A 112,774-nucleotide genomic window follows, 5' to 3' on the forward strand; every position below is an offset into this window, starting at 1 on the left:
GTGGAGCTGTGGAGCTGTGGGATCTGGCGGCGGTTCGACAGTGTAAACACATAATGCGTCCAACCTACCATTCGCTGTGAGCGATGAGATTGGAAACGGAATGGCCCGTGCCAGCTTTAGCCTAACCTTACGTGGCTTATCTCGTGATGCCACATGGACCGCAGCTCGTTCCATTAGCGCAGTTAACTGCGCTGCGCACGCGCAACAACGGCCGCTCTAAACAAACCTACCCGCATCAGACAACTTGGGTTGCACCAAAGAACACGCAGTCAAAAAAAAGCGTAGTCGTTTGATTAAATTGTATTTTACAAAGATATTGAAGTGGCGGACCGAGGAGGATTCGAACCCCCGACCCCCTGATTCGTAGTCAGGTACTCTATCCAGCTGAGCTATCGGTCCGTTAAGCGCTGACTAGACAATCAATGAATGCGATGCAAGTGCAAAAACACGAAAACATTCACGCCCTAGGCCAGCGCAACATCACCCTTGGGTAAACGTATCTCGAAACAGGTTCCGCTCTCGCTTGAGTGCAGCAACTTAAGCGCACCGCCGTGCCCTTTTATTAACTCCGCCGCAATTGCAAGGCCAAGGCCGGTGCCACCCTTGCGTGCACCGCCCTGAAACGCGGTGAACAGATGTTCGCGCGCTTTTTTGGGCAGACCGGGGCCTGTGTCCTGCACCGAAATCACCCAATGATCGTCAGTGTCGCGCGCCATTACCGAAATTTCGCCCGATTTGCCCGTCGCGATGATCGCCTGTCGTGCGTTGCGGACCAGATTGGAAATCACACGATAAAGCTGCTCGGGATCGGCGCGCACAGACAGGGTGGCCGGCACGTCCTCGGCGAAACTCAGATCATGATCGCCCACAGCAAGCCGCTCTGATGCAATCACATCTACAACGATGCTGCTTAGCACAAATCGCGTCAGACGCGGCGCGGGCTCTTCGGCCTTGCCAAAGGCCAGCGTGGTCTCGCACAGATTTACCGCGCGCGCGATGGAGTTGACCAGCTTGGGCGCCATGCGCTGCACCACGGGATCTTCGCTCATCTCGATGCGGTCCGTGAACAACTGCGCCGAGGTCAGGATATTGCGCAGATCATGGCTCACGCGTGCCACAGCGCCGCCAAGCTGGGCAAGGCGCTCCTTCTGCTTGAGGGCTTGGGTCAGTTCCATCTGCATAGATTGCAGCGCCTCTTCAGCCTCGCGAAGCTCGGTCACGCCTGCGCTCGGCTCGATGATCCTGCGCGCATCCTCCGGTGCAGCAGCGTAGCGCTGCATGTGATCGACGACGCCGCGAATGGGGCGCACCAAGAACACGCGCACCGCTAGAAACAGCAGGCTCGCGGTAAAGATAGAAATCACTGCCGACAGCACCAGAATACGCAGGCCATAATCGAACATCGCCGCGCGCAGCCCTTCCGTAGGCATGGTCACTTCGATAAGCAAGCCCGCCTCGCGCACGGGCGCTCCGATGATGCGGATCACTTCGGGCTCGGGTTCGATCATCCGCGAAACCGCATCGCGGATGAGCACCAGCGCAGACGGATCGCGCAAATCGAACGTGCGATCTATCGGGCGCGGCATGGGCGAAGACAGGACCAGCTGCCGCACCGAATCGCGGCGCAGCACCACGTTGTAAACTTCCGCGTTGCGCAGCAGTTCCTCTTCCAGATCCGCGCCGATCATATCGTCCGCAAGCAAGGCCAGCGAAGCGATCTGCGCACGCTCCAGCCGCGAGAGAAGAAAGTCCTCACGAAACCGCGCGACCGAGGGAAAGAAGATCAGAACTTCCGCCAGCATCACGAAGACGATGGTCAAAATCAAAAACCGCCCCGAAAGCGAATTCAACATGCGCGCCGCCTTTGTCGCAAATCAGGCCCCAGCTTCATCTTGCTTCTAAACTCCCCGCGGAGCGTCCCGCAGTTCCAACACGCGCGCACCCCATCATGGCAACCAACGCTGCACAAGCCGCACCACTTTCTTGACCGTATCATTCTCGAACAGTCTTGGCGTAAAATAGGCTCCCGCCGCACGTTTGTTAACCTCGAAAACCGAAGGATATGGCGCGATCATTGCGGAAATCTGGCTCATCTTCAACTTGTTGACGATGGCCAACGACCACATGCCGATCAACTCGCCCGCTTGCGGCCCTGCGATGGACACACCTACGGGGCGGCCTTTGACGACCATGACTTTGATCAAGCCATAGGCTTTACGCTCTGCAATCAAACGGTCGTTGTGCGCGATATCAAAGCGCACGACTTCAACCCGTTGACCATATTCCTCTTTCGCCTGCGCTTCGCTCAGGCCGACCTGCGCCAGTTCGGGGTCTGTGTAGGTCGCCCAAGGGATATGTTTGGTGCTTTGCTTGGCAGGTAGCCCAAACAGAGCGGAGCGGATGATCACCCCCGCCTGATAACCCGCGACATGGGTGAATTGCAGACCGCCTGCGACATCGCCGATGGCATAGACCCTCTTGTTGCTGGTCTTTAGGCTGCCATTGACCGTAATTCCAGTTGCGTGGGTTTCGATACCTGCGACCTCGAGGTTTAGCTTGTCGATATTGGACTTGCGTCCCACCGCCATCAGAAGATGTGAGCCTTTGAACACGCGCCCGTCCTTGGCATGCACTTCAATCGCCCCTGCGCTGCCTTTGATCTCGCCTGCAAGCGCATCTTCTTCAATCACCAGCCCTTCGGCGCGCAGCCGATCGAGCACGATAGCCGCCATTTCGGGATCGTCCTTGCCAAGCGCCTTCGCGCCCTCGATCACCGTCACTTTGCTGCCCATGCGCAGATGCGCTTGCGCCATTTCCATGCCGATCGGGCCACCCCCGATGATTAGCAGATGCTCGGGCTGCTCGCGCAACTCGAACAGGGTCTCGTTCGTCTCGTAGGGAACGGTATCCAGCCCCGGAATCGGCGGCACGAACGGCGAAGAGCCGGTTGCAACCACGATGCGCCGCGCCTGGATGCGATATTCACCTGCCTCGACCTCGCTCGGCGAAATGAAGCGCCCGAATGCGCGGATCACCCTGACGCCCAGACCCTCGAACCGCTCTTGGCTGTCCACAGGTTCAATCTGCGCGATCACCCCTGCCACATGATCCTTGGCGGCAGCATAATCCACCTTAGGCGTCACATCCGCAACGCCATAAGCGCTTGCATGGGCTTGCCCGTAAGCGGCCTTGCCCGAGGCAATCAACGCCTTGGAGGGCACGCAGCCAAAGTTAAGACAGTCACCGCCCATTTTATGCCCTTCAAGCAACACCACTGAGGCACCCATCTGAACCGCGCCTGCGGCAACCGACAGACCACCCGAGCCTGCGCCGATGACCAGAATATCCGTTTTGATCGTTTCCATGGTTTAGATGTCCTTTTTGCCGGTCACGGCTTTTATAATGATCGGCAATAGCGCCAGTGCGCTCAGCCCGAGGATGGGCAGCAAAACATGCGGCTCGAAGATGATGCCGAGGTTAGGCGTTTCGCCCCGTGCGAAGACCTCTCCCAGACCCGCGCCAACAGAGGTATAGACCAGCGTGCCGGGCATAATGCCGAAGAAGGTTGAAATGACGTAGCGGTGCAGCGGAACTTCAAGAAAGGCGGGTATGAGATTCGCAATAAAGAAAGGCACCGCAGGCACGAGGCGAATGATAAAAAGCATGGACCATTGATTTTCATCGATCCCGTCCTTGATCCTTTTCACCGGACCCTTGCTCTGCTCGAGCTTCGCTCCGAGCTTTTCGCCAAAGCCATAGCGCGCGGCGAGGAAAATCAGTGTCGCGCCCAGCGTCGCGCCCGTGACGTTAAAAACAGTCCCGAAGGCGGTGCCGAACATGAAGCCACCGGTCAGCGTGGCGATCGTCGCGCCCGGCAGGGAAAAGCCGACGATGGCGGTGTAGATCGCCAAAAATCCAATCACCGCAATAAGATAATTACTGTCTCGAAAGGCGACCAAGGCCTCGCGATTATCGCGCAGCGCATCGAAGCTCAGGTAATCCCTGAGCGTGAACGCCCCGATCACCGCGACGATAAGGATCGCGATCATGGGAAGATATCTGGCCGCGCCGGACTTCGTTTCGGGGATTTGTGTCATATTGCTCATCAATCGCTCTCGGGCAAATTTCAAATTGTGTCTGCCTGCAACATGCGGATTAACGCATACCAGCGGTACCCCTATCACGCCCGCTTGATCGCAGGTGACAATTGCCGTGATCAAAGCTGGACATTCGCACCAAACTGAAACATTCCCCCCCCAAGCCTCAGGCTGAATGTTGCAGAAAATTGCACCGCTTTGGTTTGACTTATCCACCACGCCCCTCTATTGGACGGGCTTCAAGATACACTGGGCCACGCGAATCTGCGCTGCGGCCCTGCTTTAAACGGAGACGGAGCGATGAAACGCACCTTTCAACCCTCGAACCGCGTTCGCAAGAACCGCCACGGCTTTCGCGCACGCATGGCCACAAAAGCAGGTCGCAAGATCCTGAACGCGCGCCGCGCAAAAGGTCGTAAAGAGCTGAGCGCGTAAGCGCCGGACTTTTCGGGTTATGACATTGACACCGCCGAAGGCCTCAGATGCGCATCGCGCTGACGGGAACACGCCTTCGGCGGTATCTTTGCGTCCGGACGTTCCCAAAAAACTGAGCGTAATCAAAAAGCGTAGCGACTTCCTGCGCGCCGCGCGCGCGCGCCGTCAGGGCACCGCCTCGATGATGGTGCAAATGCGCGAACGCCGCGACGACGATCCTGCTAAACGCGTTGGGTTCACCTGTTCCAAGAAGGTCGGCAATGCCGTCGCACGCAACCGGGCCAAACGCCGCTTGCGCGAGGCGGCGCGCGCCGTTCTGCCTATGCAGGGCGCTGAGGGCTGCGATTACGTGCTGATCGGGCGCGCCGAAGCGACCGCAAACCGCCCCTTTGATCTGCTTGTGGGTGATCTGCGCTACGCACTTAAAAAACTGCACGGCCCCAAATGAGTTTAGAGCTATGACCCCCCTTGCCCACATCGTTGCACTTCCCGTGCGCGCGTATCGCCTGATCTTCTCGCCTTGGGTCGGAATGAATTGCCGCTATCACCCCACATGCTCCGCATATGCGATGGAAGCGCTGGAAAAACACGGCGCGTTCAAAGGCGCATGGCTTGCTGCGCGCCGCATCGGGCGCTGCCAGCCTTGGGGCGGCTCGGGGATAGACAACGTGCCGGACTAGCGCCGCACCGTTTGATCGAAACTGCCAGACTCCTTGAGGCCACTCGAATGCTTGATGATCACGACGACATTCACCCACTCTTTTCCGGTGCGCCGCGCACGACAGAATTCAAGAAGCTGCGCAAACGCATCGTGCGCGGCGCGCGTGAAGCGATCGAGCAATATGGTATGGTCGAACCAGGCGCGAAGTGGCTGGTGTGCATGTCCGGCGGCAAGGACAGTTACACGATGCTTGCCGTACTGAACGAACTCAAATGGCGCGGCCTCCTGCCTGTGGACTTGCTTGCCTGCAATCTCGATCAAGGCCAGCCTGGGTTTCCTGCGACCGTGTTACCCGAGTTTCTTGAAAAAATGGGCGTACCGCATCGCATTGAGTTTCAGGACACCTATTCCGTTGTCATGGACAAAATTCCTGCGGGGCGCACGTTTTGCGCGCTCTGCTCGCGGCTGCGGCGCGGCAATCTTTACCGCATTGCGCGCGAAGAGGGATGTTCTGCCGTCGTGCTTGGCCATCACCGCGACGATATTCTCGAAACGTTTTTCATGAACCTGTTCCACGGCGGCCGCCTTGCTACGATGCCGCCCAAGCTGGTGAACGAAGAGGGGGATTTGTTCGTGTACCGCCCCCTCGCCCATGTGGCCGAAGTGGATTGCGAAAAATTTGCGAGGGCGATGCAATATCCCATTATTCCTTGCGATCTTTGCGGCTCGCAAGATGGATTGCAGCGCCAGCAGGTCAAACAGATACTCGATGGCTGGGAAGCCAATAGCCCGGGGCGTCGTCAGATCATGTTTCGCGCGCTGATGAACGCGCGCCCGTCGCATCTGCTCGATCCCACCCTCTTTGATTTTGCCGGATTGATGCGCGAAGAAACGCCATTCTCCCCAGAATAATCAGGATTGTTTGCGCTTGCGAAGCAATAGGCTAGTCTGCTGCAAAACAACGCACAAAGCGCGAGAGCAGACATGACATTTACCAGACGAACCTTCGCATTGACGCTCGGCGCGCTCGCCCTTGGCGCATGCAACAGCCGTCCGTCAAGCGCACCGCGTAGCAGCGCAATGCGTGCTAGCAGCGGTCTTGCCCCGGAAATGCGCCCACAGCCAAACGCCGCCTATGACGCTTGGGTCGCCGCTTTCAAAAACCGCGCAGGCGGATACGGTTTGAGCAACGCCACCATTTCCGCAGGATTTCGCGGCGCAGGCTACTTGCCCGGCGTGGTGACGCGCGATCGCAACCAGACCGAATTCAAGCGCAGCTTGGAGGACTATCTCTCGATCGCCGCCTCGGACGAGCGCATCGCAAAGGGGCGCGCTGCCTACGCGCGCCATCGCGGCACGTTGAACGCGCTTGAGGCGAAATACGGTGTCGATGCCACAATTATCTGCGCGATTTGGGGTCTTGAGAGCCAATATGGTGAGCGTATGGGCGACATTCCCATCATTTCCTCCACCTCGACACTGGCCTTTGACGGGCGGCGCGGTGCCTTCTTTGAAAAGCAGCTCGTGGCAGCGCTAAAAATCATCCAGAACGGCGATATCAGCGCGGATCGCATGGTCGGCTCCTGGGCCGGCGCAATGGGGCATACGCAGTTTATTCCGACGTCTTATCAAGGCTTTGCCGTGGATTTCACCGGCGACGGACGGCGTGATATCTGGTCGGATGATCCCAGCGATGCGCTCGCCTCCACGGCCGCCTATCTGCAACGCACCGGTTGGACGCGCGGCGTGCGCTGGGGCAGCGAATCCGCGTCCGGCACGCTACAGCCTCAAGCAGGTGGGCCGAAATTCGCCACCACCAGCAATTTCCGCGCAATCAAACGCTACAATAATTCCGATGCCTATGCGATTGGCGTCGGGCATCTGTCGGACCGCATTGCAGGTGCAGGCCCGCTGCGCGGCAGCTTCCCACCGGACGAGTTTGGCCTGACGAAGAATGACCGCATTGCTTTGCAAGAGCGCCTCACTGCGCGCGGCTTTGATACGGGCGGTGCGGACGGCATTCTTGGCACCAAGAGCCGCGCCGCAATCAGCGGATACCAGCAAAGCAAGGGCCTGCCCGTGACGGGTGAGCCCTCGCAGGAGTTGCTGCGCGCCCTTTAATCTTTGGCGTTGAACACGAACAACTGCTCGCCGCCGATCTTGTAGCTATTGATCAGAGCGGCGGCAGCGCCCGAGGTGAGCCAAGCCTCAAGCGCTTTGGCCGCCTCTGCGTTCACATGCGCGTGCAATTCGGGGTTCACGGGCAGATAGGCGTATTGATTGAACAGCACCGGATCGCCCGAAAAAACCAGCGCCATGCCCCCCTTGTTGCCGAAATTCAGCCAGCTAGCGCGATCGGACATGATGTAAGCGCCAAGCCCCGCCGCTGTATTAAGGCTCGCACCCATGCCCGAGCCGACGGATTTATACCACTCGCCAAAGCTGCCCACATCCAGATCCGCCGCCCTCCAAAGCGAGAGTTCCTTTTTATGCGTGCCGCTGTCATCGCCGCGCGAAACGAACGGCGCACTTGCTGCCGCGATGCGCTGCAAGGCGTCCGCCGCGCTATCCGCATCTGCTGCCGCCGCACCGTCCACTTCGGGGCCGATAAAGACAAAATCATTATACATGATCTCGCGGCGGTGCGTGCCGTAGCCATCGGCGACGAATGCCTCCTCAGCGGCTTTGGAATGCACAAGAATCGCATCCACATCCCCCGCTTGGCCAAGGCGCAAGGCCTGGCCCGTGCCGACGACGAGAAGCTGAACATCCAGCCCGGTCTCGTCCTTGATCGCAGGCAGCAAAACCTCCGACAGGCCAGAGTTGTGAAAGCTGGTGGTCACGGCCATTTTCATGGTTTCGGCCTGCGCCGCTCCGCCAAAAATAAGGGCCAGGATAGCAAATGCACGGATCATTCTACGATATCTCCTCTCAAGAATGCCTGTGCCTGCGCAGTGTTTGGACGCTCAAAGAACGACTCGGCTAACCCTGCGTCATGCACCGCTCCATTCAACAAAAAGATCACGTCACTCGCAAGGCGTTTCGCTTGGCCAAGGTCGTGGGTCGTCATTATCACGCGGGTGCCCTGCGCGTGTGCCTCAAGCAGCAACGTCTCGATCTCACGGGTGGAGCGACCATCCAGATTAGCGCAGGGTTCGTCCAGAAACAGCACTTCGGGGTCGCGGATCAGCGCACGCGCGAGTGCGAGTTTTTGCTTTTCCCCGCCCGACAGGCGCGGCGCAGGACGCTCGAGTGCATCGCCAAGGCTGATGCGCCGCGCCCACGTGGCGACTTTCGCCTCGATCTCGGCCTTGGGACAGCCAAGCAATTGCAGTGGATAGGCCAGATTTGCACGCACGGAGCGGCGCAGCATGATCGGGCTTTGAAACACATAGGCCTGCGCGCGGCGCGCATGCTCGCCCGGCTTGGAGAGCGAGAGGGTGCCGCCCGAGAGTCGCTCGACCCCGTGCAGAACGCGCAGCAATGTAGTCTTTCCCGAACCGTTTGGCCCCAGAACAATCGTAAAATGTAGCTCTTCAAGAGAGATATCTATCGGGCCCAGAATGGCCTTGCCACGGCGGCGCACGACGGCATTTTCGAGCGATAGGGTCAGGCTCACCACGTGCCCTCCCGCTCTGTGCGCGACAGGGCATGAATCATGAAATTAACCGCCAGTGCCAACGCGATGAGCACAAAACCCAGCCCAAGCGCGAGGGCGAAATCGCCCTTTCCCGTTTCTAGTGCAATCGCTGTGGTGAGCACGCGTGTGGCGTGATCAATGTTGCCGCCCACAATCATGATCGCGCCAACTTCGCCAATGGCGCGGCCAAAGCCTGCAAGCGCCGCCGTGAGCAGCGCGCGCCGACCATCCCAGATCAGCGTGACAATACGCTGGCGTCTGGTAGTGTTCAGCGAAATCAGCAAATCATGGTATTCCGACCACAATTCACGCATCGCTTGATGGGTGATCGAGGCGATGAGCGGCGTAATGATGATCACCTGCGCGATGATCATCGCGCTCGGGGTGAACAGCAAACCCATGACTCCGAAAGGGCCAGAACGGCTTAATAACAGATATACAATCAGCCCAACCACGACAGGGGGAAGCCCCATCAAAGCGTTGAGAACCGCTATCGCGGTACGTCGATAGCGAAAGCGGCGGATCGCCAGCCACGCGCCAAAGGGAAGTGCAATGCAGGACGCAATCACCAGCGCACTCAAACTTACGTGAAGCGAGCGCAAAGTGATCTCCACCAGATCGGCGTCAAGCGTGATGATTAACCAGAACGCGGCCTCTAATCCGGCCCAAATCTCGTTCATGGCGCGCCCGCTTTTCTAAAAAGAGAGATGTTCAGTCGATCCGAACGGCAGAGCCGGTGGTGCGATCCTGACTGGAAAAGCCCGCTTGCATCAGGATCATATTCGATCCGATTGCGATCACTGCGATGGCGACAAAGGCGCTTAGCATGACTTTCATTTCAATTTCCTCCTTGCGATGTGGCATCGCGTAAATACTCGATAAGATCGCTGCGATCTTGTTGTTTCACGATCCGCTGCATCGGCATTTTCGACCCCGGAATAAAGTGATCGGGGCCTATGTCGAATAGACCATTTATCGTCGCCTCTGACCAGATGATATCGGAGCCTTTTAGCACATCGGAATAGGAATAATCCGTCACAGTCCCCGCGCGCCGCCCGAAGAGGTCATGCAAGCTCGGCCCCGCCTTGCGCGCGCTGCTCTGCCCTAGCGCATGGCAGATAGAGCATTTGCGTTTGAACTGCCGCTCGCCATTGGGCAGCGTTTTCGGATCTTCGAGAAAACTACGCTTGGCGCCGCCCATCTGCCCATGCGCATCGAGCGTCTCAATGGGCCAAGAATAAAGGATGTCCTCGATCCCGCCGGCGTGGATGTTCTGGCCGTTGCTCGAAAACGCCAGCGCCCAGATTGGGCCACGTTTGGTGGCGCGAAAATCGCGGGTGATTTCAAAGCGGGTGGTGTCGATCACCATGATATAGCCCTCACCGTCCCCGACTGCGAGTTGCTTGGACGCTTTGTCATAGCTCATCGCCAGAATGGGCCGCCGGCCCAGTGTGAAATCGGCAAGAACCTTGCCGCTGTGCGGATCAATGAACCGCGTGCCGCCGTCGATTGCGCCATAAGCAAGCCAGCCATCCGCCTCGTTCAGGACCATTTCGTTGATACCGAACCCGTGCGACGTGAGCTTTTGCACTTCATCGCCTGTCGCCGTGTCCCAGATGCGGATCGTGCCATCGACGGACACCGAATAGAGCCGCGTGCCGTCGGCGCTGAAGGCAATGTCGTTGACCCCTTGGCGATGCCCTTTGAGGAACACAGGTTCGCCAGCGCCAACCGGCCAAAGGCCAATGCGCGCGTCCCAACTGGCTGACGCGATAAGTTGCGCACTGACGTCAATGGCAAGAATTTTCGCGGTGTGATGGCCGATGATCCGACTATTTTCGGGTGCGGATATATCCCAAAGGCGCAGCGCGAAATCATCACCCCCCGACAACACGATATCATCATTCATGAAGCGCACCGTTGTCACCGCTGCTTCATGCCCGTCGAACCAAGTGGGGACCAGCCCGCGCCAGACGCCAACGGCGTTGTCAAAACTGGCGGTAGCGATCTGCCCGCTTGGCGACACGGCGATATCCATGATCGGGCCGCCGTGTCCTTTGAGCGTGTAGAAATCTTGCGCCGCGAGGGGCGGCGCGTAGAGCAGCAGAGCGATCAGCGCCGCCGCCCGCATTCACTCAGCAGGCGTCGCGTCTTTTTGCACGCCGCCTTCTTTTGCTTTCACCTCTTCCACCCAGAGCGAGTGGTGCTCGCGCGCCCATTGCTCTTCGACTTGACCGCTGCCCATGGCGTCATATGCACCCTCCATTCCGACGGAGCCGATGTAGATATGGGCAAAGACGATGGCGATCAGAACGAAGCTGACGATCGCATGCCATGCTTGGGCATATTGCATTTCCTCATGCGGGGCGAGCGTCGTACGCAGCTCGCCGAGGCCAAGGAGTTGCGGCAAGCCCAGCGCGTTCAGCTTCTCGAACGTCACCGCAAACATGGGCAGATCGAAGGGGAACATCAGCGACAGGCCTGACGCAGCGATAGACCCCCCGAGCACGATCACCGACCAGAATATCAATTTTTGCCCCGCGTTGAACTTTTTGGCAGGCGGATGTTTACCCTTGGAGAAAATACCGCCGCCCTGCGCAAGCCATTTCAGATCGCTTTTGTGGGGCAGATTGTGCACGACCCACATCGCGAAAATCATCACCAACGCGATGATAAAGGCCCATGAAACATTGTTGTGCACCCATTTGGAGCCAATCGCGATGGGCGAAAACGCCTCATGACCGAAGAGCGGTATCAGCACTTTTCGCCCGAATAGAACGATCAGGCCGGTGATGCCAAGAATGATGAACGAGCCAGCCAGCAGCCAGTGGCCAAAGCGCTCAAAAGATTTGAAACGCTCGATGGTGCGTCCGGTCTTTTCGCCGTCAATACGAATTTTTCCGCGAATGAAATAGAACAGTGCCAGTAGAACAAGAGTTATGCCAAGCAAGTAAGCACCATAGGTTTTCAGCGGACCGTTGCGAAACTCCAGCCAGCGCATGCCACCGTCCTGAATAAGCACGCCAGCCGCAGGGCCGCCGTATTGCGTGCGTATATCAGCCGAGCCGAACCTTAAGGCGCGCCAGAGTTCGGGGTCAGAGGCCCCACCGCGCGTTCCAAGCTGGCCTACCAGCGCCGCTGCTGCATCCGCGCCCGTGTCACCGCGCCGGAAGCTATCATCAATTTTCTCACCGCGCTGGCGCGCCATGATATCTTCAAGTGTCTGTGCGCCGCCTGTCGCAGAGCGGTCAGGCTGGGCCATTCCTTCGCTTTGTGCAGAGGCGGAGGACAGAAACGTCAGTGTGAGCAATAGAGCGAGAATGGCGCGTAGCATGACGGCTCCTCAAAGGAAAAGAAATGTCGTGAAAGAGGGCGATCCAATGCGGACCGCCCCCTTCCTTTCAAAGCAGAAAGGGTGCTTTAGCCATCCTGACGACCGTAGGCAGAGCCCCAGCCCCAAGCGCCAGAACCGAAGCCACGCGCAACGACGCGCTCACGGTAGATGCCGGATACGACGTCGCCGTCCCCTGCCAAAAGCGCCTTGGTCGCACACATCTCGGCACAGATCGGCAATTTGCCTTCCGCGATCCGATTGCGGCCATATTTGGCGAATTCGGCGGTGGAATGCGTTTCCTCAGGACCACCCGCACAGAAAGTGCATTTGTCCATCTTGCCGCGTGATCCGAAATTGCCCGCTTGCGGGAATTGCGGCGCGCCAAACGGGCACGCGTAGAAGCAATAACCACACCCGATGCAGAGGTCTTTGGAGTGAAGAACCACCCCTTCCTCGTTCTGGTAGAAGCAATCAGTCGGACAGACCGCCATGCACGGCGCATCCGAGCAGTGCATACATGCGACCGAGATCGAACGCTCGCCCGGGGAGCCGTCATTGATGGTGACGACCTTGCGCCGGTTGATGCCCCAAGGGACCTCATGCTCGTTCTTACAAGCGGTTACGCAGGCGTTGCATTCGATGCAGCGTTCAGCGTCTACGAGAAACTTAGCTCGTGCCATGTCTCATTCTCCCTTATGCTGCCCAGATTTTGCAGAGAGTGGCTTTAGTCTCCTGCATCTGGGTCACTGAATCATAGCCATAGGTCTGTGCGGTGTTGGTGGATTCGCCAAGCACGTAAGGATCGGCGCCGTCGGGATATTTGTCCCGCAGGTCCACGCCTTCCATGTGACCACCAAAGTGGAACGGCATGAAGGCAACGCCCTCGCCGACCCGCTGGGTGACCATGGCCATAACTTTGACCTTGCCGCCCTCGGGGCCCTCCACCCAGACTTGCGCCCCGTCACGTACACCAAGGTTATTGGCATCGCGCGTGTTGATCTCGACGAACATGTCCTGCTGCAATTCTGCAAGCCATGGGTTCGAGCGGGTCTCATCGCCGCCGCCCTCATATTCGACCAAACGGCCGGAGGTGAGGATCATTGGGTACTCTTTCGAGAAATCCTGCTTCTGGATCGACGCATAGAGGGTCGGCAAACGATACGAATGGCGGTCCTCATAGGTTGGGTAATCCTCAACAAGATCACGGCGGTTGGTATAGAGCGGCTCACGGTGGACCGGAATCGGATCCGGGAAAGTCCAGACGACCGCGCGTGCCTTGGCGTTCCCGAAGGGTGCCATTTCATGTGCAATCGCGACCCGCTGGATACCGCCCGAAAGATCGGTTTTCCAGTTGGTCTTTGGACCAGCTACAGCGTCGATCGCTGCGCGCTCTTCCGCCGTTAATTCGCCGTCCCAACCAAGGTCCATGAGCATTTGCATCGTGAACTCGGGGTATCCATCCTGGATATCCGAATCCAACGAGGCCACGCCCTCGGCCAGCAGGTTGTCGCCATCGCGCTCCACGCCGAAACGTGCACGGAACGTCAGGCCACCCTCAGAGACACGTTTGGACATGTCATAGAGGTTGGGTGTGCCCGGGTGCTTCATCTCTGGAGTGCCCCAGCACGGCCATGGCATACCGTAGTAATCGCCATCCGCTTCGCCGCCAATGGCTTGCAGCGTTGTTCTATCGAACGTGTGCTGGTTTGCCATGTGCATCTTGATGCGCTCTGGAGATTGGCCCGTGTAGCCGACAGTCCACATGCCGCTGTTGAATTCACGCGTGATGCTTTCAACATTGGGTGTTTCGTCGTCGTCCATTTCGATGTTGCGCAGCAAACGATCCGCAAAGCCGAATTTCTTAGCCAGCTTCGCAATGATCACTTCGTCAGGCTTGCTCTCGAACAGCGGCTCGATCACGCGGTCACGCCACTGGATCGAGCGGTTGGATGCCGTCACAGAGCCGCGCGTCTCGTACTGGGTACAAGCAGGCAACAGGTAAACGCCATCCGTGCGATCATGCAGCACCGCAGAAACCGTGGGGAAGGGATCGACGACGACCAGCATATCGAGCTGCTCCATCGCGGTCTTCATTTCCTTCTGGCGGGTCTGCGAGTTTGGTGCGTGACCCCAAAGTACCATAGCGCGCACCTTGTCGGGGTTATCCATGTTGTCCGGGTCTTCAAGGACGCCGTCGATCCAGCGCGACACCGGAATACCGGTGAGGTTCTGAAGCGATTTTTCCTTGCCGTCCACGCCCGTGGTCTTGGCGAACTGGCCACCAAGCCAATCTGCATCCTCACCCCAGACACGCGCCCAATGCGCCCACGCGCCTTTGGACAAGCCATAATAGCCCGGAAGCGTATGCGAAAGGACACCAAGGTCCGTCGCGCCTTGCACGTTGTCGTGGCCACGGAAGATGTTGGTACCGCCGCCAGATGTGCCCATGTTGCCCAGCGCCAGTTGAAGCACACAATACGCACGCGTATTGTTATTGCCGCTGGTGTGCTGCGTGCCGCCCATGCACCAGATAACTGTGCCGGGACGGTTGTTGGCCAGCGTGCGCGCTACGCGCTTGAGCTGCGAGCCGGGTGCGCCTGTGACGCGCTCGACCTCTTCGGGTGTCCACTTGGCCACTTCGGTCTTGATCTGATCCATGCCCCAAACACGGGTGCGGATGAACTCTTTGTCCTCCCAACCGTTTTCGAAGATGTGCCACAAAATACCCCAGACCAGTGCCACGTCCGTACCGGGGCGGAAGCGCACGAATTCGTCCGCATGGGCCGCAGTGCGCGTGAAGCGCGGATCGCAAACGATCACGGGGGCGTTGTTCTGCTCTTTCGCCTTCAGCAGGTGCAGCAGGGAAACCGGATGCGCCTCGGCGGGGTTGCCGCCGATGATGAAAATGGCTTTGGAGTTGTGGATGTCATTGTAGCTGTTGGTCATGGCACCGTAGCCCCATGTGTTCGCTACGCCCGCAACCGTGGTCGAGTGACAAATCCGTGCCTGATGATCCACATTGTTCGTGCCCCAATAGGCGGCGAACTTGCGGAACAGATAGGCTTGTTCATTGTTGTGCTTGGCAGAGCCGAGCCAGTAGACGGAATCAGGACCGCTTTCTTCGCGGATCTTCATCATGCCGTCGCCGATCTCGTCGATCGCCTGCTCCCAGGAGATGCGCTTCCACTCACCGCCTTCTTTTTTCATCGGGTACTTCAAGCGGCGCTCACCGTGAGCATGCTCGCGTACTGCGGCACCTTTGGCGCAATGCGCACCAAGGTTGAAGGGGCTGTCCCAACCGGGCTCTTGCCCCGTCCAGACGCCGTTCGCCACTTCGGCAATAACCGTGCAGCCGACTGAACAGTGTGTGCAAACGGATTTCACCGTCTCGACAGAGCCGGTCGCTGCGCTTGCCGCATCGGCGCGGGTCACGGAGCCTGCGGTCGCGGAAATGGCGGCAAGGCCACCAATGGCAAGGCCGGAGCCGCGCAGAAACGCACGGCGGTCGACGGATGTTTCCGCCATATCAGACAGGATACCGGTCCGCTGGGGGCGTCGCGCAACCCCGTTGGTCTTTTTCCTAAGCATTTTATTCTCCCTTGCTGCCCCTAAAAGGTGGCTGGGGTTTCGAAAATCCTTTTGCAGTCGGGCGTCACGCAACCAGTCGCATCAGGCATAGAGTCGTGTAAAAGCAGCGCCTAGAAGCGGGTGCTTTCGAGATAGGCGCGGGTGTGCACCGTGTCCTGCATCACTTCAGATGCCAGATCGACGGGCTGTGCTTCTGCCCCCGTCACGCCGCTGGCCAGTGCCACGGCTGCCACTGGCGCGGTGGTTCCGGCCAGTTTCAGAAAATCGCGCCGGCTTGCGCCTTGCTTTTCCTTGGTCATGGGATGTCTCCCTCCCTGTGTTATGGCGGGCATCCCCGCCGGTTAAATGCAGAGCCTGAATTTAGCCTGCGGTCATACGAAATGCTTCGCGTTCGATCTCCATGAACGCACGGCCCACGCTGCCAAGCGAGGCGTAAAGCACTGAATTCTTGGCGCCCTCCAGATCCGTGAAGAAATGGCTCGCCCATGGTGCGATGTGTTTATTGAAGAACACCTTTTGATCATTGAGCGAGGCAGCACTGCCAAAGCGCCCCACGATCATCGAACCCATCATCTCCATCAAGGAGGCGATATTGTCCTCCGGCTCGAACACGTTGGCCGCACGGCTCATTCCCTTGGCGAGCATGTCGGTGCGCAGTGTCGCAAGCGGCTTTTCATTGAGAAAACCGGTTAGATAATAGCTGGCATAGGGCAGCAATTCACCGCGCCCGAGGCCGATGAAAAGCGCGTTGAATTCGCTCTCGACGCCCTTAGGCTTGCTCACACGGGCAACCCGCGCCAAAGCACTGATGGCTTTACCCAGCTCGCTCTCGTCGCCAGAAAGCCCAACGCATTGATCAAGCAAAAGCTGATCTGGTGGCCCCGAAAGCATCAGGCCCAAAAAATTGTAAAGATCAGCCCGCAGGCGATCTTCCGTGGTGGCTTTTATGTCTTGTGCTGCGCTCACGCTCTGTCCTCAACGGTAAATTTCATGCGGCGCGGGGTGAAGGCTGCTTGTGCCAAGTCCTCTTGCGCGTCGTCTTGATCAGGGTCTTCATAATGATAGGTGTCGTTTTCAATGTCGTCGCTGGCCATAAGGACGTCTTCGTCATCGACAGTGTTCTCGTCCAAATCAGGCTCTAACGCCTCGATTTCGACCTCGTCCTCTTCCGCCTGGCGCGCCATTTCTTCGATGTGCTTCAACATGCCCTTGCCCACCTGATAAGCGGTCTGCATGTTTTCGATCACCATCGCGGAGTCGGTGAAATCTTCGCCGTAATCGACCAGCATATCCACATTGGCGAGCACCGGATTGGTGCGCCACAAGGTGCGCAGCGCGCGGCGGCGAATGCGGTCCGGCACGATCTGCTTCATGAAGACCGAAAAATCATCGCCCTTTCCCATTGTGTCGGGATCGGGCAAATCCAGCTCTGCCAAAATCTCTGCGTCGCTCTTTTCTTCCAGCACCGCGTGCTCGGCGGCGAGCGCATCAGCCTCGAGTGCGGCGCTCTCGGCCTGTTGTTCAGCCTCGACCGCAGCTTTGCGGCGGGACCAGAAATTCTGCTCAACGCTCAATGCAAGGCCCCCTTTTTGGAGGCTGGTGCGCGATACACGTCCGAGGTTTGGCGAATGCGCGCATCTCCGATGCCCTCTTCCTTCAAATCGACCCGCGCCTTGTTGCGGCGGCGTTTGACGAAAACTTCATCCTCATGGTGCCGTTCAATAAATTCGCGAATCCAGGCGACCAAACCCTCGGGCATCGGCACCTTTTCCACCAACTCTTCGCCAGTGTCTGCGTAATCCTGCGCCTCATAGGGCGATGCGGTGGCCAGCAGCATATCCAGCGGCGCATCATCTTCGGCTTCGCGCATCACCACATAGATCGACGGCGTGCGCGAGGTGATGCCCTGCAAATACGCTTCCGTATCAGTGCGGAACAATTCCAGCGTCAAAGTGCCTGCGTGATACTCGATCGCGTCGCCGTCGCGGCGCATCTCTTTCCAATGCGCCTCTCCGGCACCGGGCAGGACGGCAACCGCCTTCCAGACATGCGCGGCCCAGCGCGTCACGCCAGGCATGCGGCGCACGACGATACCCAGCGGCATCGAAATGCTCACCTCTGCGGCGGTGCCAATCTGTTTCTCGGAGTCATACATGAGGCGATCAAGATGCACGACGCCCCCCCTTTCGCAAAGCAGTTTTTGCGCCCGAAGCGTTACGAAAATGTGAGCCCCGAAATTGCTGCAGCGCAGCTATCGTGTAACGGAAATCCTGCAGCTGCCCTCGGGCCAATAATTTAAGGGATTTAGGTCAACATCTTCAATTTACTGAATGTATTCAAGGGCCACACCAGCCCCCCTGCGACATTTTAGCATCCTGCGCCCAATCTGCTTTAACTGGTTTACCAAAGGGAAGAATCACGACTAGCCTGCCTGTAACGTACGTGCGCTAAGGTGCCATTTCACGATATCTTTCTGCGACTCCTGAGGGGACAACATGACGAAAACGCTGGTTCTATGCGACTGCCTCGGCAGTCAAAATATTGACGCAGATCGGATCTCCAAGGCCAGCGGGTTGACCTGTTCGCGCGTCTATTCCAGTCTGTGCATGGATCAGCTCGATAGTGCGGCAAAAGAGCTGCAGGGCGGCAATGCGATCATCGCTTGCCAACAAGAACGCCAGCGATTTGAAGAGCTTGCCGAAGAATTAGAGATTGACAGCCCCGGCTTTGTCGACCTGCGTGATCGCGCAGGCTGGGGCGTCGGGGAGGGCGCACCAAAGATGGCCGCGCTCGCCGCAGAGGCGGCGTTGGAACTGCCCATGGGCAAGTCCGTTGACATCACTTCAGAGGGCACTTGTTTGATCCTTGGCGGCGCGGTGGCGCTTCAGGCCGCCAGCGAGCTTTGCGATATTCTAGCGGTCACTGTCCTGCTTGAGAGCGCGGATGACATACCAACGGATCGCCGCTTTGACGTGGTACTCGGGCGCATCAAACATGTCAGCGGCGCGCTGGGTAGTTTCAAGGTAAAGTTCGACGGATTGCAGCAAATCACCCCCGGCGGACGCGGCGCTTTCGGGCTAAGCGATCCATTGAATGGCGCCACCTCCGAGTGCGATATTATACTTGATTTGACAGGCGAAACCGCGCTGGTTCAGGCCCCCGAAAAGCGCGAGGGTTACCTGCGCGCAGATCCCGGCTACGCCGCCGCCGTGGCAGCGGCGACGCTTGAGGCCTCGCAACTGATCGGCACCTTCGAAAAGCCGCTTTATGTGCGTTTGGAAACCAGCCTGTGCGCCCATAGCCGCGCAGAGCAGCCTGCCTGTTCCAACTGCCTCAACGTCTGCCCGACAGGTGCCATCATTTCAGCAGGCGAGCATGTCGCGATCGATCCTATGATCTGCGCAGGCTGCGGCTCTTGTTCTGCTGTATGTCCCTCTGGCGCGATCACCTATGATGCGCCACCTGTAGACACGATCTTTCGCCGCCTCAGCACCTTGGCTGGGACCTATCGCAGCGCAGGGGGCACTGCCCCGCGCCTGCTCGTGCATGACGCCAGCCACGGCAATGAAATGATTTCCCTTGCTGCGCGTTTCTCGCGTGGTTTGCCCGCCGATGTGATCCCGCTCGAAGTCGACGCTATTTCAGGTTTTGGCCATGCGGAAATGCTCGCTGCGCTCGCTTGCGGCTTTGCGCAGGTGGATATCCTGATTTCGCCCAAGGCCGAAGTTGACGTGATCCTACCCCAAGCCGAGCTGGCCCGCGCGGTCGCTGGCGAGACGGCGGTGCAACTGCTTGACCCGAATGACCCCGACATGCTCTGCGATTTGCTGGACGAAGGTGCATCCAATCCGCTGCATGTCGATCCTATCCTGCCGATGGGCAGCCGGCGCCAAGTCGCACGTCTTAGCGCAAAGGCGATCCAGCCGGAGGCGGAGGTCATTACCCTGCCCGCTGGCGCACCCTACGGCGCAATCGTTGTCGATACCGAAGCCTGCACGCTGTGCCTGTCTTGCGTGTCGCTTTGCCCCTCCGGTGCGCTTGGCGATAATGATGACAAACCGCAATTGCGCTTCCAAGAGGATGCCTGCCTGCAATGTGGTCTTTGCAGCAATATCTGCCCCGAGAAAGCGATCACCCTCGCGCCGCAGCTCGATCTCACCGACGCCGCATATACGCAAAAGGTCATGCACGAAGAAGAACCTTTTGCCTGCATCGAATGCGGCACGCTGTTCGGGGTGAAATCCACCGTTGAAAAGATCACCGAAAAACTGGCAGGCAATCATCATATGTTCGCCACCTCGGAAGCGGCTAAAATGATCCAGATGTGCGACAATTGCCGTATTCAGGCGCAGTATCATTCAGAGAATAATCCGTTCCAAGGCAAGGAACGCCCGCGCGTGCGCACCTCGGAGGATTATTTTTCCAAGCGCAAGGATCACTGAATCTGGATTGGCGCGCCAAGGTCCGCCGGCTCGATCGAAGCGACGTAGGCGACGATTGCCTCGACCTCAGCCAGCGTCAGCTCGATCGGCGAAATCGGTGACGGCAGGTTCTCTGCAAAAGGGGCTGTCACATCTTCGATCTGGGTAAAGGCGGCGTGCGGTTTGAGCACGTAGAACGCGGTGAACCGCGCCTCCCAATCGTCAAAGCTGCGCATCAAAGCAAAGGAAGGCGTCGAGCCGATCGCCTTCATCTTGTTCTGCTCGTTCACCACATGGCAGCGCCCGCATTTGCCCAACGACACCTTCTCGCCAAGTACCGTATCGCCGGTGATTTCGAACACGTCCTCCACCGCAGCGACGACAATATCTGTGGAAAACAACTGCGTCCCGCCGGGTTTGAAGCCTTCAATCGTCCCCTTCCCCACATCTGAAAACAACCAGTCCTCAAAGCGCAGTGCAGGAGCAGCATCGCTCCCCTGAAAATGCCATATCTGATCACCTTGCCGAAACGCCGGCCTGCCATCCGCACCAAAAGCCACAGCGCCTGCATCCTCGTTCAAAGTAATCCTGATCCCGGTCTTGAGCGAAAACCGCGGCAGCAAATGTTTGAAAAACCCCGTGTCGACCAACGCCTTAGGCGCGCTCAAATTAAAAGCGTTCTCATTCGCCAGCGCAGGCGTGCAAAAGAGACTCATAGCAAGACAGATTTTTTTCAACATCGCGGCCCCCGCCTGTGCGCATACGGTTGCACATCAGCCTAAGAGCGCTAGGGTCACCACGTCAACATTGCTTATCAAAGGAAGGACCAAGCCCGTGAGCGAAGACTTTAACATGTCCATGCGTAAGTTTCTCAAACAGGTGGGGGTCACATCTCAGCAAGCCATAGAAGAGGCGATGCGCACTGCAGAGGGCACAAGCGGCAAGAGCTTTGAGGCCAAAATGGTTCTGACCATCGACGGGATTGCGCTTGAGCATGTCGTCACCGGCAAGATCGACGGCGCATAAGTGACTATTTCTCGCGAAGAGGTATTGGCCTGCCTGAAAGAGGTCAACGATCCATCCGGCACCGACATGGTCGCAGCGGGCCTTGTGCGCGCGTTGAACGTCGATGACGGGGCCGTGCGATTCGTCATGGAGGTCGCCAGTCCGGAGCCATATTTGCCGGTGAAGGCCGAAGCCGAGGCGAAACTCACCGCCCTCGGCGCGACATCCGTCTCTGTCGTGATGACCGCCCATAGCGAAAAAGCGCCGCCACCCGATCTCAAGCCAAGCCGCTCCGCCCAGCCCAAAGGCCCCGAGAAAATTCCCGGTGTGGACCGCATCATTGCGATTGCGTCCGGCAAAGGCGGCGTCGGTAAATCCACCGTCGCCTCAAATCTCGCCTGCGCGCTGGCAGCCGAAGGTCGCCGCGTCGGCATGCTGGATGCAGATGTCTACGGCCCCTCGCAGCCGCGCATGCTTGGCGTGTCGGGGCGCCCGCAAAGCCCTGATGGCAAACTCATTTTACCGCTGCGCAATTACGGCGTCACCATGATGTCCATCGGCCTTATGACCAACGAAGATCAAGCAGTTGTCTGGCGTGGACCAATGCTTATGGGCGCTTTGCAGCAGATGATGATGCAGGTGCAGTGGGGGGCGCTGGATGTGCTGATCGTCGATCTGCCGCCGGGCACGGGGGACGTGCAAATGACCCTCGCACAAAAGGCCCATGTGGACGGTGCTATCATCGTTTCCACCCCGCAGGACGTCGCCCTTCTGGATGCGCGCAAAGGCATTGATATGTTCAACCAGCTTGGCACGCCCATACTGGGGATGATCGAAAACATGAGCACGCATATTTGCTCGGCTTGTGGTCACGAGGAACATGTCTTCGGTCACGGCGGCGTCGCTCTGGAAGCAGAGAAATTAGGCGTGCCTTTGCTCGCGGAAATCCCGCTGCATCTGGACATTCGCATGGCCGCAGACGGCGGCGCACCCATCGTTGTGTCCAAACCCGAAAGCGCGCAGGCGCAGGCGTTCCGCGCAGTCGCCAAAGCGATGATTGCAGCGGGTCAGGCATGAGCACGCCCAGCTTTCCACCGCTGTTCAATGGCCAGTCTGTCGAGGGGCGCACAGACCCGTTCGACAAGGCCTGCATCGAGGCGATCAAAGGCTGCGATGCGGGGCTGGTTGTCTATAATCTCGGCGCGAACATGCTGCGCGCCGCCATCGTTTTCGCGCCCGATGTAGCGCTGAAAGAGGGCATGGCGATCCTGCCGCTCTGCGGTGTCGGCTTTCAAAACGCCCTTGGCGCGCTGGCCCCTCCTGAGGTCGCGGTGCACCTCGATTGGAACGGCGGCCTGCGCATCAATGGCGCAAGCTGCGGGCGTTTCCGCATTGCCGCCTCCGGCACTGATCCGGAGGTGGAACCGGATTGGCTTGTCGTAGGGCTAGAATTGCCGCTTTGGCCCGAAAGCGATGACACGGGCCTGACACCCGATCAGACCACGCTATATGCGGAGGGCTGCGTCGAAGTGGACGCCGCCGCACTGCTTGAATCATGGGTCAAACACTCGCTGGTCGGGATTAACCGCTGGCTGGACGAGGGCGTCGCGCCTTTGCACAAGGACTGGCGCGGCCTTGCGCATGGCATGGGTGATCCCATTGAAAACGCGGGGCAATCTGGTGTCTTTTTAGGCGTTGACGAAAATTTCGGCATGCTCCTGCGCGACGATGCAGCAAAAACTTGTTTGATCCCCCTCACTTCTGTTCTGGAGACACATTGACATGAAACTCGCCCGCGCCATTCATTTTGACGAAAGCGATATGAACGTCTTTCACGTCCCCGCCCGCACGGGCGAGTGGTGCATTTCCGGGGGGTTTGAATTCTCCGATTGGGGCAGCGGTGATTTGGTCGGCAAGGCGCGTCAGGCATTCAGCAATGGCTGGCTGGGCGTAGAAACCTTTGGCCGCGTCAGTTTCGTCGCCGTCACGCAAGTAGAACCGAACGAGATCGAGGCCCTGACCCTTGCACTCGCCCAGCATTTTGTCGATATCTATGGCGCACCCTCGCTAGAACAGGCCCTGCCCGTCGCTGCTGAGGAATTGCGCCAGATGTCAGACCTTTGCGATGAGCAGGACGCGAACACCGTGCTGGCCGTATCACGCGAATTGACGGATGCAGGCGTGCGCGAGGCCTTTCGCGCAATCGAGGCGCGCGAGGCGAGCCTTGATCAATTTGCTATCCACGGCTCTCTCGATGAAGACGATCATGGGCACGGGCATTCGCACTAAGTTCTAGAGCCTTAACACCCAAACCGCCCCCCAATCACAGGCAGGTTGCTTTCTGCGTCAATGCTTTGCTAAGGCCCCCCAGCCCGTGTTTTACCGCCGTATTGGCCATGAACTTTAGCTTTTCCTAGGTTTCACGCCCGTTAAACCTAAGAACATGCGCGCGATCTACAACCTCCCTGTTTGAAGCCGCGCGCATTTGCGATAGGTAAATCCAATGAGCCAAGACTTCGCCAAATCATTCCCCCTGAAACCAGCCCGTGTCCACGAAGCCAGCGGTCCGGGCAATGCCACGCTCGCCGCTATCTGCGCCGCCGGCGTGCAAGGGCCAGTTCTGTGGATTCGCGACGCATGGAGACCCGAGAGCATTAACCCATTAGGACTTAATGCCTTTTTTGATCCCTCCAGATTACTCGTCGCGCAGGTAAAAGACCAGATCGAGGGCCTTGCCGTTGCCGAAGAGGCCCTGCGCGATAGTGCCGTCCCCTTGGTCATCCAAGAGATCAGCGAACCTCTTAGCCTCATTCAGGGACGGCGCTTGCAACTCTCTGCAAAGGCAGGGAAATCTACCGGCCTGTGTTTGATTTCCGAGGGTATGGGCAGCAACGCCGCCGAATCCCGCTGGCACTGCGCACCACTTTTCGATCCGTTTTCAGAGCCTGCGGACTCGACTCTGCAGCGTTGGGAACTTATTAAGAACAAATCAGGAACATTAAGGTCTTGGCATGTTCGATGGGATACAGCGTCGCGTCGTCTCCATCTGGTTTCCCCGGCTGGCGAGTGATCGCGTTTTACGGATGCGCCCGATAGAGGGGCCATTCGCGTTGACGCACACTTTGGGCAATACCAACCGGATTTATTGCCTGAATAGCGCGGCCGAACACCTTGGCCTGTCGCGCGGCATGCCGTTTTCCGATGCGCGCGCGTTCTGCCCTGATCTGCAAAGCCGCCCTGCCGATCCGCGCGATGATCTGCGCTTTCAACATGCCTTGCGCCGCTGGGCCGTGCGCTATTGTCCTTGGGTCGGGCTTGAGGACGAGGACGGTTTGGTCCTTGATATCACAGGCACAGCCCATCTGTTCGGCGGCGAAGCAGAGCTGCTGATGGATATGCGCCAACGGCTTTCACGTGCAGGCATAGGCGCCCGCATTGGCCTTGGCGATTCTCGCGGCGCGGCATGGGCGTTGGCGCGTCACGGCGAGGGTAGCGCACCAATTGGCGGCGCTCTGGACGCGCTCAAAGGCCTCCCCGTGGCGGCCCTGCGCCTTGAGGAAAAAACAGCCACCGCCCTTGGCCGCCTTGGCCTGCGCAGCATCGGCGATTTGGCAAATGCCGCGCGCGCGCCGCTCACCCGCCGCTTCGGTCCCTCCCTGCTCATGCGCCTCGATCAAGCGCTCGGGTATCAGCCCGAGCAAATCACCCCGCTCAAAGATCCGCCTCATTATGGCGTGCGCATGACCCTGCCCGAGCCTATCGGGATCAGCAGCGATGTCTTGGCGGGCACAGAACGCCTGCTGGTCCAACTTTGCGCTAAACTCAAAGCGCGCGAAACAGGCGCGCGCATTCTCTGCCTCACCCTGCGGCGCGTTGATCAGGACAGCCAACAGGTCGAACTGCGCCTCGCCCGCCCCATGCGCGAGGCTGCACGCATTTTGCCCCTGTTCGAGCGCGGCATAAGCGATGTGGACGCAGGCTACGGCATAGACCAAATGCGCCTTGAAGCCGTGCAGGTCGAACCCATGCCCGTGCAGCAACTCAGCCACGTCTCAACAGGGAGCAAGGACCGTCTCGATGATCTGATCACCCGCATCGGCACGCGCATCGGGCTAGAAAATGTGCAGCGCTTTCTGCCCGCTGACAGCCATATCCCCGAACGTAGTTTCCTCATCGCCCCCGCCGCCTACTCCATGCCAGAACGCTCGTGGGTAAACATACGCCCGCGTCCGCTGCATATCTTTCCACCCAATCCTTTGCTCGGCGCGCCAGAAACCCCGATCCCGCCAAAACACTTCCGTTGGCGGCGCATGTCCTTAGCCACCGCACGCAGCACAGGCCCCGAACGCATCGCGCCAGAATGGTGGCTAGAGGAGGACAGCTGGCGCAGCGGCGTGCGCGATTACTGGGTCATCGAAACACGTCAAGGCCGCCGGCTATGGCTGTTTTATACTCCCCAAAACCCCGGCTGGTTCGTTCAAGGCGAATTCGCATGAGTTACGCCGAACTTTGCACGACCAGCAATTTTACATTCCTGCGCGGTGCCTCCCACCCCGAAGAAATGGTGACGCGTGCCGCAGAGCTGGGTCTGCAAGCGATAGCGATTACCGACCATAATTCCCTCGCTGGCGTGGTGCGCGCCTATGCGGCGCTGAAGGAACTCAAACGCGCGGGTGAAGACACCATACGTATCCGTTCGGAAACGCAACTCGATCATTCGTCACGCCAGGAGATTAGCGACACCAGCACCCTGCAACGTCCGCAAACCCTACATCTGCCAAAACTCATCGTCGGCGCACGCCTTGTGCTGCGCTCGAGCCATGTGGACTGGATCGCCCTACCTAAAGATCGCGCCGCATACAGCCGCCTCACCCGCCTTTTGACCCTCGGGAAACGACGTGCACCAAAAGGGGAATGTCACCTTGATCTGCCTGATCTGCTGGAGGGCTGCACAGGCATTATCCTAATCGCACGACCAAACGGTCCCCTTCGCAAGGCCGCCTCAGACATCCAGCGTATGCAGCGCGCATATCCGAGCCACGTTTTCCTTGGCGCGGCGCCGCGCTATGATGGCTCCGATCAATCCTACCTTGCCGCCTGCGCACGCCTTGCGCTGCGCACATCCGCGCCCATGGTCGCGATTGGTGATCCCCTCATGCACCACGCCGCGCGCCGTCAACTCGCCGATGTTTTGACCTGCATGCGCGAGCACATCACGATTGACCAGATCGGCAAACGCGCGCTGCCCAATGCCGAGCGCCGCCTCAAAGGCCATGCCGATATGGCGCGCGTGTTTCGCGATCATCCTGCTGCGGTGGGGCGCTCCCTTGAAATCGCCGCACGCTGTAGTTTTTGCCTGAGCGAGTTGTCCTATGAATATCCCGATGAGGTCACGAATGGCGAGCAGCCACAGGAGCGTCTGACGCGCCTCGCCTACGAGGGCATGCATCGCCGCTACCCGAACGGGCCCACAGAAAAGGCCAAAGTGCAGGTCAAAAAGGAACTCGCACTGGTCAAATCTCTTGATTTTCCTGCCTATTTCCTCACCGTATACGACATCGTGCAGTTCGCGCGCAGCGAAGGCATCTTGTGCCAAGGGCGCGGCTCAGCGGCCAATTCGATCCTGTGCTATCTGCTTGGCATCACCGATGTCAGCCCCGAAGTCATCACCATGGTAGTTGAGCGTTTCGTCTCCGAACATCGCGCCGAACCGCCCGATATCGACGTGGATTTCGAACACGAACGCCGCGAAGAAGTGATCCAGCATATCTACGCCAAATACGGTCGCCACCGCGCAGGGCTATGCGCCACCGTCACCCATTTCAGAACGCGCGGCGCGATCCGCGAGGTGGGCAAGGTCATGGGCCTCAGCGAGGATGTAACCGCAGGTCTTTCAAGCCAGATTTGGGGGCAATCGGACAAAGGCGCAGACCCTGATCGTGTGCGTGAACTGGGCCTGAATCTAGAGGATCGCCGCCTTGCCCAAACCATTCGCCTGATCGGCGAGATCATCGGTTTCCCCCGCCATCTGTCGCAACATGTGGGCGGTTTTGTCATCACCAAGGGGCGCCTTGACGAGTTATGCCCGATTGAGAACGCAGCGATGGAGGACCGCACCGTCATTGAATGGGACAAGGATGACATCGACACGCTCGGCATCCTGAAGGTAGATATTCTGGGCCTCGGTATGCTCAGCTGCATCCGCAAGAGCTTCGATCTGCTGCAAGAGCACGAACGTCAAAACCTCTCTATCGCCACCGTCCCTCAAGAGGATCCAGAGACCTATGACATGCTCTGCGTCGCCGATGCCATCGGGGTGTTCCAAGTGGAATCGCGCGCGCAAATGAATTTCCTGCCGCGCATGCTCCCGCGTAAATTCTACGATCTGGTAATCGAAGTCGCCATTGTGCGCCCCGGCCCCATACAGGGAGGTATGGTTCACCCTTATATCAACCGCCGCCAAGGTAAGGAGGTGGTGAATTTCCCCTCAGCTGAACTCGAAGAGGTGCTTGGCAAAACCCTCGGTGTGCCCCTCTTCCAGGAACAGGCCATGCAAATTGCAGTCGTCGCGGCTGGGTTCGATCCGTCCGAAGCAGACCAGCTGCGCCGCTCGCTCGCCACTTTCCGGCGCATGGGCACGATCAGCACGTTCAAGGATCGCTTTATCCATGGAATGCTGGAACGTGGCTATGAAGAAGATTTTGCACAGCGCTGTTTTGCGCAGATCGAGGGCTTTGGCGAATACGGCTTTCCCGAAAGTCACGCCGCCGCCTTTGCGATGCTCGTCTACGTCTCAGCGTGGATCAAGAAACACCACCCTGCAATCTTTGCCTGCGCCCTCCTGAACTCGCAGCCTATGGGGTTTTATGCCCCCGCTCAAATCGTGCGCGACGCGCGCGAACATCACATCGAAGTGCGCCCGATCTGCGTGAATGCAAGCGCATGGGACAACACCCTAGAGCGACGCGGCGACGGCACTTTGGCGCTGCGATTGGGGTTCCGCCAAATCAAAGGGATGCGCGAGGAAGACGCAGGCTGGATCGTATCAGCGCGCGGCAATGGCTACCGCGACCCCGAAGCCGTGTGGCTACGCGCAGGCGTTGCGCCCAGCGTCTTGGAACGCCTTGCCGAGGCGGATGCATTTTCCGACATGGGTCACACACGGCGCGATGCGCTTTGGCTGGTGAAAGCGATCCGCGGGCAACAACCTCTGCCGTTGTTCAATGATCCTATTGATGGCGAGAGTATCCGTGAGCCCGACGTGGCCCTGCCCGCAATGCACCTTGGCGAGGAAGTGGTGGAGGATTACGTTTCTATGCGCCTCACTTTGCGCGCGCATCCGATGGAGCTCTTGCGCCCTACAATCCCCAATTTGACACCGCACAGCACCCTCCCCGAAGCCCCCCTAAACCGCATTTCCGTCTGCGGCCTTGTCATCACCCGCCAACGCCCCGGAACGGCCTCAGGCGTTATTTTCCTCACACTGGAGGATGAAACAGGGGTCAGCAACGTGGTGGTCTGGCCCAAACTTTACGAGAAATATCGCCGCGCGGTTATGGGCGGACGGCTCTTGCGCGTCACGGGGTTCTTGCAGCGCGAAGGCATCGTTGTGCATGTGATCGCGCAAGAGGTGGAAGACCTCTCGCACCGCCTGCGCGATCTGGGGCATCCACTGGACGAAGAGGTGGGCATAACGCGGCCAGAAGCGGATGATGCGCCCCGTCCAAGGCGCCAACCAGCGCGCGCCATGCACCCGCGCGATCAGGCCAAGCGCTTGTTCCCGAGCCGCGATTTTCATTAACGCGTGAAGGCAATATCCGACATGGTGATACGCGGATCAGTGCGATCGCTCGCGCGCAAACGCAAACCCTGTCCCCCCACGCGCCACTCAACATTCTGCGCGATATCCACCCCTGTTTCAGGGTGTATCGCAGCAAAAGTAAAGGCAATCACAGCCCCGCGCCGAACCCCTGAAATCCGAACAAAACCAAGCCCGTCGGGATTGAACCAATGCCCCGTGATCTGCTCCGAAGCGGCTTTTCCCTTGATCTCTCCCGCCAGCGCGAGCTTTTGCCCTGCGGCCACACACCGGCCAGAGACAGTTAACACGTTCGATTCATAGGTGTTCTCCATACGGCAGCGCACAGCTTCCTTCGGTCCTTCGGGCGTTTCGCGCGCCCAGCCTGATCCGCTCCATGCGCCCTGCATATCGGCCAAAGGCTCCGCCGCGACCGAGCTGCACAGCCCTGCAAGAACAGCGGATAAAACCCTACGCATCAACGCTCTCCCTTTTGCCCAGAAGCGCAGGTAATAGCAGCAAATCAAACACCAAGGCCGCCCAGAGAGTAACAATCATCATACCCCCGAACAGGCGGATCGGAAAGAAATCACTAAGCATCGTCACGGCAAGGCCAAAACTAAGCAGCACGGTCGTCAGCACCATGACTTGCCCCGCCGAGTGCGCGGCTGACCTCACCGCGCCGCTCGCCGTCTCGCCGTGCCCGCGCGCATGGTAAAAGCGGTTGAGGAAATGCACCGTGTCGTCGATCGCGATGCCAAAGGCGATCGTCAGCGCAAGCACCGCCGTGGGAGAGAGTTGCCCCGCCGCCCAGACATGCAAGGACGCGCCCGTCACCATCAAGGGCAGCACATTGGGCACAAGCAACAACGGGAACAAGCGCAGCGAGCCAAAGGCGAGCGCCACAATCAGGCTAGCGCCAAGCGCGGCCAGAACCAAACTGAAGGAAAGCTGCGAAATCAGGCGCACAGCCTCATGGCGCATCACGCTTGGCAGGCCGAACACGCGCGTTGCGCCGCCCTCGAGCGCCGCGTTTTGCAGCCTGTCGAACAGCTCGAACGCGGCCGCGTCGCGCATAGGTTCGGGCACCGAAATGAAGATGCGATCGACGCTTTGCGAGGGACTCAGCTGCGCGATCAAATTGGCAGGCACAGTGCTCAGGTCAGCCGGCGAGGGGCGCGCCTCATGGCCAAGCCAGCGCGCGATACCAACCTGCGACAGCACCGCCTCTGGCCCTGCGATACGCGTCAATTGAGCGACTAAAACAGCGGTACTTGCCCAATCCTGTTCCACTTCGATGATCATCTGGAAGACGCCGCCAAAATCCTTGGCGATCGCATCGTTCACATGGACCGTCTCGCTGCCTTGGGGCAGGTTTTGATAAAGCGGGAACCATGCTTTCGTCTGTTGATATCCGATGCCAGACAGCAAAAGCAGCGCCAACGCGCCCAAAACCACGCCTCTCGGCCAGCACAGTCCGGTCTCGGCCAAACGCACAGCGAACGCGCTGGCAAACTGCGGCGCGGCGCGCGCAGAAGGGCGGATCACAAGGGCCAAAAGTGCGAAAGCGGTAATCATCACACCAAAGGCCAAAAGCGTGCCAAGCGCGCCCAGAACGGCGAACTCGAAAAGCTGCGCATTGCGCGTAAGCATGATGCAGGCAAAGGCCAGCGAAGTGGTCAAAGCCGTCAGCGCACAGGCCGGTCCGATGCGCATAACCGCCGCACGCGCGCCCTTGCCGCTTGCCTTTAGATGTCCCGCCAGATGCACACCGTCCGCGACGCCGAGGACCAGCAAAAGGATCGGAATCACATTGCTCAAAACATTGATCGGATAGCCAAGCCAAACCGACAAGGCCAATACGCTCGCCGCACCCAAAAGCGCGGGAACAGCCGCCAAGACAACCATTCTCACATCGCGCAACAGCACCAGCGCCGCAAAACACACAAGCAATGCGCCCCATAGGTTCAACGCGATCAAATCGTCCTTGAGGCCCGCGACAATCTCGAGGCTGATCACCTCTTCGCCGGTAAAAACCACCGAGAGGCCTTCGGGAAGCGTTGCAAATTCCGCTTTGATCACAGGCAAGCTATCGGCGATTTCAGCGTGCTCCAGATTAACCCTGATCGCGATCAGGATTGCTGTGCGCTCTTCATTAATAAAAGTGGGCAACCCCGTTCCCAGGTCTCGAAACGCCGCGATATCCGCGCCGTAATTATTCAGGATTTCAGCTGAAAACACGGGCGTGCCCTTCGCTGCATCCGCGCTCGGCGTAAAGCGCAGCGCGAATGGGGATGCCACGGCAATCACCCCGTCCAGAAACTCCAGATCCAGCGTCACATCGCGAAGCCGCGTAAGCTGCGCAGCGCTAAAGGCTTGATCTGCTTTGATATAAGCGAGAACCGTGCTCGTCGGTGGGCTTTGCGCATCGCGATACGCGATCTGCGCTTGCGATACGGGGCTGTCGGTCAGAAAGACGCGGTGGATATCATCATCAAAACGAAGCTGCGGCAGGCTTGCCGCGATCAAAGTGATCAGCGCAAACAAAAGCGCGCTCGCAGTCTTCGGCCAACGGATCGCAGCGAGGCCAAGGCGCTCCGCTCCAAATCCGATACCCAAGGACATGCTTAACCCGTCCGTAACGAGGAGAGTGCCTTTTCCTCAACGCCGATGCGCACGTAAAGCATTGCTGCATTAAGCACAGTGAACACCAGAGCCACCCAAGTCAGGCCGAGCACCATGGGCGCGACGATGATTTCGGCGACCACCAGCATGTAGTTGGGATGTTTGAAATATTTGAACGGCCCAGCGACAACCAAAGGCTCTGGCAGGATGATCACACGCGTGGTCCAGCGAGACCCCAGCGTGCCAAGAATCCAAACGCGAAACACCTGCAAAACGGCGAACAGCGCGAGCCAGCCAAAAGAAACGCTTTGATCATAGCCCAGAAACAACAGGCAAGCGATCCAAAGGCTGTGCATGCCGACCATGACCGGGTAATGTTCCCCGCCAACCTCATAGGCACCTTTCGCCATCAGCGTCGCCGTGTTGCGTTTGGCGATCACCAGCTCGCTGAGGCGTTGAACAATGATAAATCCGAGAAAAAGCAGAGTTGCGGTGTGCATTATGCGGCCTCCACCGTAACGTGAAAAGGAAGATAGGACGCGGTAAAGCCCGGCCCGAGCGCGCAGCTCATCATCTGGCCGGTTTGGCCTGCGTCCAGCACCGCTTTCATGACGAACATCACCGTAGGTGCCGACATATTGCCCGCCGCGCGCAGGGTGTCGCGCTCGGCATCAAGACTGCCTTGGGGCAAGTGCAATGCGCCCTCGATCGCCTCGACAACCTTCGCGCCACCGGGGTGGCACACGTAGCGGTCAATCTGCTCATGGCTGAGTTTGGCACTGTCCAATGCGCCCTGCGTGGCGCCCGCAAATTCGGCCGTCACGAAGGCGGGGATCGAGCGGTCAAAGACGACGCCAAAGCCCGCCTCGTCCACGTCCCAGCCCATAATCGCCAAAGTGTCGGGCCAAATCTTCTGATAGCCTTGGCCAAATTCAACAGTGGCGCGCCCGCTTGGACGCTCGGAGCTCAGACAGGCAGCGGCAGAGCCATCGCCGAACAAGGCTGTCGCAATGATATCCGCCTTTTGCAAACGATCCGCGCGAAACGAGAGCGAACAAGTCTCGATCACGACCAGCAAGACCTTTGCACCAGCTTGTCCACGCGCCAACGTTTGGGCCACAGATAGCCCCGTGACGCCACCCGCGCAGCCCAGCCCGAAAAGCGGTACGCGCATGATGTCGTCGCGAAAACCCATTTCGCCAAAGACCTGCGCTTCCAGCGTCGGCGTAGCGATGCCCGTGGAAGACACGGTGACAACCACATCCACCTCGTCGCTGCGCCAACCTGCATCAAGCAAAGCCGCATTCGCCGCATCAAGGAACATCGCCTTCGCACCCGCCATGAAGGCAACGTTGCGATCGACCCAGCCGTGATCTTGCGAGAACCAGTCTATCGGAACCACCGAATAGCGACGGTCAATACCCGCTGTTGCAAAGCTCTTGGAGAGGCGATCGAACTGCGGATATTTACCGCCAAATATAATCCCCGCACGTTCGCGCACTTCGCTTTGCGTCAGGCAATGGGGCGGCAATGCGGTGGCAAGACCGTGGAGGAAAACAGACATCGCAATTCCTTGTTCACAAGACCCTATGCGTGACGCCGCCAGTCCTATTGGTCAAGGCCTTAGAGCAGTCGCGCCAATTTTGAAAAGTAAATTCGACGCGTGCGGCTACCAGATATCACGATAGAGTCCGACGATTTCTGCGCAACTTGGCACCTTGGGGTTGTGTTGCGGCGAACCCGAGGCAAGTGCCTGCTCCGCCATCAGCGCAAATGTCTCCGCATCAGCGAGATGACCCAGATCACTGGGGCGTGGCACTTTCAGATCTGTATTAAGCGCTTCGAGATGCTCCACCAACATCTCGCAGGCCGACGCATCGCTGTGCTGATCATCCGCCCAGCCCATTACCCGCGCGCAGGTCGCGTAGCGCGCTGGTGCCGAACCAATCGAGAACCGCGTGATCGCCGGCAAAAGCATCGCATTGGACAAACCATGCGCCACGTGGAAATGCGCGCCAATCGGGCGACTCATCCCGTGCACCAAGGCGACAGAGGCATTGGAAAACGCCATGCCCGCTTGCGACGCCGCCAACATCAAGGCGGCGCGCGCTTCACCGTTTTCAGGTTCATGGCAGGCGGCGCGCACATTGCTTGCAATCGCCGGCATCGCAGCAAGCGCAAAGGCATCGGCGTAGGCAAAAGCCTTGCGGCTGACATAGGCTTCGATCGCGTGGGTCAGGCTGTCCACCGCAGTGTCCGCCGTGATGCGCCAAGGCTTCGTCGTGGTAAAGGTCCAGTCGATCAGGGCGGCGGTCGCGACGCAGGCAAGCCCGGACAGGTTGTATTTTTCGGTTCGCTCCGTGTCCGTGATCACGCACCAGCGCGTGAGCTCAGATCCCGTGCCCCCCGTCGTAGGGATCAAAATCACAGGCGGTCCACAATGATCAATCTGGCGCGGCGCTTTGTAATCGCGCACGTGGCCCGGGTTCATGCTCATGAAACTGATCGCCTTGGCCGTATCCATCGGACTGCCGCCGCCAAACCCGATGATGCAATCGAAATTCCCTGCGCGCAGCGCCGCAAGGCCCGCGTCAACGCAAACGTCGGTCGGATCCTCGACCACCTGATCGAACATGCCCCAAGCATTACCGCCTTTTTCCAAAGCATCCGTGACGGTCTGCACATGGCCAAGCGCCACCAAATTTTCATCAGTGACAATAAGGGGCCGCTTCAGGCCCAACTGCTCCAGCACCTCGCCAACCTTGCGCGCAGCGCCCCCGCCAATGTGGATGATGCGGGGTGATTGTACGCGCCCTATCCCGTCCAGTTGCATGGTCTGTCTCCCTTATATGCCAATACGGCATGTTGGACGCGCCGCGATCGTTTTTAAACTAACACAGGATGAAGCAGCCAAAAATGTTTCTTAAACGTTCCAAGCGGCAACTTTGCAAAAACGGCATTGATCCAACGTCAAAACCACCGCGCGCAACCGCTTGCGTTAGCGCTGCGTGAAATGCGCACAAGCCAAGTGCGAATGCGCCCTGACGCGCTGCAAAAACAGGCAATTCACTTGACTGCACAGGTCCACGGAAAACAAGATCAATCATGAGAACATGTAGCAAAGGTGGGCCATCATGAGCACGGCAGAGGATCAGTTTTTCTGGGATGGTTATTTGCACTGGGCGCATATTCTGGACCCTGTTGCTGGCAAAATCGCTGAAACGGCAGCGCACCACAGCACATCCAGCACGCGCCAGCCGCAACGCCCAGTGACCTACGAACAGCTCTTTGTGCGCTTCAAATCCGCGCTCTGCGCGATACAACGCCAAAAGCTGGAAAAGGCACTGGCCGACACACACAAGTTCGAACGCGCAAAAATACTTGAAATTGCAGGCTTGGAGTTTTTGAACGATGTTTCCTCGAACTTAAAATGCGACAATCTGGAATTGCTTATCGGCATTGAAAATGCGCTGGCAAGCGGCGGCTTGATCGAGTGCTTTGTATTTCGCGAAAGGGCCAAAACCTTTGACGAACACCACGCGTTCGATGCGTATTTCGAGATAATCGACTTGGGGCCGCCGACCACCATCGGCATGTCCGAACCCACGCTGAACCCATGCCGCGACGAAGCCAAGGCGCAGGGTTTGTGCATCGGAGCAGTGATCGATAATGATATCGGCTTTCTCAACGATGCCTTCTGTTCAGAGCAACCGAACGGGAACCGGACCACGCGTTTTGAAAGCATTTGGTTGCAAACACATCACGGCCTCCACGCTACCAGCGCACCGACAGAGCCAGTAAATATCGGGTACGAGAGACTCTTGGGACGCATTTTGGACAAAGCCGATATAGACGCGTTGCTTGCCCGCTATCGCAGCAACGAAGCAGAAGCTTACCACCGTCTCAACAGCGCACTGCACCATACGCAGGCGTTTCGCAATGCGCCCTTAAAGGACACCCACGGCACAGCTGTCGCAGCCCTTGCTTATGGCAACGACTTTTTTGCGTCCGATCACACCCGCCTTGAGATACCACTGCTTTGCGTTCAGGTCCCCCCCGAGGCCGCCGCCGATACCTCCGGCACCTACAGCGAAAGCGCCATTGTTCAAGGCGTGCGCTGGCTGTGTTGGAAGGCCCGCCAAATGAGCACGGATGCGACACTGATCATCAACATCAGCTATGGCGTTTTGGCCGGACCCAAAGACGGTAGCAAGTTCATCGCCCAGCAGATCAAGCAAGAAATCGAATGCGCCGAAAAGCTGGGTCTGAGCGTTCATGTGGTCTATGCGCTCGGCAACGGCCTGAACAACAAGCAGATCGCGCAGGTCAGGGTTGAAGCCAACGCCACATGTACCCTGCCCAAATGGATCATTCCGCGCGATCAAAACAGACCCAGCCACATGGAAATTCGCGCGATAGAGCCACGCGAAGCCAAGTCATTGATCCACGTTCCTAAACATCTCGAGTTTACACTAAGCGCGCCCTGCGGTGACAGCCTGAGCTTCGCGCGGCGTTGCGCCGCCGCTCTGGCTCCGCCATTCGACAAGGCCAAAGCAGCCACGCCAGCACGCTTTTATGACGTCGATGATCGCACATTCCACGGCGCGCGGCGCACCAGCACTGGCATGCTACAAATCGCTATCGCACCGACAGCTGCGCCAGCCCACCAGCCCCACGGCGGCATCCTCGCGCAACATGGAGAATGGACGTTGACGGTCAGCAATCCGTCAAATCACCCTGTCGATCTGGTTTTGCAAATTCAACGCGGTGATACCGCCCCCGGGGTCTCAGGCAGTGCGCGCCAGTCACATTTCGAGGGTAGATATCGCACAAATTTCGACGCGGACTACCCCGAGCTCGACGTGATGGAGCCTTTAACCAACACAGGCACGAACAGCGCCTATACGAACGCGGAGCACCCACGCATTCATACGGTCGGGGCCCAGCAGAGGCGCCTTGATACCGCGCAGCCTGCCAATTATTCTGCACGCGGCGCGCCTTGGGCAGCCTTGCAAGCGCCCAGTGACAGCAAAGTCGTAGACAATTTTTTTAGCGCCGGACGCTCCGTCACAGGCACTTACTCTGGCACTCGAACGCGGCTCTCTGGCACAAGCGCTGCTGCCGCACTCAAGAGCCGCGCGTTGGCGCAAGAGCTGCTCGCCTGTTAAGATCTCAAGAGCAGGCTGACCGCTTTTGCACAGCATGCAAAGCCACGATGCGGCCGTGCACCTACTCGAAAGAAGGCGTCGACATTTCCACGCGCGCACGGGCCCAAATCTCTCGCAAGATCGGCGAGCCATGCGCTTGGCCAAGGTTGATCGCGCCATTCACCCGAGCAATTGGACTTTCGGCAGGCGCATGCACTGCAAGCGTGTCGTGACGAAAATCAGCACAAAACAGCGACGGCCGTTCACAATCGCGTTGAAACGACATGCTATAGGCCGCGCTTGTTGCTTTGCCGCTCAGCACGTTGACCAGGTATTCGCCAATCGCAAGGCCCATGCCTGCCCCCACGAAACTATCCGCAGGGAAATGAACCCCCGCAACCGTGCGGTTCTCGGCAATGCGCGCAGCCAGCCGCATCAACAAAAGCTGCTCTTGTGCATGCTGGCCGCTCTCGCAACGGTCCCCGCCACTCCCCCTATCACTCGCATCAAAAGCCTTTAACGCGTTAAATTGGCTTTGCCCGCCGTTGCCCTCGAAACCGGAGTTCTCAACCAAACCGTAAAGCAATGTCGCCACCGCATAAGCCTCTAGTGCATGACCGCTCGGAAAGCCGCCATGAGTTGGAGGTTGAATAACGGGCTGCACGATCGACGACATCTGACAGGGGCGCGCGGCGTTGAAATGTAGCTTCATGGGCATTTCGATGTAGGTCCCAAACCGCAAGACTGCTTCCAGCAGCGCGATCGTCCATGGTGTGCGACTTTCATCCAATCCGACCAATGCTGCAAAGAACGACAGCGTATCGGTTTGCTGCACCAGAATTTCATCGAGCCGTTCGTCGCGCGCAGCGGCTGCGCTTTTTACCCACTTCATCTGGCGTGCAAGGCGGGTGTTCAAGGCACCAACGTCACTCGCGGCACCTGTTGGACTCGGCCTTTGAATCGTGAAAACCGCGTGCTCTGCACTTGCCGCACCAAGAACTACATGCTCGCCTTCATTCAATGTCAAAGGTGCAAACAGGGCATCTATATTGTAATCGACAATATGGTCCTGAAAAAAATCCTCGTAGCGCTCAAAGCCTGCAAGAACGTTGCTTGGTTGCGTGACGCTATGCAAATCGCCACTATGACCGGAGCGCTGATCGGGGCGGCGCTTGCTTGAATCCCACGAATGGGTGATACCCTCAAACGTCGAAATCAAAGTCGAGGCCACCTGCCCGTCCGAGGACACACCAGAAAGGTTCGCCCCGTCGCGTCCATTCCTGCCATTACGTCCATTGCGGCCGTTTCTACCATTGCGACCGTTTCTACCGTTGGCACTACCTAGGCGTCCCATCCCACTCTCCTCTACATATTGGAAAAATGATCCTCTCCGTATATGCTTGCGTCAACAGCGCGATCGAAATTCAGGAACTTTTGACGGTTTTCTAACGGGTTTCGAGGTCGAGCTAATCTTGAACAAGTTCGAATCAGGGCGATTTTTTCGGGGAGCAAGATGTCTGAAATACAGCTTCGCCTATTCGGCGATTTCGCCGTGACCGCCAATGAAGGAGGTACACACACGCCAAACGGGAAAAAGGCGATCGGACTGCTTGCTTTGCTCGCCACCTCCGAGTCCGGGTCACGTAAACGCCGCTGGCTCGAAAATAAACTCTGGAGCGATCGAGGCCCAGATCAAGCACGCGGCAGCCTACGTACGACTTTGGTCGCACTTCGTCGCGCATTAGGCCAGCACGCGCATGTCCTAGGATCAAATCGCTCATCGGTCTGGCTCGATCTTAAAGCAGTCACCACGGATTTGACCCAGCCGCGCCCTAGATATGAATTCCTTGAAGGCCTCGACATCAAAGACCCCGAATTCAACACGTGGCTAGCGCAGCAACGCGCGCGCGCCAATCTCGACGCTGGCAGCGATTCTACACCCCGCGCAGACACGCGCGTGCTCTCAATCCAATGCGGCGATCCTTGGTCTAACACAACCCCAGGCTCGGTCAGCGCACAAGTCGTGAATGATCAAATCGGAAAAATTGTATCCGAGTTCATCGCCTCCTCGCGCTGCACAGTCAAAGACACCAAATCTGACTTGGTCATTCGCACGACAATCGATGAAGCGGCAGGTGGATCAACACTGTTCGTACAGATCATTGACCCGCTGTTGGATGAAATCGTGCATTCCGATCACTGCTTTACCGATGATGTTCGAAATTTTATTCGGGACCCCGAACAATTGGGGCGCTTTTGCTGGAACCTCGCGGATCTGGCGCTCGAAAAAATCCCGCTTCTTGAACGCAATCAATCTGCGCTCGGTGAACGCTCCGCCTTTGCACAGTCCGCGCTGCGCCATGTCCTTTCATTCGAGCCGAACCAAATGCACGAAAGCCTGAGCGTTCTGAGCCAAGCGAGCGAGCGATTGGATGCGGGACTTTATTCCGCACTCAGAGCTTGGGCGTTGACGTCTATGATCATGGAAGGGTTTCACGACGAAAACGCCCAGACCCTCGAAGAAATCAAGATGTTTCTGAAAAAAGCGCAAGAGCTCGCGCCGGGCGAGGGGATGGTCGCGGCCATCTGCGCCAATGTCAAAAGTATCCTGTTCGAAGATTTCAACGAAGCCTCTGCGCTGGCGCGCCGGGCGCTGCGTGAAAACCCCAATAATATTTTTGCGCTGCAAGCCCTGTCAGCAAGCCGCGCAGCGGAAGGGCGCGCGAACCTCGCATATGAACTTTCGCGCCACGCTCAGGCGGTGTCGTCCCTGTCGAAATTCGGCGCGATGTGTAACCTGCATCATGCCTTGCTTTGCATCTCGATGCAGCGCGGTGATGAAGCGATACAAAGCTCGGAAATCGCCATCGACCTCGCGCCGAAATATCGCGCTCCACGCCGGCAAATGCTCGCGCTTTATGCTGCGGGCGGCAAACAAGAGCAAACGCAAACCGCATTGAAGGCCATGCGCAATGTAGAACCCGATTTCAATTTGGATCGCTATCTGTTCGATCGTCGCTACCCGTCCAACACATTGCGTAAGTCTGGTTATCTTGAGAAAGCGATGAAAAGCCTAGTCAGAGATAGCTAACCCTTTAGCCTCAACCCTTTTGGCGCGCCAAGGCCAATGAAGACCAGTCTAGTATTGCCACGTGCAAAATGGCGGAGGCTCAGTCCGCCTCACATTGATCCAACGCCATTCTAAATCGTCCTGTATAACTTGTTTTACAGTGACTTGGGGAGCATCTGTGATTTTAATGTTCGCGACTGTCCGCTTGTGTTCCCATAAAACCATGCTATTTTCGGGGAACGTTTATGGGAACAGCACTTGTGTCGTTCCACTCTTGCAGAGGATCTTCCATTGCCAAAGAAACTTAGCAAAGCCCTAACGCCCCTGCAGGTAAAGAACGCCAAGTCGGGACGTCATGCCGATGGCGACGGCTTACATCTTTTGGTTAAAAAGACTGGTGCACGTTCTTGGGTCTACCGGTTCATGCTGGATGGTAAGTCACGCGATGTCGGTTTGTCACGCTGCCCGGAGGCGATTGAGCTCTTGCAGAAAACAGGGCGGGAGGAGTTGAGCCTTGCACAAGCGCGGGACGTGGCCGCGATCTATCGCATGAAGGTAAAGATCGGAATTGACCCGCTTGCGCAACGACAGGAAGCCGCTGCGGCTGCGGCCGCCGAAAAACAGGCGAAGAAAGCTGCAAGCGTGACGTTCAGAGCCGCTGCCGAATCCTACATTGAGACCAACCAAGACAGTTGGCGGAACAGCAAGCACCGGCAGCAATGGAAAAACACTTTAGAAACCTATGTATACCCAACGATCGGAGATCTGCCGGTTGCAGACATCACGACACCCCATGCGCTTGCTGTTCTTGAGCCAATCTGGAAAGAGAAGCCCGAAACCGCAAGCCGCGTCCGTGGGCGTATTGAAGTGATCCTCGATGCCGCGAAGGTACGAGGCTATAGAGAGGGTGAAAATCCCGCGCGTTGGCGCGGACACCTTGCGCAAATACTTCCGGCGCGCCCTAAGTTATCTAGAGGGCATCACAAAGCCGCTCCATACTCGGCGGTTCAAAGTATTCTGCAAGAGCTGCAGTCGCGCAAGGCTGTAGCCGCGCTTGCTTTGGAGTTTTTAATTCTGACAGCAGCGCGCACAGGTGAAGTCATTGGTGCAACTTGGGCAGAGTTCGATTTGGCAACAGCAGTCTGGACAGTTCCAGCCGACCGGATGAAGGCAGGGCGTGAACACCGCGTGCCGCTGTCAGCCCGAACTTTGGAGATCCTGCAACAGGTAAAGAAGCTCGGCACCGCATCAGTATTTCCTGGATCAAAGGGCGGTCAAATGTCTGGTATGGCTATGGCAATGCTGTTGCGGCGAATGAAGAGCGATGTCACCGTGCACGGGTTCAGATCTAGCTTCCGTGACTGGACAGCGGAGTGCACAGCATATCCGCATGAAGTCTGCGAGATGGCCCTCGCGCACACCGTTGCAAACAAGGTCGAGGCTGCGTACCGGCGCGGTGATCTTTTCGAAAAGCGCCGTCGGTTGATGGAAGACTGGGCGGGGTTCTGCGCGGGCGACAGCTCTACCGCCGCTAACGTGGTACCGATCAGAGTGGGAGAGCAACATGCCTGATATTCCGTTTATTGAAGCGCAGTCACAGCTTGCTGAAGAATGGCAGAAAAAGTTCGATGATGCCCAGACCGACGAAGAACGTGGCCAGTTTCAGCGAGGATTCGTGCTTCAACGGGAGCGTGTACGTGCAGGTGTTACAGTAGCTGGCTCAGAACGCGATGAAGTCGACCGCAAGACACTCGAAAAGCTGAGCAATCCTACGGAACTTGGCCCAGAATTGAGCCTACATGAAGTGATTTTTCGACGTTTAGCATCAGATCCGGCGTCTGCTGTTGTCTATCAAAGAACCGCGGCTGCACAAAGAAGCAAAGCTCAGTCAGTTCGCGCATCAAAAAGCCGACCGAAGCGGAGGGACTGTATCACGGGGATCATCGATGAATTAGTAGCAGAAAATCCAAAAATTGCGGCGAAGCAGGTTGGCAAGCGGTTGATGGATGATTGCGACATTACAATTTTAGAAGGTGAATACCGCCACAATATCGAGGGTTCTACGCTAAAAGAGGAGAACCTTCCAAGTCGGGTTTCGGAAGCAAAAAAGCGACACCTTAAGTCAATTTCGGGCTAACCAGGCTAGCCCGATTATAGTCCTGCAATGAACGACCTCAGTTAACAACAACTGAGGTGAATCATGTCGAACACATACATCCACAAGCTGGCCTATAGCATTAGCGAGGCTTGCGAGGCGTCCAGCTTGGGCAGAACAACCATCTACGCTCTGATAGGCCAAGGCAGGCTACAGGCGGTCCGCGTCGGCGGCCGCACTGTGATTCCTGCAGACAGTCTCACTGCGCTGGTCAAAGGCGACAATGCCGCTCATCAAACTTTTAGCTGAAAAACCGCGCACCCAAAGGCACGCGGGAAGAGCAGTTCACACAATGTTCTTGCAGCATGCAGATCGGGCGTCGCCAAAAAAAGGTAACCGAAATGGCACTAGACTTCGAAAATCACACACAAACCAATTGTTTTTTGAGGCGCATTCTTCCGGACGAAGGCATTCACCAAGCGACCAAAATCAAGAACGGTCGCGCACGCAACCTCCCTTGCGGCAGCCTTGAAAATTTGACCGAGGAGATACTCAAGTGCGACCAGCTTGGCCAGAGCATTTATCACGCTTGTGCTGCGTATGAGAATGACAAGTCGCGCAAGGCCGAAAATACTAAATCGATGAAGGCTCTTTGGCTTGATATCGACTGCGGCGCAGAAAAGGCGAAAACGGGAGCAGGTTATCATACCAAAACGGATGCCGCGCTAGCACTGCGGGCATTTTGCAATGCCGTGGGGCTACCAAAGCCTATGATCGTAGATAGTGGTGGTGGCCTTCACGTTTATTGGCCACTGCAAATCGCGATTGGTGCAAGCCGTTGGAAAGAGTTGGCTGTCAAGCTGAAGCAAGCCATAAAGGCGCGTGGCTTTCTTGCAGACCAATCCAGAACCGCAGATGCAGCAAGTATTCTACGCCCTGTGGGTACGTATAACCGCAAATATGATCCGCCGAGGCGTGTTTCGCTGTTGTGCGATGCAGGTGATCAGAATGTAGATGCGCTTGAAGCTGTCCTGGACAGTTTCCTGAACAAACCCAAACATAAACAACGGTCGCACCAAAGCAGCATAGTCGAAGACACCCCACGGCAGAGGGCGCGCCTAGCCAGTATGCTAGAGTACATTTCGGCGGATTGCGAGTACGAGATTTATCGCAATGTTGTTTGGGCGCTCCTGTCGCTCGGTTGGGGACATGCGCCCGATTTGGCGCAGTCGTGGTGCCTGACTGCACCAGACAGGTTTACCGAGGACAATTTCACCGCAATCGTGAACGGCCACGATCCGAATCGCTCGGCTTCGATCGGAACCCTGATCCGCTTAGCTCGTCAGGGAGGCTGGCATGGCTAAAATTTTACCAATAAGGGCAGCACAAACAGCCCTAAGCAGTTTGCAGCAGGCCTTCTGCCTGATCAAACTAGGGGGAGAAATCTTCGTGCTTGAAACTGCCCAAATTTCACAAAATTCGGGAATCTCAGGCATTTTAGATCTCCAGTTCTACAAATTGGGAGCGGCAAGGCTACTGATGTCCCGGTTCTTGGAAACGCAAACGTTCACGGATAAGCCCTCTGACGTGATCGCTGCCTTCATGGTGAGTCCCAGCACCAGAATTTTCGACAGCCTCGCCTTTAGCCCACTACCAACGCCCCCGACAACGCTGAACATGTGGCAAGGCTGCACGATCACACCTGCTTGCGGCGATTGGTTGATTATCCAGCGCTTTCTACTGGAGGTGATATGCGATGGCGACATGATACTATATCGCTACGTGGTATTGTTCCTTGCTCATATGCTGCAAAAACCAGAGGAGAAACCCGGTGTGATGGTCGTGTTGCTTGGCGGACAAGGCATCGGCAAGGGTGGTTTTTTCAGGTTGTTGTGCGCGATCTGGCAACTAACGACGCTGCTGGTATCCGACATCAACCATGTCCTCGGACAGTTTAACGCTCAGATTGAGCGCTCGTATGTAATCTGCATGGATGAAGCGTTGTTTGGCGGAGACAAGAAATCAACAGATAGACTGAAATCCTTTGTGACTGAACCCACCGTCACAATCGAGCAAAAGTATCAGCCGCGAAGGGACATGGTATCCTACCACAGGCTCTTTGCCGCCAGTAACCACGCCCATTTTGCGCAAGTTGACACTGATGATCGGCGTTTCGTGTTTCTCAAGGTCTCGGGGAGTAAAAAGGGTGATACCGCCTATTGGGACCGGTTTCACAAGGCAGTAGCAGACCCAGCCATTATGGCCGCCATGGCGCACGACCTGAAGAACTATGACATTAGCGAATTCAACCCTCGCATGCGCCCAAAGACAGATGCGCATAGCGACCAGAAGGTTCGTTCACTCAACAGCTTCGACAGATACTGGTATGAAGTCCTGAGTTCGGGCTCCATCGACTCGGGGGATGTGCTGCAAACGCCATTGACATGGGAGGACACGCTTTTCGTCAGTACGCAACGCTTGATGGGTGCGTGGCAGGCTTATGAAAAGCAGGGAGGGAAGCGCTTTTCAGCCCCCCAATCACGAGAAATTCGTATTGCCCTCAAACAACTGTGCCCCTCTGCCCAACCAAGCCGCAAGGTGAATGGCGGTTACCAATTACGTGGATTCATCTTGCCGCCCTTGCCATCAGCAAGAGCCGAATTCGTCAATTTTCTAGGTGGGGAGGTGTCATGGAGCGACTGATGGGGCCTTCCAAACGGTTTGAGCTGGCAAGTTTGCCAGCTCTTGCCACCAGCAATGGCAAGAAAAAATCTCAATTTCTCATATGCTTAAGGCTATCTTGCCACCATTGCCACCACTTTCCAAAAAGTAGGAGAGAGAAGAGGCTAGGGGTAATCACAAGGCTTTTTCAAAAGTGGTGGCAATGGTGGCAAGCCCCCTCCCGCTCATCCACGAAGTGCTGCGCAAACACCTTCTATCACCCTTCACACTCTGAACTGGAGGCTTGAAATGACCAACGACAAACGCGTCGGCGAGATCAAAGCCACCATATATTCTCTTCACCGAATCCACGACGCGCGCGGCAATCGCGGGCCACCGTCCATGAGGTCCTGTGCAACACCACTATACCGACAACACCTCACCAGGAGAAACACCATGTCTACCACGACCATCAGCCACATCTTATCGCCATACAAGTTGACAGAAAGCCTCGCATCTCGCACGCGCCAGTTAAGCTGCCTAGAACTTATCGAGAGCTACTTTGAGCAAGGCATGACGGTGCCTTCAGAGGTCGATTTGGGCGGCTGTATGGGCTATGAATGGCGAGCAAGGATTGCTGAACTTCCAGATGCTCTGATCCACTCCCTGTCTCAGCACATAATCCCGGCACTTAAGGGCTGCCGATTACAGGCTGGCGATGCTGCAAGCTCATATGGCGAGATGCGGCAGTTCGTCGATCGCGCTCAAGGTGTGATTGAATATTGCGAAGGACAAAAGAAGACAATCGTGAAAGCTTTTCGGCAGCGCCCCTCAAAAAAAACCCAAGTCGACGCTTTGGTCAGTGCGCAGTCACTTTTGCGAGACATGGTGATGCTGCTCGAGGATATGCACTGCGTCGCCGTAAAATGTGAGGAGCGCGCCTGTGAGCAAACGCTGCCAACGGTTTAGCTGAAAGTAAACGCCCGTCTTGGATTATTCCCATGCGCGCGCACGAATTTCGACGCGACTGCTCTAATCATGAAGCTATCAGAGGCTGCTGCTACGACAAGCCGTGCGGGTTTACAGTACCATGCTGCGAGTATCGCGTCGAAGAAAGGTATCAAATGGTTCACTTAAACGAAGCACAGACCACCAGTTTTGGCGTCGAAGTTCCGCGCTGTCAGGCAAAGAGCAAGCGCAGTGGTGATCAGTGCCGCAAGCCAGCAGTGCGTGGCAAGAGGGTCTGTAGGACCCACGGAGGCGCGTCGACTGGACCTAAGACATCACAGGGACTGAAGCGCTGTGTCGACGCAAGAACAATCCACGGGCGCGAAACTCGCGCGATGCGTCAAAGGCGCGCAGAAAAACTCAAGGAGCTTCGTGAGATTGAGAGCCTTTTGATCAACGTCGGTCTGATCCTTTAGTCCCGCGCTAGCATGTATAGTTTATTATTGCCTTTCAAAACGCTATATCGAGGTGGTTTCGGCTCGGAGAGCTTTCGTCACTTTTTCTTGACTAAGGTCATCAGCCAGAAGACCTTTGCAAGCGCGATTTTACGGTTCAGGCAGGCTTTGTTTCACAAATCGTGCTCGGAGGATTCACCACATAAATCCAGCGTGATAGCTGGTGACCATGAGCAGCTGGACCCCTACGAATTACAAGACCAAGAACTGGTCACATTATAATCGAGCGCTGAAGCAGCGTGGTTCGCTGTCGATCTGGTTTGACGCGGAGATGGCTTGGGAGGCGAAGCCATCATGCCATCGTGGACGCCAGCAAGCCTATAGCGATGCGGCCATCCAAGCCTGTCTGAACATGAAAGTGCTGTTCGGTTTGCCTTTGAGACAGACGACTGGCTTTGTTGAAAGTCTGCTGGAATTGATGGGGCTTTACTGGTCAGTGCCAGGCTTTAGCACCTTGTGTCGGCGGCAGAAGACGTTGCCGGTCGCCATTCCAACGGGGCTCACTGGAGCCGTTACATCTGCTCATCCCCTCTCGGGCATTGCTGCGCAATACCCTGCCGGGGCAGCAGATAGTACCGGCATTAAAGCTGAGGGCAACGCCCGCAAGCATGGCGATCCTAAACGCCGCCTTTGGCGCAAGATAAACATTGGTATCAATGAGCAAACACTGGAAATACGTGCGGTCGAGGTCACCGGTAGCAGCATTGGCCCCTCTCGGCAGATTGCTTTGCAATCGCCTGCCGGGCAATGGATGCGCTGATGTTGCCTGACCTGCTTAGCCAGATCCCGCCGGATCAAGTAATCGGCTATGTCACGGCGGACGGCGCTTACGATACACGTAAATGCCATGACGCGATTGCAGCGCGGAACGCCAGTGCGATTATCCCACAGCGCAAAAACGCCAAGCTGTGGAAACCTGACTCGCCCAGAGCCAGAGCGCGCAACAAGGTCGTCCGATCCTCAAAGTATCTGGGTCGCGCGTTGTAGCGACAGTTAACTGGATATCACCGTCGAAGCCGCGTTGAGACGAAACCTCTCGGGATCATGTTGCGCATAACCCTGTCGGTCAGTGAATCCATTGTGTGAAATTACTCGGTCAGCGCCTCTCGGCGCGCGACTTCGACCGCCAGGTTGCGGAGATCCAAATCCGTGCCGCGATCCTAAACGGCTTCACAGCTCTTGGCATACCCCGTACCGTTGCCATAGGCTAAGTCCGTCTGGGGAAAGGGGAAGCACGGCCTCAGACCGATTTGTGCAACAAAGCCGTTCAGGCATCCTGTGGTTTCCGGTGTTTTATTCAGAATTGTGGCAAAGGCGCTCTCGATTTAGCATGTAGTCTTGGCGGGCTTTTTGCAACAAAGCCTGTGCGATTGACAATCCGCTTGCGTAAATGTCAGAATTTAATTCTGGCACGCATTGTTAGGTAACAAGCAATCAGTAAATTGAACCTTGGTTGCGTTTTATTTACTAAGTTGATTTTCAAAATTAAGGCGAGGACTTAGTTGACCCATTCTTTACGACATGCTGACGCGACACCATACGCATCCTCATTGATCGAAGGTCTAAGAGATTTTGGGTACAGCCTCGAAACATCGCTTGCAGATATCGTGGACAATTCAATCACTGCTGGTGCCAGAAGGGTTGATATTCTTGCCAACACTACGGGGGAGCATCCTTGGATCGCCGTTGTTGATGACGGCAGCGGCATGTCAGAGCAGGCTCTTGTAGACGCAATGCGGCCTGGGTCTAGAAACCCCAAGGAGGATCGCCTCGCAGACGACTTAGGTCGCTTCGGTCTTGGGTTGAAGAGTGCCAGTTTTGCCCAAGCTCGCAAGCTTTCCGTTTATTCTCGATCCGAGAATGAAGGTATATGTGCTACGTGGGATTTAGATGAGGTCGCGAAATCCAACGCTTGGCAAATTTCGCTTCAGGATGCATTCACACATCCAGCGATTCAGAACATGAACGGGCCGAGCGGTACAGCAGTCATCTGGCGAAAATTGGATCGCCTCGATGGTGGATACCGAAATAGCGCAGCGGATCGTGCACGCACAATCAATGCATCGCTTTCACAAGCGGAACAACATCTACGGCTTGTGTTCCATCGTTTCATGGAAGGTGCCCGTCCAAGACTGAAACTATTCCTGAACGGTCGACTGCTCGCTCCCATAGATCCATTTGCAGAGAGCAATCCAGCTACCCAGTTTGATCAGCCCGACGATTTGCCTCTTTCGAAAGGAATTGTCGGAATCAGGTGCGTCACGCTTCCTCATCATAAAAAAATGTCAAAGGTTGCTTGGGACGAAACTGGAGGGCCTGACGGGCATCTTAAATCGCAGGGACTTTATATTTATCGTGCCGATCGACTAATCATTGCGGGGGGTTGGCTCGGTCTCACGCGCCAAACCGAGCTCACAAAACTCTGCCGTGTCAAAATCGACATTCCGAACTCGATGGATGCAGACTGGAAGATCGATGTAAAAAAAGCGTCAGCGCAGCTTCCGCCGGTCGTAAGGGATCGCTTGCGTAAGGTCGTCGAGCGCTTTGTCGGAACATCCAAGAGAACTTATCGCAAACGCGGGCGGAAGCTAGTCGACGAGCAACGCGATGTTATGTGGGGTCAGATAAAGACGGACGAGAACATCATTTTCCGTCCAAATCTCGAGCACCCTGTGTTCGAGGAGTTCCGAGACCGTCTCAATGATGATCAGCTTGCAAAAGCCTTCAACAACTGCATCGCGTTACTGGGCGCTACCCTTCCTATTGAAACGCTTCATGCAGATCTTCTGGGAACCTCGGAAGCAGTAATTTCAGATCCTGTCGCGCTTGATGCCTTGCGCCAGCAAATCGAGGCTTTGGTCCCTAAGCTTCTTGAACGGAATATACCTGAAGCCAATATTCCTGATGTTTTGCGAAACGACGATTTGATTAAGGCTAACTGGGCCGATGCAGAGCCTATCATTCTAGAATTTCTTGGAGAAAATAAATAATGTCAGATAGTTACGATAAACTGGACGCGACGGTCTCTCAAGCAATTCTAGGGGATGAGAAAAAATCCCCAGATGAACTCCGGGAACTGATCGGGACTCTTAATACCTATGTGACAGGCGGAGCTGTGGACGTCGAAGACCTAGAAAAGCTCGCGCGCAACATCGAGACGCGGTACAGCGTAAGCATGGGAATGGGTGCGATTGTAGACGATGGAAACTTCGAACCGTGGCTCGACACTGCCAAGAGGGAAATCGATCCTTTCTACTGGAAGCGCTATCAAAAATTGTTAGTCAAGAACGGACTACCCCAAGATGTTGTGACCAAGCTTGATTACGTCACCGACCAAATTTTGGGGCGTCTTGGTGACCCAAACAAGAACTCCGAGTGGGACAGGCGGGGAATGGTGGTTGGTCACGTCCAAAGCGGCAAGACCGCAAACTATGCTGGGCTTATCTGCAAAGCTGCAGACGCTGGGTACAGGTTGATCATTGTAATCGCAGGAATTCACAACAACCTCAGAAACCAGACACAAGAACGCATCGACGAAGGATTTATCGGACGTGATACGGGACGTATGGCCACTGGTTCCAACAAAGCAAAAATCATTGGCGTAGGCGAATTCGAGGACGATCGCGTTCCGGTCAGCCTTACAACGGCCTTTGCCGATTTCAATAAATCCACGGCAAACAACAACAAAAGTCAGATCGGCTCATATAATGTTCCCGTCGTTCTGGTGATCAAAAAGAACTACAATACGCTGCGAAACCTGATCGATTGGCTGAAAGAAAACAGTGCAAAAGGGGACGCTGAAATGATTGACCAGCCTATGCTGCTGATCGATGACGAGGCTGATAACGCCTCAATTAACACAAAGTTCGGCAAACAAGCCGTTACAACTATTAATGGTCAGATCCGGGACCTGCTAGGAGCGTTCCATCGTAGTTGCTACATTGGCTATACTGCCACGCCATTTGCCAACATTTTCATCGATCCCGAGCAGGACGACGAAATGCATGGTGAGGATCTTTTCCCCAAGCACTTCATCATCGGCCTGGACGCACCATCAAATTATTTTGGCGGTAAAAAGGTATTTATTGATGGGGTTCCCGATGACGGTGAGCCAGAGTTTCTGCGGTTCGTCGATGACAACGAAGACTGTTTCCCGATGTCGCATAAGAAAGAGCATATTGTAGATGAGCTTCCTCAATCTCTACACGAAGCCCTAGCCGCATTCCTATTGGCGCGTACAATCCGGAATCTGCGTGGACAGTCAGATAAACACGCGTCGATGCTTGTGAATGCTAGCCGCTTTACTGGCGTTCAGGGCTTGCTGAGGAACAGGCTCCATGAGGCGTTACAGAAAATAATCGACTCTCTACGAGTGAACGGCGCACTTGCCAGTGCTGCCCACGAGGACCCTGAAATTTCAAACCTCTATGCTGTTTGGTTAGAAGAGTTTTCGGGCTTAGAATTCACTTGGTCAGAGGTTCAAGCCGCCCTTCTGGATGCGGTGGCTTCAGCAAAGGTTGTTGAAGTCAACAGCAGTGCCAATGGCCTAGACTATACTACAAAGGGTCAAACAATCATTGCCATTGGTGGATACTCCTTATCTCGCGGCCTTACTCTCGAAGGCCTGACGACAACCTGGTTTCTGCGAAATACGGCAATGTACGATACCTTAATGCAGATGGGGCGGTGGTTTGGCTACAGACCAGACTACGAGGATGTATGCCGCATCTGGATGCCGCGCTCAGCCGTCTCCTGGTACTCACATATTGCTAAAGCAACAGACGAGCTTCACCTCGAACTTCGAAACATGGAAAAAGCAAAATTGACACCTGGAGAATTTGGACTGGCAGTCCGGAGCCATCCCTCGGCGCTTCTGGTGACCGCTCGCAACAAAGTGGGATCCGGGAAGAAGACCATTGCCGTCGGTCTGTCTTCACAATTTGTGGAAACCGCCAGACTAGACGTGTCCACCAAAGCGCTGAAGGGCAATAGGATGGCCGCCTCAACGCTTATCCAATCCCTGGGTGCCAATTCTTATAGTGAGAAAGCCGTCCCCGGTGGAACGCTTTTTCGAGATGTTCCGGTAGAAGCAATCGATGCGTTCCTGAGAGCATGGCATAATGCCGAGCAATCGATCACAACACAAATCGAACCTCTGAGAAAATATATTGGAGATCGCAGTACTGATGAACTTAGCCATTGGGATGTTCTTGTGGGGTCGCTTGAGAAATCAGACGACCCAGACGACTCAATCGTGGTGAACGGCCGTACGATCAACCCGATGAGGCGGAAAATCCTTGCCGCTGATCTTCCTAAAGGGTTTTTGTCGATTGGCGGCTCGAAGATGCGCGTATCGTCTCGTGGTGTGGAACGGGTCGGCATCCACGATGACGATGCTCTTGATGTTGAAGCCGACTACCGGAGTATCGAGAAAAAGGCCGAGGGGTCGAAAATTAACTACCCAGGCAAGATCTATCGATCAGTTCGACCTCGGCCGCTGCTCGCGCTTTATCATGTCAAAATCAAGGAGGCCGAAGGCTCAACCGATGCACTGCCAGAAAATTGCCCTGGTGAACCGGTAGTCGCATGGGCAATCAGCTTCCCAAGATCCGCCCGTGCAGACGAGCGGGTCGAGTATATAATCAATTCCCGCAAACAGCTGGAGCTCTTGGGCGAAGAAGACGAGGACGATGATGCCGATGTTGAATAAAACTGATGTATGGGCCGGATTAACGGCAGATCGTGGTCAGCGCGTAGAAGCGGCGAGTAAGTTCAATTTCTTTTGGGCCGTCCTCGAAGACGATTGCCCCGCACTCGTTTTGTTCTTGCCAGCGGGTATCGCCGAAGTCGAAAACCTGCCTAAATTGAAACAGATCGATGTTCGGTTTCGGACTCTAGACAAGCGCGCGTTTGTACTCCGCTTGCTTGATCATGCGCAAAAGGAACCCTTTTTTGCGATGTGCCGAGACATTTTCGAAGCCGCTGAAGTCGCCGAAACAGTTGAGTTGGCGCTCAACAGGGCAATACGCAGAACACGCCGCTGGCACTTCCTTCTTAAGGGAGGGAATACTCTAGGGCTTTCAACTGAAGAACAGCGAGGCCTCGTTGGTGAGTTAACGTTTCTGCGTGAATTGTCTGATGAAATTGGACCTGCAGCCGCAATTGAGGCGTGGAAAGGACCAGAAGGATCGTCGAAGGACTTCGAGTTTCCCCACTGCTGTATCGAGATCAAAGCGCGAAGAGGTGCGGCGAAACCGTTCGTCCGGATATCATCCGAGGATCAACTTTCTGATGTTGAAGGGGGAAGCCTTTTCTTGCGTGTCTACAACGTCGACAGCGCAGTTTTGCCTGATGGCGAGACCCTACATGGCCATGTAGCCCTGACCGCAGATTACTTTGAAGAGAACGATTGGGCGTATGCACAATGGCAAGATATTATTGACGCAACGGGATATGCTCTGGAGGGTGATTATTCAGATCGAAGGTGGATTGTCGGTCTCACTCGAACGTTCGAAGTTGCCGACGGGTTCCCAAGGATAGTCGAGCCGATCCCGGAGGGCGTAGGCAGCCTTACATATGCTATAGCACTCAGCGCATGCGAGCCCTTCCTCACACCGAATGAAATGCCCTTACTAACCGCAAAGAGCACCGTAAATGGATGATCTAGAAGAGTTCCATCAACAGTTCTTGGCTGACGTTCAAGGGGATGCAGACGCTGACGGAATATATGCAGCAGAGGCGTTTTTCGAAAAAATTTGCGGATTGCTATCGGAAGCTGGCGAAATTGATGGAGGCACTCGTGCTTACCATTCCGGCAAGGGTTTTGGGGCCAAAAACAGTCGTACTAGCATTCAGGTCGATGGGTATGGTGGGGATCCTCGCGATACCGGTACGCTGAGTTTGCTGATTTGTGATTTTTCAGTCACCTCCGAAGTTCGCCGAAGAGCGTCATCAGAATTGAAGCCGTTCTTCAATAAACTTGTTGGGTTTCTTCGTGCGAGTCGGGACGCTGACTTTCGAGATGCCCTTGAAGAAACGAGTGATGGCTTCGGACTCGCTGATCTGATCTCGACGACTTGGAAACATATCGAAAAGATAAAGCTCATTCTCGTCACCAACGCCGATAGCCGCGCAAAAGTGGATGCGTTTCCAGCCGGAACTATCGACGAAATTCCGATTACCTACAATGTATGGGATCTCAAGAGAATCCGTAAATTTGAGGAGCAGGGCCAAGCGCGCGAAGACCTTCTGATTGACTTTGAGAAAGAGTTTGGCGGTCCCATTCCGATACTGCGAGCATCAGGCGGGGATGCCGCCTTGGAAAGCTATCTTGCTGTGATCCCAGGCAGCCAACTAGCCGCAATCTACGAAAAATGGGGCTCTCGATTGCTTGAATCGAACGTACGTAGTTTCCTTCAGGCGAGGGGAAACGTTAACAAAGGCATCCGTAAAACGATCACCGAAGAACCACATATGTTCCTTGCATATAATAATGGAATCGCTGCAACTGCTGATGCGTTGGACATCCAGAAGACCCAAGACGGTCTGGCAATGGCTTCAGTCGAAAACTTGCAAATTGTGAATGGTGGCCAGACAACTGCTTCCATTCATGCTGTCCGGAAAACAGCCGCTGATCAATTACCTGAAGTATTTGTTCAAATGAAGCTCAACATTGTTCCTCGAGAGCTATCGGAAGCTATTGTGCCAAAGATCTCAGAGTACGCAAACAGTCAGAACAAAGTGAATGCTGCAGACTTTTTTGCCAATCATCCTTTTCATGTTCGCATGGAGGAGTTTTCACGGAGGCTTTTGGCACCGGCAGGAACACATGGATATCGCGAAACAAAATGGTTCTACGAGCGCGCGCGAGGGCAATATGCTGACGAAAAATCCAAACTCACGGATGCAGGAAAGAAAAAATGGGATGCCGAGTTTCCAAGGGCCCAGTTCTTCACCAAAACGGATCTCGCGAAGTATGAAAATTCCTTTCAATGCAAACCTGAGATTGTTAGCCTCGGAGCCCAAAAAAACTTCGGAAAATTTGCGGAGCAGATTGGTAGCCGCTGGGGCGAAAGTGGGTTTGTCTATGATGAAACCTGGTTTCGCCGCCTTGTTGCAAAAGCCATCATCTTTAGAAAAATCGAAAAGGCTGTTTCAGCAGCAGACTGGTATGAAGGTGGTTATCGCGCCAACATTATCACTTACGGAATCGCAAAACTTGTCCATGATGTGACCGCTCGTGAACGGGTCATCGACTTTGATCGCTTGTGGAAGATGCAGGAATTACCCTCTGATCTCGAAAGGTCATTTTTAGTGGCTTGCGCCGAGGCACAATCAGTAATCCTGTCTCCGCAAGCAGTGCGAAATATTGGTGAATGGGCGAAGAAGCAAGCATGCTGGAAGATCTTATCTGACCGCCAGCTAGAGTATGATGATGATCTAGGTGATTGGCTGGTTTCACAAGAAGAAGCCAATGCGATCAAACGTGAAGATCGTCAGGACCGCGATTTGGACAAAAGCGTCGCTGAGCAATCACGGGTCTTCGAACTTGGTGCAAGTTTTTGGTCGGAGTGCCACACTTGGGGAAGGCAAATGAAGGCTCTATCGCCTCGTGAAGCCGGAGTCCTAGACACTTGTTCGCATATTCCTGGCAAAATCCCGACTGAAAGACAGTGTGAGCTTGCGATGCGAGCCCTAGAAAAGCTTGTCGGTCTCGGTTTTGTGCATGGGGCACTTGAAGGTACCGAACACTAGTTCAAGCGGTTTATTGCGGATCATAAGACTTCAGAAGTGAAATTGCTTGGCGAATTCGAGCGGGTTCAAGGTTTATCGTCTTGAACGATCTAGGCCCGTCACTTGCAGAAAAATGTATGATTTTTGCGAGGATTTCGAACAATGGCAGAGTCTGCACGGCTGCCATTGTTCTTGCGACATCGTCGTTCAGATTGTCAGCGAAAAGCTGTCTCCAAGTTTTTTCGTGGTAGCGCGCGGGGAAAGAGTCCGTACTTTCCAAAATATCTTCTAGACATGACTCCAGTTGCGTTCCTGTCATAGCAAACCAATTTCGGTTACCCCCTCTACCACTGTTGCTGAATGTAAAAACAATTCCTGTCGTGGGCTTTGCAACTAGAATGTTACTGTTATCCTTAAGGAGGTCCTCGATGAAATCACTCATATTTTTGTGCACTTTCCTCGCCGCGGATCGTACTTTCGAAGTCTGATCCGAAGATTGCGTTTTTCAGTTTTATGGCTAGCGCGGGTCTACTCAAAGCTGATCGCCCCTTAGTGGCACATTCCCAAACGGTAACCACACGCCAATCCATGGATTGAAGCTCGCTACTTCTCTTGAGGTCGCGAGTTTGGTTTTTATGGATTTTGTCGTCCCAAAATTCCGTTCTGCTTTTAGGTGGTCGAAACAGTGGGCAGTTGGCGTGCCCGTGCCAAAAACATCCGTTCACAAACACAACGGTTCGGTAGCGAGGCAGGACGATATCCGGGCGACCAGGTAAGTCTTTGCGATGTAACCGGAACCGATAACCCAGCCAGTGTAGCAATTTACGAATCTCGATCTCGGGCCGAGTATTTTTGCTCTTGATACCTGCCATCATTTTGCTGCGCTTAGCAGGGGAGACTATGTCTGCCATAGCCCGCTGTGCTCTGTGGTTTTTACCCCAAGAATTGGCAACATCTGGCGGGCGATAGCATCGATCACTGGAACAGCCACAGAGTTCCCAAATTGTTTGTACGCCTGTGCGGCGCTCACAGAAGAAATGTGGAAGTTCTCTGGAAATCCTTGGATCCGTGCGGCCTCCCTAGGAGTCAGCTTGCGTGGCCGCATATGCCCCGATTGGTTTACCAAGATTTCGCTACCGTCCTTGTAATACCGAGCGCTGATGGTGTTACAATATTCACTTGCCTCATTAAACATGCTGTAGCCAAATCCGTTGCCGTTCGCGAGGTGCCGTTCCTTCCGCCTCTGGTGCCCCGTCCAAAGTTTTTCAGAAATAACATATGGAGCAGTTTGTTCAGGTTCTGTCTGGAGAACTTCACCGAAGGTTCGCCTAGCGTATCCCTCTTCCCGCGCAGCATATATGCGGGCAAACATGTCTTTAACTAAACCTTCTCGATCTGCGCAAGCAACTTTTTTGCGATGAAAGCCAACGATGTAAATACGCTCACGGTTTTGGGGTAAACCAAAGTCCCTCGCCCGGAATACTTCAAAATCAGCATTATAATTCAGCTTGGTCCCTAGCGCTTCACGCGCTTCTTCTGACATGGGCACACCTGCTGGAATATCCGGAGCATTATCTCCATTGAGGATCGCCATGATTGTTTCGAGTGTGCGCCCTTTGTCGTGACCTTTGAGCTGTTTGACGTTCTCCAGTAAAAAAGCTGACGGTTCATTGTGAGCAAGAATGCGCTGAATTTCAAAGAACATCGTTCCGCGTGTATCAAGTAATCCAGCTTTACGGCCCGCTTGGGAAAACGTTTGACAAGGGAAACCTGCTAGCAAGACATCGTGATCGCCTATCTCACTTGCCGAAAAAGCAGTGATGTCACCGTTTTTCCTTGGGAATTCACCGAAATTGCTGGCGTAAGAAATTTGTGCCTGCTTGTCCCATTCAGCGGTGAACACGCACTCACCACCTCGGGCTTGGAATGGCAGCCTCATGCCCCCTATTCCGGCAAAGAGGTCGATAAAGCGAAATTTCGGATCGCTTCCGCTAGGTTCCATTCCGTAAGGAAACCTCAATGGCAGGCCTTGGAATCGCCGCTCATATATCTGAGGGATAGTCGCCGGTTTCTTAAGCCACTTTTGGATGGCGACATCAGGTTGGCCTCTAACTCCTAGAAGAAAAGCTATTTCTGCAACCTCAAGGTTGAGACGCTTCTTGGCTTTTTCGATATCGAACATTAGTCAACTTTCAACAGTTTGAGGGTCTGCAAAACACCGGCTCAACCCTGTCCGCTTGATAACTTAACATTGAGTCCGATCCAAGGTAAGCTTTGGCTTTGGCTTGGCTTTGCTGTTGTCGCCGATGAATCGCCCCGAGTTTGTCGGAGACCATCAACTTAAGTTAAGATGATGGTTATGACAAAAAGCAAAATGGCAAATCGCTACTCACCTGAGGTCCGCGCGCGTGCGGTTAGGATGGCGTTTGAACATCAAGGTTTGTATGAAACGCAGGCGGGCGCGATTGCGGCCATTGCACCCAAGATCGACTGTATTCCCCAGACCTTGAGCGGATGGGTCAAGCAGGCCGAAAAGGACAGCGGCATGCGCGACGGGCTTACATCCGAAGAGCGTGATCGGATCAAGGCGCTTGAACGTGAAAACCGGGAGCTGCGCCAGGCGAATGAGATCCTGCGCAAGGTATCTGTTTATCTTGCGCCCGCTCGCATCGCCGCAAGCGGCGGCTGCCGCGCAGTGGGACGAAACTCGACCGCCCACTGAAGCGATGATCGCCTTCATTGAAGATCAGCGCGCTGTCTACGGCGTCGAGTTGATCTGCAGCGTTCTGCCAATCGCGCCATCGACATACTACCATCAGTTTGCATGCTGCGCTGATCCTTCCAAAGCTTCGGCACGCCATCAGCGGAATACGGAGCTGTGCCCCGAGATCAAACGTGTCTGGGATGAAAATTACCAGGTCTACAGCGTTCTTAAGGCTTGGCATCAGCTGAAGCGGAAGGGCTTTGATCTGGCGCGTTGCACTGTGGAGCGGCTGATTAAACAGATCGGCATCCGTGGGGTTGTGCGCGGCAAGGTAATCAAAACAACCGTCCCTGACACGTCAGCGCCTTGTCCGCGTGACAAGATGAACCGCGTGTTCCGAGCACCACCTCCAGACCTTCTCTGGGTCAGTGATTTTACCTACGTGTCGACATGGCAGGGTTTTATCTAAGTGGCTTTTGTCATCGACACATTCGCTGATCGCATCGTCGGCTGGCGGGTCTCGCGGTCTGCCAAAAAGGACTTTGTTCTCGATGCTTTGGAGCAGGTCCCGCACGATCGACACCTAGTCCAGAAAAACGGACTGGTTCGCCATTCTGACAGTTATATGATGGTCTCCAGTTCTCGGGTGGTTTGACTCAAACACTGATCGACCGTTCGCTGGGTTGGTGCCGCTTGGCTTTCCGGACCGCGGCGGGCAATATTTGTCCATTCGATACATGGGACGTTTGGCTGAGGCTGGCATCGAACCGTCGGTCGGCAATGTCGGTGACTCGTATGGCAACGCCCTCGCCGAGACGATAAACGGTCTTTACAAAACCGAACTGATCCATCGCCAAGGATCGTGGTGCAACATGCAGGATCTGGAAATGACAACCCTCGGCTGGGTCGATTGGTTCAACAACAGTCGACTGCTTTGGCCCATCGGAAACATCCCGCCAGCCGAGGCCGAAGAGAGCTTCTATGCACAGCGCGACGTGCTCGACATGGTCGCATGAAATGAAGCTATAGGTCTCCGATAAAACCGGGGTGATTCATCTGTCAGGACATAAAACCAGTTAAAGCATGGCTATCAAATTGTGCACGCAGATTCGTATTACTGTATGTGAGAATACCTATCGCCAACAAAGGGGGTGCCCCCGTGTGGGGTCGGGATAATTTGCGTTTTTTATAAGGGGTAGGCCTAGGCAAAGCCTGCGCACACTCTATCGGGGGTCCTTTATGGTAACAACACTGGCCGTAATAAAATTATCTAGCAATAACAAGAAACAATGGCGGAGGCTCAGGGATTCGAACCCTGGGAGGACTTTCACCCTCGTCGGTTTTCAAGACCGGTGCATTCGACCACTCTGCCAAGCCTCCGACGCGCACTCTTTACTTGTGCAATCTTGAAGCGGCAAGAGCCGATCGCGTGAAAAAAGACATACAATCCACGACAGCGTGATCGAATTTCCGCTCGGTCGGGCGCGGCGGACTTTTCATGTGCATCAAACATAGCTACATTGATGCGAAGCAGGGTAGCTGGCACAGCATAATTCAGGACCGAAAAATCGGCCAATATGCGGCGGGCTTTGGGGCAAAGGGCACAAAATGTACATCACCAACAAATTCACGCGAACGCGGCGCATCTGGATCGCGGTCGCGCTCACCTCGCTTTTTGTGCTGCCAGCCTGTCAGAACGGACAAGGCCCCGCTTTCTTGCAAGCCAAAGATAACGGCGTCGCAAGCGGCACGCCTGCACAATCGCGCTCTGTCAAACTGGTCGAGCGCGACGTGGAAGCACCCGACGTGTTTCAAATTACCGAAAACGGACTTTGGGACGGGCGTCCCTCCCTTGGCGGTGTCTGGGTTGCGCATCCAAACGTGAAAGATCCCGAACGGGTGATCATTCGCAATGAAAAAAATGGTAAGTTCGTGATCGGCGCATTGTTCCGCCGCGAGCTTGAGAACCCCGGACCGCGTTTGCAGGTCTCCTCTGATGCGGCTGCTACGCTTGGAATGCTTGCGGGGCAACCCGCCAAGCTGAATGTCACGGCACTGCGCCGCGAAGAAGTTGCCGAAAACGGTCCTGCGCCCGATGCTGCGCCGCAAACCAATGCACCCCAAAGCAGCGCACCGGGAACGATCAGTGAAACCGCGCTTGCCCCTGCAGCCACCGGCGTGGCGACGCCTAGCACGCAAGCCGCCTCAGCGCCCAAACCTGCGCCAGAGCCATCCTCCGGCGGGCTGAGCAAACCGTTTATCCAGCTTGGCATTTTCAGTGTCGAGCAGAACGCCAAGAACACTGGAGAAGCGATGCGCGTTGCAGGCATGGTGCCAACGATCAAGAAATCCAGCAGTTCGGGCAAGCCGTTCTGGCGCGTATTGGTCGGCCCTGCGCAAACAAGCGCCGAGCGCACAGCGATTTTGAAAAAGATCAAAGCATCGGGCTTCGCAGATGCTTATGCTGTCAGCAATTAACCAAACTTCGAAAAGGAAGGCCCTAGATATGCGCCACCTGATCTCAACGGGCATCGCGCTTTTGCTCCCTTTGCTCCTCGCCCTGCCCGCCGCCGCGTTCGAAACGCGCGCCACATCCGCGTTCATCATCGATCAAACCACAGGCACCGTGCTACTGGCCAAGAACGCTGACGAGATGCTGCCCCCCGCGTCTATGTCCAAACTGATGACGCTCTATATCGCCTTCGAGGCGGTACGCGACGGGCGTTTGTCGCTTGATGAAAAGCTGCCCGTGTCCGAACATGCGATGTCATATGGCGGCTCGACGATGTTCCTTGATACCACTGATCGCATCACCGTCGAAGATTTGCTGCGCGGTATCATCGTGCTCTCGGGCAACGACGCCTGCGCAGTGATCGCCGAAGCGCTGAGCCCGGATGGCACCGAAGCAGGCTTTGCCCGGTTCATGACCCAGCGCGGGCAGCAAATGGGTATGACCAACTCGACCTTCACCAACGCGAATGGCTGGCCCCAGGCTGGGCACCGCATGTCCATGCGCGATCTGGCCTTGCTCGCCAATCGCCTGATCACCGACTTTCCCGCGTTCTATCCGCTCTTCGCAGAGCGCGAATTCGCCTTTGACGGACGCGCACCCCAAAACACACGCAACCGCAATCCGCTTTTGGCCTTGGGCATTGGCGCGGACGGCCTGAAAACAGGTCACACGCGCGAAGCGGGTTATGGTCTTGTCGGCTCCGCCAAGCAACGCGATCGCCGGATCATTTTCGTCATTTCTGGCCTCGAAACCACACAGGCCCGCGCCGAGGAAGCAGAAGCCATCGTCAACTGGGCCTTTCGTCAGTTCGCGGTAAAGCCCGTCGCCAAGTCAGGCACAGCCGTCGCCAGCGCCGAGGTATGGATGGGCCGCGATCAAAGCGTGCCACTGGTACCGCGCAGCGATGTCTCGATGCTGATGCCAGTCCTCTCGCAAGGTGCCGTCAAGGCCGAAGTCGTTTACAACGGCCCCATCACCGCCCCCATCACCAAGGATCAACAAATCGCCGAATTGGTCATCACCCCCCCCGGCCTGCCTGAAACGCGCATTCCTTTGGTGGCGGGCAATGACGTGCCTGCGGGCGGCTTCATGTCGCGCATCGGCACGGTCGCGCAGCTCTTGATCTCGCAATTGAACGAAGCGCCCTTGGCTCCCGAAGAACAAGGCTCTTGAACGGATGACATCGCCCAAAGGTCGCTTCATCAGCTTTGAGGGCATTGATGGCTCCGGCAAATCCACGCAGGCCAAACGCCTCGCCACCGCGCTGGAGCGCGCGGGCTATGACGTGGTGCTCACACGCGAACCCGGCGGCTCACCCGGCGCAGAAGAAATACGCGCGCTGGTGCTGCAAGGTGATACAGATCGCTGGTCGGCTGAAACGGAAATTCTGCTCTTTACCGCCGCGCGCCGCGATCATATGGAGCGCACGATCCTGCCCGCACTCGCGGCAGGCAAGGTGGTGATCTGTGATCGCTTTGCCGATAGCACGCGCATGTACCAAGGCCTCTCGCGCGGCGATCTGCGCGCGCTGGTGGATCAACTCCACAGCTTGATGATTGGCCGCGAACCTGATCTCACTTTGCTGTTCGACATGGACCCCGATGTCTCGCACTCCCGCGCGGTAGAGCGTGACAGCATTGACAGCCGCTTCGAGAATTTCGGCGCGGGCCTGCAAAAGGCGATGCGCGCAGGGTTTCTTGAATTGGCTGCTGGCGAGCCTCAGCGCTTTCGCATTATCGACGCCGCGCGCGAAATCGACGCCATCGCCGCCGACACATTGAGCGTGCTCAAGGCGCATTTGGCATGAGCGATGCTCTACCAGAACCCGACCGCGTTTTTGGTGCCCCGCATCCGCGCGATACCCCTCGCCTGATCGGGCAGGGCGCGGCTGAGCAGAGTTTTCTGGAGGCGTTCAATACAGGCCGTCTACACCACGGCTGGCTGATGATCGGCCCACGCGGCACGGGCAAGGCCACCCTCGCTTACCGCATCGCACGCTTCCTGCTGAGCCAGCCTTTGCAGAGCGATGGCGGCATGTTTGGTGCGCCGGAAAAGCCAACCAGTCTTGATACGGACCCCAAGCATCCCACTGCGCGCCGTATCTCGGCGCGCGCGGAGCCCTCGCTGTTTGTGCTGCGGCGCGGGGGGGCTGGATCCACCGATAGCGACAGGCAGAAAAACCTTGAGGCGGGCAAATTCGCCGCCGACATTCGCGTGGACGATGTACGCAAACTCAATGATTTCTTTAACTTTTCCTCTGCCGAGGGCGGTCGCCGTGTCGTGATCGTCGATGCGGCGGATGAAATGAACGTGCAGGCTGCCAACGCGCTGCTCAAACGGCTCGAAGAGCCGCCTGAGCGCGCGACGCTCCTGCTGATCAGCCATCAACCCTCGCGCCTTTTGCCCACCATCCGCTCGCGTTGCCGCGAATTGCGCATCTCCCCTTTGAGCGAGGCAGATATGGCCGAAGCGCTGCGCCAAGCGCTGCCAGAGACCGAGCTGAACCAAGCCGCCCTCGCCGCGCTCACTTCCGGCTCCGTTGGCGAGGCAATCCGCATGACCAACCTCTCTGGCCTTGCAATCTACGGCGAACTCGTCGGCCTGCTTGCCAGCCTGCCCCGCATGGACCGCGCGCGCGCACTTCGCCTTGCCGATGCGGCAGCGCAGCGCGGGGCAGAGGACAAGCTCGACATGCTGGTCGATCTCATCGCCCTTGCGCTGGCCCGCCTTGCGCGCGCTGGCACACTTGGCACGACGCCCTATCCTGAGGCTGCACAGGGCGAGGCAGAAATGATCGCGCGCCTCTCGCCAAACCCGCGCCAAGCCCGCCGCTGGGCCGAAGTCGCGCAAGAAGTGGACGCAAAGCTGCGCCATGGCCGCGCTGTGAACCTTGACCCTGCCGCACTCATCCTAGATACCCTGAGACATATTTCGCAGGCGGCGAGCTAAGCCGCGGCAAGGACGCTTTATGACCACACCGCCGCTCATCACCGACAGCCATTGCCACCTGGATTTCCCTGATTTTGAGGGGGAACTGCCAGATATTCTCTTGCGCGCGGCAGAGGCTGGCGTGCACCGCATGGTGACCATCTGCACAAAATTGCGCCTTGAGCCATCTGTGCGCGCACTGGCCGAAGCGAACCCGCAAATCTTTTTTGCTGCTGGCACACATCCGATGAGCGCAGCCAATGAACCGTTGGCAAGTGTCGATGAGCTTGTCGCAATGAGCGCACATCCCAAATTCGTCGGCATCGGAGAGAGCGGTCTTGATTACCACTACACCGCCGAGAGCATGGAGATTCAAAAGCACTCCCTGCTCGTGCACATCGAGGCAGCGCAGCGCACGGGTCTGCCGCTCATCATCCATGCGCGCGCGGCGGATCAGGACATGGCCGATATCCTCAGCGCCGAGCATCACAATGCACCCTATTCCTGCGTGATGCACTGCTATTGCTCCGGGCCGGAACTGGCCAAAACCTGCCTCGACATGGGCTTTTATCTGTCCATGTCCGGCATCGCGACATTTCCCAAATCAAGCGAGGTGCGTGATATTTTTGCGAGTGCACCCGTGACCCAAGTGCTCGTGGAAACTGACAGTCCCTACCTTGCCCCCGTGCCGCGGCGCGGCAAGCGCAACGAACCGGCTTATACCGCATTCACCGCTAAGGTTGGCGCAGAGGTCTACGGCATGGGCATCGCAGAATTCGCCGCGCAGACGGAGCAGAATTTCGAGCGTCTGTTCACCAAAGCCTCCCGCTACAAGGCTGCCGCGTAATGGCACAGCTGCGCTTTACCATCCTTGGCTGCGGCTCCTCTGGCGGGGTGCCGCGCCTTGGCGGGCATTGGGGGGATTGCGATCCAAGCAACCCCAAGAATACACGCCGGCGCTGCTCCATGCTAATCGAGCGGATCGGCGAGGACGGCACAACCCGTGTGCTCATCGACACATCCCCCGATTTACGCAGCCAGCTTTTGGATGCAGGTATCGGCGCACTGGATGCAGTCGCTTATACCCACAGCCACGCCGATCATGTCCATGGCATCGACGATCTGCGCATGGTGGTTTTCAACATGCGCGCGCGCTTGCCGGTCTGGGCGGATGGCGCGACGCAAAACGATCTGCTCTCGCGCTTCGGCTATGCCTTCGTGCAGCCCCATGGTTCGGCCTATCCACCCATATTGGATCTGTTCACGATCGACGGTGATTTCACAATTGATGGCGCAGGCGGCCCTATCACGCTGCGCCCCTTCGAGATCGAGCACGGCAACATAGACGCGCTCGGATTTCGCGTTGGCCCGTTGGCCTATCTACCGGACGTCTCTGAAATGAGCGATGAAGCATGGGCCGCAATAAGCGGCGCCGATTGCTGGGTGCTCGACGCTTTGCGCCGAACGCCGCACCCCAGCCACTCGCATCTTGCAAACTCGCTTGAATGGATCGCTAGGTCTGCCGTGCCGCGAGCGATCCTCACCAATATGCACATTGATCTGGACTACGAAACCGTGCTGAACGAGACCCCCCAACACATTGCCCCCGCTTTTGACGGGATGCAGATCACCTACGAGGTCTAGAGCGCAGTGCAGGCACTGATCGAGGTCATCCTGCCGGTCTTTCTGGTGATCGGACTTGGCTATGCCTTGGTCTGGCGCAAATTTCTGAACGATAGCGCGATCGACGGCATTATGAAATTTGCACAGCAGGTCGCCGTGCCAGCCCTTTTATTCAACGCGCTTGCCCATATTGATCTGAGCACAGGGTTTGACCCCAAGCTGCTTCTAAGCTTTTATGCAGGCGCAGCGACTTGCTTCACTATTGGCTTGCTAGGCGCACGCTATGCCTTCAACCGCTCTTGGGAGGACAGTGTCGCCATCGGCTTTTGCGCGCTCTTCTCCAACTCGGTTTTGCTTGGCCTTGCAATCACCCAGCAAGCCTATGGCACGGGCGACGCGCTGGCAGGAAACTACGCAATCATCGCACTACACTCGCCGTTTTGCTACGGGCTTGGCATTACGGTGATGGAACTTGTGCGTGCGCGCGAGGCGGGGACGCGCATGGCGCGCCTGCCTGCCACCGTCCTGAAGGCGATGTTCAGCAATGTGTTGATTATCGCGATCACACTGGGTTTCTTGCTCAACATTTCCGGCGCAGTGATACCTGCCACCTTCCAAAGCGCGCTGGACATGTTGGTGCGCACCGCCTTGCCAACCGCGCTTTTCGCGCTTGGCGGGGTTCTGTATCGTTATCGCCCCGAAGGGGATTTGCGGGTGATCTTCTTCGTTTGCGCGCTGTCCTTGCTGCTGCATCCCTTGATCACCTTTGCCGCGGCATCATGGAGCGGCGTGCCAGAAGCTGGCATGCGCTCGGCGGTGTTGACTGCAGCTATGGCACCGGGGGTGAACGTCTATATCTTCGCCAGCCTTTATCAACGGGCGCAGCGCGTGGCAGCCTCGGCGGTGTTAATCGCAACGGGGCTGTCCGTGTTTACGGCGTGGTTCTGGTTGTCTGTGTTGCCATAAGGAATGCGCACAAGCGCGCATGCTTTATAAGCATGACCATTAAGGTCATGCAGATTTGCCTCCGGCGGCGATATTTCTAGAAAGAGGAAGCCAGAACCGCTCCCAGTGCCATGGCGACGGCCGCTTGGGTGGGATCGATCACAGGAACACCAAGTGCGTCCTCAAGAGGTTTGCGGTGTTTGGCCATGCCAGCGCAACCAAGGATGAGGCAGTCTGCGCCATCACTGATGAGGTCTTGGCCGACCTCCATAAGGCGTTTGAACGTGTTTGCGCCGCGTGCGGTTTCATCAACGCTCATATTCAGCGCGCGCTCACCTGCAAGGCGTGAAAGCACGCCCATGCGGCGCATGTATTTACGGTGTCGCAGGATGGAAGGTTGGCCGATGGCAATGACCCCGAACATATCGGCGCGGCACATGGCCGTGGTCGTGCCCGCCTCCTGGATGCCAAAGACGGGGACGGGGCTGACAGATTTGGCGGCATCGATACCGGGGTCGGAGTAGCAGGCGATGACGAAGGCATCCGCGTCAGGGCGCGAGTTGATCAGGTCGAGCAGCGGCAAGACAACCGCGTCGCTGTCACGCTGGCTTTCGATCCCGAAAGGGCCGGAAGTGAGCGTCACGCACTCGACATTTGGAAACGGTGCAAGCGCGCCGCGCAGACCTTCGGTGACCGCTTCATTGGAGTTGGGGTTGATCACGATGATGCTCATGGGGCGATATCTGCTCCGAAGTTTTGGGCTGGGTCCAGTTCCGGGGCGAGATAACCCATACGGCCACCCGCATCGAATTTGGCGCGCACCAGGAATTGGCCGTGGCCTGCCCGGGCTAGCAGCGCGCCTTGATCGACAACGCGTTTTCCGCGCGAAAGGACAGTGATGGGGAGACCTTGGACCTCCCAGCCCTCGAAGGGTGAATAGCCCGCGTTGTCGTGTTGGTTGTCCACACAAATCCTGCCCCGTTTGTCAGGATCCCAGATAGCGATATCCGCATCTGCTCCAACGGTCAGCGTGCCTTTTTGCGGCAGCAAGCCATAGAGTCGGGCGGCGTTGGTCGAACTCAGCGCAACGAACTCCGGCAGGGTGATGCGGCCCTTGCCGACCCCTTCGCTAAACAGCATCGGCAGTCGCGCGCCGATGCCGGGCATGCCGTTGGCGATCACGGTGAAGGGCGCACCCTCGCCATGCGCCAGCTTGCCCGTCTCATCCATGCGGTAGGGCGAGTGATCGGAACTGACCACGTCAAACGTGCCGCTCTGGATATGCTGCCAGAGCACGTCCTGCGTGGCGGCATCGCGCAAGGGCGGCGAGCACATGAGCGCCGCGCCCTCCATGCCGGGCTTGTCCATATCATCGCGGGTTAGGAACAGGTATTGCGGGCAGGTTTCACCGTAAATCTTGGCACCTTGCGCACGCGCGCTTTGCACCAAGGCTGCACCCTCGGGCGTGCTGACGTGGACGATCAGGAGTGGCGCATCCACCAGCTTGGCCAGGCAGATCGCGCGGTGGATCGCCTCTTCCTCGGCCAAGGCGGGATGGCTGAGCGCGTGATATTTTGGCGCAGTGAGGCCGCACGCCAAGAGGCGATCGGTCATCCATTTGATCATGCCCGCATTTTCCGCATGTACCATGGTCAAGGCACCATGGGTCTTGGCAACGCTCAAAACATCGAGAAATTGCGCGTCGTTCACCAGCATTTTGTCGTAGGTCATGAACAGTTTGAAACTGGTGATGCCGCGCAGAAAGGCGGCAGGTAGCTCTTCGGCTAAAACCTTTTCGGTCGGGTCGGAAACGATCAAATGATAGGAATAATCCAGCACCGATGCGCCGATCGCGCGGCTGTCGTAAAGGTCGAGTGTTTCGGTGACCCCCATGCCGCGATGTTGCGCCGCAAAGGGGATGATGCAGGAATTTCCGCCAAACGCGGCAGAGATAGAGCCGGAGGTGTAGTCATCCGCCGTCATGCCGCCTGTGGCCGAGTTTTGCGCGATATGGGCATGTGCCTCGATGCCGCCGGGCATCACCAGCTTGCCGCGCGCGTCGATCACATCCTCGCAGTTAAGCCCCTCGCCAAGCGCCGCAATGCGCCCGCCAGAAACACCGATATCTGCCGCGAACATCTCCGACGCAGTGACGCATGTGCCCCCCTTGATAACCGTATCGAACCTCATGCAAGCGCTGCGATTTTTGTTGCCAGACGATCGCTCAAACGGGTCAGTTCAACCTTATCCAGCGCGCTTAATGAAGGCCCCGGCGCACGCACTTTGGGGCTGGAGAGCACGCCGCGGCGATGCAGAATTTCTTTGCGGATCGCAAGCCCAAGGCCAAGTTGCTGTTCATAGCGCACCAACGGCAGATAGGCATCAAAGATATCTTCGGCGCCGTCCACATCGCCCGCAGCATGACGCTCGGTGACCTGCACCATCATCTCGGGATAGGCGAAACCCGTCATCGCGCCGTCCGCGCCGCGCTGCAATTCCAGCGGCAAGAACAAACCTGCGTTGCCCGTCAGGATCGACAGGGCGCCAACGGGAAATTCAGCGCGAATGCGCGACAGTTTGGTCAAGCCCGGCCAGTCCTCATGCTTGAACATGACGATCTGTTCATGGGCGTGAAAAATATCCAGAAGTGTTTCCGTCGAGAAATGCACGCCCAGAGTTTGCGGGAAATCCTGCAAGCAGATCGGCACATCGCCGCCAAGCACTTCGCAGACCTGCGCGAAATAGCCCTTCTGTTTAGCGTCCGTATTCAAACCCGGCATGGGCGCGACCATCACACCCTCAGCGCCTGCCGCCATCACCTCAGTGCTCAGACGTTTCATGTTATCTAGGCCAGGTCCAGAGACGCCAACCACCACAGGAACCCGCCCTGCAACGCGCGTAAGAACATGGCGCGCAAAGTTAAGCTGCTCATCAGAGGTGAGTTTAGGCGCTTCGCCCATTATGCCAAGGATGGTCATCCCTGTCACGCCAGCGTCTAGATAGAAATCAACCATCCGGTCCGTGCTGACGAGATCAAGCGCCCCATCGTCGGTAAAGGGCGTTGCGGCGATCACATAGACGCCATTACTGTTTCTGCTGATCATTGTCCCGCTCCTCTCGACACGCTCGTTTGAATACGATGTGCGAGAGGAGCGCAGAGTGCAAGCGTTTGCACACTAGAAATCGAGCAGAGTCTCCTTGTCCGCATTGTTCTCTTCCGCTTCGGAGAGAGCGATCTTGTACGCTTCCTCGTCAGAGCGCGCTGCGACGTCATCACTGAACAGCGCGGCGATGTCGTCATCATCCGATGTCGTCTCTCCAAGCGGCAGCGTTTCCCCGTTCGTGTCAGGGCCAGACCAAGTGACATCCAGAGATTGCGCACCCTGAGTGTCGAGATATCGCACGTCGACAGTATGCGAGCCTGCGATCAGGAAGATTGAATTGCTTTGCGAAGCGCCTTCGTCCAATGCGTCGGTGCTGACGACAGGAAGGCCCGAAATCGTGACGGACGCCTGATCATCCGAGGACACGCCGATCTCGTAAAGACCTGCGATCTCGATCGCAACTTGCTTGGTGAACTGCACAGCGCCATCAATTGGCCCGCCGTCAAGCAAGGCCTCGCTCTCAGAAGCGAGCGCAATGCCGTCCGTAACCTGCTCGGCATCGGGGGTTGCGGAAAAATCAACGTCCTTGAGCGAAGTTGCGACTGTCGCGAAGGCTTTTGCCGCGAAATCATTCGGCTCTTGCTCCGGCGTCGGCGCGGGCGTTTCTTCCGGCGTTTCCGGTTCTTCCTCGACAACCGGGGGCATTTCTTCCTGCTCTTCTTCGATCACGGGTTCGCCCAGCTCTTCAATCGCGCCCGAGGCCGGAATGGTTCCGCTGAGCGGCACGTAAGCGCCTTGCGTGGATGGTCCCACCCAATCGAGGTTCAAAGATTGCTCGCCCGCCACCTCCAGATACTGCACCTGAATATCATGCGCGCCAGCCTCGAAATCGACCCACACAGACACCATGTCGCCCGGCTCAGTATCGCTGGAGTTCAACATTTCAACACCATCGATCATGATCCGCGCCGCGTCATCCGCAACCAGGAATATCTCATGCGCACCGGCTTCGGTTACATCAAGCACAGTGCTGTACTGCGCTGCGAAATGATCAGCGCCACTTTCCGGCACGAACGATCCCGTCACTTCGAGGTACTGCAAGGAATCAATGGTTCCTGTCGCTGCTGGCTCCGCGTCAAAATCGACTTGATCGAGCGTCGCGACTTGCGTTCCCAGTTCGAAATAGGCCGCAGAAAAACCGACGGCCGCAGGTCCGGTGGGAGCTTCTGGCGTTGGCTCAGGCAGCGGCTCAGGCTCAGGCATTGGCGCGGGTTCTGGTTCCGGCATTGGTTCCGGTTCCTGCTCTGGCAATGGCTCGGGCTCAATTTCGCTCGCTGCGACTTGCAAACTCACACTGCCTTGCACCGTGCCCCCCTCACCGTCGCTTACTGTGTAGCTGAAGCTGTCTGCACCGACATAACCCTCGTCTGGCGTGTAGACCGCTTGACCGTCGATAATTTCCACTGTGCCGAAACTTGCGGCCCCAATAGAGACGAGCGTCAAAGGATCGCCGTCCGCATCGCTATCGTTTGCAAGCAGATCGATCACCACCATCTCGCCCTGCGTCAGCTCGGCAACATCATCGCCAGCCACAGGGTCGGTGTTCACCTCCACGACTACTTCCCCGGCCTCCACGGGCGCGACATCAAGCAATTCACCAATGCGCGTGTTGATCGCATCAAAATTCTCGATCACCAGTGGATGAATCGTATCCGGAACATCGAAATCTGCGGGCACCGCTTCGCCAAAAGTCGCGGGATAGGTGATCATGCTGGCCAGAAAGTAGACCGTTTCCGTGCCGTGCGGCGCACTATCCACATACAGATCATCAAGGCTCAACCCTTGCAACGGCCCGTCCGTAAACAACTCGGCCATAACCGACGCAACGGGGATCAACTGCACATCCGCGCCCGGCACTGCCGCGTTGATACCGTCGGTGAAATCGACGTACCAATCGTGATAGGCGCCTGCATTATATTCGTGGTACTCAGCCAGTTGCCCTTCGGAAACAGGGAAACCGAACATGCTACCCAGATCGGCCCAGCCCTCGTAAATATAGAGCTGTGCATCGGGCTGGTCTTGCAAAGTGTCGCGCACCGTATCGACCGCTGCGTCCAGCGGCGATCGCGTGTCGCCCGGATAAACGTCATCGGGCGCGAGATCTTGGATGAAATTACCAGGCGTGATGATAACACTGTTGAAGGAGACTTCGTCAAACTCGGCGACATCACTGTCCCAGATGCCATCGACGCTTTGGAAGCCCCATTCATTACTGGGCTCTGTGCGATCTGCGTATTGACGCAGGAAGCCAAAGCCGCCGTTCACACCGTAAGTGTTGTCACCCGCCTCGGCAAATTGAGCCACCCAATACGGGACATTGCTTTGGGCAGAGCCGCCCGCGAAATTCACTAGGCTATTGCCATAAATGTACTGATTAATTTCAACAGGCACGCTACATTTCCCCCGAAACAATAAACCTCGACAACGCTTCAAGAGAGAAAGCGGCGTACGAACTCAAAAACTTTGGATAGTATCTGCCGTAAAGCTATCTGCGTTCAAGAGAAACTTACATAAGTGTTCGTTAAATTTAAGCTAATTTTCCAATGGTTATGCGGTTTTTCGCCGATTGCTGCGGCGCAGCACACTATTTGAACACGCAGCAGCGACAATACAGAAAACGGGCTCTTATTGTTTCCGCAAATTCGGAGCCAGAACGATCGACACGCACAATAGAATAAGCGCAACCGCGTAAAATGAAACGGTAAGACCGAACAATTCGGACAATCCACCCATCAGAGGAGGGCCGATAAAGAACCCCATATAGCCGATCACAGAGATTCGCGTGATCACATGGACACGCTCCCGGTCGCTTACCCGCTTACCGACCGCCGAATACGCCATCGGCGCAATCACGGACACACCAAGCCCTAGAACTGCAAATCCGAAATAGGCGGCGTTCAAACTATCCGCGCTGGCAGCAATCGCGATGCCGGTCGCCGCGATCACTGCTGCGATCTGTAGAACCGTAGTTTCACGCACATGGGCCGCGACGAACTGGCCCGACATGCGTCCAATGCCCATCGTCAGCCCCAAAATCGCTGGCCCGAGCGCACCCTGCGCCGCGCTCCCACCAAGTCCGCGCTCCAGATGGATCGCCGACCAGGCTTCTGTTGCTTGCTCGGAAAGGAAGGCGATCAAAATGACCCCCCCACCAAGATAAATCAGCGCAGGACGTGCACTGAGCGTCAAACTGCCCTCGGTCGTCGCAATCTCGGCTGGGCGATGAAACATTGCCGGCAAAAGCATCAATGCAACCACCAGTACCGCTGCGAAAACCACTGCAGGGCCCAATCCCGCCTCGCGAAACGCCCCTGCGCTCAAGGCCGCACCGGCGTAGGCGAAGGAAAACAAAGCATGATTGAGATTCATGAGCGAGCGTTTCACCTCGGCCTCGATGCCGCTGACCCGCGTGTTCATGATCACATCTAGCGATCCCGACCCTGCCGAGGCCAAAAACATCGCAAGTGTGAAAAAAACAGGCCCTGCGGCAAGACCCGGCAGCAAGAAGGCCAGCGCCATGGCAAGCGCGGCACCCTGCATCGCACGCGCGCCCAGCTTTGCATCCACGCGCGGCGCAAGCCACATAGCCGCCACCGCGCCAAAAGCCGCAAAGAACATCGACAGCCCGAAAACGCCATCGCTTGCCCCGATCGCAGCTTTCAAATCAGGCACAAGTCCAGCAAAACTGCCCCAGAACAAGCCAACCGTGATGAAACCCGCTGCAGGTGCGCGCGAAAGGCGGATATCCGAGATGAGACCATGCAAAAAAACCATCACAGCGCTTTGCCTGCGCGCCCCCGTCTTTGCAAGGAAATATAGCCTTTCCCTAAACGCGATTCCCGTCTATACGCGCGGCTTCACGCGAGGTGACAGCCTTGGAGGCACTTCGCTCTTACATTTGGAGAATATAAAATGGCTGGAGAAATTCCTGATTTCCACGCTGAGGTCCGTACGGGGACAGGCAAGGGCGCCGCTCGTCAAGCACGTCGCGCAGGCATGGTGCCTGGTATCGTATTCGGTGGCGACACCGATCCGCTGCCGATCAACGTTCCTTTCAACGTTCTGCTGAAAGCTCTTAAGGCGGGTCGCTTTAAGTCCACATTGCTCAACCTCAAGGTTGAAGGCCATGACGACGTCCGCGTCATCTGCCGCGATGTTCAGCGCCACGTTGTCAAAGACTTGCCCACGCACGTCGATTTCATGCGCCTTCGCCGCACAACGAAGATCAACCTCTTCATTCCGGTCGAGTTCATCAACGAAGATCAAGCGCCTGGTATCAAGCGTGGCGGCGTATTGAACGCTGTACGCCCTGAGGTCGAGCTGATTGTAACCGCAGGTGATATCCCAGAGAAGCTGACTGTCGACATGACAGGTCTGGACGTTGGTGACACCATCAACATCTCCGACATCACGCTTCCTGCGGGCAGCAAAGCGACGATTGACCGTGACTTCGTTGTTGCTAACCTCTCTGCACCCTCCGGCCTCAAGTCTTCGGACAATGAAGGCGGCGACGCAGACGCAGCAGACGTACCAGTGGTTGGCGCGGAAGAGTAATCTCTTCTCCCTATCGCTGATTGAATGGAACGGGGCCTTTCACAGGCCCCGTTTTTTATTGTATGCCCCTCTTCAATCGCGTGCGCGTCCCCGGAGAGTTACACATGCAGATCTTTGTAGGCCTTGGAAATCCGGGCAGTAAATACGCCAAGAACCGTCACAACATCGGCTTTATGGTGCTGGACGAAATCGCCGCCGATCACGGCTTCACACCCTGGAAATCGCAATTTCAGGGGCAGGTGTGTTCGGGCAACCTCGGCTCTGAAAAGGTGCTGCTCTTGAAGCCCTCCACCTTCATGAACCTCTCTGGGCAATCGGTTGGCGAAGCAATGCGCTTTTACAAACTTACCCCCGAAGACGTAACCGTGTTCCATGACGAGCTGGACCTCGCCCCATCTAAAGTGCGCGTCAAAATGAGCGGCGGACATGCGGGCCACAACGGTCTGCGCTCCATCCATCAACATATCGGCGAGCACTATCGCCGCGTGCGCCTCGGCATTGGCCACCCTGGTCACAAGGATCGCGTCGCGGGCTATGTTCTAAGCGATTTCGCCAAGGCGGAGGCAGACTGGCTCGATAATGTCACCCGCGGCTGCGCCGATGGAGCAAAGGAACTGGCCTCTGGTGAAAGTGGCCGCTTCTTGAACGCCGTCTCCTTGCGCACTGCACCAGCGCGTTCGTCTAAATCAGTGAAACACACTGAAACAGCGAGCGCAAAACCCGCGGCAGAGCCTGTCGAGGATACGCGCAGCGCGATGCAGAAATTAGCAGCTCGGTTCCGGGGCTAGCCGCACTAGGACTACACCCGCTTCTTTTGACGTTTTTTCTTCGCCGGTGCCAGCATCGCGTAATCTATGAAAAGTCCAATCTGTGCTAAAAAGAAAACGAACACCACAATAGGCATCGCCAAGGTCTCGAACAGCACCCAGAACGCCTCTGATTGTGTGCGCCAGACCAATTCGTTCGCGCCTGCGGACAGCACAAACAATACAGCCGTGCGTTTCGTGAGGATCATCCAGCCCTCGGGCCTTAAGGGTATCATGCCTTCCATGATGTATTTCAGCCAGGATTGCCCCCGCAGTAGCCCGACCCCCAGGATCAGCGCGAGAAGCAGATAAATCGCGGTCGGTTTCATCTTGAACAGTCTGGGATCGTTCAGCCAAACGCTTGAGACCCCGAACACGATCACCATGACGGCCGCTGCAACCTGAATGCGTGACACCTTGCCTGACCAATACCAAAGCGCACCGATAGCAATAAGAAAGACAGGGATGAACGCCGCGATAACTGCGATAAGACCGCTGTATTCAGTGCCCGCGACAAGAAAGGTTTTGTTCCGGGTGATCAGATAAGCCACGACGAAGGCAATCGTCGGGCCGAACTCCAATGTGGCTTTTACCCAAGAATTTAGTGGCTTGTCTGTCATGGATGAACGCTTTCGAATTCGGATGCTCGCGCTGCAGTTTTAAACAAACGCACTACTTTTCGGAAAATCATGGACCGGGTCCCCTAAACCTTAGAGGCAGCTTTTTGTTTCGCCTCGAATTGCTCCCAAACGTGCATCCGCCCTTTTTGTCGTGCATCAGCCAACCACATTTTCTTACGCGCATCTGGCGTTTCCAGTCCACGATACACGCCGCCTGAATATTTGGGCCAGTCAATCGCGAGTCCGAGCTTGACCATTTCGGCAGAAAGATCGCGACCATCAGCCAAGGTGCACTTTGCAACGGTCCGCCCGTGCACATCTTCTTCGGAAATTTCAGCCTTCACTGTTTCTCCCTTGCAAAGGGACACCAAAGCCCACTTCGCTTTCTGGCCGAAGGGATGATTCATCTCCGGCGCATCTATTCCAAACAACCGAATTTGAGTCTTCTGAATGACAATTGAATCCCCATCAATCACATACGCAGCGCCTTGCAAGACTGATGATTTCGTCGTTGCCCGTGCGGTTTTGGCATCAAATGGTTTGGGTCTGTACCGTCGGTCAGATCGTACAGGCGGCCGATAATTCCCCTGCCGGCTTTGCCCAGAAATCATCCCACGCACCGCCAAAAAACATAAGACTCCTATTATGATAATCCCAATCATGAAATCCATAAATTCAAACCCTTTTCCAGTACCTGCTAACAAAAACTAAACCGCACAAACATTGACATGATTATGAATACACACCTTAGGACCGTCGACAATCAGCGATCCCCCTACTCCCCATTTGCCTCTCACCTCTCCCCGTGCTTTGCTCCCTCTCAAAGGGAGCCACATCCATGCGCCGCATTTTTACTTATCTGACCCGTTTTTTCGGGATCGTCCTGATCCTCGCCATAACCATCGGCATTTGGAAGCGTGAAGAGATAACGCGTCTGCTTGCCGTCAACTCGCTTTTTAGCGAAGAAAAAATCGTCACGAATTTCTCAGGCATGAACGCGGCCTTCCTGTCCGTCGATGTGCCGCGCGGGGATGGGCCTGTGGCGGAACTTCCCGAAGGTACGCAAATAGCCCTGCCCACAGAAGTTAACCAATGGATCAAGGACCGCACCGTCACCGCGCTGGTCGTGCTGAAGGACGGCGCGCTGGTGCACGAGAGCTACCATCAAGGGACCACAGACACCGATTTGCGCATCTCCTGGTCCGTCGCCAAAAGCTATCTGTCGTCCCTTTTGGGCGTACTGCTGGACGAGGGTGCAATCGCCTCGCTCGACGAGCCCGTCACCAAATATGCACCCTCGCTCAAGGGCGGTGCTTATGACGGGGCCAGCATCCGTAATGTGCTCAACATGGCCAGCGGAGTAACGTTTGACGAGGACTACCTCGATCAAAGCAGCGACATCAATAAAATGGGCCGCGTGCTTGCGCTAGGCGGCTCCATGGACGGGTTCGCGGCTGATCTGAAAGAGACGTTCGCCGCGCCCGGCACAGACTGGCAATACGTCTCCATCGACACCCACATCATTTCCATGGTCATCCGCGGCGCAACTGGACGCGAGATTGCACCGCTCCTGTCCGAAAAGATCATTCAGCCCATGGGGCTTGAAGCCAGCCCCTATTATGTCACAGACGGCAACGGCGTCGCATTTGTGCTTGGTGGTCTGAACTTGCGGACGCGCGATTACGCCCGCATGGGGCAGATGTTCCTGCAAAACGGCATGTATAATGGCCGCCAGATCGTACCTGCCGGTTGGGTCGCCGGCTCCACCGTGCCCTCCGCCCCGACCAGTGCGGGCGAATACGGCTACGGTTATCAATGGTGGATGCCCAAGGATGGACGGCCGGGCGAATTCCTCGCGCGCGGGGTGTATGGCCAGTACATTTACATAAACCGACCGCTTGGTGTGGTGATCGCGACCAATGGGGCCGACCGAAAATTTCGCGACGAAGGCGTCGGCGACTATAACATCGAGATATTCCGCACCATAGCGACAGGAATCTAACAAATGATCAAAGACCCCAGCATCAACGTCCTCGGGACCGCGCTTGACCTATGCGGCCTCGATCCACTCACAGGCTATTTTCGCGATGGCTATTGCAACACTTGCGCCTCCGACAGCGGCAGTCACACTGTTGCAGCCCTTCTCACGAAAGAGTTTCTGGCCTTTTCCAAATATGTGGGCAACGATCTGAGCACACCCCGTCCCGAGTTCGGATTTGCTGGATTGAAGGAAGGGGATGCGTGGTGCCTATGCGCCTCGCGGTTCCTGCAAGCGCATGATGATCGCTGCGCGCCGCTGGTCAATTTGGCTGCGACGCATCAACGTGCGCTCGACATTGTTCCCTTGGAGGTTCTGAAGCTCTATGACCACACTGCCCAATCCTGACGCCAGCGCCCTTATGGGGGCGTTGGTGGGCGACGCCGCCGCGCTTGGCCTGCACTGGATCTATGATCCTGCGCGCATCGCAAATGTGGGCGGCGCTGCGCCTGCGTTTACGCCGCTGGACCCTGCCAATTACACCGATGTCATGGCCTTCTTTGCGCACAGCGCGCGCAAGGACGGCGATCTGAGCCAATATGGCGAGACCCTCGCCCTGGCGATGCGATCCGTTCAGGATCGAAAAGCCTTCGACATGCAGGCCTATCAAACCGCCTACGCCGCGCATTTCGGTGCGGGCGGCAGCTATCACGGCTATATCGACCGCCCGACGCGGGGCACACTGGCCAATCTTGCCGCGGAACAAATCGACCCCTCCGGCGTGGACGATGATCAACTCCCCGCGCTTTCCACCCTGCCCGCCATCATCGCGCGCTACCGCAAAGCGCCCGATTTCCACGCGCAGATCGAATGCGCCCTCGCCGTCACCCACGTCAACGCCGCCGCGTACCACTACGCACTGATCTTCGCCGATCTGCTTGCGGATGTCTTGTCCGGCACGGCCTTACCAACAGCGCTAGAAACCGCAGCCAAACGCGAGCCACTTTTGCAGGCGGCGCTCGCGCAAAAAAGTGTAGACAGCACTGCTTACGGCGAAGTGACGGGGCGCGCTTGTCATTTACACCAAGGCCTGCCCCTCGCCTTTCATATCCTCGCCCGCACAGGCAGTTTTAGCCAAGCTATCACCGCCAACATCCAAGCGGGCGGCGACAGTTGCGGACGCGCGATCGCTATTGGCAGCCTCGCGGGCGCGGCTTACGGCGTGCAAAATATTCCGTTGGACTGGATTCTTGCCACCAACGACGCAAAAGATCACTGGAGCCTTGCGCAAAATCTTTCCCACAGTTCTGAATGACTAAACATGACTTTATTTTAAGGAACGAAAACATGTCCAAGATTACGCTTTTTTCCTCCGCCCTGCTTGCCGCCGCTCTGATGGTCGGCGCGCCCCAGACGGGTTTTGCTGCGGGCGAGGACACTCCGCCGAAAACCACCAATACCACGAAGAAATGCAAAGAGGGCAAAGTGTACGACGCCCAGTCCAAGAAATGCCTTGCGGTGGAATCGCATAATTTCAGCGATGATCAACTCTACCTCGCGGCGCGCGAAATGGCCTATGCGGGGCAATATCAAAACGCTTTGCACGTGCTGGATAGCGCGCAAAACCAGAATGATCCCCGCATTCTCAATTATCGTGGTTTCACCAATCGCAAACTGGGCAATCACGCGGTTGCCATGCAGTTCTATGAGGCCGCACTAAGCATCAATCCAGATTACATCCTCGCACGCTCCTACATGGGCCAAGGCCTTCTGGCGCACGGCGACGCAATCGGCGCGCGCGCGCAGCTTGCCGAAATTCGCACTCGCGGCGGTCGCAATACCTGGTCCTATACGGCTCTCGCCCTGGCGCTGCGCGGTGTGCCATCTAACTACTAGGTCAAACTTGCATCGGCGCTGAAGGGCGTCGATCGCTTGATTTAATATTTACGACACCAATATGTCGTTTTCCGTTGATCTCTGGGCATTTGCGCTATCTGTTAGAGACATCCAGCAGGCGTGGACCGCGCGCGCTGTGCAGCCATGCGCCTAACGCGCGGCTGGTTTCGCAATCCTTACCCTAGTCGAGAGCTCCATGATCAATTCAGATATGATCCATCCCGCAGCCAAAACATATGCTGCCGAAGTCACCCAAGGCACCCTGTCGCGCCGTGAATTTCTAACGCGCGCCACCTCCCTCGGGCTAAGCGCCACCGCAGCCTACGGGCTTTTGGGCCTAGCCCAGCCCGTGCGTGCGGCCGCGCATGCCAAAGCAGGCGGAACACTTCGCATTGAATCTTCGGTCGTCGCGCTCAAAGATCCGCGCGCTTTCGATTGGCCGCAGATGTCGAATTACACGCGCGGATATCTGGAATATCTGGTCGAATATCAAACTGACGGCAGCTTCGCGCCCATGCTGCTGGATAGCTGGGAAGTAAACGCAGATGCCACAGAATACCTGTTGCGCGTTCGCCCCGGCGTAAAGTGGAACAACGGTGATGCGTTCACCGCCGCAGACGTGGCCTTCAACATCACTCGCTGGTGCGACAAGGCGGTCGAGGGCAATTCGATGGCCGCTCGCATGAGCTCGCTCATCGATGCAGAAACCGGGAAGGCCCGCGAAGGCGCGATCACGGCAGAAGATGATCTGACCGTGCGCCTGACTCTGGTGCAGCCCGACATCACCCTGATTGCCGGTTTCTCCGATTATCCGGCGGCAATCGTCCATCAGAGCTTCAACGGCGATCCCTTGGACAATCCCATCGGCACAGGCCCCTATATGCCCGGTGAATTCGAGGTGGGCGTGAAGGCGGTTCTGATCAAGAACGAAGGTCACGACTGGTGGGGCGAAGGTGCCTATCTGGACCGCATCGAGTATCTTGATTTCGGCACAGAGCAGGCTGGCATCGTCGCCGCCGTCGATTCCGACGAGGTCGACATGGTCTATGAATCCATCGGTGATTTCATCTTTGTGATGGACGGCATTGGCTGGGCCAAGTCCGAAGCGGTAACGGCTAACACGGTCGTGATCCGCCCGAACCAGACAGCCGAAGTCAACGGCACGGTGCCCTACGCGGATGCACGTGTGCGCCGCGCCCTAGCGATGGCGGTGGACAACAACGTGCTACTGGAGCTGGGCTTTTCAAACAATGGCCGGGTCGCTGAAAACCATCACGTCTCACCGATCCATCCAGAATACGCAGAACTTCCAGCCCCCGTTTTTGACCCCGAAGGTGCTAAGGCACTGATGGAAGAAGCAGGCATGGGCGATTTCGAGCATGAGTTGATTTCCATCGACGACACTTGGCGCAAGAACACATCGGACGCGGCTGCGGCGATGATGCGCGATGCGGGCCTGAACGTGAAACGCACGGTTCTGCCCGGCTCGACGTTCTGGAACGATTGGGCGAAATACCCGCTGTCCACGACCGACTGGGCGCAGCGTCCACTGGGCGTGCAGGTTCTCGCCCTTGCCTATCGCTCTGGCGAGCCTTGGAATGAGAGCGCCTTTGCCAACGCAGAATTCGACGCGCTTCTGAGCGAGGCACTGGCGATTGCCGATGCCAAGCAGCGCAGCGTGGTCATGGCGAAACTGCAAAAGATGATGCAAGACGAAGGTGTGATCATGCAGCCTTACTGGCGCTCGATCTATCGCCATCACCGGGAAAACGTGGTCGGCGCAGAAATGCACCCGACATTCGAAATCCACGTGAGCAAACTGGGTTTCGCAGCCTAGGCAGCGGCTCAAACCACTCTGATCCGCGTTTCTATGCGCGGATCAGAGACCACCTTTTTGAAGTGGGAAGCTAGCGTCCGTCCTGACCACTCATGTCAAAACCAAGGTGGCGCGCGACAGAAAAGATATCCTTGTCGCCGCGTCCGCACATGTTCATCACCAGCAGATGATCGCTTGGCAGATCGCCCGCTATTTTCATCACATGCGCAAGCGCGTGACTTGGCTCTAGCGCAGGAATGATACCCTCCAATGCGCAAGACAACTGGAACGCCTCAAGCGCTTCCTTGTCGGTGATCGACACGTATTTGGCGCGGCCGATGTCATGCAGCCAAGCGTGCTCCGGTCCGATCCCCGGATAATCAAGACCCGCCGAGATAGAATATCCCTCAAGGATTTGACCATCGTCGTCTTGTAGCAAATAGGTGCGGTTGCCGTGCAGCACACCCGGGCGCCCGCCTGTTAGCGAAGCGCAATGCTCCATCTTCATGTTCACGCCTTTGCCGCCTGCTTCGACACCGATGATATTCACCGACTTATCGTCAAGGAACGGAAAGAACAGGCCCATCGCATTGGAACCACCGCCAATGGCCGCGATCAGCGTGTCGGGCAAACGGCCTTCGGCCTCGTGCATTTGCTCGCGTACTTCCTTGCCGATGATCGACTGGAAATCGCGTACCATCGCGGGATAGGGATGCGGGCCTGCGACCGTGCCAATGCAATAGAAGGTGTCACGCACATTGGTGACCCAATCGCGCAGTGCATCGTTCATTGCGTCTTTCAAAGTGCCGCGCCCAGAGGTCACGGGAATCACTTCCGCGCCGAGCAGCTTCATGCGGAACACGTTGGGGGCTTGGCGCTCCACATCATGTGCGCCCATGTAAACGATGCACTTAAGACCAAATTTCGCGCAAACAGTTGCCGTTGCAACGCCGTGCTGGCCAGCGCCAGTTTCAGCGATGATGCGCGTCTTGCCCATGCGGCGCGCTAGAATGATCTGGCCCAGCACGTTGTTGATCTTATGCGCGCCGGTGTGATTGAGCTCGTCGCGCTTCATGTAAATCTTTGCACCGCCAAGGTGCTGCGTCAGGCGCTCCGCATAATAGAGCGGCGAAGGGCGGCCCACGTAATGCGTCCACAGATCGTGCATTTCGGCCCAGAACGTCTCGTCCGTTTTGGCCTTCTCGTACTCTTCCTCAAGCGAGAGGATCAGGGGCATCAAGGTTTCTGAAACGAAACGCCCGCCGAAATCACCAAAACGGCCGTCTTCGTCGGGGCCGTTCATGAAAGAATTGAAAAGATCGTCCGCCATAGCCATGTCTCCCTGCGCTTATCGCTTAGGTAGCGCGCGCGCCCCCCCTCGTAAAGCGCTCTTAGCGCTCTGGCTTTCGCCAAGGTGCCACGCGTTCAAAAAAGGTCCAGATTTCATCACTGGCATAATAGCGATCACCAAACCCAATGGGCCAGTCATGGCCCAATTCCGACAGTTCGACCAATTCGCCAACCAAACTGTCATCTTCATCAAAATAGCGTGTCACATGTCCGTTTGAGTATGAGCGTGATGCTTCGCGGCGAACCGCCCCATTCCAACTCGCCGCGCGTGCCACAACCTCAAACGCGCCGGGAACCTTTTCAAGCGGCACACCCTTGAGCAAGACCACATCGTCATCTCGCCCGTGGATATGCAAGGCAGGTACGCCGTTTTGCGCAGAGCAAGTCAACCAGTCGCTCGCAGTCATCGCACCGGCAACAACAGCGATCGCGGCAAACCTTTCGGGCTCTGCACAGGCGAGGCGATACGCCATACTGCCGCCGTTAGAAAACCCCACCAGGAAAATGCGTGCAGAATCCAGATCGTAAGTGCGCTGCAACTTATGAATCGCAGCCAGTAAAAAACCCAGATCGCTCGTCGCGCCAGCTCCTTCTTCCACATTCCAAGAGCGCTGACCGACGGCATCCTGCAAGGCTTGGGGATAAAGAACAACGGCACCGCGCAAGTCTGCACCGGCATCCAACTGCACAGTTTCGCGAAACAGCATTGCCGTGTCGCCATGGCCATGCAGCGCAACGATCAAAGGTGCGCCAGAAGCGCCCTGCGGCGGCACATTCACAAAGTAACGGTATTTTACGTCCTCAAAGACATATCGCCCGGACACATCCGCCGACCCGATCTGTACGGTACAAAGCAAAATGAACATCGCCGCGAGCGTTCGTGTCAACGCGCGCGCGCCGCTCACTCCTGTGCACCGCGTACGAAGGCATGGATCAACGCTGTATCCTTGACGCCCGGCGCGCTTTCCACACCCGAACTGACATCGACCTGCCGCGCGCCCGTCATGAGCACCGCTCGGGCAACGTTATCGGGGGTCAACCCACCGGCAAGCATCCAAGGCACGCCAAAATCGCGCCCTGCAATCAGACGCCAATCAAAGGCCAGCCCGTTGCCACCCGGCAACTCGGCCCCTTTGGGCGGTTTAGCATCAATCAACAGCTGATCTGCAACAGCCGCGTAGCTCTCAAGCGCAGGCAGATCATCCGCGTCCGCGACGCCCACCGCTTTCATCACAGGCAGACCATAGCGCGCCTTGACCTCGGCCACTCGTGCAGGCGTTTCGCTGCCGTGAAGTTGCAGAATATCCAAAGGCACCGCCGCAGTGATCGCATCCAGCTCTTCATCGCTTGCGTTTACCACCAACGCGACCTTGGCGACGCCCAAAGGCACGTCCAGCGCCAGTTCGCGTGCAGTATCTATGCTGACATTGCGCGGGGATTTGGCGAAAAAGACGAAACCCACATAGCTTGCCCCGCCAGAGGCCGCAGCATGCACATCGGCGGGTGTGCTCAGGCCACAAATCTTCACCGAAATGCCAGTGCGCGGCGCTAACCCGCTACCCGGTGCGATCAAAACAGGCACGCCCGCTTAGCTGGCTTCATCCAGAAGCGCGAGCACGTCGTCTTTGCCCGCGTTCTGCGCGCCCTTCAGGCGCTTGATCTCACGGCGCATGCGATCCATCTCGCGCGCCTGCGCTGCCGCCTCGGCACGTTGCTTGTATTCACGTATCCACTCCCAAAGAAAGCCAATGAGCAGGCCCACGCCTACGCCGCCAAAAATCACAACAAACAAAGGCAGGCTGATCGAGTGGTTCAAACCCAGAAGCGACGCAAGATCGCCCGGCAGCAATTCAAGCGTGACCAACTTGCGATTGGCCAAAGACACGGCAATGAGAACCACCGCGATCGCGGCGAGCAGGGCATACTTGATATAGCGCATTGGTTACTTTCCGTTCAGCCGGTCACGCAGCAGTTTTCCGGTCTTGAAGAAGGGTACATGTTTCTCGTCCACAGGCACGGATTCGCCTGTGCGCGGGTTGCGCCCGATCCGCGCGTCACGCTTTTTGACCGAGAAGGCCCCGAAGCCGCGAAGCTCCACACGATCACCGCGCGACATGGCATCGGTGATTTCCTCGAAAACGGTGTTCACGATACGCTCGACATCGCGTTGATAAAGATGCGGATTTTCATCCGCCAGCTTTTGGATCAGTTCGGATCGGATCATGGCGCAAGGCCCCCCCAGTATTCTTCTTGATATGTGTCGTCGCGTGGCAGCGAGTCCTTGGTTATAGACTATATGGACTTTCCAGCGTGGGAAAAGCCTGAACAGTGCGATTGGGGCAAATCTGTGGATTCTCGCTGGATATTCACCGCTATCACCCCTGCTTTCCTTAGGTTTGAGGTAGTGGCAGAACCACATTCAACCAATTTTCTACACACACCAGCGATTCGCAGCACTTCACCGCGGCTCCTTGCACGCACCAATTTCGGCTTGAAATCAAAGCGCTAACACTTCGCGCGTTTTATCTGTTTTCCAAAAAGTGGTAGGCATCCAGAATGGTCGTGCTCAGTCCCTCGAAGAACCCGTCGGCGGCAACGTCGATCAGTCCCGCTTGAGCGCTCTGCTCTTCTTCCTCGCTGGGCGCGTTCAGCGTCAACAGCGCGCTCGGGAATTTAAGCAATTCTCGATAGCTTGCCCCCTTGCCGTGTTTCAGCACATTGATCGCAAGGTAGTAGCCATGCACGCGATCCGCCAGATCGCCCTGCCCCGCTTCCACAAGCAGCCCCTTCAATTTGCGCGAGAACGGACCGCGTTTGAAATGATGCTGCATGCGTGCCTCAAAGACCGTGAAAATGTCGACCGAAACCGCTTCTAGGCCTTTGATCGCACTTTGCCTGTCTGCGGCAGCGCTCGCGCCTGAAATGCGCGCTTCGAACATTTTCGCTTCCGCCCGCGCCGCGGCGACGAGATCGGGTATGCTGCTCTGGGTCGCGTCCATCGCTCTTTCTCCTTATGGCTTCCCCTCCCTTAAGCTATGCTGACGAGAATGATAGGGGTGGCAGCCATGAAGATGCCCGCCCTTTGTGATTTGCACCGCGACATCGCCGCTACGCCTTGCTCCGACTCCCTGCTTTGCGTGCATATCCACAACGCGTGCGACATGTCAGGCTACATCGACGATCGCGCCGAGGCGGTAAAAGGGGGCTCTGAGCACGCCGAGCGGTATGCGCGTTTGAGTGATCGCTTTTGAGCCATCATCCACTTTCAAACGAAAAAGGCCCCGCAAGATCGCTCTTGCGGGGCCTCTCATGTCTAGAACGTCAGTGCTTAGTCGTCAGACTTAAGCGCTGCACCAAGGATATCACCCAAGGATGCACCGGAGTCGGACGAGCCGTACTGCTGTACTGCTTCTTTCTCTTCTGCAATCTCGCGCGCTTTAACGGAGACGCCAAGACGACGTGTCTTCGCATCGACGTTGGTGATGCGCACATCAACTTTGTCGCCGATCGAGAAACGCTCTGGACGCTGCTCAGCACGGTCACGGGACAGATCGGAGCGGCGGATGAAGCTCTTCATGCCTTCATACTCGACCTCGACGCCGCCCTCTTCGATGGCTGTCACTGTGACAGTCACGATAGAGCCACGCTTTACGCCGCCAACCGCTTCAGCGAACTTATCGCCGCCAAGCGCCTTAACGGAGAGCGAGATACGCTCTTTCTCAACGTCGACTTCAGACACAACCGCCTGAACGATGTCGTTCTTGTGGTAGCTCTGAATGGCTTCTTCGCCGCGCTCGTCCCAAGACAAGTCGGAGAGGTGAACCATGCCATCGATGTCGCCCTCGAGGCCAATGAACAAACCGAATTCGGTGATGTTCTTAACTTCGCCCTCAACCTCAGTGCCCTCTGGGAACTGCTCTGCAAAGACTTCCCATGGGTTGCGCTGTGTCTGCTTGAGACCAAGGGAAACGCGGCGCTTGGCACCATCGATTTCCAGAACCATGACTTCGACTTCCTGAGACGTCGACACGATCTTGCCGGGGTGTACGTTCTTCTTTGTCCAGGACATTTCGGAAACGTGCACGAGACCTTCAACACCTGGCTCCAGCTCAACGAATGCGCCGTAATCAGTGATGTTGGTGACGCGGCCCGTGTGCGTGGACTCGAGTGGGTACTTGCCAGCAACCAGATCCCATGGATCTTCTTGCAACTGCTTCATGCCAAGCGAGATGCGGTGCGTCTCTTTGTTGATCTTGATGACCTGAACCTTGACCGTCTCGCCGATTGTCAAAATCTCGGAGGGGTGGTTCACACGGCGCCATGCCATGTCTGTCACGTGAAGCAGGCCGTCTACGCCGCCAAGATCGACAAATGCGCCGTACTCGGTGATGTTTTTGACAACGCCGTCAACCGCTTGACCTTCTGTAAGGTTGCCGATGACTTCTGCGCGCTGCTCTGCGCGGGACTCTTCAAGGATTGCACGGCGCGACACAACGATGTTGCCACGGCGACGGTCCATTTTAAGAATCTGGAACGGCTGCTTGAGACCCATAAGCGGGCCCGCATCGCGTACAGGGCGCACGTCAACCTGAGAGCCGGGCAAGAACGCAACCGCGCCGCCAAGATCAACAGTAAAGCCGCCTTTAACGCGACCAAAGATTGCGCCTTCAACGCGCTCTTCGTCTGCGTATGCCTTCTCAAGGCGATCCCAGGCTTCCTCACGGCGCGCCATCTCGCGAGAGATAACCGCTTCGCCGCGCGAGTTCTCTGCAGAGCGCAGGAACACTTCAACTTCGTCGCCGACGGCGATTTCAGGAGCTTCACCAGGGTTTGCGAATTCTTTAAGATCAACGCGGCCTTCCATCTTGTAGCCTACGTCGATGATGGCTTGGCCCGCTTCGATTGCGATGACCTTGCCTTTGACAACTGTACCCTCGTCGGGTGTGTCCATCTCGAAGCTTTCGGTTAAGAGTGCTTCAAACTCGTCCATTAGATTTGCCATGTGGCGTTCATTATCCTTTAACGTTGTTTTCTGGCCGCGCGGTTGTCTCCGCCGGTCTTTTACTACGGTTTGGTCGATCTAGTGCAACGCAAGAAAAAGAGGGCTGGAAGCTCCAACCCTACTCATCTCAATATGTATGCGATGTTCGTCACCGTCTCAACGTTCGCGCGTATAGAGGGGAATCGGGTGTGTGGCAAGTGTGATTGGCTTTGACGCACGTGGGCTGCAACAGGGCAATCGCCAGACCGCTGGGCAGGCGATCCAAACTTCGTTCTAAGCGCTTTATGTCAGCCAAATCCTTGCTCGATCAGAACGGGGCGCATCCCTCCACCAAATCGCCAGCCCTGTCGGGCGGTCTGGCGATTGCCCGGCACATGAATGTGCTATTCGGCCAAACAATTAGAACGCTCAATCAGCTTTTTCGAGCTCTTCGGTTGCGGAAGCAAACATCCTTTCTACAACCTTTTCGCTCCATTTTTCGACCGACATTTCCTCACGTTCAGCTTGCTTCATCACCTGAGGAATAAACCTAGTTTTGCCGGACACTTGTTTATCAAGCGATATATCAATCCTACGAGTCATTTGATACCTCCCCCGAGTAGCGTACATCGCGTCGTTGCACGAAGTCACGGTTTAAATCAATATCAAAATAGTGTTTTCGTTTGATCCAAACGAAACCGTCAGATTTTGAGATGATTGCTACATCCACAGGCCCTCCAACAGTCTCCAACCGAGAGTCCATCTTCCGCCGCAAAGACGTCGTTTCAACAAGCGCTTCTGCAACTGCTGCCATTTCTTCTTTGGGAAGAGAGCTTACTACGCGCATCATTGGTTGAACAAAAGCCTCGCGCCGAAAAGCTCCAAATTGCTCCAGAAACTCTTTAGTCATAGCTTCATTAGCCCTAAATTGCCTTGCTTCTTCTACAGTGCGTTCATCCGAGTCTGACACATAATCCTTAACGAGCTCTTTGCTTTTCCGGTCGAGAGTTCCCTTGAGAGTCTGTGCAACAAAATCGATATATTCCGGCAAAAGCCCCTCAATGAATAAGTAGGCAATGTCAGACTGTGCAAAGGGCATTACCACGCCGCCAGCGTCCTCATGATTACTATCTCTAATTCGTACTGTCCAAGCACGTGTACTACCGTCTAAGGTGCCATCCACGCAGATTTCTTGAACAACAGGAAGTAGTTCACTTTCACCGAATCCAGCAAATACGATACCTGTTTCCGAACCAGATGGAATTGATCTTTTCAGAATTTCATAGCAAGCAGAAATCATTGCGGACAAGACTGGCTTAGTAATCAAGATCTCAAGCTTCTCTTCCAAGAATCCTCGTATCTGCTTACTATGTTGCGCGCTGAAATTTTCGCGCGAATAGTCTTCAAAAACAACCGGTGCTTCTGAAACATCCTCAACAATAGAATTCATTTCGGAGATAAATTTCTTTCTTTTTGCTGTTTTACCCGAGATTTTTTCAAGTACTTCAACGCTGTCATCAATGATACTCATCATTATCGAGTAGGTATTTAGGTCGCTCTGAATAGGATGAGGTGTCTTTAAGCCATCTAAGAATTTCAAAAAATGCTTGGAATAATCTGTTAAGTTTTCAAAAGTGCATTGTCCAAGAGATTTTCGATATTGTTTGATTATGACTTCCCACGGCAAACCGCAGTGATTACCATTGCCAAAAACCATAACTCCAACGTCCGCGCATGGCGCTAAATGAAAAAGCTTGTTGCTGTTTTTCCAAACTCGATCGCCGCCAATAGTCAAGGCGCTGTCAGCAGCGAGTGCGATACCAGTTCTATTTACGATAGCAATTTCTGCAGTCACTCGAAATCTCCAGCTTATCGGCACAACTCAAGCGTTAGTATCACTTCGCATCATCCAACTTACAATAGGTCGTTTGGGCATTCCTAAAATGAAACTAAACGCAAATGACAAATTGGCCACCCCCACCGAACGCACCCCTCACCAATCCTTAACCAACTCGCCCCAAACTCCCCCTCGGTTAACCACTGAAAACAGGATCACAGACTCGCTTAACCGCGAGCGCCGATCATCTTGCGCAAGACGACGGGGTGAACAGCCCCAGAGCGAGCAAGGGGATTAAAACACCCCGAGACCTTCTAACGATCCGCTTCATGGCGGCCGCCACTTTTAGAAACAGCAAATGCCAAAGCGGCAGGGCAATCGCCCTCAGCCGCCGCATTTGCGTGCCTCACTCAACCCTCACCTCTCCAACCCAAACATCCGCCTCATAATCCGCCCCATAGGCCGCCAGCCCGATGCTTTTTACATCGCTCGGGTCCAATTTCTGTCGCAGTACGCGAGAAGAACGCTCGAACGCGGATAGCTCCAGTCGCACCTCGGACCACGCGGCCCCCGCAACAAACGTCGCTTTATAATTGTGCCACGGCAAAAGCGCTTGGCGGGTGCGCAAGAACACGGTGTAGCGCTCGCCGTTGCCGCGCACTTTCAGCACCAACGCGCTTGCGTCCGCCGCCAGACCATCTGGAAAATCACGGCGCACTTGAATGAAGCCGCCATTGTTATCCGTGCTCACGCTGCCGCTCAGGTGCATCCCCTCGGGCGTCACCTGAGCAGTCCCGCTCGACACGCCGCCCATCACATTGTCGCCAATATAGCGCCACCGCTCATTCGCCCCTGCGTCGAAGCGTTCAATCATTTGCACAGGTTCAGCCATTGCCGCCCCCGCAAATATCATCGCTATAAATGCCCATACTCTCATCTCATGCTCCTTGTGTTACGCATGAGATGGGGCGCGATCGGCGCATATTCAAGCGTGCGCCTGTGCGCACTCTATGGCTTTCGCGCCTCGACCACCGCAATAGCGCGCAATGCTGCGTCCTCGATGCTCATCTGCGATGTATCAATCAGCACCGCGTCATCCGCAGGTTTCAGCGGCGCTTCCACACGCTCCATGTCGCGCGCATCGCGGGCTTTTACATCCGCCAGCACGTCCTCGCGCGTGCACGGATCGCCCTTGGCCAACAACTCCAGAAACCGCCGCTCCGCGCGCACCTGCGCAGAGGCTGTCACGAACAGCTTGACCGCCGCGTCGGGGCAAATCACCGTGCCAATGTCGCGCCCGTCAAGCACAGCCCCGCCCGCGCGCTGCGCAAAAGCGCGCTGGAAATCCACCAGTGCTGCGCGCACTTCCGCGATCACTGCCACACGGCTCGCCGCTTGCGCCACGTCTTGCGTGCGCAGGCCCTGCGCGTTCAAATCCTCTGCCGTCAGCGCCAGCGCCGCTTCGATCGGCTCGACCCCCAACAAGGTTTTCGCTCCGACTGCGCGATACAATAGACCCGTGTCCAGATGCGCAAAGCCGAAATGCGCCGCGACCGCCTTGGATAGCGTGCCCTTGCCCGCCGCCGCAGGTCCGTCAATTGCAATGGTAAAGCTCATTTTATTCTTCTTTTCGTAACGGCTGCGACACTCAAGCACAGGAAAACAAATCCAAGCAGCCCGTATTTCACCGTCGTCATCATACTGGCCACCGACGCCGTGCGCCTGAAATCCTGCGATGTTTCCAAATCGCTCAAGAATTTGTTTTCAACCAAATCCGCAAACATATAACCCAGCGCAAGAAGCGAAAACAAACCGATAATAGACCTTCCGAATTCCGGGCGCACCCGTTTCAGAACAATGACCAGCGCAACCGCAAGAACCGGAGGGAATACAGTATCCAACGTGCGAAACAGCCCGAAAAAGACCGCGCGCCCGTCGCCAGCAATGTGCTCCAGAAACGCGTGCACCTCTTGCGGCGTGTATCCAGTCAAGCGAAGATCAGGTGCAGCGCTGGCACCGAACGGCGGGCCGAAATAGATAATTTGCACGGCGTTCAGCCCCGCATAGAGCGCGATGGCCAAGGCCAATATGATGCGCTCGAGCATGTTCATTCAGTGGCAGTTCTTTCAATACGTGCCCCCAGTCGCGCCATCAGCGGCTCGAAAATCGGGAAAGACGTAGCAATCGGGCCAGCGTCATCCACATGCACAGGCTGCACCGTGCTCATCCCGAGCACGAGGAACGACATGGCGATCCGGTGATCCAGATGGCTCGCACATTCCGCACCGCCCTGCACGCGCCCCATGCCACGCCCCTGCACGATCCACCAATCAGGGCCGTCCTCAACCTCGACCCCGTTGGCGCGCAAGCCCGTAGCCATCGCTTCAATCCGATCGCTCTCCTTGACACGCAGTTCTTTAACACCGCGCATCACGGTCGGCCCGACGGCATTAGCCGCAACAACAGACAGCACAGGATATTCGTCAATCATCGACGCGGCGCGCTCTGGCGGCACTTCGATGCCCTTCATATCGGGCGAATAGCGCGCGCGCAGATCCGCCATCGGCTCGCCGCCCTCAATGCGCTCGTTCTCGTAACTCAGATCCGCACCCATATCGCGCAGAGTCTCGAACAGCCCTGCGCGCGTCGGATTAAGGCCGATGTTGGGCACCAAGACGTCCGAGCCTTCCGTGATCAGCGCCGCACAGACAGGAAACGCCGCCGAGGAGGGATCGCGCGGCACGGTAATCACCTGCGGCCTCAGCTCGGGCTGCCCCGTCAGCGTAATAACGCGGCCCTCATCCGTATCCTCAACGCTCAATTCAGCGCCAAAGCCTTGCAGCATCCGCTCCGTGTGATCGCGCGTCGCTTCCTTCTCAATCACCACTGTTTGACCCGGCGCATTCAGCCCGGCCAGTAGCACCGCCGATTTCACCTGCGCCGAGGGCACGGGCGTGACGTAGCGCACCGGCACAGGCTCTTTCGCGCCCACGATGGTCATCGGCAAACGGCCACCGGTCCTCCCGACAGCAACAGCGCCAAACAGCGCCAAAGGATCAGTAACGCGCGCCATAGGTCGCCCATTCAGGCTCGCATCCCCTGTAAATGTCGCCGCGATCGGCGTGGTCGCCATCGCGCCCATGATCAGGCGCACACCAGTACCAGAATTGCCGCAATCTATCACTTGATCAGGCTCGGCAAATCCGCCGACCCCCACGCCGTGCACCGACCATTCTGCGCCGCCATGGTCCGTCACTTCTGCCCCGAACGCGCGCATCGCCTTGGCTGTGTCCAAAACGTCTTCGCCCTCCAGCAGGCCCGTAATCCGCGTTTCACCAACCGCCATCGCCCCCAAAATCAGCGAGCGATGCGAGATGGATTTATCTCCGGGTACATCTGCGCGCCCTTTCAGGGGGCCGCAGCGCGTTGAGGACATAGGAACCGGAGTGCCATGAGAGGACATGCGCAAATCTTTCTTCAAAACCAAGTTAAAAACGGTGATAGCGCAAGCAAATTACCCCGTCCATCACGCGCCCCTTCATCTTGCCAAATAAACTCCGGGGGAGTCGCGGCTTGCCGCGGCGGGGGCTGGCCCCCGTTTCGTCATCCACCCAAGCGCATGAACGTCAGGTAATGGGGCACGCGCCCCTCGCGTAGCGCTTTTTGCTCGTAGCGCGTCGAAACCCAATCGCTCCACGGCTCTTTCCAATCCGCAGCCTGCTCGGCTGTCCAAGCAAAGCCCGCGCGCGGCACTTGCTCCAAGGTTTGACGCACATAATCCTCGATATCGGTCGCCACGCGTAGCTCTGCCCCCGGTGCCATCACTTCGGCCAAGGGCTCCAAATGTTCTTGCGTTACAAAGCGGCGGCGATGATGCCGCTTTTTAGGCCAGGGATCAGGGTAGTTCAAAAACACTTTCTCCACCGAACCTGCAGGCAGCACATCAAACAGGTGCCGCGCATCGCCGGGATGCACACGCAGGTTGCCCACGCCCGCCTCGCGGATTTTCCCCAAAAGCATCGCAACGCCATTGATGTAGGGCTCCGCGCCGATGATCCCCACACCAGGGTTCAACGCGGCCTGATGCACCAGATGTTCACCGCCGCCAAAACCGATCTCAAGCCACAAAGGCTTGCCACCGAACATGCCGTGCAAATCCAGCTTGTCGCGGTTCGGGTTGCTTTCCCAATCCACCGCACCCGGGGAGAGGGCTGCCAAATCCTCGTCCAGAAAAACCTGCTGGCTATCGCGCAAAGTCTTGCCCTTGAAGCGGCCATAGAAATTGCGCCAGGGCGCACCGGAGGGATGTTTCGTATCGTGTGTTTTATCGCTCATGGCGCGCCTGTTAACTTGGCGCGGCGATCTTGTCGAGCAAATGCGCCAAACCCGCAGCGTCCGCAAAGAAGGGCGAGTGCGACGTTGCAATGTCGTAGCTGTCCAAAGGTGCCGTGCGCGCGGCCATTTCGCTCTGGAATTCAGGCGGGATCGTGCGATCCTCGCTGCAGCGAATATAGGACTTGGCAACGCTCTCATATGCCGCCCCCAGCGCCAATCGCGTCACCTGCGGCAGGTTCGCTTGCGCAGTGATGCGCGCGTTTGCGTAAGCCACCGCCTCATCAGGGCAATCGTGATAAAACGTCTCGCGCGCTTTGGACAGGGCGGGCAGCCAGCTTAGCCGATCCGCACTCATTTCAATCGCATCAAGCAAGGGCTGACGCGCCTGCATCTTGCGCATATCCACCAGCGACATTCCCGAAATCGGCGCGTAAGCGCACAAATAGACCAACCGCGAAATCTTTTGAGGCGAAGCCTCTGCCGCTGCCGCAATCGGAAAACCTGCCATGGAATGACCGACCAAAATCACAGGTTCCTCAATCGCCGCCAAAATCGCATCGCGGTACAAATCCAGTGTCACATCCGCAATCGGGGTTTTGTCGCGCCCATGGCTCGGCAAATCAATCGCCCGCACGCGATGTCCCAAGCCTTCCAGCGCGGGGATCACATCGCGCCAACACCATGCGCCGTGGCACGAGCCGTGGATCAGAAGGAACTCAGCCATCGCTGCCGTGCCCGATGCTGTCCATGAACCGTATCAGATGTTTAGCGTATAACTCCGGCTGCTCCACGCAGGGCAAATGCCCGGCCTTGCGGACCAATTCATAGCCAGACCCAGGGATAAGCCCCATCAATTCACGCACCATATCGGGTGGGGTCGATCCATCTTCAGACCCTGCAATTCCCATCGCAGGCAGACGCAAACCAGAAGTGGGGGTAATCATATCGGTGCCGGAAATCGCCGCCATGCTGAGGTTATAGCCCTTGGCTGATTGCCGCGTCAGCATGTTACGCCACATCTGCAATTCAGGCGTGGCACGAAAACCCTTGGAAAACCACCGCTCCATCGTCGCGTCCGCCACCGCCTCGATCCCGCCAGCCTCGACCGCCGCAATGCGCTCGCCCCACATATCGGCATTACCGATCTTCGCGCCTGTGTTGGACAGCACGATGCCGCGCACCAGATCAAGCCGCTTCACTGCAAGCCCCTGCGCGATCAAGCCGCCCATCGAGAGACCCACGAACACCGCGTCGGATACGCCCACATACTCCATCAGGCGCTCCACATCCGTCACCAAAGCACCCATGCCAAAAGGCGCATCGGGGCAAGACGAAAGCCCATGCCCGCGTGTATCATAGCGAATATAGCGCAGGCCCTCTTTGGGCAGCAGTTCAATCACAAAATCCCAGAGCCGTAAATCGGTGCCAAGCGAGTTGGAAAACACCACTGGCGCGCCATCGGGGTCGCCGTCCTCGCGCCAATGTAGCTGCGCATCGCCTGCATCGAACCAGTTCATCGCGTCTCTCCCAGTACAAGATGCACCATGATCTGACCGTGATCCGATGCGAGTTTATTATACGGTGCCTCCGCGTGGCTGCCATCCGTCAAATGATCGTTCAGCACGCTGAAATATTCCATTTCACCCAAAGTGCCACCCGCTTCGGGCACGAAATGACGCGAGAGATAAATCTGGTCAATGCTTTCGTAGACACCCCCAAAGGCCGATGTGTACACCATATCACGCAGGGATTTGCGCACGAAGAGTTTTTCAGCCGAGTGCAAACGCATTGCAGCGATTGCCTCCTGAATGGTCTCGTTCTCTTCCTTGGAGTAGCGGTCATTCGACGCCTTGGCATCGTGGCGCAGCATCCATGAATAATTCTTGAACGGCTTTTCGCCCGCGATGATTTCACTGCTCACCGCGTTCTCGCTATCGTTGAAATCGCCCATGACGATCACGGGATTGCCCGCCTTCAATTCTGCAACAATCTCGCGACGCAGCACCCACGCCTCTGCCATACGCCGCAGCGCCGCGCGCGCCGCGCCCAGCGCACGGCCAACCGCATCGTAATTCGCCAGATCGGCCTCAGGCGCAAACTCAGCGCCGTTCGGTTTCACAAACTCGCCCAGCTTGGACTTGAGATGCGTGTTGAACACCGTCACCACCGCACCGCCCATAGGAACGCGCGCTTTCAAAATCGGGCGCGAGAGCCGCGAAATGCGGTAGTGCCCGCCATCGCCGCCGCCCATATCCTGAAATGGTATGTCCAGCGGCGTAGGCAATTCTTGGATTGTCTCTGGCGTGCCTTCAAAGCCAAAGCGCGACAGGATCGCCACGCCTGGGCGGCGATTACCCGCCCTACCGTCATTCACATTAGGCGCAAAAGCCAGCGCAGCATCACGATAGCCTGCATAACTCAATTTTCGAAAAATCGCTTTCTTGCGATAGCGTTTGGAGCGGTCTGGCACCGCCACCTCATTGCTTTCCTCGCCCATGTCATCGGCCTCAGCAATTACCGCGCGCAGGGCCGTTTCCTCGAAAATCTCTTGAAAACCAATCACATCCGCATCCATGGTCACGATCTGATCGGCGAGCCATGCCGCCTTCCACGCATATTCTTCCTGCGTGTATTGCTGGAACCTGTAGTATTCGCTCTCCGCCCCGATCAAATTCTTGACGTTGAAACTGGCTATAGTTGCCCGTGACATTTACACTTACTCCAAGGTTGCCAAAGCGCGCTCGAAAACCGCCCGGTCCACATTGCCGCCAGAGGCGGTGACGATCACTGTATCAGACTTGAGTTGCGCACCGTGGAAAAGCGCCGATGCCAGCGCAACCGCGCCGCCCGGCTCGATCACCACGCGCAAACGCTCGAACGCAAGAGCCATGGCGCGCAGGCAATCGGCGTCACTGACGACAATGCCAGCGCCGCACAGCCGCTGCATGATCGGGAAAGTCAAATCCCCCGGTTGCGGCGTGATGATCGCGTCGCAGATCGAGCCTGTCATTGAGGCGTTGCGCTGGATCGTGCCATAGACCAGCGAACGCGCAACATCGTCAAAACCCTCCGGCTCTGCGGGGCGCACTTTGAAACTCGGCTGCTCCGCCTCAAGCGCAAGTGCGATGCCAGAGGTGAAACCACCGCCGCCACAACACACGATCACCTCGGCGTTCTCGATGCTTTGCTCGCGCGCTTGCTCGGCAATCTCCAAACCGCATGTGCCCTGCCCCGCGATCACCTGTGGATCATCGAAGGGCTTGATCAGGGTCAGGCCGCGCTTCCCTGACAGGCGCCCCCCAATCTCGTCGCGATCTTCGGTTTCGCGATCATAGAGCACGACCTCAGCGCCCAGCGCGCGCGTGTTCTCGATCTTCACGCGCGGCGCATCTTTGGGCATGATAATGACAGACGACGCGCCGTGCATTTTCGCCGCCAAAGCCACGCCCTGCGCATGATTGCCGCTGGAAAAGGCGATCACGCCCTTGGCGCGCTTTTCAGGCTCCATCGCCGACAAAGCCGACCAACCGCCGCGAAACTTGAAGCTGCCGGTGTGCTGCAAACACTCCGCTTTCAGAAACACCCGCCGTCCTGCGATCTCGTCAAGGAAGGGCGAGGACAGCAGCGGCGTGCGCCGCACGGTGCCTTTGCCGCGCTTATAAGACTCGCGGATCATCTCGATATTCATTGCATTTCTCCGATCCAAGCCTGCAAGAGCGCTACCGCTTCGGGCTCATCCAGAAACGGCACATGGGCGCGATCGGGGATCACTGCGCCGCTCGCATCCGGCAGGCGCTCGAGCATCTCGTCAAAGCAGTCTTGCGTCAGCAGGTCCGAATTGGCCCCACGAATGATCGCGCATGGCAAACCGCTTAGCGCTTCGAACCAAGGCCACAGGTCCGGCACTGCCGCGTGGCTGCTCGCCTCCACCGCGTCGCGCAATTTGGGGTCATAGGTGAGATCCAACCCCGCGTCGGTCTGCACGAAGAATTTTGCGGCCTCTTCCATCCAGCGCGCTTGCGGCACATTCGGGAACAAATCGCGCATGACGTGGGCACGCGCACTTGCGGCTTCCTCCAGCGTCCTGGCCTTCGGTTTCACGCCCAAGTAGCCCATGATTACCTCAAGCCCTTTGGGGTCAAGCTCGGGTCCGATATCGTTCAAAGCCACACCGATCAGCCGCGCTTTCAGCGTTGCGGCAAGGCCCATCGCGATCAAACCGCCGCGCGATGTACCAAGGATCGCGGCCTTCTCGAGACCCAGATGATCCAACAATTCCACCGCGTCTTGCGCCTCGCGCATGATGTTGTAGGTGCTGAAATCCTCCGCCCAATCCGACTGCCCCCGCCCGCGATAATCCGGTCGGATCACGCGACATCCTTTCAGATAGGGCAGCACATACTCAAAGTCGCGACTATCGCGTGTGAGGCCAGACAGGCACAGCAACGGCAGGCCAGTGCCCGCGTCCTGATAGAACAGCGACAGACCATCGGAGGTTTCAAAACGGGGCATCAGCTACCTGCTAATTGGGGAATTTCAGTGAGATCGCTCAACACATGCTGCGGCTCAGCGAACAGACGATCCATCGGTTCGCCCGCGCGATTGACCCATACGGTTTGGAAACCGAATCCACTGGCAGCAGCAGCGTCCCAACCGTTCGAGGAGACGAAAAGCACTTCGTCCTTGGCACATGCAAAACGATCGAGCACCATTTGATAAACCCGCCCATCCGGTTTGAACACGCCCACATCCTCGACCGAGAGGACCGCGTCCAGAAACATCTCGATTCCTGCCGATCCAACAGCACCATCAAGCATATCGGGCGCACCGTTCGACAAAATTGCAGTTTGCAGTCCGGCCGCCTTCAGCTGGGCTAACATCATCGGCACTTCCTTATAAGCGCGCAGCTCCCAATAAAGCGCAAGGAGCCGCTCGCGCAGTTCAAGATCACCGCCGAGACCCGTCTTTTCCAAGGCCCAATCGAGACCGTCCTGAGTAACCGTCCAAAAATCCGTGTGATTGCCCGAAACCGCGCGCAGCCATGTGTATTGCAACTGTTTTTGACGCCAGAATTCCGCCAACTCGCCTGCCTTGGCCGCAAGCGCTTCGCGGCCATCCTCGCCCGCAGCGATGCGCGCAGCCGCACCCACGTCGAAAAGCGTGCCATACGCATCGAACACACATGTTTTAATCGCCATACAAGAAGCTCCCTATTTTGCGTCACCATGGCGCGCAGACCTCAAGGGGGCAAGAGGCGGCGCTTTAGATTTCCAGCAGGACCGCCCCGTTGCGACCCGCGCTCATCACGCGCTCATGGGCTTTTGCGGCATCTTCAAGCGGCATAATCTCGTGTATCGCAGGGTGCAGCGCACCTGCACTGAGGGCCGCGTGCAGCTTTTCAATCGCCGCCGCGCGCGGGGCAGGATCAAGTATATAAATCAGCACGATATCGATGGTGATCGCTTTGAACAGGAACGGACCGAAGGGCAGTGTCGGGCTCATATCAAACTGTGAGCCATAGGCCGCAATTGTGCCATTGGCGCGCATCACTTCGGCTAGCAAACCCGCGTTAACGCCGAATTCCGGCTCAACCGCACGGTCAATACCTTTGCCTTCGGTGATCGCCATGATCTGCGCTGCCAAGTCATCCGCGCGGTAGTCCAGCACATGATCCGCACCTGCCGCCTTCACGCGCTCGAACGCACGCGGCGAAGCCGTCGCAATTACCGTCGCGCCGCCCCATTTCGCCAGTTGCACAGCGTTGTGCCCAACCGCGCCAGCGCCGCCGGAAATTAGCAAGGTCTGGCCGGAAATATTACCACCACCAAACACCGCATGCGCCGCTGTCAGCCCCGGAATTCCAAGTGCTGCGCCCGCTTCAAACGATACGCCGTCAGGCAAGGCCACCGCCTGCACGCTTGGCAGACAAATCGACTCTGCCGCAGAGCCAAAGGCGCGCTGCCATTGGCCGTTCCATATCCAGACCCGCTCCCCAATGCGTGCGGGCGCAACACCAGCGCCAACCGCATCAATCACGCCAGAGCCATCAGAATGGGGGACAACAAGGTCAAAAGGCGGCCTAAGAACACCGGGGCGCGTCCCGGAGCGCGCTTTGGCATCAGAAGGGTTCACGCCGGAGTAGACCAGCTTCACGCGCACTTCGCCCGCCGCAGGCTCTGGCACCCCAATATCATGCAGCGCTAGAACATCCGCCGCCGCACCAAAAGCACTGTAGCCGATCGCGCGCATCTAAACGGAGGTCTTGCGCAAACGGATCACCACATCGACCTTGGCTATTTCCATCCCCTCGGGCGCATCGGGCAGCGCGGAGATAACCAGATCGTCCGCATGGGCATCGCTGAGGCGCCCCTCGTCTTCCCAGAAGAAATGCGGGTGATCATGGGTGTTCGTGTCGAAATAACTCTTGGAGCCGTCGACCGTGACTTCCTGCAACAGCCCCGCATCGCAAAATGCGCGCAGCGTGTTGTACACGGTCGCAAGCGATACGCCCTCGCCATGCCCCTTGGAGGCCGCGAACAGGCTTTCTGCCGTCACATGGCGATTCTTGCCGTCACCGACCAGCAACTCGGCCAGGGCCAGGCGCTGACGCGTCGGGCGCAAATCCGCCCCTGCAAGCCATTCGGCCGCGCGGTCTTGGGAGATGATCAATGCGTCGCTCATACGGAATCCTTACGTTGCCACCCTTATATGCGCTTTTGCGAACCGTTTTCAATTGCCTCATGCCCATCCCTTGCACTGTCGTTTGAATCGCCGCTTGCTTGCGCCTGCGCGCGCGCCGATGTTAGGACTATGAAAACACGCTAGATGCAGGAGCCATCATGTCCACTTTCCCCAGCAGCTTTGACAAAGACGACTTGCTCAAATGTTCCAGAGGCGAGTTATTTGGCGAGGGCAACGCACAATTGCCCGCTCCTCCGATGTTGATGATGGACCGCATTACGGATGTGTCCGGAGACGGCGGCGCGCATGGCAAAGGGCACATTGTCGCAGAGTTCGATATCACGCCTGATTTGTGGTTTTTCGAGTGCCACTTCCCAGGCAACCCGATCATGCCCGGTTGCCTTGGTCTTGATGGTTTGTGGCAGCTTACCGGCTTCAACCTCGGTTGGCGCGGCTGGCAAGGGCGCGGTTATGCGCTTGGCGTTGGCGAAGTGAAACTAAAAGGCATGGTGCGCCCGGATCGCAAGATGCTTACCTATAAGATCGACTTCACCAAGGCGATTCAGACCCGCCGCCTCACCATGGGTGTTGCCGATGGCATCGTCGAGGCGGATGGCGAGGTGATCTATGAGGTGACGGGTATGAAGGTGGCTTTGAGCGAGAGTTGATGTGCGCTCGCACAGCTATCCTTTTGAGAAATCAACTGAGCTGAAATTTTTGAAAAAGTATGCTCGAGCCAAGATCAACACGCACGGATCGCGCTATCATCGTAAACTTTGATAGCGCCTTCCTTGCTCACCATGCTGCGTAAATCCAGTTGTTATTGCACATTTGGACATCAAGTCTTGCCGACCCCGAATTGTGCCATACCAAAATCAATAGATTGTAGACGCTTCGTACTGGACGTCTGCAATCCTCCTTATTTCCCAACTTTATCCAAAAAACAAACTCCGCCGATCTTTCCGAACATAAGTCCAAGCCACAAACCGGCTGGTCTTCTGCCCCTGTGCCATTTCGACAACCTCAAAATCAGCGACCTTCGCCTTCTTCAAAATCCGCTCAATTGGCACGAGGTTATCCTTCTTCGACAGCAAAGAACTAAACCACAGGCATTGATCCGCGAACTCCGCGCTCTGTTCAATCATGCGCGCGATAAACTTTATCTCGCCGCCCGGGCACCAAAGTTCAGCATTTTGACCGCCGAAGTTCAGCGCTTTCGATGATCCTTTCTCAAGATTGCTCCACTTGCGCTGCGTGCCTTTGCTCGCTTGCTCCATCGACGCATGGAACGGCGGGTTGCACAGGGTGATGTGGAATCTGTCCTTGGGTTCGATTACGCCTTTAAAGATATTGTCACACTCAGCTTGCTGCCGAAGGGTGATGTTCAGCCCATTGAGCTCGCAAATCTTCTGCGCCGATTTAAGCGCACCTGCGTCCGTGTCAACGCCAGTAAAATCCCAGCCATATTCGCTTTGCCCGATAAGAGGGTATACCAAACTCGCACCGGTGCCGATGTCCAACGCTTTGATACTGTGGCCACACGGGATTTCACCCATATTGCTGCCAGCCAGCAAGTCCGCGAGATGATGGATGTAATCGGCGCGACCAGGGATCGGGGGACAGAGATAATTGGCGGGAATATCCCAGAAACCGACACCGTAGTACGCCTTCAGCAGCGCGCCATTAAGCATGCGCACCGCCTGCGGGTCTTTGAAATCAATGCTAAAGCGACCCGCAGGGTTGCGGATTATGAAGGCTTCAAGCTCAGGAGACTGCGCCACTAATCGCACGAAGTCGTAACCTTCTCGATGTTGGTTACGGGGGTGCAGCTTGGTTTTCATGGCCATGGGCAACCTTCATTAGAAACAATCGAGAACGCCCGCCAGACCACTATGAGTTTGTAATGGCAACCGATTAACCCGTTCTATTCATTCGGTCGAACCCGCGCCGCGCTCTTGTCCGCGAAGGCCGCCAAGCGCGCGCGCGCATCGGGCTGCGTGTTTACCACGCCCGCCACAACCGCCTCGGCATAAGCCGCATCCATCGCGGACATATTCTGCATGTGACTTACCGCAGAGCAAATCGCGAAGTTCGAAAGAGGCAGGTTCTCGGCCGCTTTACGCGCGAGTTCCAAGGCGCGATCGAAACTTGAGCCCTCAACCGAATACTGCGCCAGACCCACATCAACAGCTTCCGCACCCTGATATACGCGCCCCGTCAGCATCATGTCGATCATCCGCGCCTTGCCCACCAAGTCCGTGACGCGGATTGTCGCGCCGCCGCCCGTGAAAAGCCCCCGTTGCCCCTCTGGCAATGCGAAATAGGCCGATTGATCCATGACGCGCACATGCGCCGCGCTAGCAAGTTCCAGACCGCCGCCGACAACAGCGCCTTGCAAGGCCGCGATAATCGGCACGCCGCCATACTCCATCTTGTTGAAGGCCTCGTGCCAGCGCAGGCAAACGTGCATGAAATCGGCAGGGCTTCGGTCGGCGTCATGATGCTCGACCAGATCGAGACCGGCGCAGAAGTGATCCCCGGAACCAGCCAGAACAACCGCCCTGACGCCAGCCCGCGGCGCGGCAGAAAAGAAATCCACTAACTCCTCGATGGTCGCGATATCCAAAGCATTACGTTTGGACGGACGGTTTAAGGTAACGATCCAAACCCCGTCATCCTGTGCCTCAAGCGCAAGATTTTTGTAGCGCGCGATATCAATCTGGAGCGTCATGGCCCTATCCTTCTCAAGTTTGTTCGTCCCCGTTTGGGTAGCGATTTGAAATTTGCCGCACAAGAAAAGAGCAAGCGATCGACGCACCGTCACTTTGGCGCATGCGAACTAAAAAGGCACCAGCCTTGATATGCCAACGCCTTCTCGTTTCAATATTTTGGAACATTCACCACCTCGGCAAATATCAACCGGTGACTTCACCCAACAGCGTGGAGTTGATGTGCACTTTCATTTTTTCGACACTCGGCATGTACTTTGCATCGAAATTACTACGATCAAAAGCAGTTTCGTTACCGGCCAGTCTAAATATGTATGAACAGGGCCACGTAAACCTGCCAATAATACCGAAGAATTTCCCAATGCCTAAACGGCGAGCAGTGATTGTGTTGTTTCCCTAAGCCTATCGAGGCATTGCAACCTGTGGACTTCGCGTACACTAGGTTTCCACCCTCTGCCCTTGCACCCGAGCCCTCCTCTCGCATACACACAACTTAAGTTTATTAAGAAGGAGTGCGCCATGCGCCGTGTCGTCGTCACAGGTCTGGGAATTGTCTCCAGCATCGGCAACAATGCAAATGAGGTTCTGGCCTCACTGCAAGCTGGCCGATCCGGCATCACTGCCAATGAAGACATGAAAGAGCATGGATTTCGCTCGCAGATCGCAGGTGAAGTGAAGCTGAACATTGCCGATCATGTCGAAAAACGCACTTTGCGCTTTATGGGCCCCGGCGCAGCCTATGCACATATCGCGATGGGTCAGGCGATTGCAGACGCTGGACTGACAGAAAAAGAGGTCATCAACCCGATGACAGGTTTGATTGCAGGGTCTGGTGGTCCCTCCACCTCTGCCATGCTCGCTGCTCATCAGGTGGTTCTCAAGACTGGCGCGACAAAACGGATCGGGCCCTTTGCAGTACCCAAGACAATGTCCTCGACAGTCAGCGCGAACCTTGCCACGGCCTATCAAATCAAGGGCATGAACTTCTCGATCACCTCCGCTTGCTCCACGTCATTGCACTGCATTGGCATGGCCGCACAGCAAATCGCGCTTGGCCTACAAGACACGATGTTTGCCGGCGGCGGTGAGGAACTCGATTGGACACTGTCCTGCCTGTTCGATGCGATGGGCGCGATGTCGAGCAAATATAACGACACGCCAGAAAAAGCCTCGCGCGCCTTCGATGCGAACCGTGATGGTTTTGTGATCGGCGGCGGCGGCGGTATTCTGGTGCTCGAAGCACTGGAAAGCGCTCAGGCGCGCGGCGCGAAAATCTACGCGGAAGTCACTGGTTTCTCGGCCACATCGGACGGCGCGGACATGGTTGCTCCCTCCGGCGAGGGCGGCGAACGCGCGATGCGCGGGGCGCTGAAAACGCTGAGCGAGGACCGCAAGGTCAACTATATCAACGCCCATGGCACCTCGACGCCTGTTGGCGATGTGGGCGAGATCGAAGCCGTGCGCCGCGTCTTTGGCGAAGGGTCCACGCCCCCCGTTAGCTCGACCAAGTCAATGACAGGCCACTCCCAAGGCGCGACCGGTGCGCAGGAAGCGATCTATTGCCTGCTCGCTCTGGAGAATGATTTCATCATCCCCTCGATCAACGTCGAAACACTCGATCCCGCGCTGAATGCCGCCGAGATCGCAACCACGCGCGTAGACAATGCGGGCCTTGATACAGTGATGACCAACTCCTTCGGCTTTGGCGGCACCAACGGCTCCATGCTGCTTAGCAAATTTCACGGGTGAATTGATATGACAGGTTCCATGCAGGGAAAACGCGGCCTCATTATGGGCGTCGCGAATGAACGCTCGATCGCTTGGGGCATTGCCAGATCAATGGCCGCGGCGGGCGCTGAACTGGCCTTTACCTATCAAGGCGAGGCATTCGGCAAACGCCTCGAGCCACTTGCCGCCTCTGTCGGCTCGGATTTCATGGTCGATGTGGACGTCACTGAGGATGCCTCGCTTGACACCGCCTTCGAGAAGCTCGGAGCGCGCTGGGACACAATCGATTTCGTGGTCCATGCCATCGCCTATTCGGACAAGAACGAGCTCACAGGCCGAATCCTGAACACGTCGCGCGAGAATTTTAAAAACTCGATGGATATCAGCGCCTATAGCCTGATCGAGGTCGCACGCCGCGCACATCCGATGATGGTGGAAAACGGCGGTACGATCCTGACGCTTACCTATATGGGCTCCACCCGCGTGACGCCCAATTACAACGTCATGGGCGTCGCCAAGGCCGCACTGGAATCAACCGTGCGCTACCTTGCCAACGATCTCGGCCCCGAGGGCATCCGCGTCAACGCGATCAGCCCGGGCCCGATGAAAACCCTTGCGGGCGCGGCGATCGGCGGGGCACGCAAAACATACAAACATACGGATCAAAACGCACCTTTGCGCTCGAACGCAACACTGGACGCTGTTGGCGGCGCTGCCGTATTCCTCGCATCCGATGTGGGCGCGTGCACCACAGGCGAAATTCTTCGGGTCGATGGCGGCTTTCACGTCCTCGGCATGCCGCAACAGGACAATCTCTAGACACTTCTCGGGTCGGAAAATACCTCGGGGGAGTCTTGGCTCGGCCAAGACGGGGGCTGGCCCCCAAAAAATTCTTCTCCGAAGAATTTGACCACGCACGTAGTCACTCCGATAAAGTTTCAGCAGAAAACTTTATCGGCTGGATCAAAACCATTGCCCCGGCTCGATCAAACCAAGATCAAGCAATTGGCGCGAATGCCATTCAAACGCCGCAGAATTGTGCCATTGGAATGTCTCAATATCAAACGACGAGCCGGGATTGCGTTTAAGCGCTTTCGCGGTACGAAACGACATGATCGCCGCAGAAATATTGTGATGCCACTCACAAGAATAGGTGTTGCACTCAGGCATATTGAATGTGTGGTTGGCGCGAAGCTCCAACCCGCTCACCGCTTTGAACAAAGCCACGCGATCGATCTTTCGGCTCGCTTCGGAAACATGCTCCTCATAACGCCAGCGCAAGCCACCGAAGAAATCAAGCTGACGCTCTTCAGGCCACTGCGTTCCCGGCTTCATTCGCGCCAGCGCATAGTAGCCCGAACGATCCATATGTGCGCGCTCCAATGAGACCGCATTAGGATAAGCCCCCAAATCATCTGCATATAGATCGACCACGAAGGTCATGATCGTATCGCGCCGCTCTTCGACGTTGAAGGCAATCATTTCACCCACGCTGCGTGTCTCGCAGAACGGATAGAACAAATATTCGCCGTTATAACAGTAGTAGAGCCAAACACCCGGCGCAGCCTTGATCACCGCGTTCACCGCCCGCTCCAGCGCACCGTCCGTCGCCATGTCATAGTGTACACGGTGCACCTTTTCACTCACGTCCTCAGGCAAATCGAAGGCCGCGGGCATAAAGGCCACGACATCTTTGAAGCCGCAATCGAAATGATGGCGCAGGGTCGTGCCAACTTCTACATCGTCCTCTACGAAGATCAACGCCACGGGCCCCTTCGCAAGGGCCACGCCCCCTTCGGCAAGAAACTGCGTAAGCGATGAATACTGCGGCACAGGCTTTCCTTTGCACAAATGCTTTGCCCTAGAATCAGCTATTTGGCCCTGCATTGCAAGCGCCCTCACTTATGATGTAACAGGCGCCAATCACTGTGCAGCGCGCAAGCAACTTTGGGGCACCTTATCATGGCCGAGACTAAGAAACTCTTTATCAAGACCTATGGCTGCCAGATGAACGTCTATGACAGCGAACGCATGGGCGAGGCGCTCGAGGCGTCGGGCTATGTCACGACGCAAACCCCCGATGATGCGGATATGATCCTGCTCAACACCTGCCACATCCGCGAAAAGGCGGCCGAGAAAATCTACTCCGAACTCGGGCGCATGAAGGCGCATAAGGTGAACAACCCCGATCTCAAGATCGGCGTCGCAGGCTGTGTCGCGCAGGCCGAGGGCCGCGAGATCATGCGCCGCCAGCCTGCCGTCGATCTGGTCGTCGGCCCGCAAAGCTATCACCGCCTTGCAGAAATGGAAGCCAAGACACGGCGCGGCGAAAAGGCGCTTGATACCGATTTCCCGATCGAAGATAAATTCGAAGTCCTGAAAAACCGCCCCAAAGCGCGGCGCGCGCCAACCGCCTTTCTGACCGTGCAGGAAGGCTGCGATAAATTCTGCGCCTTCTGCGTCGTGCCCTACACACGCGGTGCGGAATCCAGCCGCCCCGTGCAGCGCATCGTCGATGAAGCCAAGGATCTGGTCGAGCGCGGCGTGCGCGAAATCACCCTGCTCGGCCAGAACGTCAACGCCTATCACGGCGCTGGGATCGACGGGAACGAGTGGGGCCTTGCCCAGCTTATCTGGGAATTGGACAAGGTCGACGGGCTTGAGCGTATCCGCTTCACCACGTCCCATCCCAACGACATGCAGGACGATTTGATCGAGGCGCATGAACATTGCTCCAAGCTCATGCCCTATTTGCATTTGCCCGTGCAATCCGGCTCGGACCGCATTCTTAAACGCATGAACCGCTCCCATACGGCGGAGAGCTATTTGCGACTGATCGAACGCATTCGCAAAGCGCGCCCGGATATTCTTATGTCCGGTGATTTCATCGTTGGCTTTCCCGAGGAAACCGAGGCAGATTTTCAAGCCACGCTCGATCTGATCGAAGAGGTGCGCTACGGCTATGCCTATTCGTTCAAATATTCTACGCGCCCCGGCACGCCGGCAGCCGAGCGCGCGCAGGTGGACGACGCAGAGGCAAACGAGCGCCTGCAACGCCTGCAAGCGCTGATCTTCCGCCAGCAAATGGAAATCCAGCAAAGCATGGTAGGCCGCGAGGTCACTGTTCTGCTCGAAAAACCGGGGCGCGACTCCGGTCAAATGGTCGGTAAATCCGAATATCTGCACGCGGTGCATATAAATGACTGCACCGCGCAGCCCGGCGATCTGGTCAAAGCGCGCATCACCGAAGCCGTGCGTAATTCGCTCGCCGGCGCAATGGTGTGATGGCCTGAAGCAGGCCTTGCACCCTTAACCTCATCACAAATAATCATCGCGTGGGCCCTTGAAATGCGCGCGCTGATACGCGAATCGCACGGCCCTAGCCCTGTCTATCGAACACGTCCAACACTTGCCGTGGTCACGCGGGACCTGTGGATAAGTCCCTTCCAAGCCAAATTTGTCGGTAAACGCCCCAATTTGATACTACTTTCGGAACACATTGCGCTTCACACAGACTAAAGATTTGGTATGCTATGCAATATCTAGTGGGATGCAGAGCTAACACACCGCTTATATGGTATGGCTCTGGGGGGATTAAGGACGAAGGACATGGCTGTGGTTAATTTACTATCCAAAGCACTTCGTATCGTTGTCAAAAGTGCAGCTATTGCCGGCTTGGGTGTCATCACCCTCAGTGGCGCAGCGATCGCTCAGCAATACGGTACGCAACAATACGGTAGCGTTCAGGGTGTAGCGACAGCTATCCAGGGCGCCGCAACTGGCAACACGCGCACCATTCTGGGCGAGCGTTACATTCCAAATATCTGGGTTGATCCGGATGGATGCGAGCACTGGGTCATGGACGACGGTGTCGAGGGCTATATGACACCGCACACAACCCGTCAGGGCATCCCGGTCTGCCGCCGTGGAAATGTCTGCGGAGTTATGAACTCCGATCAGTTCTTTGCGACCAACAGCCATCACATCAGTGCCTCTGGCCGCCAGCAGCTTGCTAACTTCTTTCAAAGTGCGAGCGCTTCAGCCTACATCATCGCAGGTCACACCGACAGTCGCGCCTCAGACGACTATAACATGCGTCTGTCGTATAACCGCGCTGCAACCGTTGCTGCCGTCGCTCAAAGCACCGGAGCCCGCGTCGCCGATGTCCGCGGCTATGGAGAGCGGATGCCACGTGCGTCCAACGGCACACGTAACGGCATGGCACAAAACCGCCGCGTCGAAATCATCTGCATTCGCTGAGGAAAGATAAAATGAAACTCGCAAAATTGACCCTCGCGATTGTTGCCGTGTCCGCGCTTGCAGCCTGCGAAGGTGGCCAGATCGGCCCCGACAAAGGGAGCGATCGTGGCACGGACAGCAAAGACCTCAGTCAGCTACGCGCTGGGATATGGGTTGACCCGAACGGCTGTGATCACTGGATCATCGATGATGGCGTCGAGGGATATCTTTCCGCACGCCTCGATAAATACGGCAAGCCGGTCTGCTCTGGTGCCGCCCCCGCCAACGTGGCCACAGGCCCATTCAAAGGCGGTGCGACAAGCATCTTTGGCGATCCACTCTGATCATCGCCCACGTACATAAAACGCTTCAAGCCGCAGGTCATGCACCTGCGGCTTTTTTACGTCCGCCGCCGCACTATATGAAACGGCACATGCTATAAAGGAGCGCTGCGTGAACGCGACCACCCTATCCCCGGACCTGCCCAATGCCATCGAAGCCAAGCTAGAGTTTCCCGACAACCGCCTGTTGATCGATCTATGCGGCGCGTTTGACAAAAACCTCGCTCAGGTCGAGACTGGCACACAGGTCCAGATCATCCGGCGCGGCAACCAGCTTGTAATCATGGGCGAGCCCGAGGCGCGCACCGCTGCTATCGAAGTGCTCGGCACCCTCTATGCGCGGCTCGAAGCGGGCAAGAGCGTCGAAGCTGCTGATATCGACCGTGAATTGCGCATGGGGCTCACCCCGCGCCGCGCCGATGCCGAGGACGGCAGCGCAGATCAGGGCGAAATGTTCAAGCACGATCATATCGAGATCAAGACCCGCAAGAAACTGGTCGAGGCGCGCACTGATGCGCAGAAAGCCTACATCAAATCGCTCTTTGACAATGAACTCGCCTTCGGCATCGGCCCTGCGGGCACGGGCAAGACATACCTTGCCGTCGCAGTCGGAGTGTCGATGTTTATCGGCGGTCATGTGGACAAGATCATTCTGTCGCGCCCTGCGGTGGAAGCGGGCGAAAAGCTCGGCTATCTGCCCGGTGACATGAAGGACAAGGTCGATCCCTACATGCAGCCGCTCTATGATGCGCTGAACGATTTTCTGCCCGCCAAGCAACTGACCAAACTGCTCGAGGATAAACGCATCGAAATCGCGCCTCTGGCCTTTATGCGCGGTCGCACGCTCTCAAATGCCTTCGTCGTTCTGGACGAGGCGCAAAACGCCACAACCATGCAGATGAAAATGTTCCTCACCCGCCTCGGCGAGGGCTCGCGCATGGTGATCACCGGCGATCGCACCCAGATCGATCTGCCGCGCGGCGTTCCCTCCGGTCTCGCAGATGCAGAGCGCCTGCTGAACACGATCCCTTCGATCAGCTTCAATTACTTCACCTCCAAGGACGTCGTGCGCCACCCGCTCGTCGCTGCCATCATCGAAGCCTATGAAGCCGATCACGAGGCGATGCTCGCCCGCAAGAAACTCTGATGTCGCTTCATCTTGCCTCTAAACTCCGGGGGTCCGGGGGCTGGCCCCCGGCCGGTTAGCCAATATGCTCACAGATATACTTATCGAGGACGAACGCTGGAGCGTCCTTGGCCTGGGCGCGTTGGCCGAAACCGCCGCGCGCGCCACCCTCGTTCATCTCTCGCTTGATCCGAGTGCGTTTGAAATCGCAGTACTAGCCTGTGATGACGAACGCATCGCCGCGCTCAACACCGAGTTTCGCGGCAAGCCATCGGCGACCAACGTGCTGTCCTGGCCCTCCGATGACCGCGCAAGCAAGATCGAGGGCGCCGCGCCGGATAAACCGCTGCTGCCGATGGAGGCCGAACTTGGCGATATCGCGATCAGCTATGACACCTGCGCACGCGAAGCTGGTGCTGCGGGCAAGACATTGCATGACCACACCGTGCATTTAATTGTGCACGGCACGCTTCATTTGCTCGGGTTTGACCATATCCGTGACCTTGATGCCACTTTGATGGAAGAAACCGAAGTCGCGATACTTGGCACTTTGGGTATAGAAAGCCCATATTAACCCCATCTGGCGTAACACGCCTCAATGATACAAGGATTACAGCGCGCCATGGGCGACACGACCGGCTCCTCTATCGCAGCGCCAAGCGCGCAGCTCATAGAGCAAACCACACCCTCACCCGAGCCGTCCGAGAAGGACAGCGGCTTTTTCTCTCGCGTTATTTCGGCGCTCAGCCCGTCACAGGACGGCGGCTCCGAAGCCACCGTGATACAAAGCGCGCCGCGTGCGCAGCCCCATGGCATGATCAATCTGCGCCGCATGCGCATTGAAGATGTGGCCATACCCAAGGCTGATATCATCTGCGTCCCCGTCACTGCGGATAAGGACGAACTGCTCCGTGTGTTCCGCGATAGCGGCATGACGCGCTTGCCCGTTTACGACGGCACGCTGGATTCGCCGCTTGGCTTCGCGCATTTGAAGGATTTCGCGCTTCTGCACGGCTTCAACAGCAACGGCCCGGCCTTCGATTTGCAAGCCATGCTGCGTCCTTTGCTCTTCGTGCCCCCCTCCATGCCTATCGGCATTCTGCTCACCAAAATGCAGACAGAGCGGCGTCATATGGCTTTGGTGATCGATGAATACGGTGGCGTCGACGGGCTGGTCACGATCGAGGATCTGATCGAGCAGGTCATCGGAGAAATCGAGGACGAGCACGACACAGAAGAGGCCGACCTTTGGACGCTGGAAAAATCGGGGCAATATCTGGTGCAGGCCAAAGCGCCGCTAGATGAGTTCGAGGCCGCAATCGGCCTGCATCTGACCGAGGATGATGAAATCGACGCGGAGGAAATCGACACCCTCGGCGGGCTGGTTTTCATGCTGGCGGGTCATGTGCCCGCACGCGGCGAAGTCGTTCGCCATCCCGCAGGCTATGAATTCGAAGTGATCGACGCCGATCCACGCCGGATCAAGCGCCTTCGCGTGCGCCTCGCGCCGCCCCCTGCCGAATAAGCGGTGACATCCTCGCGGCGAACCTTTGCACTTTGCATTCTTGCAGGGCTGAGCTTGGCCGCCGCGCAGGCACCACTGGGTATTTGGCCAATGGTGCTTGTGGGGCTTGGCCTTTCGGTCTGGATCTTAACCAAAGCCCAAACCCCGCGCCGCGCCGCTTGGTGCGGCTGGAGTATTGGCGCAAGTTATTTTGCCGCCTCGCTCACTTGGATCATCGAGCCGTTTCTGGTGGATGTCGCCGCGACCGGCTGGATGGCACCTTTTGCGCTCGCACTTATGGCAAGCGGCCTTGCACTGTTCTGGGCCGCGCCGTTCTGGAGTGCCGCACGCCTAGGCAGGCCCGCAAGCATCCTCGCGCTGTGGCCGCTGGCGGAATATGCCCGCAGCACTGTTTTCACCGGCTTCCCTTGGGGTTTGCAGGCCTACGCCTGGATCGACACGCCGCTGGCGCAAATCGCCGCTTGGAGCGGACCGCACGGGCTTGGCGCGCTCACGCTCGCGCTTGTAGCTCTGCCAATCTTATGGGGCGCGCGCAAAGGAACTGTGCTGGCGCTCACGGGGCTTATCGCACTCGCGCTTCTGGGCGCGCTACGCCTCGGCCAAGCGCCTGAAACAGCGCAGGACGCGCCCATCATTCGCCTGACCCAGCCCAACGCGCCGCAACACCAGAAATGGGACCGCGCCTATGCGCCGACCTTCTTCAATCGCCAAATCGAAGCGAGCCGCGCCACACCCAAACCAGATCTGATCGTCTGGCCCGAAACCTCCCTGCCCAATTGGCTCAACGATGCTGAAGACACGCTTGCCCATATCACGCGCGCCGCAGGTGGCGTGCCGGTTCTCATCGGTGCGCAGCGCTACGAGGGCATGCGCGCCTTCAACAGTCTCGCGCTCTTGCAGGGCGATGGCACGATCGGGCACATCTATGACAAGCACCATCTGGTGCCCTTCGGTGAATATCTACCATTTAGCGCGCTCTTGACGCGACTTGGCATGGGCACGCTAACCGAAGCGGTCGGCGGCTTTGATGCCGGCGCGGGGCCAGAGTTGATCGACCTCGGCGCACTCGGCACTGCGCTGCCGCTGATCTGCTACGAGGCGGTGTTTCCCCATCAAATGCAGAGCCCAGCGGGGCGTCCCCGCTTCCTGCTGCACGTCACCAACGACGCCTGGTTCGGCACATGGTCCGGTCCTTATCAGCATCTGGTTCAAGCGCGGTTTCGCGCAATCGAGCAAGGCCTGCCGCTGCTGCGCAGCGCCAATACAGGCGTCACCGCTGCGATCGATGCCCATGGCCGTGTGCTGCAAAGTATTGCCCTTGGCACGTCAGGGTATATTGATACCGCCCTACCGGCGCGCGCGCCAGAGACCCTTTATTCGCGCTTCGGCGATATTCCTGCGCTCATTGCCTTGCTTCTCCTCTTCGCAGTCACACTTCCGCCCTACGCGAAGCGTAAGGATTGACGCCAGACCCGAGCGGGCGTAGGCCCTTATTCACCTGTCACAACGGCTTCCTGACGTGACGGATTTAACCCATTGGAGCACTATCCCATGACACGGCAGAATTACACATTCACTTCGGA

The 112,774-nt window shown here is 56.9% G+C and carries 108 protein-coding genes, 2 tRNA genes, 2 pseudogenes, 1 riboswitch and 1 other annotated feature; of the genes and pseudogenes, 53 read left to right on the forward strand and 59 right to left on the reverse strand.

Translation table 11 applies throughout. From position 1 onward, the window contains the following. Positions 1-322: 322 nt before the first annotated feature. The 4 genes from B9P63_RS09635 to B9P63_RS09650 form a co-directional block, all read right to left on the reverse strand. Positions 323-399: transfer RNA gene (locus B9P63_RS09635), tRNA-Arg, on the reverse strand. A 65-nt stretch (positions 400-464) separates the two neighbouring features. Beyond that, positions 465-1,853: a sensor histidine kinase gene (locus tag B9P63_RS09640; protein WP_085308375.1), complete on the reverse strand. Its 1,389-nt coding sequence runs from the start codon at positions 1,851-1,853 to the stop codon at positions 465-467. 93 nt (positions 1,854-1,946) lie between these two features. Then, the gene (locus B9P63_RS09645) at positions 1,947-3,365 is read right to left on the reverse strand and encodes a dihydrolipoyl dehydrogenase family protein (RefSeq protein ID WP_085308376.1); all 1,419 of its coding nucleotides are present in this window, start codon (positions 3,363-3,365) and stop codon (positions 1,947-1,949) included. A 3-nt stretch (positions 3,366-3,368) separates the two neighbouring features. Next, on the reverse strand, positions 3,369-4,106 hold the full coding sequence (locus tag B9P63_RS09650; RefSeq protein ID WP_085308377.1) for a TVP38/TMEM64 family protein: 738 nt from the start codon (positions 4,104-4,106) through the stop codon (positions 3,369-3,371). A gap of 291 nt (positions 4,107-4,397) precedes the next feature. On the opposite strand from B9P63_RS09650, the gene rpmH reads away from it, so the two are divergent. From rpmH to B9P63_RS09675, 5 genes are all read left to right on the forward strand, one after another. Then, the gene (gene rpmH / locus B9P63_RS09655) at positions 4,398-4,532 is read left to right on the forward strand and encodes a 50S ribosomal protein L34 (RefSeq protein ID WP_009831305.1); all 135 of its coding nucleotides are present in this window, start codon (positions 4,398-4,400) and stop codon (positions 4,530-4,532) included. A 25-nt stretch (positions 4,533-4,557) separates the two neighbouring features. Further along, on the forward strand, positions 4,558-4,980 hold the full coding sequence (gene rnpA / locus B9P63_RS09660) for a ribonuclease P protein component (protein ID WP_085308473.1): 423 nt from the start codon (positions 4,558-4,560) through the stop codon (positions 4,978-4,980). 10 nt (positions 4,981-4,990) lie between these two features. After that, positions 4,991-5,212, forward strand: coding sequence for a membrane protein insertion efficiency factor YidD (yidD, locus tag B9P63_RS09665; protein ID WP_085308378.1), 222 nt, complete (start codon positions 4,991-4,993; stop codon positions 5,210-5,212). Between the two features lie 47 nt (positions 5,213-5,259). Beyond that, the gene (gene ttcA, locus B9P63_RS09670; RefSeq protein ID WP_085308379.1) at positions 5,260-6,105 is read left to right on the forward strand and encodes a tRNA 2-thiocytidine(32) synthetase TtcA; all 846 of its coding nucleotides are present in this window, start codon (positions 5,260-5,262) and stop codon (positions 6,103-6,105) included. Positions 6,106-6,177: 72 nt separating this feature from the next. Then, positions 6,178-7,314: a lytic murein transglycosylase gene (locus B9P63_RS09675; RefSeq protein ID WP_085308380.1), complete on the forward strand. Its 1,137-nt coding sequence runs from the start codon at positions 6,178-6,180 to the stop codon at positions 7,312-7,314. Here the strand turns inward: B9P63_RS09675 and B9P63_RS09680 are convergent. The 12 genes from B9P63_RS09680 to B9P63_RS09730 form a co-directional block, all read right to left on the reverse strand. Then, a complete protein-coding gene (locus B9P63_RS09680) occupies positions 7,311-8,108 on the reverse strand; it encodes an ABC transporter substrate-binding protein (protein ID WP_085308381.1) in 798 nt (265 codons plus the stop codon). The two genes, B9P63_RS09675 and B9P63_RS09680, sit on opposite strands and share 4 nt — an antisense overlap. Further along, positions 8,105-8,815: an ATP-binding cassette domain-containing protein gene (locus B9P63_RS09685; protein WP_085308382.1), complete on the reverse strand. Its 711-nt coding sequence runs from the start codon at positions 8,813-8,815 to the stop codon at positions 8,105-8,107. Before B9P63_RS09685 ends, B9P63_RS09680 begins: the two co-directional genes overlap by 4 nt. Then, positions 8,809-9,513: an ABC transporter permease gene (locus B9P63_RS09690; RefSeq protein ID WP_085308383.1), complete on the reverse strand. Its 705-nt coding sequence runs from the start codon at positions 9,511-9,513 to the stop codon at positions 8,809-8,811. The genes B9P63_RS09685 and B9P63_RS09690 overlap by 7 nt, the downstream gene beginning before the upstream one ends. 31 nt (positions 9,514-9,544) lie before the next feature. Then, the gene (locus B9P63_RS19565) at positions 9,545-9,670 is read right to left on the reverse strand and encodes a hypothetical protein (RefSeq protein WP_281252326.1); all 126 of its coding nucleotides are present in this window, start codon (positions 9,668-9,670) and stop codon (positions 9,545-9,547) included. Position 9,671: 1 nt separating this feature from the next. Next, on the reverse strand, positions 9,672-10,964 hold the full coding sequence (locus B9P63_RS09695; RefSeq protein WP_085308384.1) for a c-type cytochrome: 1,293 nt from the start codon (positions 10,962-10,964) through the stop codon (positions 9,672-9,674). Next, the gene (locus tag B9P63_RS09700) at positions 10,965-12,167 is read right to left on the reverse strand and encodes a formate dehydrogenase subunit gamma (RefSeq protein WP_085308385.1); all 1,203 of its coding nucleotides are present in this window, start codon (positions 12,165-12,167) and stop codon (positions 10,965-10,967) included. Positions 12,168-12,253: 86 nt separating this feature from the next. Beyond that, positions 12,254-12,847, reverse strand: coding sequence for a formate dehydrogenase FDH3 subunit beta (gene fdh3B, locus B9P63_RS09705; RefSeq protein WP_085308386.1), 594 nt, complete (start codon positions 12,845-12,847; stop codon positions 12,254-12,256). Between the two features lie 13 nt (positions 12,848-12,860). Further along, on the reverse strand, positions 12,861-15,755 hold the full coding sequence (locus tag B9P63_RS09710) for a formate dehydrogenase subunit alpha (RefSeq protein ID WP_085308387.1): 2,895 nt from the start codon (positions 15,753-15,755) through the stop codon (positions 12,861-12,863). A gap of 110 nt (positions 15,756-15,865) precedes the next feature. After that, positions 15,866-16,054 (reverse strand): twin-arginine translocation signal domain-containing protein, encoded by a 189-nt coding sequence (locus B9P63_RS09715; protein ID WP_085308388.1) that lies wholly within the window; start codon positions 16,052-16,054, stop codon positions 15,866-15,868. A gap of 61 nt (positions 16,055-16,115) precedes the next feature. Then, positions 16,116-16,721, reverse strand: a complete 606-nt coding sequence (locus B9P63_RS09720) for a TorD/DmsD family molecular chaperone (RefSeq protein WP_085308389.1) — start codon at positions 16,719-16,721, stop codon at positions 16,116-16,118. Next, a complete protein-coding gene (locus B9P63_RS09725; RefSeq protein ID WP_085308390.1) occupies positions 16,718-17,329 on the reverse strand; it encodes a DUF3306 domain-containing protein in 612 nt (203 codons plus the stop codon). Before B9P63_RS09725 ends, B9P63_RS09720 begins: the two co-directional genes overlap by 4 nt. Beyond that, positions 17,326-17,859: a DUF3305 domain-containing protein gene (locus tag B9P63_RS09730; protein WP_085308474.1), complete on the reverse strand. Its 534-nt coding sequence runs from the start codon at positions 17,857-17,859 to the stop codon at positions 17,326-17,328. The genes B9P63_RS09725 and B9P63_RS09730 overlap by 4 nt, the downstream gene beginning before the upstream one ends. A 391-nt stretch (positions 17,860-18,250) precedes the next feature. Between B9P63_RS09730 and B9P63_RS09735 the strand changes: the two genes are divergently transcribed. Further along, the gene (locus B9P63_RS09735; protein WP_085308391.1) at positions 18,251-20,197 is read left to right on the forward strand and encodes a 4Fe-4S binding protein; all 1,947 of its coding nucleotides are present in this window, start codon (positions 18,251-18,253) and stop codon (positions 20,195-20,197) included. On the opposite strand, the gene B9P63_RS09740 is transcribed toward B9P63_RS09735, so the two are convergent. Continuing rightward, complete coding sequence (locus B9P63_RS09740) at positions 20,191-20,844, reverse strand: cytochrome c (protein WP_245830618.1); 654 nt, start codon at positions 20,842-20,844, stop codon at positions 20,191-20,193. The two genes, B9P63_RS09735 and B9P63_RS09740, sit on opposite strands and share 7 nt — an antisense overlap. Before the next feature lie 166 nt (positions 20,845-21,010). On the opposite strand from B9P63_RS09740, the gene B9P63_RS09745 reads away from it, so the two are divergent. The 7 genes from B9P63_RS09745 (at position 21,011) to B9P63_RS09775 (ending at position 28,982) form a co-directional block, all read left to right on the forward strand. Beyond that, positions 21,011-21,202, forward strand: coding sequence for a DUF6494 family protein (locus B9P63_RS09745; RefSeq protein ID WP_085308393.1), 192 nt, complete (start codon positions 21,011-21,013; stop codon positions 21,200-21,202). Then, on the forward strand, positions 21,203-22,258 hold the full coding sequence (locus B9P63_RS09750; protein ID WP_085308394.1) for an Mrp/NBP35 family ATP-binding protein: 1,056 nt from the start codon (positions 21,203-21,205) through the stop codon (positions 22,256-22,258). After that, positions 22,255-22,962 (forward strand): biotin/lipoate--protein ligase family protein, encoded by a 708-nt coding sequence (locus B9P63_RS09755; protein WP_085308395.1) that lies wholly within the window; start codon positions 22,255-22,257, stop codon positions 22,960-22,962. The genes B9P63_RS09750 and B9P63_RS09755 overlap by 4 nt, the downstream gene beginning before the upstream one ends. A 1-nt stretch (position 22,963) precedes the next feature. Beyond that, entirely contained in the window at positions 22,964-23,470 is a 507-nt protein-coding gene (locus B9P63_RS09760; RefSeq protein ID WP_085308396.1) for a DUF6505 family protein, read from the forward strand. A gap of 214 nt (positions 23,471-23,684) precedes the next feature. After that, positions 23,685-24,251, forward strand: coding sequence for an ImuA family protein (locus tag B9P63_RS09765; protein ID WP_085308397.1), 567 nt, complete (start codon positions 23,685-23,687; stop codon positions 24,249-24,251). After that, positions 24,193-25,677 carry a Y-family DNA polymerase gene (locus tag B9P63_RS09770; protein WP_085308398.1) on the forward strand — a complete coding sequence of 495 codons (1,485 nt, stop codon included), beginning with the start codon at positions 24,193-24,195 and terminating at the stop codon, positions 25,675-25,677. The genes B9P63_RS09765 and B9P63_RS09770 overlap by 59 nt, the downstream gene beginning before the upstream one ends. Next, the gene (locus B9P63_RS09775) at positions 25,674-28,982 is read left to right on the forward strand and encodes an error-prone DNA polymerase (protein WP_095533024.1); all 3,309 of its coding nucleotides are present in this window, start codon (positions 25,674-25,676) and stop codon (positions 28,980-28,982) included. The genes B9P63_RS09770 and B9P63_RS09775 overlap by 4 nt, the downstream gene beginning before the upstream one ends. Here B9P63_RS09775 and B9P63_RS09780 read toward each other — a convergent pair. The 5 genes from B9P63_RS09780 to B9P63_RS09800 form a co-directional block, all read right to left on the reverse strand. After that, positions 28,979-29,458, reverse strand: a complete 480-nt coding sequence (locus tag B9P63_RS09780; RefSeq protein WP_085308400.1) for a hypothetical protein — start codon at positions 29,456-29,458, stop codon at positions 28,979-28,981. The two genes, B9P63_RS09775 and B9P63_RS09780, sit on opposite strands and share 4 nt — an antisense overlap. Further along, complete coding sequence (locus B9P63_RS09785) at positions 29,451-31,604, reverse strand: efflux RND transporter permease subunit (RefSeq protein ID WP_085308401.1); 2,154 nt, start codon at positions 31,602-31,604, stop codon at positions 29,451-29,453. Before B9P63_RS09785 ends, B9P63_RS09780 begins: the two co-directional genes overlap by 8 nt. A gap of 2 nt (positions 31,605-31,606) precedes the next feature. Beyond that, positions 31,607-32,104, reverse strand: a complete 498-nt coding sequence (locus B9P63_RS09790; RefSeq protein WP_085308402.1) for an isoprenylcysteine carboxyl methyltransferase family protein — start codon at positions 32,102-32,104, stop codon at positions 31,607-31,609. Next, positions 32,104-33,168 carry a type III polyketide synthase gene (locus B9P63_RS09795; RefSeq protein ID WP_085308403.1) on the reverse strand — a complete coding sequence of 355 codons (1,065 nt, stop codon included), beginning with the start codon at positions 33,166-33,168 and terminating at the stop codon, positions 32,104-32,106. Before B9P63_RS09795 ends, B9P63_RS09790 begins: the two co-directional genes overlap by 1 nt. Positions 33,169-33,273: 105 nt before the next feature. Further along, positions 33,274-34,437: an iron-containing alcohol dehydrogenase gene (locus B9P63_RS09800; protein ID WP_085308404.1), complete on the reverse strand. Its 1,164-nt coding sequence runs from the start codon at positions 34,435-34,437 to the stop codon at positions 33,274-33,276. A gap of 301 nt (positions 34,438-34,738) precedes the next feature. Here B9P63_RS09800 and B9P63_RS09810 point away from each other — a divergent pair, with 301 nt between their 5' ends. Further along, entirely contained in the window at positions 34,739-36,772 is a 2,034-nt protein-coding gene (locus tag B9P63_RS09810; protein WP_085308406.1) for a S8 family serine peptidase, read from the forward strand. 61 nt (positions 36,773-36,833) lie between these two features. On the opposite strand, the gene B9P63_RS09815 is transcribed toward B9P63_RS09810, so the two are convergent. After that, positions 36,834-38,105 (reverse strand): phosphatase PAP2 family protein, encoded by a 1,272-nt coding sequence (locus tag B9P63_RS09815; RefSeq protein ID WP_085308407.1) that lies wholly within the window; start codon positions 38,103-38,105, stop codon positions 36,834-36,836. A 159-nt stretch (positions 38,106-38,264) separates the two neighbouring features. Between B9P63_RS09815 and B9P63_RS09820 the strand changes: the two genes are divergently transcribed. The 13 genes and pseudogenes from B9P63_RS09820 (at position 38,265) to B9P63_RS09875 (ending at position 54,794) form a co-directional block, all read left to right on the forward strand. Next, a complete protein-coding gene (locus B9P63_RS09820) occupies positions 38,265-39,842 on the forward strand; it encodes an AfsR/SARP family transcriptional regulator (RefSeq protein ID WP_085308408.1) in 1,578 nt (525 codons plus the stop codon). A gap of 270 nt (positions 39,843-40,112) precedes the next feature. Continuing rightward, the gene (locus B9P63_RS09825) at positions 40,113-41,393 is read left to right on the forward strand and encodes a tyrosine-type recombinase/integrase (protein ID WP_085308409.1); all 1,281 of its coding nucleotides are present in this window, start codon (positions 40,113-40,115) and stop codon (positions 41,391-41,393) included. Continuing rightward, positions 41,386-41,958 carry a hypothetical protein gene (locus tag B9P63_RS09830; RefSeq protein WP_085308410.1) on the forward strand — a complete coding sequence of 191 codons (573 nt, stop codon included), beginning with the start codon at positions 41,386-41,388 and terminating at the stop codon, positions 41,956-41,958. Before B9P63_RS09825 ends, B9P63_RS09830 begins: the two co-directional genes overlap by 8 nt. A gap of 63 nt (positions 41,959-42,021) precedes the next feature. Continuing rightward, the gene (locus B9P63_RS19635) at positions 42,022-42,225 is read left to right on the forward strand and encodes a helix-turn-helix domain-containing protein (RefSeq protein ID WP_085308411.1); all 204 of its coding nucleotides are present in this window, start codon (positions 42,022-42,024) and stop codon (positions 42,223-42,225) included. 92 nt (positions 42,226-42,317) lie between these two features. After that, positions 42,318-43,280, forward strand: coding sequence for a hypothetical protein (locus B9P63_RS09840; protein WP_139816235.1), 963 nt, complete (start codon positions 42,318-42,320; stop codon positions 43,278-43,280). Next, entirely contained in the window at positions 43,273-44,619 is a 1,347-nt protein-coding gene (locus B9P63_RS09845; RefSeq protein WP_085308413.1) for a primase-helicase family protein, read from the forward strand. Before B9P63_RS09840 ends, B9P63_RS09845 begins: the two co-directional genes overlap by 8 nt. A gap of 414 nt (positions 44,620-45,033) precedes the next feature. Further along, positions 45,034-45,546: a hypothetical protein gene (locus tag B9P63_RS09850; protein ID WP_139816236.1), complete on the forward strand. Its 513-nt coding sequence runs from the start codon at positions 45,034-45,036 to the stop codon at positions 45,544-45,546. 155 nt (positions 45,547-45,701) lie between these two features. Beyond that, positions 45,702-46,001: an HGGxSTG domain-containing protein gene (locus B9P63_RS19570; protein ID WP_281252327.1), complete on the forward strand. Its 300-nt coding sequence runs from the start codon at positions 45,702-45,704 to the stop codon at positions 45,999-46,001. 208 nt (positions 46,002-46,209) lie between these two features. Further along, a pseudogene (locus B9P63_RS09855) lies at positions 46,210-47,251 on the forward strand (IS5 family transposase). Between the two features lie 291 nt (positions 47,252-47,542). Next, a complete protein-coding gene (locus tag B9P63_RS09860) occupies positions 47,543-49,030 on the forward strand; it encodes an ATP-binding protein (protein ID WP_085308415.1) in 1,488 nt (495 codons plus the stop codon). Next, the gene (locus tag B9P63_RS09865) at positions 49,030-51,750 is read left to right on the forward strand and encodes a Z1 domain-containing protein (RefSeq protein WP_085308416.1); all 2,721 of its coding nucleotides are present in this window, start codon (positions 49,030-49,032) and stop codon (positions 51,748-51,750) included. Before B9P63_RS09860 ends, B9P63_RS09865 begins: the two co-directional genes overlap by 1 nt. Beyond that, positions 51,731-52,702 (forward strand): PD-(D/E)XK motif protein, encoded by a 972-nt coding sequence (locus tag B9P63_RS09870; protein ID WP_217806503.1) that lies wholly within the window; start codon positions 51,731-51,733, stop codon positions 52,700-52,702. Before B9P63_RS09865 ends, B9P63_RS09870 begins: the two co-directional genes overlap by 20 nt. Beyond that, positions 52,695-54,794: an AIPR family protein gene (locus tag B9P63_RS09875; protein WP_085308417.1), complete on the forward strand. Its 2,100-nt coding sequence runs from the start codon at positions 52,695-52,697 to the stop codon at positions 54,792-54,794. Before B9P63_RS09870 ends, B9P63_RS09875 begins: the two co-directional genes overlap by 8 nt. 10 nt (positions 54,795-54,804) lie before the next feature. On the opposite strand, the gene B9P63_RS09880 is transcribed toward B9P63_RS09875, so the two are convergent. Genes B9P63_RS09880 through dcm form a run of 3 tightly spaced genes read right to left on the reverse strand, consistent with a single transcriptional unit; the run spans position 54,805 to position 56,955 of the window. After that, the gene (locus B9P63_RS09880; protein ID WP_085308418.1) at positions 54,805-55,215 is read right to left on the reverse strand and encodes a hypothetical protein; all 411 of its coding nucleotides are present in this window, start codon (positions 55,213-55,215) and stop codon (positions 54,805-54,807) included. Then, positions 55,208-55,684, reverse strand: coding sequence for a very short patch repair endonuclease (locus B9P63_RS19640; protein WP_085308419.1), 477 nt, complete (start codon positions 55,682-55,684; stop codon positions 55,208-55,210). The genes B9P63_RS09880 and B9P63_RS19640 overlap by 8 nt, the downstream gene beginning before the upstream one ends. Then, positions 55,672-56,955, reverse strand: a complete 1,284-nt coding sequence (dcm, locus tag B9P63_RS09890) for a DNA (cytosine-5-)-methyltransferase (RefSeq protein ID WP_085308420.1) — start codon at positions 56,953-56,955, stop codon at positions 55,672-55,674. Before dcm ends, B9P63_RS19640 begins: the two co-directional genes overlap by 13 nt. A gap of 177 nt (positions 56,956-57,132) precedes the next feature. Between dcm and B9P63_RS09895 the strand changes: the two are divergent. Next, positions 57,133-58,493: pseudogene (locus B9P63_RS09895) on the forward strand (IS3 family transposase). Continuing rightward, positions 57,463-57,574 (forward strand) — a sequence feature (AL1L pseudoknot). (Overlaps the previous pseudogene by 112 nt.) Before the next feature lie 274 nt (positions 58,494-58,767). On the opposite strand, the gene B9P63_RS09900 reads toward B9P63_RS09895, so the two are convergent. Further along, positions 58,768-58,857, reverse strand: a tRNA-Ser gene (locus tag B9P63_RS09900). A gap of 228 nt (positions 58,858-59,085) precedes the next feature. Between B9P63_RS09900 and B9P63_RS09905 the strand changes: the two genes are divergently transcribed. From B9P63_RS09905 to B9P63_RS09935, 7 genes are read left to right on the forward strand one after another with little or no spacing between them, the layout of a single operon-like run. Further along, on the forward strand, positions 59,086-59,955 hold the full coding sequence (locus B9P63_RS09905; RefSeq protein ID WP_085308421.1) for an SPOR domain-containing protein: 870 nt from the start codon (positions 59,086-59,088) through the stop codon (positions 59,953-59,955). 28 nt (positions 59,956-59,983) lie between these two features. Next, a complete protein-coding gene (locus tag B9P63_RS09910; protein ID WP_085308422.1) occupies positions 59,984-61,162 on the forward strand; it encodes a D-alanyl-D-alanine carboxypeptidase family protein in 1,179 nt (392 codons plus the stop codon). A gap of 4 nt (positions 61,163-61,166) precedes the next feature. Beyond that, positions 61,167-61,796, forward strand: a complete 630-nt coding sequence (gene tmk, locus B9P63_RS09915) for a dTMP kinase (protein WP_085308423.1) — start codon at positions 61,167-61,169, stop codon at positions 61,794-61,796. Next, positions 61,793-62,938: a DNA polymerase III subunit delta' gene (locus B9P63_RS09920; RefSeq protein ID WP_085308424.1), complete on the forward strand. Its 1,146-nt coding sequence runs from the start codon at positions 61,793-61,795 to the stop codon at positions 62,936-62,938. Before tmk ends, B9P63_RS09920 begins: the two co-directional genes overlap by 4 nt. Positions 62,939-62,957: 19 nt before the next feature. Next, positions 62,958-63,764: a TatD family hydrolase gene (locus B9P63_RS09925; protein WP_085308425.1), complete on the forward strand. Its 807-nt coding sequence runs from the start codon at positions 62,958-62,960 to the stop codon at positions 63,762-63,764. Further along, complete coding sequence (locus tag B9P63_RS09930; protein ID WP_085308426.1) at positions 63,764-64,561, forward strand: MBL fold metallo-hydrolase; 798 nt, start codon at positions 63,764-63,766, stop codon at positions 64,559-64,561. Before B9P63_RS09925 ends, B9P63_RS09930 begins: the two co-directional genes overlap by 1 nt. 6 nt (positions 64,562-64,567) lie before the next feature. Then, positions 64,568-65,506 (forward strand): AEC family transporter, encoded by a 939-nt coding sequence (locus B9P63_RS09935; protein WP_085308427.1) that lies wholly within the window; start codon positions 64,568-64,570, stop codon positions 65,504-65,506. A 76-nt stretch (positions 65,507-65,582) separates the two neighbouring features. Here B9P63_RS09935 and B9P63_RS09940 read toward each other — a convergent pair whose 3' ends face one another. The 5 genes from B9P63_RS09940 to B9P63_RS09960 form a co-directional block, all read right to left on the reverse strand. Further along, positions 65,583-66,218: an aspartate/glutamate racemase family protein gene (locus B9P63_RS09940; protein ID WP_085308428.1), complete on the reverse strand. Its 636-nt coding sequence runs from the start codon at positions 66,216-66,218 to the stop codon at positions 65,583-65,585. Further along, positions 66,215-67,675, reverse strand: coding sequence for a dihydropyrimidinase (gene hydA, locus B9P63_RS09945; protein ID WP_085308429.1), 1,461 nt, complete (start codon positions 67,673-67,675; stop codon positions 66,215-66,217). Before hydA ends, B9P63_RS09940 begins: the two co-directional genes overlap by 4 nt. After that, on the reverse strand, positions 67,672-68,589 hold the full coding sequence (locus tag B9P63_RS09950; protein WP_085308430.1) for a dihydrodipicolinate synthase family protein: 918 nt from the start codon (positions 68,587-68,589) through the stop codon (positions 67,672-67,674). Before B9P63_RS09950 ends, hydA begins: the two co-directional genes overlap by 4 nt. Positions 68,590-68,661: 72 nt before the next feature. Next, positions 68,662-71,040: an Ig-like domain-containing protein gene (locus B9P63_RS09955; RefSeq protein ID WP_139816237.1), complete on the reverse strand. Its 2,379-nt coding sequence runs from the start codon at positions 71,038-71,040 to the stop codon at positions 68,662-68,664. Positions 71,041-71,274: 234 nt separating this feature from the next. After that, a complete protein-coding gene (locus tag B9P63_RS09960) occupies positions 71,275-72,423 on the reverse strand; it encodes an MFS transporter (protein WP_085308432.1) in 1,149 nt (382 codons plus the stop codon). A gap of 138 nt (positions 72,424-72,561) precedes the next feature. Between B9P63_RS09960 and B9P63_RS09965 the strand changes: the two genes are divergently transcribed. Both B9P63_RS09965 and pth read left to right on the forward strand, forming a co-directional pair. Then, on the forward strand, positions 72,562-73,203 hold the full coding sequence (locus B9P63_RS09965) for a 50S ribosomal protein L25/general stress protein Ctc (RefSeq protein WP_085308433.1): 642 nt from the start codon (positions 72,562-72,564) through the stop codon (positions 73,201-73,203). Positions 73,204-73,307: 104 nt separating this feature from the next. Beyond that, complete coding sequence (gene pth, locus B9P63_RS09970) at positions 73,308-73,991, forward strand: aminoacyl-tRNA hydrolase (RefSeq protein WP_085308476.1); 684 nt, start codon at positions 73,308-73,310, stop codon at positions 73,989-73,991. Between the two features lie 11 nt (positions 73,992-74,002). Here the strand turns inward: pth and B9P63_RS09975 are convergent, their stop codons facing one another. Both B9P63_RS09975 and B9P63_RS09980 read right to left on the reverse strand, forming a co-directional pair. Further along, positions 74,003-74,629, reverse strand: coding sequence for an inner membrane-spanning protein YciB (locus tag B9P63_RS09975; protein WP_085308434.1), 627 nt, complete (start codon positions 74,627-74,629; stop codon positions 74,003-74,005). Positions 74,630-74,712: 83 nt separating this feature from the next. Next, positions 74,713-75,300: a thermonuclease family protein gene (locus B9P63_RS09980; protein ID WP_095533025.1), complete on the reverse strand. Its 588-nt coding sequence runs from the start codon at positions 75,298-75,300 to the stop codon at positions 74,713-74,715. A 167-nt stretch (positions 75,301-75,467) separates the two neighbouring features. Here B9P63_RS09980 and B9P63_RS09985 point away from each other — a divergent pair, with 167 nt between their 5' ends. The 5 genes from B9P63_RS09985 (at position 75,468) to B9P63_RS10005 (ending at position 80,340) form a co-directional block, all read left to right on the forward strand. Continuing rightward, the gene (locus B9P63_RS09985; RefSeq protein WP_085308435.1) at positions 75,468-76,631 is read left to right on the forward strand and encodes a serine hydrolase domain-containing protein; all 1,164 of its coding nucleotides are present in this window, start codon (positions 75,468-75,470) and stop codon (positions 76,629-76,631) included. 3 nt (positions 76,632-76,634) lie between these two features. Further along, positions 76,635-77,015, forward strand: a complete 381-nt coding sequence (locus B9P63_RS09990) for a DUF2237 family protein (RefSeq protein ID WP_085308436.1) — start codon at positions 76,635-76,637, stop codon at positions 77,013-77,015. Further along, entirely contained in the window at positions 76,993-77,922 is a 930-nt protein-coding gene (locus tag B9P63_RS09995; protein ID WP_085308437.1) for an ADP-ribosylglycohydrolase family protein, read from the forward strand. The genes B9P63_RS09990 and B9P63_RS09995 overlap by 23 nt, the downstream gene beginning before the upstream one ends. Before the next feature lie 32 nt (positions 77,923-77,954). Continuing rightward, positions 77,955-78,503 (forward strand): tetratricopeptide repeat protein, encoded by a 549-nt coding sequence (locus tag B9P63_RS10000; protein WP_085308438.1) that lies wholly within the window; start codon positions 77,955-77,957, stop codon positions 78,501-78,503. A gap of 196 nt (positions 78,504-78,699) precedes the next feature. Further along, entirely contained in the window at positions 78,700-80,340 is a 1,641-nt protein-coding gene (locus B9P63_RS10005) for an ABC transporter substrate-binding protein (protein ID WP_085308439.1), read from the forward strand. A 70-nt stretch (positions 80,341-80,410) separates the two neighbouring features. On the opposite strand, the gene trpB is transcribed toward B9P63_RS10005, so the two are convergent. The 6 genes from trpB to B9P63_RS10035 form a co-directional block, all read right to left on the reverse strand. Next, positions 80,411-81,649 (reverse strand): tryptophan synthase subunit beta, encoded by a 1,239-nt coding sequence (trpB, locus tag B9P63_RS10010; protein ID WP_085308440.1) that lies wholly within the window; start codon positions 81,647-81,649, stop codon positions 80,411-80,413. 61 nt (positions 81,650-81,710) lie between these two features. Beyond that, on the reverse strand, positions 81,711-82,556 hold the full coding sequence (locus B9P63_RS10015; protein WP_139816238.1) for a CE1 family esterase: 846 nt from the start codon (positions 82,554-82,556) through the stop codon (positions 81,711-81,713). A 14-nt stretch (positions 82,557-82,570) separates the two neighbouring features. Further along, a complete protein-coding gene (locus B9P63_RS10020) occupies positions 82,571-83,251 on the reverse strand; it encodes a phosphoribosylanthranilate isomerase (protein WP_245830620.1) in 681 nt (226 codons plus the stop codon). Between the two features lie 6 nt (positions 83,252-83,257). Beyond that, positions 83,258-83,608 (reverse strand): lipopolysaccharide assembly protein LapA domain-containing protein, encoded by a 351-nt coding sequence (locus B9P63_RS10025; protein ID WP_085308442.1) that lies wholly within the window; start codon positions 83,606-83,608, stop codon positions 83,258-83,260. A gap of 3 nt (positions 83,609-83,611) precedes the next feature. Continuing rightward, a complete protein-coding gene (ihfB, locus tag B9P63_RS10030; protein WP_085308443.1) occupies positions 83,612-83,893 on the reverse strand; it encodes an integration host factor subunit beta in 282 nt (93 codons plus the stop codon). A gap of 298 nt (positions 83,894-84,191) precedes the next feature. Further along, positions 84,192-84,668: a hypothetical protein gene (locus tag B9P63_RS10035; RefSeq protein WP_085308444.1), complete on the reverse strand. Its 477-nt coding sequence runs from the start codon at positions 84,666-84,668 to the stop codon at positions 84,192-84,194. A 66-nt stretch (positions 84,669-84,734) separates the two neighbouring features. Here B9P63_RS10035 and B9P63_RS10040 point away from each other — a divergent pair, with 66 nt between their 5' ends. Continuing rightward, positions 84,735-84,920, forward strand: a complete 186-nt coding sequence (locus B9P63_RS10040) for a hypothetical protein (protein WP_139816239.1) — start codon at positions 84,735-84,737, stop codon at positions 84,918-84,920. Between the two features lie 77 nt (positions 84,921-84,997). Here the strand turns inward: B9P63_RS10040 and rpsA are convergent, their stop codons facing one another. From rpsA to irrA, 16 genes are all read right to left on the reverse strand, one after another. Next, positions 84,998-86,749, reverse strand: coding sequence for a 30S ribosomal protein S1 (gene rpsA / locus B9P63_RS10045; protein WP_281252329.1), 1,752 nt, complete (start codon positions 86,747-86,749; stop codon positions 84,998-85,000). Positions 86,750-87,079: 330 nt separating this feature from the next. Beyond that, positions 87,080-87,253, reverse strand: a complete 174-nt coding sequence (locus B9P63_RS19205) for a hypothetical protein (protein ID WP_176219138.1) — start codon at positions 87,251-87,253, stop codon at positions 87,080-87,082. Then, positions 87,243-88,505: a hypothetical protein gene (locus B9P63_RS10050; protein ID WP_085308447.1), complete on the reverse strand. Its 1,263-nt coding sequence runs from the start codon at positions 88,503-88,505 to the stop codon at positions 87,243-87,245. The genes B9P63_RS19205 and B9P63_RS10050 overlap by 11 nt, the downstream gene beginning before the upstream one ends. Before the next feature lie 388 nt (positions 88,506-88,893). Continuing rightward, positions 88,894-89,424, reverse strand: coding sequence for a CIA30 family protein (locus tag B9P63_RS10055; protein WP_085308448.1), 531 nt, complete (start codon positions 89,422-89,424; stop codon positions 88,894-88,896). A gap of 71 nt (positions 89,425-89,495) precedes the next feature. After that, complete coding sequence (locus B9P63_RS10060; protein ID WP_085308449.1) at positions 89,496-90,104, reverse strand: (d)CMP kinase; 609 nt, start codon at positions 90,102-90,104, stop codon at positions 89,496-89,498. After that, on the reverse strand, positions 90,101-90,598 hold the full coding sequence (locus B9P63_RS10065; RefSeq protein ID WP_085308450.1) for a hypothetical protein: 498 nt from the start codon (positions 90,596-90,598) through the stop codon (positions 90,101-90,103). The genes B9P63_RS10060 and B9P63_RS10065 overlap by 4 nt, the downstream gene beginning before the upstream one ends. Further along, entirely contained in the window at positions 90,595-91,950 is a 1,356-nt protein-coding gene (aroA, locus tag B9P63_RS10070; RefSeq protein WP_085308479.1) for a 3-phosphoshikimate 1-carboxyvinyltransferase, read from the reverse strand. Before aroA ends, B9P63_RS10065 begins: the two co-directional genes overlap by 4 nt. A 140-nt stretch (positions 91,951-92,090) precedes the next feature. Further along, positions 92,091-92,822, reverse strand: a complete 732-nt coding sequence (trmB, locus tag B9P63_RS10075; protein ID WP_085308451.1) for a tRNA (guanosine(46)-N7)-methyltransferase TrmB — start codon at positions 92,820-92,822, stop codon at positions 92,091-92,093. A 10-nt stretch (positions 92,823-92,832) separates the two neighbouring features. Further along, positions 92,833-93,546, reverse strand: coding sequence for an alpha/beta fold hydrolase (locus tag B9P63_RS10080; RefSeq protein ID WP_085308452.1), 714 nt, complete (start codon positions 93,544-93,546; stop codon positions 92,833-92,835). Continuing rightward, positions 93,539-94,339 (reverse strand): 3-oxoadipate enol-lactonase, encoded by an 801-nt coding sequence (gene pcaD, locus B9P63_RS10085; protein ID WP_085308453.1) that lies wholly within the window; start codon positions 94,337-94,339, stop codon positions 93,539-93,541. The genes B9P63_RS10080 and pcaD overlap by 8 nt, the downstream gene beginning before the upstream one ends. Continuing rightward, positions 94,336-95,532, reverse strand: a complete 1,197-nt coding sequence (locus B9P63_RS10090) for an endonuclease/exonuclease/phosphatase family protein (protein WP_085308454.1) — start codon at positions 95,530-95,532, stop codon at positions 94,336-94,338. Before B9P63_RS10090 ends, pcaD begins: the two co-directional genes overlap by 4 nt. Positions 95,533-95,538: 6 nt before the next feature. Next, the gene (locus tag B9P63_RS10095; protein ID WP_085308455.1) at positions 95,539-96,510 is read right to left on the reverse strand and encodes a threonine ammonia-lyase; all 972 of its coding nucleotides are present in this window, start codon (positions 96,508-96,510) and stop codon (positions 95,539-95,541) included. Next, positions 96,507-97,334: an alpha/beta fold hydrolase gene (locus B9P63_RS10100; RefSeq protein WP_085308456.1), complete on the reverse strand. Its 828-nt coding sequence runs from the start codon at positions 97,332-97,334 to the stop codon at positions 96,507-96,509. Before B9P63_RS10100 ends, B9P63_RS10095 begins: the two co-directional genes overlap by 4 nt. Further along, the gene (locus B9P63_RS10105; protein WP_085308457.1) at positions 97,334-98,020 is read right to left on the reverse strand and encodes a haloacid dehalogenase type II; all 687 of its coding nucleotides are present in this window, start codon (positions 98,018-98,020) and stop codon (positions 97,334-97,336) included. The genes B9P63_RS10100 and B9P63_RS10105 overlap by 1 nt, the downstream gene beginning before the upstream one ends. A 64-nt stretch (positions 98,021-98,084) precedes the next feature. Then, the gene (locus B9P63_RS10110; protein ID WP_085308458.1) at positions 98,085-99,071 is read right to left on the reverse strand and encodes an NADPH:quinone reductase; all 987 of its coding nucleotides are present in this window, start codon (positions 99,069-99,071) and stop codon (positions 98,085-98,087) included. Beyond that, a complete protein-coding gene (irrA, locus tag B9P63_RS10115; RefSeq protein ID WP_085308459.1) occupies positions 99,072-99,503 on the reverse strand; it encodes an iron response transcriptional regulator IrrA in 432 nt (143 codons plus the stop codon). It lies immediately after the preceding gene. Between the two features lie 158 nt (positions 99,504-99,661). Here irrA and fabA point away from each other — a divergent pair, with 158 nt between their 5' ends. After that, on the forward strand, positions 99,662-100,171 hold the full coding sequence (gene fabA / locus B9P63_RS10120) for a bifunctional 3-hydroxydecanoyl-ACP dehydratase/trans-2-decenoyl-ACP isomerase (RefSeq protein ID WP_085308460.1): 510 nt from the start codon (positions 99,662-99,664) through the stop codon (positions 100,169-100,171). Between the two features lie 264 nt (positions 100,172-100,435). Here the strand turns inward: fabA and rlmF are convergent, their stop codons facing one another. Continuing rightward, positions 100,436-101,350, reverse strand: coding sequence for a 23S rRNA (adenine(1618)-N(6))-methyltransferase RlmF (rlmF, locus tag B9P63_RS10125; RefSeq protein WP_085308461.1), 915 nt, complete (start codon positions 101,348-101,350; stop codon positions 100,436-100,438). Positions 101,351-101,427: 77 nt separating this feature from the next. Continuing rightward, positions 101,428-102,234: a methylthioacryloyl-CoA hydratase gene (dmdD, locus tag B9P63_RS10130; protein WP_085308462.1), complete on the reverse strand. Its 807-nt coding sequence runs from the start codon at positions 102,232-102,234 to the stop codon at positions 101,428-101,430. A 517-nt stretch (positions 102,235-102,751) separates the two neighbouring features. Between dmdD and B9P63_RS10135 the strand changes: the two genes are divergently transcribed. Then, a complete protein-coding gene (locus B9P63_RS10135; protein WP_085308463.1) occupies positions 102,752-103,981 on the forward strand; it encodes a beta-ketoacyl synthase N-terminal-like domain-containing protein in 1,230 nt (409 codons plus the stop codon). Positions 103,982-103,987: 6 nt separating this feature from the next. Then, a complete protein-coding gene (locus B9P63_RS10140; RefSeq protein ID WP_085308464.1) occupies positions 103,988-104,779 on the forward strand; it encodes an enoyl-ACP reductase FabI in 792 nt (263 codons plus the stop codon). A gap of 144 nt (positions 104,780-104,923) precedes the next feature. Here B9P63_RS10140 and B9P63_RS10145 read toward each other — a convergent pair whose 3' ends face one another. Continuing rightward, positions 104,924-105,847 carry a hypothetical protein gene (locus B9P63_RS10145; RefSeq protein ID WP_425439744.1) on the reverse strand — a complete coding sequence of 308 codons (924 nt, stop codon included), beginning with the start codon at positions 105,845-105,847 and terminating at the stop codon, positions 104,924-104,926. A 75-nt stretch (positions 105,848-105,922) separates the two neighbouring features. Between B9P63_RS10145 and miaB the strand changes: the two genes are divergently transcribed. The 7 genes from miaB to lnt all read left to right on the forward strand — a co-directional run bounded on the left by miaB (position 105,923) and on the right by lnt (position 112,655). Continuing rightward, entirely contained in the window at positions 105,923-107,245 is a 1,323-nt protein-coding gene (gene miaB, locus B9P63_RS10150; RefSeq protein ID WP_085308466.1) for a tRNA (N6-isopentenyl adenosine(37)-C2)-methylthiotransferase MiaB, read from the forward strand. Positions 107,246-107,569: 324 nt separating this feature from the next. Then, a complete protein-coding gene (locus tag B9P63_RS10155; protein ID WP_085308467.1) occupies positions 107,570-108,220 on the forward strand; it encodes an OmpA family protein in 651 nt (216 codons plus the stop codon). Between the two features lie 11 nt (positions 108,221-108,231). After that, positions 108,232-108,543 (forward strand): hypothetical protein, encoded by a 312-nt coding sequence (locus B9P63_RS10160; protein ID WP_085308468.1) that lies wholly within the window; start codon positions 108,232-108,234, stop codon positions 108,541-108,543. 109 nt (positions 108,544-108,652) lie between these two features. Next, entirely contained in the window at positions 108,653-109,687 is a 1,035-nt protein-coding gene (locus tag B9P63_RS10165) for a PhoH family protein (RefSeq protein WP_085308469.1), read from the forward strand. 64 nt (positions 109,688-109,751) lie between these two features. Further along, the gene (gene ybeY / locus B9P63_RS10170; RefSeq protein WP_085308470.1) at positions 109,752-110,240 is read left to right on the forward strand and encodes an rRNA maturation RNase YbeY; all 489 of its coding nucleotides are present in this window, start codon (positions 109,752-109,754) and stop codon (positions 110,238-110,240) included. A gap of 48 nt (positions 110,241-110,288) precedes the next feature. Continuing rightward, the gene (locus tag B9P63_RS10175; RefSeq protein WP_085308471.1) at positions 110,289-111,191 is read left to right on the forward strand and encodes a hemolysin family protein; all 903 of its coding nucleotides are present in this window, start codon (positions 110,289-110,291) and stop codon (positions 111,189-111,191) included. A 54-nt stretch (positions 111,192-111,245) separates the two neighbouring features. Beyond that, positions 111,246-112,655 carry an apolipoprotein N-acyltransferase gene (gene lnt / locus B9P63_RS10180; protein WP_245830621.1) on the forward strand — a complete coding sequence of 470 codons (1,410 nt, stop codon included), beginning with the start codon at positions 111,246-111,248 and terminating at the stop codon, positions 112,653-112,655. 31 nt (positions 112,656-112,686) lie between these two features. Beyond that, a riboswitch (SAM-SAH riboswitch) is annotated at positions 112,687-112,735 on the forward strand. The last annotated feature ends 39 nt before the right edge of the window (positions 112,736-112,774 follow it).

Source organism: Planktotalea arctica, from assembly GCF_002105285.1.
GTDB lineage: Bacteria > Pseudomonadota > Alphaproteobacteria > Rhodobacterales > Rhodobacteraceae > Planktotalea > Planktotalea arctica.

Bases quoted from the DNA above. Each gene is read 5' to 3' on its own strand.
- B9P63_RS09800 (WP_085308404.1), bottom strand. From the start codon at position 34,437: ATGCAACTGGACGGGATAGGGCGCGTACAATCACCCCGCATCATCCAC.
- trmB (WP_085308451.1), bottom strand. From the start codon at position 92,822: ATGAGCGATAAAACACACGATACGAAACATCCCTCCGGTGCGCCCTGG.
- B9P63_RS09785 (WP_085308401.1), bottom strand. From the start codon at position 31,604: ATGTCCTTGGGTATCGGATTTGGAGCGGAGCGCCTTGGCCTCGCTGCG.
- B9P63_RS09710 (WP_085308387.1), bottom strand. From the start codon at position 15,755: ATGCTTAGGAAAAAGACCAACGGGGTTGCGCGACGCCCCCAGCGGACC.
- B9P63_RS09960 (WP_085308432.1), bottom strand. From the start codon at position 72,423: ATGGTTTTTTTGCATGGTCTCATCTCGGATATCCGCCTTTCGCGCGCA.
- B9P63_RS09910 (WP_085308422.1), top strand. From the start codon at position 59,984: ATGCGCCACCTGATCTCAACGGGCATCGCGCTTTTGCTCCCTTTGCTC.
- B9P63_RS19640 (WP_085308419.1), bottom strand. From the start codon at position 55,684: ATGGCAGACATAGTCTCCCCTGCTAAGCGCAGCAAAATGATGGCAGGT.
- B9P63_RS09840 (WP_139816235.1), top strand. From the start codon at position 42,318: ATGGCACTAGACTTCGAAAATCACACACAAACCAATTGTTTTTTGAGG.
- B9P63_RS10005 (WP_085308439.1), top strand. From the start codon at position 78,700: ATGATCAATTCAGATATGATCCATCCCGCAGCCAAAACATATGCTGCC.
- B9P63_RS09760 (WP_085308396.1), top strand. From the start codon at position 22,964: ATGAAACTCGCCCGCGCCATTCATTTTGACGAAAGCGATATGAACGTC.
- B9P63_RS09765 (WP_085308397.1), top strand. From the start codon at position 23,685: ATGAGCCAAGACTTCGCCAAATCATTCCCCCTGAAACCAGCCCGTGTC.
- dmdD (WP_085308462.1), bottom strand. From the start codon at position 102,234: ATGACGCTCCAGATTGATATCGCGCGCTACAAAAATCTTGCGCTTGAG.
- B9P63_RS10055 (WP_085308448.1), bottom strand. From the start codon at position 89,424: ATGAGAGTATGGGCATTTATAGCGATGATATTTGCGGGGGCGGCAATG.
- B9P63_RS09640 (WP_085308375.1), bottom strand. From the start codon at position 1,853: ATGTTGAATTCGCTTTCGGGGCGGTTTTTGATTTTGACCATCGTCTTC.
- B9P63_RS10105 (WP_085308457.1), bottom strand. From the start codon at position 98,020: ATGGCGATTAAAACATGTGTGTTCGATGCGTATGGCACGCTTTTCGAC.
- B9P63_RS10160 (WP_085308468.1), top strand. From the start codon at position 108,232: ATGAAACTCGCAAAATTGACCCTCGCGATTGTTGCCGTGTCCGCGCTT.
- B9P63_RS09755 (WP_085308395.1), top strand. From the start codon at position 22,255: ATGAGCACGCCCAGCTTTCCACCGCTGTTCAATGGCCAGTCTGTCGAG.
- B9P63_RS09850 (WP_139816236.1), top strand. From the start codon at position 45,034: ATGTCTACCACGACCATCAGCCACATCTTATCGCCATACAAGTTGACA.
- B9P63_RS10100 (WP_085308456.1), bottom strand. From the start codon at position 97,334: ATGCCCCGTTTTGAAACCTCCGATGGTCTGTCGCTGTTCTATCAGGAC.
- B9P63_RS09790 (WP_085308402.1), bottom strand. From the start codon at position 32,104: ATGCACACCGCAACTCTGCTTTTTCTCGGATTTATCATTGTTCAACGC.
- B9P63_RS09830 (WP_085308410.1), top strand. From the start codon at position 41,386: ATGCCTGATATTCCGTTTATTGAAGCGCAGTCACAGCTTGCTGAAGAA.
- B9P63_RS09980 (WP_095533025.1), bottom strand. From the start codon at position 75,300: ATGGATTTCATGATTGGGATTATCATAATAGGAGTCTTATGTTTTTTG.
- B9P63_RS09730 (WP_085308474.1), bottom strand. From the start codon at position 17,859: ATGCCGCTGGGTATCGTCGTGCGCCGCATGCCTGGCGTGACGCGCTGG.
- pcaD (WP_085308453.1), bottom strand. From the start codon at position 94,339: ATGAACTGGTTCGATGCAGGCGATGCGCAGCTACATTGGCGCGAGGAC.
- yidD (WP_085308378.1), top strand. From the start codon at position 4,991: ATGACCCCCCTTGCCCACATCGTTGCACTTCCCGTGCGCGCGTATCGC.
- B9P63_RS19205 (WP_176219138.1), bottom strand. From the start codon at position 87,253: ATGACTCGTAGGATTGATATATCGCTTGATAAACAAGTGTCCGGCAAA.
- B9P63_RS10145 (WP_425439744.1), bottom strand. From the start codon at position 105,847: ATGCAGGGCCAAATAGCTGATTCTAGGGCAAAGCATTTGTGCAAAGGA.
- B9P63_RS09700 (WP_085308385.1), bottom strand. From the start codon at position 12,167: ATGCTACGCGCCATTCTCGCTCTATTGCTCACACTGACGTTTCTGTCC.
- B9P63_RS09990 (WP_085308436.1), top strand. From the start codon at position 76,635: ATGATCAAAGACCCCAGCATCAACGTCCTCGGGACCGCGCTTGACCTA.
- B9P63_RS10065 (WP_085308450.1), bottom strand. From the start codon at position 90,598: ATGAACATGCTCGAGCGCATCATATTGGCCTTGGCCATCGCGCTCTAT.
- B9P63_RS10135 (WP_085308463.1), top strand. From the start codon at position 102,752: ATGCGCCGTGTCGTCGTCACAGGTCTGGGAATTGTCTCCAGCATCGGC.
- tmk (WP_085308423.1), top strand. From the start codon at position 61,167: ATGACATCGCCCAAAGGTCGCTTCATCAGCTTTGAGGGCATTGATGGC.
- B9P63_RS10140 (WP_085308464.1), top strand. From the start codon at position 103,988: ATGACAGGTTCCATGCAGGGAAAACGCGGCCTCATTATGGGCGTCGCG.
- B9P63_RS09965 (WP_085308433.1), top strand. From the start codon at position 72,562: ATGGCTGGAGAAATTCCTGATTTCCACGCTGAGGTCCGTACGGGGACA.
- B9P63_RS09940 (WP_085308428.1), bottom strand. From the start codon at position 66,218: ATGAGCATCATCGTGATCAACCCCAACTCCAATGAAGCGGTCACCGAA.
- B9P63_RS10090 (WP_085308454.1), bottom strand. From the start codon at position 95,532: ATGTCACGGGCAACTATAGCCAGTTTCAACGTCAAGAATTTGATCGGG.
- B9P63_RS09795 (WP_085308403.1), bottom strand. From the start codon at position 33,168: ATGTCTGTTTTCCTCCACGGTCTTGCCACCGCATTGCCGCCCCATTGC.
- B9P63_RS09975 (WP_085308434.1), bottom strand. From the start codon at position 74,629: ATGACAGACAAGCCACTAAATTCTTGGGTAAAAGCCACATTGGAGTTC.
- B9P63_RS09920 (WP_085308424.1), top strand. From the start codon at position 61,793: ATGAGCGATGCTCTACCAGAACCCGACCGCGTTTTTGGTGCCCCGCAT.
- B9P63_RS09815 (WP_085308407.1), bottom strand. From the start codon at position 38,105: ATGGGACGCCTAGGTAGTGCCAACGGTAGAAACGGTCGCAATGGTAGA.
- B9P63_RS09880 (WP_085308418.1), bottom strand. From the start codon at position 55,215: ATGAGTGATTTCATCGAGGACCTCCTTAAGGATAACAGTAACATTCTA.
- aroA (WP_085308479.1), bottom strand. From the start codon at position 91,950: ATGTCCTCTCATGGCACTCCGGTTCCTATGTCCTCAACGCGCTGCGGC.
- B9P63_RS10025 (WP_085308442.1), bottom strand. From the start codon at position 83,608: ATGCGCTATATCAAGTATGCCCTGCTCGCCGCGATCGCGGTGGTTCTC.
- B9P63_RS10110 (WP_085308458.1), bottom strand. From the start codon at position 99,071: ATGCGCGCGATCGGCTACAGTGCTTTTGGTGCGGCGGCGGATGTTCTA.
- B9P63_RS10060 (WP_085308449.1), bottom strand. From the start codon at position 90,104: ATGAGCTTTACCATTGCAATTGACGGACCTGCGGCGGCGGGCAAGGGC.
- B9P63_RS09735 (WP_085308391.1), top strand. From the start codon at position 18,251: ATGACGAAAACGCTGGTTCTATGCGACTGCCTCGGCAGTCAAAATATT.
- pth (WP_085308476.1), top strand. From the start codon at position 73,308: ATGCAGATCTTTGTAGGCCTTGGAAATCCGGGCAGTAAATACGCCAAG.
- fdh3B (WP_085308386.1), bottom strand. From the start codon at position 12,847: ATGGCACGAGCTAAGTTTCTCGTAGACGCTGAACGCTGCATCGAATGC.
- B9P63_RS19635 (WP_085308411.1), top strand. From the start codon at position 42,022: ATGTCGAACACATACATCCACAAGCTGGCCTATAGCATTAGCGAGGCT.
- fabA (WP_085308460.1), top strand. From the start codon at position 99,662: ATGTCCACTTTCCCCAGCAGCTTTGACAAAGACGACTTGCTCAAATGT.
- dcm (WP_085308420.1), bottom strand. From the start codon at position 56,955: ATGTTCGATATCGAAAAAGCCAAGAAGCGTCTCAACCTTGAGGTTGCA.
- B9P63_RS10155 (WP_085308467.1), top strand. From the start codon at position 107,570: ATGGCTGTGGTTAATTTACTATCCAAAGCACTTCGTATCGTTGTCAAA.
- B9P63_RS09845 (WP_085308413.1), top strand. From the start codon at position 43,273: ATGGCTAAAATTTTACCAATAAGGGCAGCACAAACAGCCCTAAGCAGT.
- rpmH (WP_009831305.1), top strand. From the start codon at position 4,398: ATGAAACGCACCTTTCAACCCTCGAACCGCGTTCGCAAGAACCGCCAC.
- B9P63_RS09770 (WP_085308398.1), top strand. From the start codon at position 24,193: ATGTTCGATGGGATACAGCGTCGCGTCGTCTCCATCTGGTTTCCCCGG.
- B9P63_RS09985 (WP_085308435.1), top strand. From the start codon at position 75,468: ATGCGCCGCATTTTTACTTATCTGACCCGTTTTTTCGGGATCGTCCTG.
- B9P63_RS09810 (WP_085308406.1), top strand. From the start codon at position 34,739: ATGAGCACGGCAGAGGATCAGTTTTTCTGGGATGGTTATTTGCACTGG.
- B9P63_RS09950 (WP_085308430.1), bottom strand. From the start codon at position 68,589: ATGATCAGCAGAAACAGTAATGGCGTCTATGTGATCGCCGCAACGCCC.
- rlmF (WP_085308461.1), bottom strand. From the start codon at position 101,350: ATGGCCATGAAAACCAAGCTGCACCCCCGTAACCAACATCGAGAAGGT.
- B9P63_RS10095 (WP_085308455.1), bottom strand. From the start codon at position 96,510: ATGAATATCGAGATGATCCGCGAGTCTTATAAGCGCGGCAAAGGCACC.
- B9P63_RS09775 (WP_095533024.1), top strand. From the start codon at position 25,674: ATGAGTTACGCCGAACTTTGCACGACCAGCAATTTTACATTCCTGCGC.
- B9P63_RS09690 (WP_085308383.1), bottom strand. From the start codon at position 9,513: ATGAACGAGATTTGGGCCGGATTAGAGGCCGCGTTCTGGTTAATCATC.
- B9P63_RS09645 (WP_085308376.1), bottom strand. From the start codon at position 3,365: ATGGAAACGATCAAAACGGATATTCTGGTCATCGGCGCAGGCTCGGGT.
- B9P63_RS10175 (WP_085308471.1), top strand. From the start codon at position 110,289: ATGGGCGACACGACCGGCTCCTCTATCGCAGCGCCAAGCGCGCAGCTC.
- B9P63_RS09715 (WP_085308388.1), bottom strand. From the start codon at position 16,054: ATGACCAAGGAAAAGCAAGGCGCAAGCCGGCGCGATTTTCTGAAACTG.
- miaB (WP_085308466.1), top strand. From the start codon at position 105,923: ATGGCCGAGACTAAGAAACTCTTTATCAAGACCTATGGCTGCCAGATG.
- trpB (WP_085308440.1), bottom strand. From the start codon at position 81,649: ATGGCGGACGATCTTTTCAATTCTTTCATGAACGGCCCCGACGAAGAC.
- B9P63_RS10080 (WP_085308452.1), bottom strand. From the start codon at position 93,546: ATGGCTGAGTTCCTTCTGATCCACGGCTCGTGCCACGGCGCATGGTGT.
- B9P63_RS19565 (WP_281252326.1), bottom strand. From the start codon at position 9,670: ATGAAAGTCATGCTAAGCGCCTTTGTCGCCATCGCAGTGATCGCAATC.
- B9P63_RS09680 (WP_085308381.1), bottom strand. From the start codon at position 8,108: ATGATCCGTGCATTTGCTATCCTGGCCCTTATTTTTGGCGGAGCGGCG.
- hydA (WP_085308429.1), bottom strand. From the start codon at position 67,675: ATGAGGTTCGATACGGTTATCAAGGGGGGCACATGCGTCACTGCGTCG.
- ttcA (WP_085308379.1), top strand. From the start codon at position 5,260: ATGCTTGATGATCACGACGACATTCACCCACTCTTTTCCGGTGCGCCG.
- B9P63_RS09820 (WP_085308408.1), top strand. From the start codon at position 38,265: ATGTCTGAAATACAGCTTCGCCTATTCGGCGATTTCGCCGTGACCGCC.
- B9P63_RS09995 (WP_085308437.1), top strand. From the start codon at position 76,993: ATGACCACACTGCCCAATCCTGACGCCAGCGCCCTTATGGGGGCGTTG.
- B9P63_RS09870 (WP_217806503.1), top strand. From the start codon at position 51,731: ATGATGCCGATGTTGAATAAAACTGATGTATGGGCCGGATTAACGGCA.
- B9P63_RS09865 (WP_085308416.1), top strand. From the start codon at position 49,030: ATGTCAGATAGTTACGATAAACTGGACGCGACGGTCTCTCAAGCAATT.
- B9P63_RS09675 (WP_085308380.1), top strand. From the start codon at position 6,178: ATGACATTTACCAGACGAACCTTCGCATTGACGCTCGGCGCGCTCGCC.
- B9P63_RS19570 (WP_281252327.1), top strand. From the start codon at position 45,702: ATGGTTCACTTAAACGAAGCACAGACCACCAGTTTTGGCGTCGAAGTT.
- B9P63_RS09695 (WP_085308384.1), bottom strand. From the start codon at position 10,964: ATGCGGGCGGCGGCGCTGATCGCTCTGCTGCTCTACGCGCCGCCCCTC.
- B9P63_RS10000 (WP_085308438.1), top strand. From the start codon at position 77,955: ATGTCCAAGATTACGCTTTTTTCCTCCGCCCTGCTTGCCGCCGCTCTG.
- B9P63_RS10035 (WP_085308444.1), bottom strand. From the start codon at position 84,668: ATGGACGCGACCCAGAGCAGCATACCCGATCTCGTCGCCGCGGCGCGG.
- ihfB (WP_085308443.1), bottom strand. From the start codon at position 83,893: ATGATCCGATCCGAACTGATCCAAAAGCTGGCGGATGAAAATCCGCAT.
- B9P63_RS09905 (WP_085308421.1), top strand. From the start codon at position 59,086: ATGTACATCACCAACAAATTCACGCGAACGCGGCGCATCTGGATCGCG.
- irrA (WP_085308459.1), bottom strand. From the start codon at position 99,503: ATGAGCGACGCATTGATCATCTCCCAAGACCGCGCGGCCGAATGGCTT.
- B9P63_RS10040 (WP_139816239.1), top strand. From the start codon at position 84,735: ATGAAGATGCCCGCCCTTTGTGATTTGCACCGCGACATCGCCGCTACG.
- B9P63_RS09875 (WP_085308417.1), top strand. From the start codon at position 52,695: ATGGATGATCTAGAAGAGTTCCATCAACAGTTCTTGGCTGACGTTCAA.
- B9P63_RS09925 (WP_085308425.1), top strand. From the start codon at position 62,958: ATGACCACACCGCCGCTCATCACCGACAGCCATTGCCACCTGGATTTC.
- B9P63_RS09650 (WP_085308377.1), bottom strand. From the start codon at position 4,106: ATGAGCAATATGACACAAATCCCCGAAACGAAGTCCGGCGCGGCCAGA.
- ybeY (WP_085308470.1), top strand. From the start codon at position 109,752: ATGCTCACAGATATACTTATCGAGGACGAACGCTGGAGCGTCCTTGGC.
- B9P63_RS09930 (WP_085308426.1), top strand. From the start codon at position 63,764: ATGGCACAGCTGCGCTTTACCATCCTTGGCTGCGGCTCCTCTGGCGGG.
- B9P63_RS09780 (WP_085308400.1), bottom strand. From the start codon at position 29,458: ATGCGTAGGGTTTTATCCGCTGTTCTTGCAGGGCTGTGCAGCTCGGTC.